The following is a 115,343-nucleotide window of genomic DNA, read 5'->3' on the forward strand; positions in this document are numbered from 1 at the left end:
GGCCAGCGGCACCAGCTACGGCAACGTGGCCGACGGCAACCCGGGCACCTGGTGGTCGCCCGGCGGCTCGACCGGCCGCGTCTCGGTGAAGTGGGGCGCGGCGACCACGGTCGGCACGGTGGTGATCCGCGAACCGGCCGGCCATGAAGGCCGCATCGGCAGCTGGCGGCTGGTCAACAACGACACCGGCGCGGTGCTGGCCACCGGCTCCGGCGCGGGCACGATCGGCTTCGCGCCGGTCGCGCTGACCAAGATCAACTTCGAGATCACCGGTTCGTCGGCCACGCCGGCGGTGGCCGAATTCGAGACCTATGCAGGCGGCGGCACGCCCACGCCGGCGCCGCTGAGCGTGTCGCTCAACGCCTCCGCGTCCGGCACCAGCGCGGTGCTGAGCTGGTCGGTCGCCGGCGGCACCGCGGCCAGCCAGCAGGTCTTCCGCGATACCGATTCCAACCCGAGCGGGCGGGTCAGCATCGCCACCGGCGTGAGCGGCAGCGGCCACACCGATGCGGGGCTGGCGCCGGGAACCTACTACTACTGGGTCCGCGCCACCGACGGCAACGGCACCGGCTACGACTCCAACGCCGCCAGCGTGGTGATCTCCTCGCCCAGCGGCGGCGGGGGCGGCACCGGCACGCAGACCGCCTGCCAGACCCTGGTCAACGACCCGGAGATGAACTGGCGCGAATCGCCGGTGCTGACCACCGACCAGGCCATCGTCGCGTGCCTGGCCGACTCGCTCGGCGCGGCGGTGGGGTTCGGCTACAAGGCGACCGGCGGCTACGATCCGGCCGGCGGCAGCCGCTTGGTGGTGATCACCAAGAACGGCACGACCTCGCCGGAGCAGCAGATCCTCGATGCGATCAGCACCCAGGACTACAAGTGGATCGTGTTCGACAAGCGCGACTTCGCCGCCGACACCGAGCTGGCCATGTACCGGCTGGGCTGCAGCGACCCGAGCGTGCTCGCCGCGCTCGACAACGCCACCACCGCCGAATGCCGCGACCACCGCGTGTGGTGCGCCAACCGCGGCGTGGCCGCCGGCGAGACCTGCGAGAACACGTTCTTCAACAGCCGGCTCAACAACAGCAGCCTGAACGCGCTCAAGCTGAAGATGATCGACTCGAACACGACCATCGACGGCCGCGGCAGCAAGGCGTACTTCTTCTTCAACGGCTTCAAGATCGGCGCCGACAGCAACAGCGCCAGCACGCACGCCTCGCAGAACGTGATCATCACCAACAACCGCTTCGTCGGCGCCGGGCACATCGAGGACCACGACCTCGACCCGGACATGATCCGCTCCACCGGCGAATCGCACGACATCTGGATCCACCAGAACACGTTCGAGCACACCGGCGACTCGGCCTACGACGTCAAGGTCGGCGCGCACGACATCACCGTGTCGTTCAACAAGCTGGTCAACGTCAAGCGCGCCTCCCTGCACGGCTCGAGCGACAGCGAGACGGTCAGCAGCAAGATCACCACCACCGTGCACGACAACCTGTACGTGACCACCGACGAACACTACGCCGAGAGCGCCTACAACGGCCTGCGCCGGGTGCCGCTGCTGCGCCGCGGCCAGTCGCACATGTTCAACAACGTGTTCTACGGCTATCGCAAGGACCTGCTCAGCATCCGCGTCGGCGGCCGCATCGCCTTCGAGGACAACATGTTCCTCAACAACCTCGCCAACGGCAAAGGCGACGACATGGCCTACTGGGTGGCGAACCTGATCCGCGACTACACCGGCGGCAGCATCGACGTGGCGCGCAGCTACGTGTGGGGCGCGAACGCCGCGTGCCAGCCGCTGGGCACGCCGGGCGACCTGAACTTCGCCTACGGCGCCACGCCGGACATGCTCGCCGGCTACGATGACCTGTCCAGGGACCTGATCAACGCCAACCGCCTGCCGGCCGGCACCGACCTGCTGAAGTACGTGCTGGCCACCGCCGGCAAGGGCGGCATGGCGCCGTTCGTGTCGCCGGACACCGCAGGCCGGGCCGCGATCATCGCGGCCGCGCCCGGAAGCTGCCAGTGAGGGCATGGTTCGCCAGGGGTGTCGCCCTCGTGCGGCGCCCGTCGACCGGAGCCTCCCTGGTCCTGGAACCCTGGGGCGATTCGGGGTTCCTTCCGCATGATGGAGCGAGCGCGATGGTCACGACGGAAGAAAAGGCGCAGGCCCTGCACGGGCGCAACCGCATGGCCCGGGCGCGGCGGCGCCGGGCGGGTTGGGCGATGCTGGCGTGGACGGCGTTGGCCGCGATCCCGGCGCAGGCCGCCGAGGGATGGCAGGTCCTGAGGGTGGCGGCGTCCGGCGGCGATTTCGCGCGCGTGCAGGAGGCGGTCGACGCCGCGGTGCGCGCGCAGCGGCCCACCGAGATCCGCATCGCCGCCGGCGATTACCGCGAGCGCGTGAACGTGCCGTCGAACGCGCCGCCGCTGCACATGGTCGGCGCCAGCGCGACGCTGACGCGGATCGTGTTCGACAACTACGCCGCCAGGATCGACCCGGCCACCGGCCAGCCGTTCGGCACCTCCGGCTCGGCCAGCGTGGTGATCGCCGGCAACGACTTCACCGCCGAGAAGCTGGCCTTCGGCAACGACGCCGGCCCGGTCGGCCAGGCGGTGGCGGTGCGCCTGGACGGCGACCGCATGGCGTTCCGCGACGTGCGCTTCCTCGGCCACCAGGACACGCTGTACCTGCGCGGCACCGGCCTGGCGTACTTCCGCGATTGCCATGTCGAGGGCACGGTGGATTTCATCTTCGGCGCCGGCACCGGGCTGTTCGAGGGCGGCGAGATCCGTTCGATCGGCGATGGCTACGTCACCGCCGCCTCCACCCCGGACACGGCCCGCGCGGGACTGGTGTTCCGCAACGTGCGCCTGACCGCGGCCAACGGCGTGTCGCGGGTCTATCTCGGCCGGCCGTGGCGGCCGTACGCGCAGGTCGCGTTCGTCGGCAGCGAGCTCGGCGCGCACGTCCTGCCGGCCGGCTGGCACGACTGGGACAAGCCGGAGACGCACGTCACCGCCCGGTTCGGCGAGCACGGCAACCGCGGCCCCGGCGCGGACACCTCGCGGCGGGTGGCCTGGGCACGCCTGCTTTCGGCCGCGGAGGCGGCGCAGCTGGACGCGGCGCACCTGCTCGGCAGCTGGAGGCCGTTCCCGTGAGGCGCCTGGTGTGGCTGGCGGCATGGCTGGCATGGCCGGGCGGCGCGGCGGCCGATGCCGTCGCCGACAACATGCTGCTGCTGCAGACGCCGTCGGGCGGCTGGTCCAAGCACTACCAGGGCAAGGCGGTGGACTACGGCCATGCGTTCGACGCCGCCGAGCGCGCCGCGCTGCGCGATCCGGCGCGCCCGGACGAGGCGACCATCGACAACAAGGCGACCACCACCGAGATCGCCTACCTGGCCGAGGCCTATGCGCGCGAGCGCGACGCGCGCTACCTCGACGGCGCGCGGCGCGGCGTGGAGTACCTGCTGGCGGCGCAGTACCCGAACGGCGGCTGGCCGCAGTTCCATCCGGACCATTCGTCGTACCGCCACCTGGTCACCTTCAACGACGACGCGATGACACGGGTACTGGACCTGCTGCAGGACATCGTCGAATCCAAGGGCGCGCTGGCGGCGTTGCACGACGAGTTCGGCGCGCGTGCCGGGGCCGCGCTGGCGCGCGGGCTGGCGTGCGTGCTGGCCACGCAGGTGACGATCGACGGCGAACTCACCATCTGGGCGGCGCAGTACGACGAGCACACCCTGCAGCCGGCCAAGGCGCGTGCATTCGAGCCGGCCGCGCTGGCCACGTCCGAGTCGGTGGGCGTGGTGCGGCTGCTGATGCGCCAGCGCGCGCCCTCGCCCCGCACGAAGGCGGCGATCGAGGCGGCGGTGCGCTGGTTCCAGCGCCACCGGCTGCCGGACCTGGCCACGCGCCGCATCGAGACCCCGGCCGGGCCGGACCGGGTGGTCGAGCCGGCGCCGGGCGCATCGCTGTGGGCGCGCTTCTACGACCTGCAGCGCCAGCAGCCGCTGTTCGGCGACCGCGACGGCAGCGCGTTCACCGACTTCGGCCGGATGTCGCCGGAGCGCCGCGCCGGGTATGCCTGGTACGGGACCTGGCCGCAGAAATTGCTGGAACATGATTGGCCACGCTGGCGCGCACGGCACGCCGGCATGGCGGAACCGGAGGACGGCGCGCCGGCGGCGCGGCGGTAGTGGACCGAAAGTGGAGGAAGCAGGCGTGGTGCGATCGGGAAGGGTGGTGAAGTGGGGGCGCTGGCTGGGAGCGTGGACGGCGGGAGCCGTCCGGGCTGCGAAGCCCGCCGATGCGGTTCGTTCTTGCGCCGCCTCTTGGCCGGTGGCGCTGCTGCAGGCCGGCGAACCGCCACGAAACCGACCGCGCGCGGCGGGCTGCTCGCCTCGAACGTTTCTGCCGTCCGCGCTCCTGGGACTGCTGGGACTGTTGGCGGGCGCGGCCGGTGCGGCGGAGGCGCCCCGGTTGCTGTTCCAGGCGACGGCCGACAAGGGGTTCGATGCCGACGTGGCCGCCGGCGATCCGGTCCCCAATTTCCGCGACAAGGTCGCGCTGGTCGACAACGGGCGCTCGGGCAAGGCGATCGAGTGGGCCGACGACGGCGTGCTGGCCTGGAACGCGCCCGGCAACCTCTACGCCCAGCGCGGCACGCTCGCGTTCTTCTGGCGCGCGCGCTACCCGGTGGGCGAGGCGCCGTTCGTGATCTTCCGCGTCGGCTACGCCGACCACACCAGCTGGGACATGGCCTGGCTGCGCATCGACTGGAACGGCCACGGCTTCGACGCCTTCGTCACCGACGCCAACCTGGCGCGCACGCGCGTGTCGTTCAAGCTCGACACCCCCCCCGCCGCCGATGCGTGGACGCACCTGGCCTTCGGCTGGGACGAGACCCGCGGCGTGCGTTTGTTCGTCGATGGCCGCGAAGTGGCGCGGCAGGGCATCGAGGAGTCCGCACGGGGATGTGCGGGTCCTTGCGCGGGGCGCGCATCCTTGGATTTCGACGCCGCCCTCGACCAGTTCGGGCTGGCCGGCCGGGTGATGTCGCCGCACCAGGTGCAGAGCCGCTACAACTTCCTGCGCGGCAGCGACTTCGACGAGATCCGCATCTACGACCGCATGCTCGACGCGGCCGGCGTGGCCGCGCTGGCGCAGCTGCGCGAACCGGCCGGCGCCGAGGCGCGCGACGCGGCCGGCGAACGCCGCGCCTGGCTGCATCGCCATGGTTGGGACCAGGACAAGGCGCCGCCGGCGCTGACCGATGCGGTCACGCGCATCCGCAAGGTCGAGTTCGCCGACGCCAAGGACCTCAAGCAGTGGATGTGGAAGGCCACCGACGGCATCGCCGAGACCACCTGGCCCGGCGTCTACAACCGCTCGCGCCTGCCCGGGCGCGACGATTACTTCCAGCTGCCGGACTGGAACGTCTACGTCGAAGGCGGCAAGGCGCTCGATCTCGCCTTGCCCGACGAGCCGTTCAACCGCATCGAGATCCGCGGCGCGGCCTTCGGCCAGGCGAGCTACGGCGACGGCAAGGCTCCGCCGCAGCCGCTGTTCGAGCGCAAGCAGGGCGTGGTGCGCAGCGTGGACCAGTTCGCCGAGCGCCGCGGCGGCACGCTGCGCTTCAGCAACACCGAGCAGGAAACCCCGATCCAGGAGATCTGGGCCTACCACGTCGGCGCCGGCGAGGTCCCGGCCGGCACCGCCACGCTCGACTACACCGTGCGCAGCGACGTCGCCCCGGACTACGCCAACCTCGCGCCGCTGCGCGACTACATCGCCGGGCGTTATCCGGAAGGCGAGCGCGACACCGTGGTCGCGCTGCCGGCCAAGGCGCCGGCGCGCAAGCGCGGCGACGCGCCGCCGTCCGCGTCCGGGGCGCACATGCCGGTGGTGCACGTGCTGGTGCCGTCCACGCTCGGCGACCCGCCGCCCGACCAGCCGCTGATGCGCAGCTGGGCCTATGGCTGGGAGAACATGTACGACGGCCTGGACGGCATCGCCATCGACCTGCCGGCGCTGGACCTGCCGGCGGTGCAGGACGGGCTGATCCCGCTGAACATCCGGGTCAAGGACCCGGTCTGGCCGGCGCGCGACATGATCGACGTGTCGGTCTCGGTGGCGCCGAAGCAGGCGCGCACGCTGTGGCTGGACCTGCGCGACCGCATCCTCGGCGACGACAGCCTGATGCTGTCGATCGCCTCGGCCGCGCCGGGCTTCGATCGCGCCGCGCTCGACGGGGCGCGCATCCGGCTGGTGTTCAAGCCGCGTGCGGAAGCCAAGATCGAGCACGTCGCCGACCGCTTCAACCAGGTCAAGGACAACTGGGGCTTCCTGGTCGAGGAGCACACCACCTCGCAGCGCCAGCGCCTGTACGCGCGCCTGGACCGCGACATCCACGACCTGCTGCGCGTCGACCCCGACCACGCGCTCGGCCGCCAGTACTGGAACGACATCAGCTACGGCAACCAGTCGCCGCTGCCGGTGGCGCTGCCGGACGTGCCCAAGGGCGTGCCGGCCTGGGCGTTCTGGCAGCTGGAGGACCTCAAGGCCACGCGCCGCTACATCAACTGGTGGATCGACCAGCGCCAAGTGGATTACGGCGATTTCGGCGGCGGCATCTCCGACGACTCGGACCTGGTGCAGCAATGGCCGGGCGTGGCGCTGATGGGCGTCGACCCGGACAAGCTCAATGCCTCGCTGTGGGCGCTGTCGGACGCCAACTACCGCAACGGCATGTTCACCGACGGGCTGTCCACCATCGAGACCGACGAGCTGCATGCCTACGAGGAGGGCATCAACCTCAACAGCGCGCTGCTCTACCTCAACTGGGGCGATCCCGCGGTGGTCGAGCGCGCGATGCGCACGGTGAAGGCGTTCGACCGCATCATCCAGGTCAATCCGCAGGGCCACCTGCTGTTCGCCAGCAACTGGTTCGGCGGGCGCAAGGTCTACCGCGAGCCGAACTGGCAGTGGCAGAAGCCGTACTCGTTCCCGATCCTGCACCCGGCGCTGCTGCTCGGCGGCTACAACGCCGACCCGAACGCACGCCGCATCGTCACCGGGCTGGCCGAAGGCTATCTCGCCCATGCCCATACCGACGCCAAGGGCCGCTGGGTCCTGCCGAACGAGATCAACTGGAAGACCGGCGCGGTGCGCGGCGGCGAGCTGTGGCAGGGCAGCGGCGGCGCCGACACGCTGCACACGTTCTGGGCGGCGTGGCGCTGGACCGGCGATGCGCGCTACCTGAAGGTGTTCGACTACCGGGTGGCCGGCAGCGGGCCGAACGGGCTGTCCAACCTCAACGAGAACTTCCTCGACCTGCTCGGCAAGCGCGACAGCTGGGGCGCGCAGCTGGCGCAGGCGGCGGCCAAGGGCGAGGGCGCGCCGGACTTCCCGCACTACGTCGCCTGGGAGAACAGCGGCGACACGCGCTGGCTGGAGGCGCTGTTCCGCGCCGAGACCCGCGAGAAGCTGCAGAACTTCTACATGAACACCGAAGGCCATTGGTGGAGCGACCGGGTCGAATCGCCGACGGTGAACCTGCAGCGCGCGCGCCTGGGCGGCGTGGCGCTCAAGCGCAACCAGACCTACCCGGGGCACACGGTGAGCTGGCGCTTCGACGATCCGGAAGGGGCCGTGCAGGTGGCGCTGCTGCTGCCGAAGCCGCGCGCGGACCGCTTCAGCGTGATCGCCTTCAACACCGGCGCCAAGGCGCAGAAGGCGACGATGACCGGCTGGAACGTGCAGCCGGGCCGCTGGCGGATGCGCATCGGCGCGGACCGCGATGGCGACGGGCGCATCGACGGTCGCGCGCAGGAGCGCGAGGTGGCGTTCGAGCGCAGCGGCTCGGTGCCGGTGGAGTTCGCGCCGCGCCAGGGCACGGTGATCGAGATGGAGCGGGTCGCCGCCGCCGCCGTCCCGGTGGAGTTGCGGCCCGACCTGGGCATCGGCCGCGGCGACGTGCGCATCGATGGCGACGCGGTCGAGGTGACGGTGCACAGCCTCGGCCATGTCGATGCGCCGGCCGGCATGGTGGTGCTGGAGGATGCGCGGGGCCGCGAGCTGGCGCGCGCGGCGCTCCCGGCGCTGGCCGCGCCCGCGGACCTGCAGCCGAGGACGGCGACGGTGCGCTTGTCGATGCCGGCGGGGATGCGCCGCGACGAGTTGCAGGTGGTGGTGCGGGCGGAGGGGGAGGTGGTGGAGGTGACGCAGGCGAACAATCGGGTGCGGTTGGTGCCTTGATGGGGTGGGATGTGTGTTTCCTTCCCACGCCATCTCACGGCTTCACGTGATCTCCCTACCGTCATCCCCGCGAAGGCGGGGATCCAGGGACTTTTCTACCGTCATTCCCGCGAAGGCGGGAGGCGCTTTTCAGCAGCCGAACGGCTGATCATCCAGGGACGTTGCTTTTGCTTTTGGGGCCTTTGGCAATAAAGGCCGAAGCTTTCGCCTTCGGCGAGTCACTTTTCTTTGCTTGTGCAAAGAAAAGTAACCAAAAGAAGCGCTTCACAGCAGCCGAAGCGCTTCACAACAGCCGAATGGCTGGTCATGGCTGATCAAGCACACCCCGCCTTCGCGCCCGCAGCTTTGCTGCGGGTCCGCGGAGCCGGCGGGATTTTTCGACGGGGCTCGTCCGCTACGCGGCCGAGTCCGGGGCATTCGCCGCGCGGCGAATGCCCGCCCGCCGGGGCGAAGCGGTGCTTCGCCTTTTTCCGGCGAGCTCATGCACGTCGCCCTTCGGGTGTTCCCATCGCCTCCGCCGCTTCGGAGGGCCCCGCGCCGCAGTGATATTCGTGGGCCGTGGAGGTTGGCGCGCCGCCGCGCCGCCGCGCGAAGAGGCGTTACCCGATCCAAAGCAAGATCGCGAGCAACAGCAACAGCACTGCAACCTGCGCGCTCCATGGCTCCCACAGGAACCGATTAACCCTGAAACAGAGCCGCCATATATTCGGCGCACCAAGGGGCTAAGCTTGCGCGGCCCGACCTGCCCGAGTCCTCCGATGAAAGCGCCGCTCCTGCCGTTGTTGCTCGCCGTCGCCACGCTGGCCATCTCGACCCCGGCCCTGGCGCGTTCCTGCCTGCCCTATGGGCCGCTCAAGGTCACGCTGTCCGGCACCTTGGAGCGCAAGACCTTCCCCGGTGCGCCGGATTTCGAGGACGTGAAGCAGGGCGACCAGCCGGAGACCGGCTACTACCTGCGCCTGCCGTCCGCGATGTGCGTGGCGGCGTCGGCGAAGACGCAGCAGCAGGCGCACGACGGCGTGGGCGAGCTGCAGTTGGTGCTCGACCAGGCGCAGTACGCGCACCTGGCCAGCGAGATCGGCCAGACGGTGCGGCTGACCGGCACGCTGCTCGAGGCCTCCACCGGGCACCACCACGCGCCGGTGCTGCTGAAGGTGGACGCCATCGACGGCGATTGACGCGGGCGACGCTCACGGCGTCTTGTCCTGCGGCGGGCTAGTGTCCGTCCCACGTTGCGTCGTCCGCGCGGTACGGAGGGCGACGAGGATGCTTGGCGGGCGGCGCATGCGCGTCGCCTGCGGCAGGAGGACATCGCCATGTGGAAACGAAACGGCCTGTCGCTGGTGCTGCTGGCCCTCACCATTCTCTTCATCGCCGGCCAGGCGCTGGCCGGCCTGCAGGTCTACAACGACGAGCGCATCGAGCATGGGCTGCCGGTGGTGACGCTGCTGGCCTACCTGCATTCGCCGCATTTCGTCTCGGCCATGTTCGAGAACTGGGAAAGCGAGTTCCTGCAGATGGGCATGTACGTGCTGCTGGCGGTGAAGCTGCGCCAGGCCGGATCGGCCGAGTCGCGGCCGCTCGATCCGGCGCAGGAGCAGAACCGCGTCGATCCCGGCCCGGCGCCGTGGCCGGTGCGCAAGGGCGGCCTCTGGCTCTGGCTGTACGGCAACTCGCTGGCGATCGCGTTCGGGCTGCTGTTCGCGATGAGCTTCGTGCTGCACCTGTGCGGCAGCTGGCGCCACGAGCTGGAGGAGCGCGCGCTGAAGGGCGAGTCGCCGGTCAGCCTCTGGTACCACCTGTCCGGCAGCGAATTCTGGTTCGAGTCGTTCCAGAACTGGCAGAGCGAATTCCTCGCGGTGCTGTCGCTGGTGGTGCTGACGATCTGGTTGCGCCAGAAGGACTCGCCGCAGTCCAAGCCGGTCGCCGCGCCGCACAGCCAGACCGGCGACTAGCGCGCCTGCCGCGCCCGCTGGCCGGAGCGGGCGCGGTCTGCTAGATTGCGCCGCTTGAACGCTGCCCGGGGAGGGCAGCTGCACGGGCACAGCCGCCGCCATGCCTCTTCGTTCCGATGCCACGGAGAGATTCGCATGCGCGCCACCCCCACGGTGCTCGCCGCCACCATCGCCGGACTGCTGGCGGCCGCCCCCTCGCGCGCGGCCGATGTCGCCGCGCCGCCGGCCGATGCGGCCACGCTCGACCGCGTCGTCGTCACCGGCGAGAAGAACGCCCGCTCGCTGCAGGACACCACCAGCAGCGTGGCGGTGACCACCTCCGCGCGGATCGAGCAGGAGACTCTGCGCAACCTCGCCGACGTGATCGGGCGCACCGCCAACGTCTCCCCGATGTACGGCGCGCGCGGCTTCACCCTGCGCGGCATCGCCGACGAGGCCGGCGCCGCCAATCCGCTGGCCACCACCTACCTGGACGGCGCCGCGCTGCCCAGCCAGGTCAGCGATGCCGGCCCCACCAACCTGTGGGACATCGCCCAGGTGGAGGTGTTCCGCGGCCCGCAGTCCACGATCCAGGGCGAGAACGCGCTGGCCGGCGCGATCGTCATCCGCACCGAGGACCCGACCTTCGACTGGAGCGGCCGCGCCCGCGCGCTGCTCTCCGATCCCTCCGACCGCCGCCTGGCCTTTGCCGGCGGCGGCCCGCTGGTGGACGACGAACTCGCCTTCCGGGTGGCGGTGGAGGACCGCGACTTCGACGGCTACGTGCGCAACGCCACCCGCAACGCGCGCGAGGACGCGCTGGACTCGACCATGGCGCGCGCCAAGCTGCTGTGGACGCCCAAGGTCCTGCCCGGCCTGACCGCGCGCCTGGGCTATACCCGCGACGACCGGCAGGGCCCGTACATGTACGTGTACAGCCGCCTGGACCTGCCCGATCCCCTGCACGACCCGGTCAACCTGTCCGACGATCCCAACACCACCGACGCGCTGTCGCAGGTCGCCAACCTCGAGGTGGACTACGACTTCGGCGGGCCGTGGTCGCTGTCGTCGGTGACCTCGTGGACCGACACCGAGGCGAGGCGCCACTTCGACGGCGACCTCACCGCCGAGAACCGCGACTACGGCGATGTCGAGGAGCGCTACCGCTCGCGTTCGCAGGAACTGCGCCTGCGCTATGCCGGGCCGCGCCTGAAGGGCCTGGTCGGCGTGTACGGCTCGCGCCGCGACATGGCGCGGCGCCAGCTCAGCCGCGCCAACATCGATACCCCCGTGGGCACCATCGCCGGCGTGCTGCAGGGTGCCGGTTTCCCGGCCGCCGCCGCCGCGCAGCTGGCCGGGCGCTACGCGCAGGCGCTGCCGGCGATCCCGGTGGACTACCTCAGCGACTCGCCCAGCCGCTCGGACAACCTGGCCTTCTTCACCGATGGCGAATACGCGCTCGGCGGGCGCCTGGCGCTGCTGGCGGGGTTCCGCTACGACCGCCAGGAATACACCTTCTCCAGCGACACGCTGGCGACCTTCGTCGGCACGCTGCCCGATCCGGCCGCGTTCGGCGCGCCGGGCACGGCGCTGTACCGGGCCGCGGCCGGCATCAACCAGGCGGTGCTCGGGCTGGTGGCGCAGGCCAGCGGCGGGCATACCCCGTCGAGCAGCCGCGATTTCCAGGCGTTCCTGCCCAAGGCGGGCCTGCGCTGGTCCTGGGACGCGAACCGCTCGCTGGCGCTGACCGTGCAGCGCGGCTACCGCTCCGGCGGTTCCAGCTTCAACGTCGCGCGCAGCCAGGTGTTCGCGTTCGACCCGGAATACACCTGGAACTACGAGCTGGCCCTGCGCACGCAATGGCTGGACGACCGGCTCACCTTCAACGCCAACGCCTACTACATCGACTGGAAGGACAAGCAGGCGCTGGCGCGCTTCGGCCTGAACGGCTACGACTACCACACCGTCAACGCCGGCCGCGCGCACCTGTACGGCTTCGAGGTCGAGAGCGCCTGGCGCGCCAGCGAACGCTTCGACGCCTATGCCTCGCTGGGCTTCTCGCGCACGCGCTACGACGAGTTCGTGCTGCCCGACGGCGCGTCGCTGGACACCGACTACAGCGGCAGCGAGTTCGTCTACGCCCCGCGCTGGACCGTGGCGGCGGGCGCCAACTGGCGCTGGGGCGAGGGCTGGCTGGCCAACCTCAACGCCAACTGGCGCGACCGGGTGCGCACCGACGTCGGCGACGATGCCCCGGTGCTGTCCTCGCGCCTGCTGGTCAACGCCCGGTTCGGCTACGAGAACCTGGACTGGAGCGCCTACCTGTTCGCCAGCAACCTGTTCGACCGCGGCTACGTCCAGTACCGCTGGGGCAGCGAGCCCAACGGCATCGTCGGCGCGCCGCGCGTGGTCGGGATCGGTTTTGATTATCGTTGGTGAGCCTGCCGGAGCCACACGCATGACCCTTCTCTATCTCCTGTCCTCGCTGGCCTCGGCGCTGGCGTTCTACCTGGCCACCGCGCACCAGCAACTGCGCCCGGGCTGGCGCGCGCATGCACGCGCGCTGCGCGGCCTGGGCTGGCTGCTGGCCGCCTTGGCGCTGGCCGCGGCGATCGCCGCGCTCGGGACCTGGGCCGGCGTGTTCTCCGCGCTGACCGCCTTCATGCTCGGCGCGGTGCTGCTGCCCTATCTCGATGCGTGGCGCCGCGTGCGCCGGGAGCGTGGCCATGCCGGGTAAATGGTCCGCCGCGATCCTGCTCGGCCTGCCACTGTCCACCGGGTTGGTCGGCCTGATCGTCCTGCTGTGGCCGGGGCCGCTGCAGGTGCATACGTTGCCGTGGCTGCTGCTGTCGTTCCCGGCATGGATCGGCGCGATGGCACTGGCGTTCGCCTGCCGCAGCGGCGCGCGCGCCTGGGCATGGCTTGGCGGTGCGACGCTGCTGTGCTACGCCGCGTTGTATGCGGTCAAGGCGCTGGGCTGGACGGAGCTGGGCGCATGAAGGCCGCGACGCTGCGCAGCTTCCTGTCGCTGCATACCTGGACCGGCCTGCTCGCCGGCATGGCGCTGTTCATCGCGTTCTACGCCGGCGCGATCACCGTGTTCACCCACGAGCTCGGCGATTGGCAGCGCCGGCCCGCGGCGACCGTGCCGGCGCAACCGCCGGAACGATCCGCGCAGGCCCTGCTCGACGGCGTGCTGGCCCGGCATCCGGCGCTGGCCGAGTCGTTCTCGCTGATCCTGGCCGGCGAGCACGGCCCGGTGCCGCGGCTCTACGCGTTCGGCCCGGCGGCGGAGAACGCGTTCGGCGGGGTCGTGATGTTCGAGCCGGGAGCCGATGGCGGGGTGGAACGGCGGCCCTGGCGGGTCGGCTTCGTCGATTTCCTCTACGACCTGCACTTCACCGCCGGCCTGCCGCGCACGTTCGGCACCTACCTGTTCGGCGTGGTCTGCATCCTCTATGGATTGGCGCTGGTCAGCGGCGTGGTGATCTACGCGCCGGCGTTCCTGAAGGACCTGTTCGCGCTGCGGCTGGGGCGCAACGTCAAGCGGCTGTGGCAGGACGCGCACAACGTGATCGGCGTGCTGTCGCTGCCGTTCCACGTGGTCTTCGCGTGGTCCGGCGCGGTGCTGTGCCTGGGCGTGCTGCTGCTGGCGCCGTTCCAGTACCTGGTGTTCGGCGGCAAGCTGATGCAGGTGCTGGAAGCGGATTTCGAGCTGACCCCGCACGTCGAGCCCGCCCGCGTGAAGGCGCCGGCGTTGCCGGTCGCCGAGCTGCTGCGGCGCGCGCGCGAGGCCAGCCCCGGCCTGGTGCCCGAGAGCCTGTCGTTCCACGATGCCGGCGATGCCAACGCGCGCGTGGAGGTATACGGGCACAACGAGCAGCGCCGGCTCAACACGCTCGGCGGCGTGGCGATGGAAGCGGCCACGGGCAAGGTGCTGAACGTGCTCGAGCCGCGCACGATGTCGCCGGGCGTGGCGTCGTTGCGCGGCCTGCAGGCCTTGCACTTCGGCAATTTCGGCCATGCGCCGCTGCAATGGCTGTACTTCCTGCTCGGGCTCGGCGGCGCGTTCCTGTTCTACAGCGGCAACCTGCTGTGGGTGGAAGCGCGGCGCAAGCGCCGCCAGCCGGAGCAGCCGGCGCGCACGCACGCGATGGCGCGGCTGACCGTGGGCGTATGCCTGGGGTGCGTGGCGGGCGTGTCGGCGCTGTTCGTGGCGGCGCGCCTGTTGCCGCCGGGGCAGGAGAAGCTGGTCTATTACGCGGTGTTCCTGGGCAGCTTGGCGTGGGCGCTGCTGCGGCCGACGGCGCGCGGCGCCTATGAGTTGTTGCTGCTGTGCGCGCTGGCGACGGCGCTGGTGCCGGTGGCGGGGCTGTTCGGTGCGAATGGCTGGGTCATGCCATGGAACGACATGGTCGTCCTGGCGGTGGACGCGTGCGCGTTGGTCCTGGCCTGGGCGTACTGGGCGATGGCGCGGGCGAGTCTGCGGCGTGCTCGTGGAGGTGATCCCAATAGCGTCTGGGCGTTGCCGGTACGGCTTGAGTAAGCGGGCCTTCTTCCAAACCCTGAGAGCGGCCGTTGTGGGAGCGGCTTCGGCCGAGATGGGGCCTTGCCGGTAATCGATAGGGAATAGGACCTTTGTGGGAGGGAGCGCCTCGGCAAAGCCCCGTCGCGGCTGAAGCCGCTCCCACAACGGCCGCGGCCAAGCTTGCACGAGACAACGGACGCAGCCTCATCCGAGGGACGAAAGATCAGATCCCGGTGGCGCCCAGGGCCTTCAGGCGTTGCGCGCGTTCGGCGTAATCGACGAATTCGCCTTCGATCGGGTCGTACCAGTGGATCCTGCCGTTGCGGCCGACCCTGAAGCGGTCGCGTACCGGGGTGGTCTGCGGGTCGCCAGGGCAGCCCTCGCCGTGGCGTTCGCGTACGGCGATATCGAAGCTCCGGTCGCCGTCGCCATCGCCGCTCTCGAGCACGTAGGCGTTGCATGCGTCCGGGTACACCTTGTCGCGTTCCAGGCGTGCGGTCAGCCGTTGCAAGGCCTGTTCGGCGTCGCGTACGTGCGCTTCGTGCAGGGGAGCCTGCGGCGCGCTGACCAGCGGCCGCGCCGGCGGTTCGGGGGATGGCGCGACGGGCGGCGCGGCGGGCTGCGGCTTGCAGGCCGACAGCGCCAGCAGCAGGGCCGGCAAGGCGCCGCGATGGATCGGTTTCATGGGGGCCCCTCAATCGACGGCAAGCCGCCGGCCTGCGCTGGCGGCAAAACTCCGGCGGCCAGGCCGCCGGAAGGCGCATTGTAGGGGGTGCCCGCGGGGACCGGTCAGACCGGCACGGGGCTGCGTTCGGCGAACTGGCCGCGCCAGTACGGGTAGTACGGATAAGGCGGCTCCACCGCGCTGGCGGCGTCCAGCCGCGCGACCTGGTCGGGGCTCAGCGACCAGCCCACCGCGCCGAGGTTGTCGCGCAACTGCGCTTCGTCGCGCGCGCCGATCAGCACCGTGCTCACGGTCGGGCGCTGCAGCAGCCAGTTGATCGCCACCTGGGGGATGCTGCGGCCGGTCTCGGCGGCGATCGCGTCGAGCACGTCGACGATGCCGAACAGGCGTTCGTCGTCGATCGCCGGGCCGATCGACGCGGTCGCGTGCAACCGGCTGCGCTCGGGCAGCGGCTGGCCGCGACGCAGCTTGCCGGTCAGCCGGCCCCAGCCGAGCGGACTCCACACCACCGCGCCGACGCCCTGGTCCAGGCCGAGCGGCATCAGCTCCCACTCGTAGTCGCGCCCGGCCAGCGAGTAATAGGCCTGGTTGGCGACGAAGCGCGACCAGCCATGGGTATCGGCCAGCGACAGCGCCTTCATCAGCTGCCAGCCGGCGTAGTTGGACGCGCCCAGGTAGCGCACCTTGCCGGCGCGCACCAGGCCGTCGAGCGTGGACAGGGTTTCCTCCAGCGGCGTCATCGCGTCGAAGGCATGCAACTGCAGCAGGTCGATGTAGTCGGTGCGCAGGCGCTTGAGCGAGGCATCCACCGCGCGCAGCAGGCGCAAGCGGGAGGCGCCGGCATCGTTGGGGCCCTCGCCCAGGCGCAGGCCGGTCTTGGTCGAGATCAGCACCTGCTCGCGACGGCCCTGCAGCGCCGCGCCGAGGATCTCCTCGGAGGCGCCGTCGGAGTACACGTCGGCGGTGTCGAACAGGTTCAGGCCGGCCTCCAGGCACAGGTCGATCATGCGCCGGGCCTGTTCGACGCCGGTATCGCCCCAGGCGGAGAACAGCGGTCCCTTGCCGCCAAAAGTGCCGGCGCCGAAGCCGAGCACAGGGACCTTGAGGCCGGAACGGCCGAGCAAACGGGTTTCCATCGGGATTTCCTTGGGTGAAATCAGCAGAAGAGTCGGCAGAAGAGAACGACGGGCAATCGACCGATCAACCGGCTTCGTTGCATTCGATGGCGCGCGACACGGCCGTGCCGCGCTCCAGGCGGATCGCCCACCACGCCACCAGCAGCGCGGACGCGGGCACCAGCGCGCCGATCCACGGCAGCGGGGTCAGGCCGGCACCGTGCGCGATCACCGCGCCGCCGAGCCAGGCGCCGAAGGCGTTGCCCAGGTTGAACGCGCCGATGTTCAGGCTCGACGCCAGGCTCTGCGCGCCTTCGGCCTTCTGCAGCACCCACAGCTGCAGCGGCGACACCGTGGCGAACGCGGCGGCGCCGAGCAGGCCGGTGAACAGCACCATCGCCCACTGGCTGTGCAGCACGAATCCCATCAGGCCCATCACCAGCGCCAGTCCGGACAGGGTGCCGAGCAGCGCCGGCCGCAGGCTGCGGTCGGCCAGGCGCCCGCCGAGCAGGTTGCCGACGATCATGCCGACGCCGAACACCAGCAGGATCGGCGACACCGCCGCGTCGGCGAAGCCGGCGACCTCGGTCAGCAGCGGCTGGATATAGGTGTAGACGGTGAACATGCCGCCGAAGCCGAGCACGGTCATCAGCAGGCCCAGCAGCACCTGCGGCCTCAGTACCGTGGCGACCTCGCGGCGCAGCGACGACGGCGCGTGCGTGGCGCGGTCGTGCGGCACCAGCGTCGCGATCACCACGGTGGCGACCGCGCCGATCGCGGCCACGGCCCAGAACGTGGAGCGCCAGCCGAACTGCAGGCCCAGCCAGGCGCCGGCCGGTACGCCGAGAAGGGTAGCCACGGTCAGCCCCGTGAACATGATCGAGATCGCCGAGGCCTTGCGGTCCTCGTCCACCAGCGAGGTGGCGACCACCGCGCCGACGCCGAAGAAGGTGCCGTGCGCGAGCGAGGTGAGCACGCGCGCGGCCATCAGCAGCGGATAGCTCGGCGCCAGCGCGCAGGCCAGGTTGCCGAGCGTGAACACCACCATCAGCGCCACCAGCACCGCCTTGCGCGGCAGCCGGCCGGTGGCCGCGGTGAGCAGCGGCGCGCCGACGAACACGCCCAGCGCATAGCCGGAGATCAGCAGCCCGGCGCTGGCGATGGACACGTGCAGGTCGGCGGCGACCTGCATCAGCAGGCCCATGATGACGAACTCGGTGGTGCCGATGCCGAAGGCGCCCGCGGTCAGGGCGTACACGGCCAGCGGCATGCGGTTGCGTGAGGCGGGAATGTCCATGGAAGGGTCCTTGAACTCGAACAGGGGGAAGCCGCGCCGCTCCCGGCGGCGCCCGGGGGCGACGGGATGCGAACCGGAGGATCGGAAAGGGGCACAGCCTGCGCCCAGGATTTATTCGCAAAAACCCCTGGTATCCTGAAATACCTTCAACATTCCGTTGAAAATCATGGACCGGATCGGCGATATCGCCCTGTTCCTGCGCGTGCTCGACCTCGGCTCGATCAGCGCCGCCGCACGCAGCCTGGACCTGTCGGTGGCGGTGGCCAGCCAGCGCCTGAAGCGGCTGGAGCGCGAACTGGGCGTGCGCCTGCTGCACCGGACCACGCGCCGCCTGCATCCCACCCCGGAGGGCCAGGCCCTGGCCGAGCGCGGGCGGGTGCTGGTGCAGGACCTGGAAGCGCTGGCCGAGGGCCTGCGCGAGAGCGCGCAAGGCGTGTCCGGCACGCTGCGGGTGACGATGTCGGCGTCGTTCGGCCAGCAGTACGTCTCGCCGCTGCTGCCGGAGTTCCAGGCGCTGCACCCGGGCGTGCGGATCAGCGCGCACCTGAGCGACGACCTGGTCGACCTGGTCAAGGAAGGCTTCGACCTGGCGATCCGGATCGGGCCGCTCGGCGATTCCGGGCTGGTCGCGCGCCGCATCGCCGAAAACCGCCGGGTGCTGTGCGCCTCGCCGGGCTACCTGCGCCGCCACGGCACCCCGCGCACGCCGGAGGAACTGGCCGGCCATGCCGGCGTGCTGCTGATGGGCCGCGACGGGCGCCAGGACGTGTGGACGCTGACCACGCCCGAGGGCGGCACGGTCAAGGTGCGCATGGAAAGCCGCTTCGAGAGCAACTTCGGCGAACTGCTGCGCGATGCGGTGCTGGCCGACCAGGGCATCGCGGTGCATTCGCTGTGGCACATCGCCGACGACCTGCGCGCCGGGCGGATGGCGGTGGTGCTGCCGGACTACCCGCCACCGACGACCCAGATCAACGCGCTGATGCCGGCGCGGCGCCTGCAGCCGCCGCGGGTGCGCAGCTTCGTCGAGTTCCTGATCCGGCACCTGGGCGATGCGCCTTGGGAGAAACCGGCCGTGACGGCCCGGTAAGATCGACCGGTTCCCTTCGACCGAGGAAGTCCATGCCCGCGCACGCCCTGTCCCGACCGCTCGTCCTCGGCCTCGCCCTGGCCACCGCGCTGCTCGCCGGCTGCGACCGCGCCGCATCGCGGCCGGACGCCCCGGCGCCGTCGGCCGCCGCGCCGGCCGCGTCGATCGACGCGTTCTTCGCCGAGTTCAGCGATGCGTGGATGCGCAGGCAGCCTTCGGCCGCGACCGCCAGCCGCTATTTCGACGGCGAGGAACAGGCGCGCCTGGACCGCCAGATCACGCCGATGACCGCCGCGTTCGAGCGCGAGAGCGTGGCGCTGGCGCGGCAGGGACTGGAGCGGCTCGGGCAGTTCGACCGCGGCGCGATGAGCGATACGCAGCGGGTATCGGCCGAGCTGATGGCCTGGCAGTTGCAGGCGATCGTCGACGGCGAGAAGTACATCGACCACGATTTCCCGCTGCAGCAGATGAACGGCGCCAACGTCCAGCTGCCCAACCTGATGACGGTGGTGCACCCGCTGGGCAGCGCGCGCGACGCGGACAACTACCTCGCGCGCCTGTCGCTGTTCCAGGCGCGGATGGGCGAGGCGGTGCAGCGCGCCGAGGACGGCGCCGCCAAGGGCATCCTGCCGCCGCGCTTCATCATCGACGAGACGATCGCGCAGATGCGCCAGTTCGTCTCGTCGCCGCCGGAGCGCAATCCTCTGGTGACGACGCTGGACACCAAGCTGCGATCGGCGCAGGGCGTCGATGCGGCGCAGCGCGCGGACTTCGTCGCGCAGGCCGCGAAGATCGTGGCCGGGCAGGTCTACCCGGCCTGGCGGCAGGCGATCGCGGTGCTGGAGCGGCAGCGCGGGCAGGCGAGCGACGACGCCGGCGCCTGGCGCCTGCCCGATGGCGAGGCCTATTACCGCTACCAGCTGCGCCGCTTCACCTCGACCGGCCTGGACCCGCGGCAGATCCACGAGATCGGCCTGCGCGAGGTGGCGCGCATCGAGGGCGAGATGGACCGCATCCTGCGCTCGATCGGGCGCGACCGGGGCAGCGTCAAGGAGCGCATCGCCCGGCTGGAGAAGGACCTGGCCTACCCGGACGACGATGCCGGCCGCAAGGCGATCATGGCCGACATCGACGGGATGATCGCCGACGCGCAGAAGCGCTCGGCGGCGCTGTTCGACATCGTGCCCAAGAGCGAAGTGATCGCGCGGCCGTACCCGGAATTCCGCTGGAAGAGCGCCGCCGCCAGCTATACCGCGCCGCCGCTGGACGGTTCGCGCCCGGGCGTGTTCCAGATGCCGCTGCGCCCGGAGCGCCTGACCCGCTTCGGCCTGCGCACACTGACCTACCACGAGACGGTGCCCGGGCATCACTTCCAGATCGCGCTGTCGGTGGAGAACAAGGCGTTGCCGAAGTTCCGCCAGACCCGCGCGCTGGGCGGCATCTCCGCCTTCAGCGAGGGCTGGGCGCTGTATGCCGAACGCCTGGCGGCGGAGAACGGCTGGTACGAAGGCGATCCGACCGGCCTGCTCGGCCAGCTGGATGCGGAGCTGTTCCGCGCGCGGAGGTTGGTGGTCGATACGGGGCTGCACGCGATGAAGTGGACGCGCCAGCAGGCGATCGACTACGGCATCGAGCGTTCCGAGGTGGATCGTTACGTGGTGTTCCCGGGGCAGGCGACCTCGTACAAGATCGGGCAGCTGGAGATCATCCGCTTGCGCGACAAGGCGCGCGCGGCGCTGGGGGATCGGTTCGATCCGCGCCAGTTCCACAACCGGGTGTTGTTGACCGGGGTGGTGCCGTTGCCGTTGTTGGAGCGGGAGGTGGATGCGTGGGTGGCGGAGGTTAAGGGGACGGGGTGATGTGTGGGCGGGGATCGAGATCCGCTGATCCCTTCTCCCTATGGGGTGAGGGCGTGTTGCTTGCGAACCATGGGTTCGCACACGCCTGAACGCCTGGCGCGCTGCGCCAGGCCGGGGCGCGAAGCGAGGTGCCCCGAAGGGGCGGATGAGAGTACGGGCGAAGCCTCGCGATCTATCGTCATCGCCGCGATAGCGGGAAGCGCTTTTCAGCAGCCGAACGGCTGATCATCCACGGGCTTTTCTTTGGCTTTTTGGGGCTGTTGGCAATCAATAAAGGCAAAAGCTTTAACAGCAACAGCCGGTGTTTTGGCTTTGTGGAAGGGACTTCAGTCCCGACGGCTTTACCGTTGCCGCTCAGTACCAGCGCATTGCCAGCAACCCTCTAACCCTCGCGCACCAACCTCGCTCCATCCCAGCGCAGCGCAATCGCCTGCCCTGCCCGCAACGTCCACTCGCTGGTGGTGCCGGCGTGGTCGAGCCGGTAGCGGCCGCCCTTGGCGCTGGCCAGGTCCACGCGGTCGAGCCCGCCGTTGCGCCAGCGCAGGCCGACGGTGGCGGTATTGCGTGCGCGCAGGCCGCGGACTTCGCCGTCGGGCCAGGCCTTCGGCAGCGCTGGCAGCAGGAAGATCGTGCCGCCCCAGCTCTGCAGCAGCATCTCGGCGATGCCGGCGGTGCCGCCGAAGTTGCCGTCGATCTGGAAAGGCGGGTGCGCGTCGAACAGGTTGGGATAGGTCCGCGCCGGGGCCAGCAGCATGCGCAGGATCTTGTGCGCGTGCTCGCCGTCGCGCAGGCGTGCCCACAGGTTCAGGCGCCAGCCGATGCCCCAGCCGGTGGCATCGTCGCCGCGCAGTTCCAGCGAGCGGCGGGCCGCGGCGGCCAGCTCGGGCGTGTCGCGCACGTTGATCTGGCTGGACGGATGCAACGCGTAGAGGTGCGAGACGTGGCGATGGTGCGGTTCGGGCGCCTGCATGTCCCAGTCCTCGCGCCATTCCTGCAACTGCCCGGCTTGGCCGATGCGGTCCGGCGCCAGCCGCGCGCGCAGGGTCGCCAGCCTGGCCGCGAAACCGTCATCCTGCCCGAGCCGCCGCGCCGCCTCGATGCACTGCCCGAACAGGTCGCGCAGCAACTGCGAATCCATCGCCGGGCCCGCGCACAGGGTGGAGCCATGCGGGTGCGGGTTCTCCGGCGACATCGACGGATTGGTGACCAGCTCGCCGGTGCGCGGATCCTCCACCAGCACCGCGGCGTAGAACTCGGCCGCGCCGCGGAACAACGGGTATACGCGGCGCAGGTAATCCAGGTCGCGGCCGTAGTCCCAGTGGTCCCACAGCGGTTGCAGCAGCCAGGCGCCGCCCATCGGCCAGATGCCGAAGCGCGCGGCGTCCACCGGGCTGGCCTGGCGCCACAGGTCGGTGTTGTGGTGGACCACCCAGCCCGGTGCGCCGTACATGCGCTGCGCCGTGCGCCGGCCGGTCTCGGCGAGGTCGCGCACCATCGCTTCCAGCGGCTCGACGCACTCGGCCAGCGCGGTCGCCTGCGCCGGCCAGTAGTTCATCTCGGCATTGATGTTGAGCGTCCATTTGCTCGACCACGGCGGGTCCTGCAGGTCGTTCCAGATGCCTTGCAGGTTGGCCGGCTGCGTGCCCGGTCGCGAGCTGGCGATCAGCAGGTAGCGACCGAACTGGAAGTACAGCGCCGCCAGCGCTGGATCGTCGGTTTCCTCCGCCACGCGCGCATCGGTGGCGCGCCGGTGCGCGTCGTGGCCGCCCAGGTCGAGCGAGACCCGCCGGAACAGCGGCTGGTAATCGTCCAGGTGCGCGCGCAGCAGCTGTTCGTACGAGCGGCCGCGGACCGCATCCAGGCGCTCGCGCGTGATCGCCTGCGGGTCGCCGGACACGTCGTCGTAGCGGCGATAGCTGGTGGCTGCGCTGGCGATCAGCACCAGTTCGTCGCAACCGTCGAAACGCAGGCGCCCGTCCTCGGCGGCGATCCGTCCACCCTGGGCCAGCAGCCGCACGCGCAGGCAGGTGCGCAGGCCGCCCGGAATGCCGGAGCGCTCGCCGTTGCGGCCGTCCATGCGCAGCTCGCCGCCTTCGGACGCCACCTCGTGCGGCAGTTCGCTGGCGGCCGAGAGCCAGCCGTCGATGCGGCCGGGCCGGTCGCAGCGCAGCCGCATCACCAGGCACTGGTCGGGCGCCGAGATGAAGCTTTCCCGGGTATGCGTGGCGTCGCCGGCGCGGTAGCGCGTGCGCACCAGGGCCCGGTCCAGGTCGAGCTCGCGCCGGTAGCCGGAAATGCCGCCCTGGCCGTCGAGGTCCAGCCACAGGTCGCCCAGCGCCTGGAACGGCATTTGCCCCGCCGGTTGCGACATCATCGTGCGATCGGCGAGCGCCTCGGCCTCGGCGTAGCGCCCTGCGAAGACCAGTTCGCGGATCCGCGGCAACGCGTCCAGCGCGCCGGCCGGATTGGCGTCGTAGGGCTGGCCGGCGAACAGCGTGTCCTCGTTCAACTGCAGCCGTTCGCGCGCGGTGCCGCCCCACACCATCGCGCCGAAGCGGCCGTTGCCCAAAGGCAGCGCATCCACCCATTGCCGCGCCGGTTGCCGGTACCACAGCGTGAGCGCATCGTCCGCGGCGACCGTGCCCTGCGCCTTGGCGAGGGCCGGCAACTGCGCCAGCAGCGCGGCGGCCGCACCGGACTTGAGGAACCCGCGTCGCGTGGTCATCGGCATCGTCTCAGGGAATCAGCATGCGGCGCATCTGCGGCACGTTGCGCGCGAGCTCGTCGGCGACGATCGCGGCGAACAACGCGGCACCCTCCGGGCCGAGGTGAGTGTAGTCGAAGGCGCGCTTGGGCTGGCCCATCGGCTCGGCGGCGGCGTTGTCCTGCCGGGGCGCGGCGGAGGCAGGGGCGTTGGGCGCCGCCGCGGCGACGGTGGTGCCCGCCTGCGCGGCGCTCACCTGCTCGGGTGTCGCCGGGGCCTGCGCCAGCCGCATCGCCAGCACCGGGCCCATGCCTTGCACCAGGGCCTGGCTGCGCGCGTGCAGGTCGATGAGCGGCACTTGCATCTGCGCGGCGACCCGGCGCACCGCCTCGGCCCAGGGGCCGAGGTCGTCGATCAGGCGGCCGTCGCGGAACTGGCGCCGGGTCAGCGGCGTCACCAGTACCGGGATCGCGCCGGCGGCGCGGGTCTCCTCGACGTAGCGGCGCAGGTTGGCGGGGAATTCGCCGGCCAGGTCGGTCGAGCGCCCGGGCTTGCCGGGCTGGTCGTTGTGGCCGAACTGGATCAGCACCCAGGTGCGCTCGTAGCCGCCGCTGCGCATCTCGTGCAGGGCGATGTCCCAGGACCCCTCGGCGCGGTAGTTGTAGGTGCTGCGCCCGCCGCGCGCGAGATTGACGCAGGCCAGGAACGAGGAGACGTGGTCGGCGCAGAACGCCGGCCCCCAGCCGCCCTGCACCGCGGTGGTGGAGTCGCCGACCAGGATCACCTTGCTGGCGTGGATCGGCGCCACCGGCGGCCGCATCGCGTCCTCGGCGGCGTGCGCGCCGGAGACGGCGCAGAGCAGGGGCAAGACCGGGATGAACTTCCGCATCGGGTCTCTCCGGGTCAGAACGTACCGCGCTGCACGAACGGCACCTGCGCATAGAGCCGGCGTTCGCCGCCGCGCGGGTCGTCCTGCAAGCGGCTGTCGCTGTCGAACACCATCGTCTCGCGCCGTGGCAGCGAATAGGGCTTCCATGCCGGCAGGCCGGCGTGGTTCGGGTCGCCGCGGCGGGCGAAGGCGAGCAAGGCGTCGCTCATCGCGGCGGCCATCCGGCGCGCGTCGGCGTCGTCGCCGGTGCGCGCGCCGGCCGCGGCGGTGTTGTCGAACACCAGCGGGATGTCCAGGGTGTGGAAGGCGCGCAGGCGCGCGTTGGCACCGCCGCGCGCGTACCAGTCCAGCTGGTAGGCCCAGGTCGGCGCGCCCTGGCGCGCGCGCGCCTCCAGTTCCTCGACCGCGCCGCGCCAGGAGCGCCCGGCGGTGGTGGCGGCGAAGAACACCTCCGAGGGCGTGTAGTGCGGATACAGCCGGCGGTACTCCGCGACCACCACCTGCGGCGGCAGGTCGACGTACTGCTGCGCCTGCAGTTTCGCCGGCAGGTCGTCCCAGCCCAGCGCGAAGTTCTCCTCGTCGTTGCCGAGGAAGGCGCGGGTCTCGTCGCGGGTGTTGCCGATCACCATCGGGATCGCGCGCGACTGCTCCGGCGCCTCCGGCCAGAACGGATGCGCCGGCAGCGCGCGCGCATCGAGCACCGGGCCGAGATAGAGCGAGGTGCTCTCGGCGCGCGACGGATCGCGGACCTGCGCCGCCTTCAGCAGGTCCGCGACCTGCAGCGTGCGCAACCTGGCGACCTGGTCCGGCGCGATCTTCAGCGCCTCCAGCACCAGCTGCGCGCGCTGCGTGGCCGCGCGCGGGCCGGCCGCGGTGACCTGCTGCCCGCTCATCGTCCAGGCGCGGTGGAACAGGCCCCTGGCCGCCGGCATCGCCATCAGCGTGGCGATCTTGGCGCCGCCGCCGGACTGGCCGAACAGGGTGACGTTGCCGGCGTCGCCGCCGAACTCGGCCGCGTGTTCGCGCACCCACTGCAACGCGGCGACCAGGTCGAGCTGGCCGGCGTTGCCCGAGTCGGCGAAGCTCGCGTCGCCCAGCTGCGCCAGGTACAGGTAGCCGAACAGGTTGAGCCGGTGGTTGACCGTCACCACCACCACGTCGCCGCGCCGGCACAGGTTGCCGCCGTCGTAGAGCGGGTCGCTGCCGGAACCGTTGTTGTAGGCGCCGCCGTGGATGTAGACCAGGATCGGGCGCCGGCCGCCGTCGCGCAGGCCCGGCGTCCATACGTTGAGGAACAGGCAGTCCTCGCTGGTGGCCTCGCCGCCGGCCTTCGGCTGCGGCGCGGCGGGCCCGTAGGCGGTGGCGTCGCGCACGCCCTGCCACGGCGCTTCCGGGCGCGGCGGCTGGAAGCGGTAGGCGGCGGTGTCCGCGCCGTACGGGATGCCCTTGAACACGTGCACGCCGCGTTCGCTGTAGCCGCGGATGCGGCCGCCGCGCACGCGGGCGAGCGGCGCGGTCGACCCGGCGGCGGCGAACGCGCCGGGCGCGAGCGCGCCCAGGCCCAGCGCCAGCCCGCCCAGCGCGGTGCCGCGCAGGAATCCGCGGCGGGTGGTGTCGTGCGATGTCGTGTCGTGGCTCATTTCGCCGTTTCCTCTTGGAGGCTGTCGATCCAGGCCAGCGCCAGCCGCGGCCAGGCCGCGGTGGTCAGGCCGGCGGTGCCGCGCGTGCCGAAACCGTGGCCGCCGCGCGGGAACAGGTGCATTTCCGCCGGCACCCCGGCGCGGCGCAGCGCGTCGTAGAACAGCAGGCTGTTCTCCACCGGCACGACGGCGTCGTCCTGCGCGTGCACCAGGAAGGTGGGCGGCGCGCGCGCGTCGACCCGGTTCTGCAGCGAGTAGCGCCGCACCGTTCCGGCGTCGGGCGCGTCGCCGAGCAGGTGCCGGCGCGAACCGGGATGGGCGATGGGTGCGGAGACTTCGCATTCGCCCGCCGCGGCGGCGCAGCGCGATGCCTGGCCCATGTCGATCACCGGATAGACCAGCAGCTGGAAGTCCGGGCGCGCGCTCAGGCGATCGGCGGCGTCCTGCACCGGGTAGCTGCGTTCGTCGAAGCGGGTGCCGAGGCTGGCGGCGACATGCCCGCCGGCGGAGAAGCCCATCACGCCGACCCGGTGTGGATCGATACCGAACGCGGCAGCGCGGGCGCGGATCAGCCGGATCGCGCGCTGCGCGTCCGCCAACGGCACGTCGCGGCCCTGCGGGTGGCCCTCGCCCGGCAGCCGGTAGCGCAGCACGAACAAGGTGATCCCGCCGGCCTCGGCGAACGCCGGCACCAGCGCCGAACCTTCCTTGTCGAGCACGATGCGCTGGTAGCCGCCGCCGGGCGCGACCAGCAGCGCGGTGCCGTTCGGCCGCGCCGGTCGGTACACCACCAGGTAGGGCCGGGCGACGCCTTCGATATAGCGGTCGGGCAAGGCCGGATCGGCGCTGCGCTCGAGGATGCGCTGCGGCATCGCCAACGGCGCATCGCCCGGCGCGAGCCCGCCCGGCCACAGCTCGATCCGGCTGGCCGCCTCGGCGGCGGTGTCCGCCGAGACCGCCGGTTGCGCCAGGGCCGGCCAGGCCGGCGCGAAGAACAGCAAGGCCAAGGCCAGGCGCCCGGCCGGACGGCGCCCTCGCGTGCTGCTGGCGTGCATCTACAACCCCTCCCAAGGTCCCCGCGGCACGGCGCCAGGGCGCTTTGCCGCACTGCACATTGTCAATGACACCGGTTTACCATATACAGACCGCAACGCCACTGTCGATGGGCAGTGCAACAAACCGTCCGAACTCCAGGAGGAACCCTTTGAACCACGACGCCGGCAAACAGGATTCGCCTCCGTCCGCGCTGTCCGGGATCGCCCAGCGCTTTGTCCAGGCGCGGCGCGAAGGCCGGTCGCTGCCCGGATTCCCCGGGGAGATCCCGGTGGACATCGAAACCGCCTACCGGGTGCAGGACCTGGCGATCGCCCAGTGGCCGGACCGGGTGGTCGGCTGGAAGGTCGGCTACATCGCCGCCGAGCGTCGCGACGATTCCGGCGACGACCGCCTGCTCGGCCCGATCTTCTCGCGCGCGCTCTGGGATGCCACCGGTGGCATCGTCGAGTTCCCGGTGTTCGTCGGCGGCTTCGGCGCGGTCGAGGCCGAGTACGTGCTGCGCCTGGACGCCGATGCGCCGGCCGGCAAGCTGCACTGGACGCCCGAGGAGGCGGCCGCGGTACCGTCCACCCTGTTCACGGGCGTGGAGATCGCCAGCAGCCCGTTGGCCACGATCAACGAGCTGGGCCCGCGCGTGGTGGTCTCCGACTTCGGCAACAACAACGGCCTGATCCTCGGCCCGGAGATCCCGGAATGGCCCGCGCGCGAGGAACGGTCGCTGCGCGCGCAGACGCTGATCGAGGGGCGGACGGTCGGCACCGGCGGCGCCACGCTGCTGCCCGGCGGCCTGCGCGCGGCGTTCGCGTTCGCGCTGGGCCGCTCGGCGCGGCGCGGCCGCCCGTTGAAGCGCGGCGACCTCATCGCCACCGGCAACGCCACCGGCATCCACGACATCAAGGTCGGCGAGCTGGCGACGGTCCGCTTCGAAGGCTGGGGCGACATCCAGTGCAGGGCGGTCGCCGCCGGCTGAATTCCCACACCGGATCATGAGCAGCGCGGGAGGGCGCGGATGATCACACGCAGAGGTTTGCTCGGTGCCGGCATCGGCGCCGCACTGGCCGCACCGCTGGGCGCGGCCCGGGCCATCACCCGGGTGCCGGGCGGCCAGCTGTTGACCGCCACCGACGTGCACGTGGCCGACTACCCCACCGTCGAGGCGGTGCGCTGGATCGGCCAGCAGCTGGAGAGCGAGACCGGCGGCCGGCTGAAGCTGCGCCTGTACCACTCCGGCCAGCTCGGCCGCGAGGCCGAGGCGATCGACATGGCGCGCTTCGGCGCCATCGACATCACCCGCGTGTACTCCGGCGCGCTCAACAACGCCTTCCCGCTGACCCAGGCGCTGTGCCTGCCGTACGTGTTCGACTCGGTCGCGCACCTGCGCCGCGCCCTCGACGGCGAGGTCGGCGAGACGGTGCTGCGCGGGTTCGAGGCGCGCGGCCTGGTCGGGCTGGCGATCTACGATTCCGGCGCGCGCTGCTTCTACAACACCAAGCACCCGATCGTGGAGCCGCGCGACCTGCATGGCCTGAAGGTGCGCGTGGCCAACTCCGACATCTTCATCCGGCTCATGCGCCTGCTCGGCGCCAATCCCACGCCGATGTCGCTGGGCGAGACCTTCTCGGCGATGGAAACGCACATGATCGACGGCGCCGAGAACAACATGCGCAGCTTCCAGTCCAGCCGCCATTTCGAGGCGGCGCGGTTCTGGTCGCAGAGCGAGCACTCCTACGCGCCGGACATCCTGGTGATGTCGCGCGCCAGCTTCGAGGCGCTGGAACCGGCCGACCGCGAGCGCATCGTGCGCCTGGCGCGCGCGTCGGTGCCGGTGATGCGCCGCCTCTGGGACGATTCCGAGGACGCCGCGCGCCGCGCCGTGGTCGCCCACGGCGTCAAGACCAACGACGTCGACATGGCGGCCTTCCGCAAGGCCGCCCAGCCCCTGCTCGACGAATACCACCGGCGCCCCGAGATCGAGGCGCTGTACCGCCGCATCCGCGACCTGGCCTGAAGACGTTCCCGATGACCGAGACCGCCTCCGATACCGCCGCCACCTACGTGCCGCCCCCGGCACAACGTGCGCTGGACCGCTTGTCCGACCTCGCCATCTACATCGCCGCCGCCTCCCTGCTGGGACTGGTGGTGGTGCAGGGCTGGCAGGTCTTCACCCGCTACGTGCTCAACGATTCGCCGAGCTGGACCGAGCCGGTCACGCTGCTGCTGCTGAGCACCGCGATGAGCCTGGGCGCCGCCGCCGGCGTGCACACCAACCGCCACTTCGGCTTCTTCCTGCTGGCCGAGAAGTTCCCCGAAGGCGGCCGTCGCGCGCTTGAGGCGCTGCGCGCGCTGGTGATGGCCGCCATCGGCGCGGTCATCGCCTGGTGGAGCGCGCGCCTGCTGCTGGACGGGCTGGACATCAAGATCGCCGGCGCGCGGATGCCGCAGAGCATCAACTACCTGCCATTGGCGCTCGGCGGCGCGCTGATGTGCGTGTTCGCGCTGTACCGCGCCTGGCGCGCGGCGCGCCCGTCGCCCGCCGGCACCGTCGAAGGGGAGCACTGAGCCATGGCCATCACCCTGCTGTTGGGCCTGTTCGTCGTCCTGATGGCCGTCGGCGTGCCGGTGGCCTACGCGCTGGCCGTGGCCGCGCTGGCGACGCTGCTGTACCTGGACCTGCCCAGCGTCGTGCTGGTGCAGCAGATCTCCGCCGGTTCCGGCTCGGCGTCGCTGATCGCGATCCCGTTGTTCATCTTCGCCGGCGAGCTGATGCTGCGCGGCGGCATCTCCGAGCGCCTGATCGCGCTGGCGGCCTCGCTGGTAGGGCGCATGCGCGGCGGCCTGGGCCAGGTCAGCGTGCTGTCCTCGCTGTTCTTCGGCGGCGTGTCCGGCTCGGCGATCGCCGACGTGTCGGCGGTCGGCGGCACGATGATCCCGCAGATGGTCAAGCGCGGCTACGACCGCGACTTCGCGGTCAACGTCAGCATCACCGCGGCGCTGGTCGCGCTGCTGGTGCCGCCTTCGCACAACCTGATCCTGTTCTCGGCCGCGGCCGGCGGCGGCATCTCCATCGCCGACCTGTTCGCCGCCGGCATCGTGCCCGCGCTGCTGATGACCGTGGCGATGATGGTGACCGGCTACGCGGTGGCGCGCCATCGCGGCTACGGCACCGAGCCGTTCCCGGGCTGGCGCGCGGTGCTGCTGCGCCTGGTCGGCGCGCTGCCGGGCCTGGGCCTGGTGCTGCTGATCTTCGTCGGCATCCGCGCCGGCATCTTCACCGCGGTGGAGAGCGCGGCGATCGCGGTGGTCTACGCGCTGCTGGTCACCGCGATCCTGTACCGCCAGCTGCGCTGGGCCGAGTTCTTCGCGGCGGTCACGCACGCCGCGCGCACCACCGGCGTGATCCTGTTCGTGATCGCGACCGCGGCGGTGTTCGGCTGGCTGCTGGCCTACCTGCAGGTGCCGGCGGCGGCGGTGGAGTTCCTGCAGCGCTTCGCCGACAGCGAGCGCACGGTGCTGGCGATGATCGTGGTGATCCTGCTGGTGCTGGGCATGTTCATGGACCTGGCGCCGAAGATCCTGATCTGCACGCCGATCTTCCTGCCGGTGGTCAAGGCCTACGGCGTGGACCCGGTGCATTTCGCGCTGGTGATGGTGCTGGCCGGCGGCATCGGCCTGATCACCCCGCCGGTGGGCTCGGTGCTGTTCATCGGCACCGCGATCGGCAAGATCAGCATCACCGATTCGATGCGCACGATCTGGCCGTTCTGGCTGGCCGCGCTGGCCGTGCTGCTGATCGTGACGTTCTTCCCGCAGCTGTCGCTGTGGCTGCCGGCGATGCTGCGCGGGTGAGTGATGTCGTGGGAGGGACTTCAGTCCCGACAGGGCCTTGCCGGTAAAGCTCGTCGCGACTGAAGCCGTTCCTACGGAAAAGCAGGGATTCTTCGGAGGAAAAACGATGCGCAAGTGGAACCTGTGGGTACTCCTGGCCGCGTTGGCCTGCGCCAGCGCGCACGCCGCCGAGTGGAAGCGCGGCATCGAGAACCAGCGCATCGCCGACCTCGGCGACGGCACCTTCCTCAACCCGGTGCTGGCCGGCGACCATCCCGACCCGTCGGTGCTGAAGGACGGCGACGACTACTACATGACGCTGTCCTCGTTCGACGCCTATCCCGGCCTGCCGCTGTGGCACTCGCGCGACCTGGTCAACTGGCAGCCGATCGGCCACGCGATCCGCACCAACGTCGGCGCGATCTGGGCGCCCGACCTGATCAAGCACGAGGGCCGCTACTACATCTACTTCCCCGCGCGTCGCGGCGAGACCGGCACGCGCAGCAACTTCGTGGTCTGGGCCGACCGCATCGAGGGGCCGTGGAGCGAGCCGATCGACATCGGCCTGGGCAAGTACATCGATCCCGGCCATGCGGTCGGCGAGGACGGCAAGCGCTACCTGTTCCTGAGCGGCGGCGACTACGTGCAGCTGTCCGACGACGGCCTGAGGGTGGTCGGCACGCCCAGGCACGTCTACGACGGCTGGAAGTACCCGGAAGAATGGGACGTGGAGGCCTACGCGCAGGAAGGCCCCAAGATCACCCGCCACAACGGCTGGTACTACATGACCACCGCGGTCGGCGGCACCGCCGGCCCGCCCACCGGGCACATGGTGATCACCGCGCGCTCGCGCTCGGTCCACGGGCCCTGGGAGAACGCGCCCAACAACCCGATCACGCGCACCGTCAGCCGCGACGAACCGTGGTGGTCGCGCGGCCACGCCACGCTGGTGGAAGGCACCGACGGGCGTTGGTGGATGATGTACCACGGCTACGAGAACGGCTTCTGGACGCTCGGCCGGCAGGCCTTGCTCGATCCGATCGAGTGGACGCCGGACGGCTGGTTCGTCGCCAAGGGCGGCGATCTCGGCAAGCCGCTGAAGAAGCCCAGCGGCGAGGCGGTGCCGCATGGCCTGGCGCTGTCGGACGACTTCACCTCCGGCAAGCTCGGTCCGCAGTGGTCGTTCTTCGATCCGGCCCGCGACGAGTACGCACGGCTCGCGTTCGGCGACGGCGTGATGACGCTGCAGGGCAAGGGCCGCCAGCCGCGCGACAGCTCGCCGCTGACCCTCACCGCGACCGACCCGGCCTACCAGTTCGAGGTCGAGCTGGAGATCGAACCGGGTGCGCAGGGCGGCGCGCTGCTGTTCTACAGCGAGCGGCTCTACGCCGGCGTCGGCAGCAACGGCGAGAACTTCATCATGCACCGCTACGGCGAGGAACGGCCGGCGAGCCTGGCGCCGAGCGCCCGCGGCGGCAGGCTGTGGCTGCGCATCACCAACGACCGCCACATCGTCACCATCCACAGCAGCCCCGACGGCAAGCGGTGGACCAAGTACCCGGTGCAGATGGAGGTGTCCGGCTACCACCACAACGTCGCCGGCAAGTTCCTGGCGCTGAAGCCGGCGCTCTACGCCGCCGGCAACGGCAAGGTGCATTTCCGCCACTTCCGCTACCGGGCGTTGGACTGACGGCACCCGTGGGAGCGGCTTCGGCCGCGGCCGGGCCTTGCAGGGCAGCCCCGCCGCTCCTACGGACGCCTGGCCCAGCGGCTAGAATTCCCCCATTCCAACCGGTCACCCACCATGCCGCGCAAGAAAGCCGAAGAGCCCGCGTCGGGCCTGCCCAAGGGCAAGGCGGCGACCATCAACGACATCGCCCGCCTGTCCGGTGTCTCCAAGAAGACCGTCTCGCGGATCATCAACAACTCGCCACTGGTGCGGCAGGACACCCGCGAGAAGGTCGAGGCGCTGATGCGCGAGGTCGGCTACGCGCCCGACCCGCTCGCGCGCGGGCTGGCGTTCCGCCGCTCGTTCCTGATCGGCATGGTCTACGACAACCCGACCGCGCAGTACATCGTGGACATGCAGTACGGCGCGCTCGACGCGCTGCGCGGCTCCAGCTTCGAGCTGGTGGTGCACCCGTGCGACACCCGCAGCCCCGGCTACATCGAGGGCGTGCGCCGCTTCGTGCAGGCGCAGAAGCTGCACGGCGTGATCCTGGTGCCGCGCGCCTCCGAGGACCAGGCGCTGGCCGACATGCTCGCCGAGATCGGCTGCCGCTACACCCGCATCGCCTCGGTGGCGCTGGACACCACCTCGCAGACGGTGATCACCCACGACCGCGACGGCGCCGCCGAGGCCGCCGACTATCTGCTCTCGCTCGGCCATCGCGACATCGCCCTGGTCACCGGTCCCAGCGCCTACCGCTCCTCGATCGAGCGCACCGGCGGCTTCCTCGAGGCATTGCAGCGGCGCGGCATCGAACTGCCGCCGGAACGCGTGGTCGAGGCGGGCTACACCTTCGAGTCCGGCGTGGCCGCGGCCGAGAAGCTGCTGCTCGGCAGCAAGCGGAGGCCGACCGCGATCTTCACGGGTAACGACGAGATGGCCGCCGGTATCTACAAGGTGGCCCTGCGCGCCGGCATCAGCATCCCGCGCCAGCTCTCGGTGATCGGCTACGACGACAGCTCGCTGGCCTCGCGGCTGTGGCCGCCGCTGACCTCGGTGCGCCGCCACACCCGCGACACCGGCCGTACCGCCGCGGCGATGCTGATCCAGCCGGAAGGCACGCCGATGCTGCCCACCGCCAGCGTGCGCCCGCACTTGATCGTCAGGGATTCCTGCCAGCCCCCGGAGGACTGACCGAAGGTCAGTCCTCCGGGGGCTGGCGGGGAAGTGCTGCCCGCTGTGCGGGCGGCGCCCCGAAGTTCGCGCAGCGAACTTCGGGCCCCTTCCTCGCCTCGCCTATCCCCGCGCCTTCGGCGCGCCCCCTTAACAAAGGGGGCTTTCCTCCAGTGACCTTGATGCGATCGGCCTGCTCCGGCGCTGGCGGCAGGCATCCCCCACCTTGCACCGCAAAATGACACCGGTTTCCAAAACCCATTAGAATCGCTCCCGACCCTTGCGGGACGCATCGTCGCCCCGCCCACCGGAGAGCCCCATGTCCCTGTACTGCAAGACCCACTACGCCACCCATCCCGCCGCCGTCCAGGGCGCCAGCAACGACGAGCTGCGCGAGCTGTACCTGCTCGACGGGCTGTTCGCGGAAGGGCGGATCGTCCTCAAGTACACCCACTACGAGCGCTTCGTGATCGGCGGCGCCGCTCCGACCGACGCCCCGATCGCGCTGCCGGCGCAGACCGAGCCGGCCTCGGCCGCCGGGCATCCGTTCCTGGAGCGCCGCGAGCTGGGCGTGATCAACGTCGGCGCCGGCACCGGCACGGTGACCGTGGACGGCACCGCCTACACCCTGGCGCCGAAGGACGGCCTGTACGTGCCGATGGGCAGCGCCAAGGTGGTGTTCGCCTCGGCCGATGCGGCCCATCCCGCCAAGTTCTACCTGGCTTCCACCCCGGCGCACGCGCGCTTCGAGGCCAGGCACATCTCGATCAAGGATGCCGTCCCGCTGGAGCGCGGCGCGTTGGAGACCAGCAACGAGCGCACCATCTACCAGTACATCGTGCCGGCGACCTGCCCGTCCTCGCAGCTGCTGCTGGGCCTGACCATCCTCAAGCCGGGCAGCGTCTGGAACACCATGCCGCCGCACCTGCACGACCGCCGCAGCGAGGTCTACTTCTACTTCGACCTGGGCGAGAACGACCGCGTCTACCACTTCATGGGCGAGCCGGACGCGCAGCGCCACATCGTCATCAAGAACGACGAGGCCGTGGTCTCGCCGCCGTGGTCGATCCACATGGGCGCCGGCACCAGCAACTACGCCTTCATCTGGGCGATGGGCGGCGAGAACCTGGACTACACCGATATGCACGTGCTGGACATCTGCCAGCTCAAGTAACGCCGTGGAGCGGGGCTCCGCCCCGCTGCGCTTTTCATGGGGGCCTGGGAATCCGCCGGCCGCCCGACACCATCCGCGTCAACCGAGGGGATTTCGCATGGCAAACAACCCGTTCAGCCTGGAAGGCAAGGTCGCGCTGGTCACCGGCGCCAACACCGGCCTGGGCCAGGGCATCGCATTGGCGCTGGCCGAGGCCGGCGCGGACATCGCCGGTGCCGGCATCGTCCACGCCGCCGAGACCGAGGAGAAGGTCAAGGCGCTGGGCCGCCGCTTCCTCAACATCGAGGCCAACCTGATCACCATCGAGCCGGTGCAGCGCGTGCTCGACGAAACCATCGCCGGCCTCGGCCGCGTCGACATCCTGGTCAACAACGCCGGCCTGATCCGCCGCGCCGACGCGGTGGATTTCAGCGAGAAGGACTGGGACGACGTCATGAACGTCAACATCAAGGCCGCCTTCTTCATGAGCCAGGCCGCCGGCCGCCACTTCATCGCGCAGGGCAGCGGCAAGATCATCAACATCGCCTCGATGCTGTCGTTCCAGGGCGGCATCCGCGTGCCGTCGTACACCGCCAGCAAGAGCGGCATCGCCGGCATCACCCGCCTGCTGGCCAACGAGTGGGCCGGCAAGGGCGTGAACATCAACGCGATCGCGCCGGGCTACATGGCCACCGACAACACCGCCCAGCTGCGCGCCGACGAGGACCGCAGCAAGGCGATCCTCGACCGCATCCCGGCCGGGCGCTGGGGCACGCCGGCCGACCTCGGCGGCACCGCCGTGTTCCTGGCCTCGCCGGCCTCGGACTACGTCAACGGCGCGATCATCCCGGTCGACGGCGGCTGGCTGGCGCGTTGACCGCCGTTCCCTTCCCCCGCTTGCGGGGGAAGGTGCCCGAAGGGCGGATGGGGGCGACTCCGCTGGGAGCCGATCAAGACCATGGCTCATCTGCGTTCCCATTTCCAGATACGAGCCGGTAATGCCGGCCTTTAGCCGGCATGCCACACGGGAGCCACGCCATGCTGCGCCTGTTGCTGCTGTTGCCGCTGCTGCTTGCCGGTGCGAGCCACGCCGCCGCCCCGCAGCGCGTCTTCGTCGCCGGCGATTCCACCGCCGCCGAGTACGGTCCCGAACGCGCGCCACAGGCCGGCTGGGGCCAGATGCTGCAGTCGTGGCTCGACCCGGCGCAGTGGAGCGTGCGCAACCATGCCAAGGGCGGGCGCAGCGCGCGCAGCTTCATCGAGGAAGGCCGCCTGGACGCGATCGCCGCGGAACTGCGCGCCGGCGACGTGCTGCTGGTCCAGTTCGGCCATAACGACGCCAAGTTCGAGGACCCGACCCGCTACGACGATCCGCAGGAGGCGTATCCGCGCTACCTGATGCGCTACGTGCAGTTGGCCCGCGACAAGGGCGCCCTACCGGTGCTGATCACGCCGGTGGCGCGGCTGCTGTACGACTTCGGCTCGCTGCTCGACACGCACGGCCCGTACACCCAGGCGGTCAGGCAGCTGGCGCAGCGCGAGCAGGTGGCGCTGATCGACCTCAACGCCAGCTCGACCGCGTGGATCCGCGGCCTGGGCGAGGAAGCGGCCAGGCCCTATTTCATGTTCGTGCCGGAGCAGGGCAAGGCCGACGGCACGCACTTCAGCCGGGCCGGCGCGACCGCGGTGGCCTGCCTGGTGATGCAGGGCTGGGTGGCCTTGCAGCCGGCGCTCGAGGCGCAGCTGCGGCGCGACATCGACTGCGGCGCCAGCGCCGACGCCACCCGGGTCCGCGCCGCGCAGGCGCATCCCTCGCTGGTCCAGCACGAGCGTGACGTGGCGCGCGAGCAGCCCGGCCCGCACGGCGGCGCCGGGACGACCACGGCCTACCCGTTCTTCGCCGACGCGCCGGGGCTGCCCTTCGTGCTGCGCAAGCGCGTGCTGCACAAGGGCGCCGGCATTGGCCTGCACCCGCACCACAAGGACGAGGTCTATTACATAGTCAGCGGGCGCGGCCTGTACGCGCTGGACGGCAGGCAATACGAAGTCGGACCCGGCCATGCCCTGCTCACGCGCCCGGGCAGCACGCATGCGCTGCTGCAGACCGGCGAGGAACCGTTGGTGATCCTGCTGGCGTATCCGACCAAGAGCAGCGGGCACTGATTCCCGCGGGATCGAGGCTTGTCGTTGCCCGCGGCAGCGTAGTAGCGTCGTCCCGGGGCGGAAGCGGCAATGGCGGATGGGCGCGATGCCGTCGCCTTGTCGCAAGCCAGGCGAGGTGCACCGGAATGAAGGTATCCCTGAAGCGCGTCTACGAGCCGCCCGCCTCGAGCGACGGCAAGCGCATCCTCGTCGAGCGGCTGTGGCCGCGCGGCATGACCAGGCAGGCCGCGCATGTCGACCTGTGGCTGAAGGACGTGGCGCCGTCGCCCGCGCTGCGCAAGTGGTACGGGCACGAGGTGGCCAAGTGGGACGCGTTCCAGGCCAAGTACCGCGCCGAGCTCGAATCCAATCCGGCGCTGGAGGAACTGCGCAGGCTCGCCCGGCAGGGCCACGTCACCCTGGTCTACGCTTCGAAGGACGAACGGCACAACAGCGCCCTCGTCCTCAAGCAGGTCCTCGACGGCACGGCGTAGCGACGGGAACGCCGCGCCGCGCCGCGCGGGCTCACACGTCGCCGTCCTGGCTCCAGCCTTCGCCGCTGCCCCGCTGCAGCACGCGGTCGGTATCGAGGACTTCGCCGGCCGGGATCGCGTCCTGGTCGGCCAGGCGCGCGTAGACCGGGGTGAAGTCCGGCGCGGTCGCCTGCATCAGCTGCTCGAAGCTGTCGATGACGAAATAGGTCTTCTGGAAGCTGTCGATACGGTAGCGCGTGCGCATGATCCGTTCCAGGTCGAAGCCGATCCGGTTGGGCGCGGGCGATTCCAGCGAGTACAGCGACTCGCCCTTGGACGAGACGATGCCGGCGCCGTAGATGCGCAGGCCGTCGGGCGTGTCGATCAGGCCGAACTCCACCGTGTACCAGTACAGGCGGGTGAGGTTCTGCAGCGCCTCCGGGCCGATGCCGTGCGCCTTCACGCCGCCGCGGCCGTAGGCCTGCATGTAGTCGGCGAACACCGGGTTCATCAGCAGCGGCACGTGGCCGAACAGGTCGTGGAACAGGTCCGGTTCGGCGATGTAGTCGATCTGCTCGGGCCGGCGGATCCACCACGTCACCGGGAAGCGGCGGTTGGCCAGGTGGTCGAAGAAATCCAGTTCCGGCAGCAGGCCTTCCACGCCGACCAGGGTCCAGCCGGTGGCCGCGCCGAGCGCCTCGTTGAGCCGGTCGAAGCGCGGGATCGCGCGCGCATCCATGCCCATCGCGTCCTGCGCGCGCAGGAATTCCCCGCAGGCGCGCCCGACCAGCAGTTCGCGCTGGCGCGCGTAGAGCGTGCCCCAGGTGCGGTGGTCGTCGGCCGAATAGCCCTCCCAGGGCTGCTCGACCACGGCGGTGGTGTAGACCGGCACGTAGCCCTTGTCGGTGAGCTGGTTCTCGACGCGGCGGGGAACGGCGTTCATCGCGGACTCCGGGATGGGATCGGGCTGGATGCACGATAGCGGAGCGCGGGCGCAACGGGCTTGCAAAGTTGCGCGGAAAAGCCGATTTAGCGCAATCTTGTTGCGTCAATGGATTTTTCAGCGCAACACATGGCCGCCTCGATCCCGCTCGACCGCACCGATCTTCGCCTGCTCGCCCTGCTGCAGACGCAGGGCCGCACCAGCAACGCCGACCTGGCGGCGCAGATCAATCTCTCGCCCTCGGCCTGCCTGCGCCGCACCCAGCGCCTGGAGGCGGCGGGAATCATCGCCGGCTACGGCGCACGGCTGGACGCGCGCGCGCTGGGCCTGGGGCTGCAGGCGTTCGTGCGGGTGCAGCTGAAGCAGCACGGGCAAGGCGACATCGAGCGGTTCGCCGAAGGCGTGCGCGGCTGGGACGAGGTGGTGGCGTGCTGGGCGCTGACCGGGGACATGGACTACCTGCTGCACGTGCAGGTGCAGGACCTGGAGCACTTCTCGCGCTTCCTGCTCGACCGCCTGCTCAACGCCACCGGCGTGTCCGACGTCAATTCCAGCTTCGTGCTGCTCACGGTGAAGGAACCGGTCGCGCTGCCGCTGTCGCATCTGGATTAGGCGCCCGGCGTTGGCCTACACTCGCCGCCGGTCCGGCGGAGCCGGCGGTTTTCTACGGCGATCAAGGAAGGGGGGATCGAATGGACGCGAACCGGCGTGTGTCGAGGGAGCGCGTGAACGGGGTGTTCTTTGCCAGCGGCCCGGGGTTCTGGGAAACCCGGCCGGTGTTCTGGCTGTTCGTGGCGACGTCGTCGCTGTGCCTGCTGTTCGATTCGCGGGCGCTGGGGTGGAGCGGTCTGTCGGCGTTGATGCTGGGGGCCTGGGCCAGCCGGCGCGGTTGGCGGGTGCGTGAGGCGCGGCGATTGGGTGGGGATTAGCGGTTCGTCGTTGGTTCCGCCATCTGTTTCTTCACGCTGTCTCTGCGGTCGTCCCGGCGAAGGCGGGGACGAAGGACTGCTGCTTGCGAGCCACTGGCCCGCGCGATACTGAACGCCATCGGGTCATGTCCGATGGCGGGGATGCGAAGACCCAGCGCCTTCCGGACAGCGTGCAGTGGGCGTTGCGGGACTTGACCTTCGCGGAAGCGACGGCAGGTTTTCCCGTGGCACGCGCAAGCCACGGACCGGCGGCTTGCCGGTCATGGGCAGCCGTGGCGACTCGGGAGGGGCTCAGTCCCCGGCCGGGGCCGGGCAGTCGCCCTCGCGGCGCATCAGCTTGCTCAGGCGCGAACGGTTTTCCAGGCATTCGCGGTGGGCGGCTTCGGCGGCTTGCCTGGCGGCGGCGCGGGTGGCGTTGCTGCGCTGGTCCTGCAGGCGCGCGACCGCGGCCCGGATCTGCGGCATCGCCGCCATCGCGGCGCGCTCGCCTTCCAGGATCGCGGCGTTGCGCTGGGCGAAGTCGGCCGCGCCAATGTCCAGCACCTTCGGCCGGATCACGATGTCGGCGCGCTTGAGCTCGGCTTCGCCCAGGCGCTGGCCCATGATCGCGATCGACTGGTTCACGGTGCCGAGCAGGTCGCCCGGCGCCTTGCCGCTGGCCTTGCTGGAAATGTCCACGGCGACGACGAACTCGGCGCCGAGCTGGCGCGCGGCGTCCACCGGCACCGGGCTGACCACGCCGCCGTCGACGTAGTGGTACTGGCCGATCGTCACCGGCTCGAACACGCCGGGAATGCTGCTCGAGGCGCGTACCGCCTGGCCGGTGTTGCCGCGCACGAACACGGTGCGCTCGCCGTCCTCCAGGCGGGTGGCGACCGCGGCGAACGGCTTGGCGAGCTTGTCGATCGGCTTGCCGCCGACCTGCTGGTTGACGTAGTCCTGCAGCTTCTGGCCCTGCACCAGGCCGCCGGAGAACAGGCGCACGTCGCGGATGCTGGCCTGATCCAGCGCCACCGCCTTCTCCTGCATCTGGAAGGCGTCCATGCCGCTGGCATAGAGCGCGCCGACCACGCTGCCGGCGCTGGTGCCCGAGACCACGACCGGGGCGAAGCCATTGGCTTCCAGCATCTTGATCACGCCGATGTGGGCGAAGCCCTTGGCGGCGCCGCCGCCGAGCGCGATGCCGATCTTGACCGGCTTGGCCTGCGTCGCGGGGACGGGCGGGGCGGACGGCGGCGGTTCCGGGCGCGCGTTGCCGCCGCAGCCGGCGAGCAGGCAGGTCAGGGAGGCGGCCAGCAAGGGAAGCAACAGGGAGCGCGCGCGCATCGTGGGCAGCGGAAATGGACGGAACAGGCGCGGCAGCATACCGGCTGCGCGACGGCGATTCACCGGCGCGGGCGCGGGAAGACGGCGCCCGCGCCGGTGGGGCTTCAGAAACGGTTGTCGCCGTCGAGGATGCGGCCCAGCCCGCCCAGGATCGAGCCCTCGCCGCGGTCCTGGCCGCCGCCCTGCGGCGCGGCGGCGAGCATGCGCCCGGCCATGCGCGAGAACGGCAGCGATTGCAGCCAGACCTTGCCGGGACCGGTGAGCGTGGCCAGGAACACGCCCTCGCCGCCGAAGAACATGCTCTTGAGCCCGGCGACGCGGCGCACGTCCATGTCGACCGTGGCGTGGTAGCCGACCACGCAGCCGGTGTCCACGTCGATGCGTTCGCCGGCGGCCAGTTCGCGCTCGACCACGGTGCCGCCGGCGTGCACGAACACCCAGCCGTCGCCCTCGAGCTTCTGCATGATGAATCCCTCGCCGCCGAACAGGCCGGTGAGGATCTTGCGCTGGAAGGCGATGCCGAGCTGCACGCCGCGCGCGCCGGCCAGGAAGCTGTCCTTCTGGCAGATCAGCCGGCCGCCGTGGTCGGCCAGGTTGATCGCCAGCACCGTGCCGGGATACGGGGCGGCGAAGGCGACCTTGGCCTTGCCGCTGCCGGTATGGGTGTAGACGGTGGTGAACAGGCTCTCGCCGGTGACCACGCGCTTGCCGGCCGACAGCAGCTTGTCCATGAGGCCGCCGGAGCCGCCCTGGCCGCTGTGCGAACCGTCGCCGAACACCGTGTCCATCTGCACCGCGGAATCCTTGTACATCAGCGCGCCGGCCTCGCCGATCGCGCTCTCGCCGGGGTCGAGTTCCACTTCGACGAACTGCATGTCGTTGCCGATGATGCGGAAGTCGATCTCGTCGGCGCGCCGGCCGCTGCCGGTCAGCGGCGGCGGCACGCCCGGGCCGGCGGCGGCGCCGAGTTCGGGGATCTCGCGGACCGGCTTCCAGCCGCCCATGCCCTCGCGCCAGCCCATCGCGCCGGGGTTGAGGCGGGCATGCTGGCGCGCAGCGTCGTCGTCGAGCGGCCCGGTGCGCTCGGAATGTCCGGGGACGTGGAAGTACCACTGGGCCATGGCGAAGCTCCTGGTGTGCGATGGCGCGAGTCTAGGCACGCCGACGTGACCGTCGCCATCTGCCCGAAGTCATGGATAAGGCGGCGGTGAGCGACACTCGCAGAAGCCGCTCCCACAAAAGCCGCTTCTGCACGGATTCCGCGGTGCTTAAAGCCCGCCGGGGCGAGTCAGCTCCCGACCACCGCCATGTAACGCCCGTTCTCCTGCTGCACCCGCACCGGGCCGTCGAACACCGCCGAGAGCTTCTCGTCGGTCAGCAGGGCATCGCGCTCGCCATCGGCGAAGATGCGCCCGGCGCGCAGCAGGATCACCCGCTCGATCTCCGGCACGATCTCCTCGATGTGGTGGGTCACCAGCACCAGCGTGATGCCCTGCTGGGCGAGGTGGCGCATGGTGTCGACCAGGTGCTGGCGCGCGATCAGGTCCAGCCCGGTGGACGGCTCGTCCAGCAGCAAGGCCTGCGGGCGGTTGACCAGCGCGCGCGCGATCAGCACGCGCCGGGTCTCGCCGGCCGACAGTTCGGCGTACGGGCGGTGCAGCAGCGGCAGCGCGCGGGCCAGGGCCAGGGCCTCGGCGGCGCGTTCGCGCATGGCCTCGGTGACCTCGCGGTGGGCCGGCACCACGTAGCTGGCGAAGAAGCCGGACAGCACCGCGTTCTCCACCGTCAGCCCCGGCATGTCGGCCAGGTTGACGCTGAGGTCGCCGGTGACGATGCCCAGCTGCGAGCGCAGCCGGTCCACCTGCCAGCGGGTCTGGCCCATCACGCTCACCGGCGGCCTGGCCGACGCCTCGTTCCCGACCCGCGCCAGCGGGTACAGCTCGCGGGTGATCAGCTTGATGAAGGACGACTTCCCGCACCCGTTGGGGCCGAGGATCGCGGTGTGCTGGCCGGCGTCGATGCGCAGGCTGAGTTCGTGCAGGACCTTGACCTGGCCGCGCATCACGCTGGCGCGGTCGAGCTCGATCAGAGGCGGCGGAACGGCGACGGCACTGGCGGCAACGGACATGAATGCGGGGTCTGGGGTATCGGGAAGGGGCCGCCTGAACGACATACGCCGGCGACGGGTGAAGTTTGCCGCCATTCGCCCCATGATGTCTTCTCCCCCGCGCCACCGAATGCCGCCCGCCGGCCAGGAGTCTTCCGCATGTTGCCCGACCCGATCATCCACTTCCTCACCGGCGGACTGCTGGCGCCGGGTTGGTGGGGCATGCTCGCGGTGCTGCTGGTGTTCACCCAGCTGACGATCTTCTCGGTGACGCTGTACCTGCATCGCAGCCAAGCCCATCGCGGCGTGGACTTCCATCCGGCGCTGGCGCACTTCTTCCGCTTCTGGACCTGGCTGACCACCTCGATGATCACCCGCGAATGGGTGGCCATCCACCGCAAGCACCACGCCAAGGTCGAGACCGAGGAAGACCCGCACAGCCCGCAGACCAAGGGCATCGGCCGCGTGTTCTGGCGCGGCGTGGAGCTGTACCGCGAGGCGCGCGGGATGCGCGGGGACATCGAGCAGTACGGCAAGGGCGCGCCGGACGACTGGATCGAGCGCCGCCTCTACACGCCGCACGCCAACCTCGGCCCGGTGCTGCTGTTCGCGGTCAACGCGCTGCTGTTCGGCCTGCCCGGCGTGGCCCTGTGGGCGATCCAGATGGCCTGGATCCCGTTCTGGGCGGCCGGCGTGGTCAACGGCCTCGGCCACTGGTGGGGCTACCGCAACTTCGAGTCGGCCGACACCTCCACCAACCTCACCCCGTGGGGCGTGTGGATCGGCGGCGAGGAACTGCACAACAACCACCACGCCTTCCCCAGCTCGGCGCGCTTCTCGATGCGGCGCTGGGAGTTCGACATCGGCTGGGCCGCGATCCGCCTGCTGGAGGCGCTGCGCCTGGCCAAGGTGTTGCGCGTGGCGCCCAAGCTCGACATCCGCCCCAACATCGCCGTGCCCGATGCCGACACGCTGCGCGCGCTGCTCTCGCACCGCTTCCAGGCGATGACCGACTACCAGCGCAACGTGATCGCCCCGGCGCTGAAGGAAGAAGCCGCCGCCGCCGGTGCCAAGTTGCGCCAGCTGCTGCCGCGGCGCCTGCGCAAGGGCCTGGTCGACGACGGCCGCTGGCTGCAGCCGGATGCGCGCGAGCAGCTGCGTACCTGGGTCGAGCAGCGCCCGCGCATGCGCACCCTGGTCGAGTACCGCGCGCGCCTGTCCGCACTGCTGGAGGCGCGCAGCCACGACGCGGCCGAGCGCCTGCGCCAGCTGCAGCAGTGGTGCCACGAGGCCGAGGCCAGCGGCATCGCCGCGCTGCAGGCCTATGCCGCGCGCCTGAAGGGCTACGCCTTGCGCACCGCGTGAAGCGCATCCGCGCCGATGCCCGCAGCGCCTACGAACGCCGCCCCGGGCGGCGTTCGTCGTTCGGGGCATGGCTGCTGCTGGGCGTGGCGGGCCTCGCCTGCGGCCAGATCGCCGACACCGGCGACTACCTGCGGCGCATGGACCGCGACGGCGATGGCCGGGTCAGCCTCGAGGAATACCTGGACTGGATGACGTATGCCTTCGACCAGCGCGATCGCAACCGCGACGGCGTGCTCGACGCCAGCGAACTGCCTGGCGGGCGCGGCAAGCCGGTGACGCGCGAACAGCATCGCGCCGCGCTGGCCGACCGCTTCCGCAAGCAGGATGCCGACGGCGACGGCCATCTCAGTGCGAGGGAGTTGCTGGCGCCGCCGCGCTGAGGGTTTCCGGGCGACCGCCTGTCATCGCCGAGCGCGGCCACGGTCCAGGCGCCGTGATGCCGTCGCAATCCGCTGACGGCACTTTCACGCTCACTCCCCAAGGATGCACGCCATGCATCCTGCGTCTTCCTCCTCCGATCCGCGCGGCAGCCAACGAGAAGACGGCCTGCTCGCCGCATTCGTGCAGGCGCGCGGGCTGACCGCGCGGCTCGCCGCGCCGCTCAGCGCCGAGGACGCGATGGTGCAGAGCATGGAGGATGCCAGTCCCGCCAAGTGGCACCTGGCGCATACGACCTGGTTCTTCGAGCGCTTCGTGCTGCGGTCCGATCCGCGCTACCGGCCGTTCGAGCCGGCATGGGACTACCTGTTCAACAGCTACTACCAGAGCGTCGGGCCGATGCATGCGCGGCCGCGCCGCGGCCTGCTCTCGCGGCCGTCGCTGCAGCAGGTGCGCGACTATCGCAGCGCCGTGGAAGAAGCGGTGATCGAACGCCTGCAGCGGGGCACGCTCGACGCGGATGCGCTCGACATCGTGCAGCTCGGCATCCAGCACGAGCAACAACACCAGGAGCTGCTGCTCACCGACATCAAGCATGCGCTGTGGAGCAACCCGCTGCAGCCGGCCTACCGCGACGACCTGCGCCTGCCGCGCGCCGGGACGTCCACGCTGCGCTGGCTGCCGCGCGGCGAACGCATTGCGCAGATCGGCGCCGACGCGTGGCCGGCCGCGGCCTCGTTCGCCTACGACAACGAATCGCCGCGCCATCGGGTGCTGGTGCCGGCGCACGCGCTGGCGAGCCGGCCGGTCAACAACCGCGAGTACCAGGACTTCGTCGACGACGGCGGCTACGCGCAGCCGTCGCTGTGGCTCAGCGACGGCTGGGCCGCGGTGCAGGCGCAGGGTTGGCGGCGGCCGCTGTACTGGCATGAGGACGGCCTGCGCGAGTTCACGCTGGGCGGCTGGCGCGAACGCGACCCGGACGCCCCGGTGTGCCACCTGAGCCTGTTCGAGGCGGATGCGTTCGCGCGCTGGGCCGGCGCGCGGCTGCCGACCGAAGCCGAGTGGGAGCAGGCCGCGACCGGCGTGGCGGTGCACGGCAACTTCGTCGAGGACGAGCTGCTGCACCCGGTGTCGGTGCCGGCCAGCGACGCCGGCCTGCAGCAGCTGTACGGCAATGTCTGGGAGTGGACCGGCAGCGCCTATCTTCCCTATCCCGGGTTCCGGCCGTGGCAGGGGGCGCTGGGCGAGTACAACGGCAAGTTCATGAACGCCCAGTGGGTGTTGCGCGGCGGCAGCTGCGCGACGCCGCGCGAGCATGTCCGCGCCAGCTATCGCAACTTCTTCCAACCTGCCGCGCGCTGGCAGTTCGCCGGCGTGCGCCTGGCCAGGGACCTGGCATGAGCGCAGCCGCCTTTGCCGGGCGCGCCCCGGTGACGTTGACCGACCTCCACCCGCGCCCGGACGACATCGCCGCCGACGCGGTGGCCGGCCTTTCGCGCACGCCCAAGCACCTGCCGTCCAAGTATTTCTACGACGCGGAAGGGTCGCGCCTGTTCGAGGCGATCACGCGCCAGCCGGAGTACTACCTGACCCGGACGGAACTGGCGCTGCTGGACGCGCGCATGCCGGCGATCGCGCAGGCGATCGGGCCGGGCGCGCACGTGGTCGAGTACGGCAGCGGCAGCGGCCGCAAGACCGAGCGGTTGCTGGAGGGATTGATCGACCCGGTGGCCTATACGCCGGTGGAGATCTCGCGCACGGCGGTGCTGGAAGCCACCGAGCGGCTGGCCGGGCGCTTCCCGCAGCTGGAGATGCTGCCGGTCTGCGGCGATTTCACCCGACCCCTGCAGTTGCCGCAGGCGCGCCGGCACGCGCGGCGCATGCTGATGTTCTTTCCCGGTTCCACGATCGGCAACTTCACCGACGCCGAGGCGGTACGCCTGCTCGACGCGATGCGCAGGAGCATGGGACGCGACGGCGCGGCGCTGATCGGCATCGACCTGGTCAAGGACCCGGCGCTGATCGAGGCGGCCTACAACGACGCGGCCGGCGTCACCGAGCGCTTCACCCTGAACCTGCTGGAACGCCTCAACCGCGAGGTGGGCAGCGACTTCGACGTGGATGCGTTCGCGCACCGCGCGGTGTACGTGCGCGAACGCGAGCGCATCGAGACCGCCCTGGTCAGCCGGCGCGCGCAGACGGTGCACCTGGCCGGGCGCGGCTTCCGGTTCGAGGAAGGCGAGGCGATGCTGGTCGAGTACAGCCAGAAGTACAGCGACGACCACTTCGCCGAACTGGCCGCGATCGCCGGCCTGCGCGTCACCCATGGCTGGAACGATCCGCGCGACTGGATGGGGCTGCGGCTGCTGCGGCCGTCGTGACCGACGGCCGGTGACGTCCCCCGTTCGTTCGATGGCATCGGGCGGATGCCACCGAACGCGGGCGCGGCGGCTCAGGCCGCCTGCACGATGTGCAAGGCCTTGGGGTTGCGCCACTGCGCCAGCAAGGCGGCCTCGCGCGCCTTGGCTTCCTTGAGGTGCGCCTCCTTGACGTGGCCGTAGCCGCGGATGTGTTCCGGGATGCCGGCGATCTGCGCGGCCAGGCCGACGTTGTCGGCGTCGAGCTTCTCCAGCAGCGACGCCACGGTGGCCGCGTACTCGGCGATCAGCTGGCGTTCGAGGCGGCGTTCGGCGGTGTAGCCGAACACGTCCAGCCGGGTGCCGCGCAGCTTCCTCAGCCGGGCCAGCCACTTGAACGCGGTGAACATCCAGGGGCCGTACTCGCGCTTGACCAGGCGGCCATCCGCATCGCGCTTGGCGAACAGCGGCGGGGCCAGGTTGAAGCGGACCTGGTAGTCGCCTTCGAACTGCTGCTCCAGCTGGCGCTGGAACTCGCCGCTGGTGTAAAGCCGCGCCACTTCGTACTCGTCCTTGTAGGCCATCAGCTTGAAGTAGTAGCGCGCCACCGCCTCGGTCAGGGCGGTCGAGCCGGGGGCGCGCCGCGCTTCCGCGTCGCGCACGCGCTCGACCAGCGCGCGGTAGCGCGCCGCGTAGGCCGCATCCTGGTAGTCGGCCAGGAAGGCCGCGCGCCGCTCGATCGCCTCGTCCAGCGAGCGCGACAGGCGCTGGTCGTCGAGCGGCGCGTACATCCCTTCGGCATCGTTGGCGGCCGGCGGGCGGTGCGCGTCATCCACGCCTCCGCCAGGCGCGCCGGCCAGGCCGGCCGCGCGCTGCACCGCCGGCAGGTCGATCGCGGCCAGCCGGCCCCATGCGAACGCCTGCTTGTTCATCGCCACCGCGGCGCCGTTGAGTTCGATCGCGCGCATCAGCGCGGCGAACGACACCGGCACCAGGCCGAGCTGCCAGGCGTAGCCGAGCATGAACAGGTTGGTGGCGATCGCGTCGCCCAGCAGCGCGGTGGCCAGCTGGGTGGCGTCGAGCAGCAGCGGATCGCGCCCGCCCAGCGCCACGCGCACGCCGGCGACGATCTCCGCGGCCGGGAACTGCATGTCCGGACGCGTGGTGAAGGTGCCCGGCATCGCCTCGTAGGTGTTGAGCACGACCTGCGAGCGGCCGGCGCGCACCTTCGACAGCGCCGAGTAGTCGTTGACCACGACCATGTCGCAGCCCAGCACCAGGTCGGCCTCGCCGGCGGCGATGCGCACCGCGTGCAGCTCCTGCGGGCTTCGCGCGATCCGGAAGTGGGTGGTCACCGCGCCGCCCTTCTGCGCCAGCCCGGTCTGGTCGAGCACGGTCGCGCCCTTGCCTTCCAGGTGCCCGGCCATGCCGAGCAGCGCGCCGATCGTCACCACGCCGGTGCCGCCCACGCCGGTGATCAGGATGTTCCAGGGCCGCGCGAGGTCGCTGCGGAACGCCGGCTCGGGCAGGTGCTCCAGCAACGCGTTCGCATCGTCCTTCCTGCCCTTGCGCAGTCGCCCGCCGTGCACGGTGACGAAACTCGGGCAGAAGCCGGACACGCAGGAGAAATCCTTGTTGCAATTGGACTGGTCGATCTCGCGCTTGCGCCCGAACTCGGTCTCCTTCGGCAGCACCGACACGCAGAAGCTCTTCTCGCCGCAATCGCCGCAGCCTTCGCAGACCAGCGAGTTGACCAGGGCGCGCTTGGCCGGATCGGGCAGCTTGCCGCGCTTGCGGCGGCGGCGCTTCTCGGTGGCGCAGGTCTGGTCGTAGATCAGGATCGACACGCCCTTGACCTCGCGCAGGCGCTTTTGCACCTCGTCGAGCTCGGCGCGGTCGTGGAATTCCACGTCGGCCGGGAACAGCTCGCGGCGGCGCGTCCACTTGCCGATGTCGTCGGACACCAGCACGATGGCGTGGATGCCCTCGGCGCGCATCTGGTGGGCGATGTCCGGCACGGTCAGCGTGCCGTCCACCGGCTGGCCGCCGGTCATCGCCACCGCGTCGTTGTAGAGGATCTTGTAGGTGATGTTGACGCCGGTGGCCACCGATTGGCGGATCGCCAGCGTGCCGCTGTGGAAATAGGTGCCGTCGCCGAGGTTCTGGAACACGTGCGGCGTGGTCGTGAACGGCGCCTGCCCGGACCAGGACACGCCTTCGCCGCCCATGTGGGTGAAGGTGTCGGTGCGCCGGTCCATCCACGTCACCATGTAGTGGCAGCCGATGCCGCCCATCGCGCGCGAGCCTTCCGGCACCACGGTCGAGGTGTTGTGCGGGCAACCGGAGCAGTAGTGCGGCACGCGCGGGAAATGCGCGCGCGGCAGCGCCATCTCCGCTTCCTTCTGCTCCATCCAGCGCAGCCGCTGCTCGATCGATTCGCTGTCGAAGAAGCGCTGGACGCGCTTGCCGATCACCGCGGCGATGGTGGCCGGGGTCAACTCGCCGGTCGACGGCAGGATCCACTCGCCCCGTTCGTCGTACTTGCCGACGATGCTCGGGCGGGAGCCCCAGGCGGCCGGCCAGTTGTAGAACAGCTCCTTCATCTGCGACTCGATGAAGGCCTTCTTCTCCTCGACCACCACGATGTCCTCGAGCCCGCGCGCGAACGCGGCGATGCCCTGCGGCTCCAGCGGCCAGGTCATGCCGACCTTGTAGAGCCGGATGCCGATGTCGGCGCAGGCGCGCTCGTCCAGGCCCAGGTACTCCAGCGCCTGCAGCACGTCCAGGTAGCTCTTGCCGGTGGTGACGATGCCCAGCCGCGCCCGCGGCGAGTCCATCACCGTCCGGTCGATGCCGTTGGCGCGCGCGAACGCCTGCGCCGCCTTGACCGCGTAGCGGTGCAGGCGCATCTCCTGCTCCAGCGGCGGGTCGGGCCAGCGGATGTTCAACCCGCCCGGCGGCAGCTCGAAGTCCTCCGGCAGCACGATCCGGCGCGCGAACGGGTCCACGTCCACCGAGGCCGAGGACTCCACGGTCTCGGCGATGGTCTTGAAGCCCACCCAGCGCCCGGTATACCGGCTCATCGCCCAGCCGACCAGGCCGAGGTCGAGGATGTCCTGCACGCCGGCCGGATTGAGCACCGGCATCATCGCGCTGACGAACTCCTCCTCGCTGCCGTGCGGCAGCGAGGAGCTGCGGCAGGCGTGGTCGTCGGCGGCCAGCGCCAGCACGCCGCCATGCGGCGAGGTCCCGGCGGCATTGCCGTGCTTGAACACGTCGCCGCTGCGGTCCACGCCCGGCCCCTTGCCGTACCACATGCCGAACACGCCATCGACGGTGGCGCCGGGGAACAGCGGTACCTGCTGCGTGCCCCACACCATCGTCGCCGCCAGGTCCTCGTTGAGGCCCGGCGTGAACTTCACCTTGGCCGCCTCCAGGTGCTTGCGCGCGCGCCACAGCTCCAGGTCGAACCCGCCCAGCGGGCTGCCGCGGTAGCCGCTGATGAAGCCGGCGGTATCGAGCCCGGCCGCGTCGTCGCGCAGGCGCTGCATCAACGGCAGCCGCACCAGCGCCTGCACGCCGCTCAGGTAGATGCGGCCGTCGGTGCGGGTGTACTTGTGCTCGAGCGTGTAGTCCGCATCCACAGTGCCGGGCGCCGGGGTGACGGCAGGGGAAGGCGGCGTGGATTCGGCGATGCTGGTCATGGCGTTCCCGGTGGGGTGGCGGGCGGGAACCTCGACTCGATGGAGATCCCCCGTGACCGCGGGATTGTAACAGCGCGTATTTTTCGTCCTGGGGCCGTGTGCTCACTCTGCTGGGTTAGGATGGGCCCGGGAGGAGCTTTGCCGCAGGTGCTAGGGGGAAGAGATCGTGAAAGTTGCAAATGCATGGGCCTGGACATGGGCCCTGCTGGGGCTCGCCTGCTTCGGGGTGCAGGCGCAGGGTTTGCCCAAGCCCAAGGAGTTCTACTTCGACGAGGACAGGTCGACGACGCGCGCGATCGTGGCCGTGCCGGGCCAGGGCGACGCCGTGGTCGACCGGCTCGCCTCGATCGTGCAGCGCGACCCGCGCGCGGTGGAGGCGCGCGTGCAACTGGCCGGCATCGCGTTCCGCAGCGGCCGCCGCGAGCTCGGCGAGCAGCTCTACCGCGCGGCGATCGAGAGCATGTCCAGCAACAGCCAGCAGTACCGGACGGTGATCTGGAACTACGGTTGGGACCTGCTGCGCGTCGGCGACGCCGCCAGGGCCGTCGAGCAATGGGCCTTGCTGGCCAACGGCCGCCCGGCCACGCCGGAGTGGCTGCCGCCGACGCTCGCGCTCGGGCTGTGGCGCGCCGGCCGCAAGGACGAGGCCCTGCAGTGGTACGGCGCGGCGATGCGTACCTGGCCGGACAAGTGGGGCAACGGCGCCAACCTCGCCACGCAGCTGCCGGACTGGAGCGAGGCCGATCGCGCCACGCTGGCCGACGTGCTGGCGGCCTGGCAAGCCAATCCGCCGGCCTGGCCGTGAGGCGTGCCCGGCCGGCACCGGCCGGGCGGGCGCGTATGCGATCCTGAGTTCCCCCACGCTCCCGTCGTACCGCTGACATGGCTTTCGATGCATTCGCGCTGATCCTGGCGATGCTGGCGCTCGGCCTGCTGTTCGCTCGCCTGCGCGCCCTGCCGGAGAACACCGCCGACGTGCTCAACCGCGTCGTGCTGTACGTGTGCCTGCCCGCTTCGGTGCTGACCTACGTGCCGCGCCTGCACCTGGACGGCGCCCTGGCCGGCGTCGTGGCCACGCCGTGGCTGCTGGCCGCCGCCGCGACCGGGCTGGTGGCGCTGTGCACGCGGCTGTTCGGCTTCCGCCGCGAGGAGCACGCGGCGTTGCTGATGTGCGTGGTGTTCACCAATTCCAGCTTCATCGGCTTCCCGATGGTGCGCGCGCTGCTCGGCGACGCCGCGCTGCCCTACGCGGTCGTGTACGACCAGTTCGGCACGTTCGTGCTGCTGTCCACCTACGGGCTGTACGTGCTGGCGCGCTACAGCGGCGACACGCCGCCGAGCGCGCGCGCGATCGTGCGGCGGGTGGCGCGGTTCCCGCCGCTGTGGGCGCTGGTGTTCGCCGCCACGCTGATGCCGGAACAGCCGCCGGCATGGATCGGCGCGGCGCTGAAGAGCCTGGCCGACGCGATGCTGCCGCTGGTGATGCTGGCGGTGGGGTTCTCGCTGCAGTTGCGCCTGCCGGCCGACGAGCTCAAGCCGCTCGGCATCGGCCTGCTGCTCAAGCTGGTGCTGGTGCCGGCGCTGTCGGTGCCGCTGTCGTGGGCGCTCGGCCTGCATGGCCTGATGCTCCAGGCCAACGTGCTGGAGACGGCGATGCCGACGATGATCACCGCCGCCGCGCTGGCGATCTCGCACCGGCTCGCCCCGCGCCTGGCCGCGGCGATGGTCGGCTACAGCATCCTGCTGTCGCTGTTGACGCTGCCGGCCTGGGCCTGGCTGTTGCCGAGGCTGGCCGGTTGACAGCGCCGGCGGGGGGGCGGACTGCCCCGCGCCGGGCGCGGCTGTCACATCGTTCGACTACCTCCTCACCATCACGCGGTGTACGCTGCCCGCCTGTTCCCGGAAGCGAGGCGTGCATGAAGACGTTCCTGGTGGCGGGCTCCAAGGGTGGCGTGGGCAAGACCACGATCGCCACCAACCTGGCCGCGCATTCGGCATTGCAGGGCAAGCGGACCGTGCTGGCGGACGCCGATCCGCAGGGATCGTCCACCCGCTGGGCCGAGCGCCGCGCCGCGCTGGAGTCGGCGGTGCTGCCGGTCGACGCCACCCGCAAGCGCAAGTGGATCGCCGCGGTCCCCGAGGACACCCAGCGGGTCGTCATCGACGTCCCCGCCGGGGCGATGGCCGACGACCTGGAACCCTTCCTGGAACGCGCCGACGCGGTGGTGGTGCCGGTGCTGGCCTCGGCGCTGGACATCGAGGCGGTGGTCGGCTTCCTCAACACGCTCGCCAAGGTGCCGCGGGTGCACCAGCGCAAGCTGCCGGTCGGGCTGGTGCTCAACCGCAGCAAGCCCTGGACCCAGACCACCCAGCAGGCCGTGGAGATGATCGGCACCTGGCCGTACCCGCTGGTCGCCCAGCTGCGCGACACCCAGGCCTACGTGGTGCTGGCCGGGCTGGGGCGCAGCCTGTTCGACTACCGTTCCGCCCAGGTCCGCGAGCACCAGCAGGACTGGGAACCGCTGCTGGCGTGGCTGGACAAGGCCTGAGCCCGGGAAACAGACATGCGCGAACTGATCCTGCTGCGACACGCCCACGCCGAGCCGGCCGACACCGGCCAGGCCGATTTCGATCGCCCGCTGTCCCCGCACGGCATCGCCGAGGCCGAGGCGGCCGGGCGCTGGCTGCGCGAGCAGCGGCTGGTCCCGGACCGGGTGCTGTGCTCGCCGGCGCGGCGCGCCCGCGAGACGCTGGAGGCCGTGCTCGGGCGGACCGGCTACATCGAGCAACGGCTGGACGAGCGCATCTACGAGGCCACCCCGGGCACGCTGGCCGGGATCGTCGACGAGCACCGCGAGGCCGAACGGCTGCTGCTGGTCGGGCACAACCCCGGCCTGGAGCGGCTGGTGGCGCTGATGCACAGCGGCCAGTCGGGCGACTACCGGGGCATGCCGACCGCCTCGATCGCGCTGCTGGCACTGCCGGCGGAGGCCACGATCGAGCCCGGCATCGCCCGCCTGACCGCATTCTGGTGGCCCTGAGAGCTTGCCCATGATGCCTGTCGCGGAAGGCCGGATCGGGCGACGTACAGGAAGGACAGCAAGGGGCAAGACAGGGGGAGCGCGCGGACGCCGGCGCGGCGCGGCGGCGTGGTGGGCCGTGGCCGGGCGCTGGATCGCGGCCGCGGTGCTGGCGCTGTACTGGGCGCCGTCGGCGCTGGCGCAGCAGAAACTGGCGCTGGACCCGGCCCGCTCGCAGTTCGGCTTCGAGATCCGCACCCGCTTCGGGCAGAAGATCACCGGCGTGTTCCGCCAGTTCGACGGCGAGATCCAGGTGCTGCCGGACGGCCGCCACCAGGTCCGGCTGCGGATGTACACCGGCCAGGTCGAGATCCCCGGCAAGCCGCGCTACACGGCCTGGATGCGCGGCGAGGACTTCTTCGACGTGGCGCGCTACCCGGTGGTGCAGTTCGACTCGCTGCCGTACTCGCCGGCGGTGGCCGAACACGGCGGCGACATCGTCGGCACGCTCACCCTGCGCGGGGTCAGTCACCTGGAGACGCTGACGGTGATGCCGCCGGAATGCCACCGTCCGGGCTATGATTGCGACGTGATCAGCCGCGGTACGGTCCTGCGTGGACGCTATGGGATGGACAGTTGGCAGGTGGCCCTGGGCGACAGGGTGACCTTCGTATTGCGCGCGCGCCTGCAGGAGACGCCGCAACCGTGAATCGCCTGCTGCGGTACCTGATGCTGGCAACCGTGCTGTTCGCCAGCGGTTGCGCCAGCCTGTCCAACGCCCAGCGCGGGCAGGCCGCCGCCATCGCCGCGGCGGCGCGCCAGACCACGCTCGACTGCGACCGGCCCGACCGCTGCGCCCGGCCTTCGCCGCTGCGCGCGCTGGGCGGGACGGCGATCAGCCAGTCCACCCCGAAGGCGCCGCGCCACTACGCGACCATCCTCGACCATGGCGAAGAGGCGCTGGTGGCGCGCCTGAACCTGATCCATGCCGCCACCCGCAGCATCGACCTGCAGACCTACATCTTCGACAAGGACGACAGCGCGCGGCTGGTGATGGACGCGCTGCTCGACGCGGCCCGGCGCGGGGTCAAGGTACGGGTGCTGATCGACCAGCTCTCGGCGATCTCGGACCTGCAGATCCTCGGCGCGCTGGCCAGCGCGCACCAGAACTTCCAACTGCGCATCTACAACCCGACCTTCGGCAAGGCCAAGCTCAACTACTTCGACTACGCCGGCAGCGTGCTGTGCTGCTTCCGCCGCTTCAACCAGCGCATGCACAACAAGCTGCTGGTCATCGACGACGTGATCGGCGTGGTCGGCGGGCGCAACTACCAGGACGACTATTACGACTGGGACAGCGAGTACAACTTCCGCGACCGCGACGTGATGATCGCCGGGCCGGAGGCACGCGCGATGGCGGCCAACTTCGACGCGTTCTGGCGGGCCCAGCGCAGCGTGCCGGCCGAGCGGCTCAACGACGTCGGGCGCCTGCTGCTGCGGCAGGGCGCGCCGGCGATGCCCCCGGCGGCGTTCCAGCGGCCCGACCGGGTCGCGCGGGTGCAGGCGGAGGCCGCCGACCCGGCGTTCGTCCGCGAACGCTTCGTCGACACCGCGCTGCCGGTGCGGCGCGTGCGCTATTACGCCGACCTGCCGCAGAAGCACCGCAAGGAACACGCGGCCAAGGCGGTAGCGACCGCGCCCGAGCTGGACGGGCTGATCGCCGGCGCGCAGGAGGAGGTGATGCTGCAGACGCCGTACCTGGTGCTGTCCAAGCCGGCGCAGCAGATCTTCCGCGACCTGCGCAAGCGCGAGCGCCCGCCGCGCATCGTGGTGTCGACCAACAGCCTGGCCGCCACCGACAACCCGATCGTCTACGCGCTGTCCTACAAGTACAAGCGCCGCAACATGCGCGAGCTGGGCTTCAACATCTACGAGTACAAGCCGTTCCCGCTGGACGCGCCGGTCGACTACGGCAACCTGGTGCCGCACCCGCTCGGCGGCAACGGCGACAACCGCCGCGAGAACCGCGTGGTCGGCGGCAGCGCGCTCGGCAACGCCGCGCGCGGCAGCGGCGGGTTCGGCGGCAGCCGGCGCCAGGGCGGCAGCGCGGTCGACCGGCGGCTGTTGCGTACCGAGACCCGGCCGTCGTTCCTGGGCACGCGCGCGGTCAACAAGCCGCTGCCGGTCACCCGCGACGGCGCGCGCATGGGCCTGCACGCCAAGTCGCTGGTGGTGGACCGCCGCGTCGGCGTGATCGGCACGCACAACTTCGATCCGCGCAGCGAGAACTACAACACCGAGGGCGCGGTGGTGATCGACGACCCGGCGTTCGCGCGGGCGCTGGCGGCCAGCATCGAGCGCGACATCTCGCCGGAGAATTCCTGGACCGTGGCGCCGCGGGTCAAGCCGCCGGTCATCGGCGGGCTCAACTACAGCGTCGGCAAGGTCTCCGAGGCCCTGCCGGTGCTGGATTTCTGGCCCTGGCGCTATGCCACCAACTACGAGTTCAAGCCCGGCCCGGACTGCCCGTTCCCGCTCAAGCGCCAGGACCCGCGTTTCCACGAATGCTATGTCGTGGTCGGCGACTTCCCCGAGGTCAACGTCGGCCCGAAGTGGCTGCTGGTGCGGATGTTGACGGCGTTCGGGGCCGGCCTGGTGCCGATTCTTTAGGGAAGCCGGGACTCGGGCGCCGGAACAGCCAGTTCCTGCGAGAGGACCGTTGTGGGAGGGACTTCAGTCCCGACGGGCGGTACCGGCCCACTGTCGGGACTGAAGTCCCTCCCACAGGAAAAACCAAAAAAGCCGCGAATCGCTCGACCCAGGCAGGATGCTCTTCCCGAATCCCCAATCCCCAATCCCCAATCCCCAATCCCCAATGACCTTCCGCGCCCCCGTCTCCCTCGATGAACTCAACGCGCTCAGCCGCGGCACGCTGATCGAACACCTCGGCATTGTCTTCACCGGGGCCGGCGAGGACTGGGTGCGGGCGACCATGCCGGTCGATGCGCGCACCCGCCAACCCTACGGGCTGCTGCACGGCGGCGCCTCGGTGGTGCTGGCCGAGACGCTCGGCAGCAGCGCGGGCAACCTGTGCGTGGATCCGGCCGCGGAGGTCTGCGTGGGCCTGGAGATCAATGCCAACCACCTGCGCGCGGTCACCCAGGGCGTCGTGACCGGCACGGCGCGGGCGGTCCACGTCGGGCGCAGCACGCAGGTCTGGGACATCGTGATCGAGGACGAGGCCGGCCGGCGCGTGTGCGTCTCGCGGCTGACCCTGGCGGTGGTGGCGCGGCGCTAGCGCGCCGGCCCGCTCGGCCAAGCCTGCCCGCGCGCGCTCCACCGCTGGAACACGTTCGCCCATCCACGGCACTGCGCGGGGCGGCATTCGCTGCCACAATAACCGCGCTTCCTCACACGTTTTCCGGTACCTTGCCCGAATGAGCGAGTCATCCCTGCCCGCCACGCGCGACGCCGGCGGCACGCTGCGCTGGTTCCGCTACCTGTACCGCGTGCCGCTGCTGCTCCTGCATGTCCTGTTCGGCCTGCCGGTCACGTTGCTGTGCATCGTGGTGCCGCCGCTGGCCAACATCCGCCTGGGCGCGCACGACACCCTGGAGCAGTTCATGATCCGCTGGTGGCAGGGCAACCTGATGCGCATCTTCGGATTCCGCCTGCGCCGCTTCGGCGCGCCGTTGAACGGTCCGACCGTGTTCGTCGCCAACCACGTGTGCTGGGTCGACATCTGCGTCCTGCACAGCCAGCGCGTGATGGGCTTCGTCGCCAAGCGCGAGATCGCCGGCTGGCCGCTGATCGGCTGGCTGGCCGCGCGCGGCCAGACCATCTTCCACCAGCGCGGCAGCACCGAGTCGCTCGGCGGCGTGCTGCAGGCCATGCTGCAGCGGTTGCGCAGCGGCCGTTCGGTCGGCGTGTTCCCGGAAGGACGCACCCGCGGCGGCGAGGAGATCGGGCCGTTCCATGCGCGCATCTTCCAGGCCGGCGTCGAGGCCGGCGTGCCGGTGCAGCCGGTGGCGCTGCGCTACGGCGAGCGCGGCAACGCCCAGACGCTGGTCGCGTTCGGCCCGGGCGAGAGCTTCTTCGCCAACTTCCTGCGCTTGCTCGGCGAGCCGTCGCGCGTGGCCGAGATCCACTTCCTCGAGCCGATCGCCGCGCACGACCTGGAAGGCCGGCGCCGCATCGCCGAGACCTCGCGCGCGCGCATCGTCGCGGCGATGGAATCCTGACCGGGCCATGCGAGCGGCCCGCGCCCCCCGCCTCCCGATCGCCGGCCGGCGCGCAGGCGCGCACGCATGAACGCCGAGGACTTCAACCCGCCGCGCTGGCTGCGCAATCCGCACGTGCAGTCGGTGCTCGGTTCCAGCGGCTTGCGCCGCCGCCGCGGCGAGCGCCTGCTGGCGGCGACCGGCGCGATCACCACCGAGCACATCCTCGACGGCGGCGACGGCGTGCGCCTGCAGGGCTGGCTGAGCGTGCCGCGCGGGTCCGCGCCGCGCGGCACGGTGCTGTTGCTGCACGGCTGGGAGGGCAGCGCCGATTCCAACTACATGCGGATGACCGCCGCGCGCCTGCTCGAGCGGGGCTACCAGGTGTTCCGGCTGAACTTCCGCGATCACGGCGGGACCCACCACCTCAACGTGGACCTGTTCCATTCCGATCGCCTGGACGAGGTCGTCAACGCCGCCTGCGACCTGTGGCGGCGCTTCCCGGCGCCGCGGTTGCTGGCCGCGGGCTATTCGCTGGGCGGCAATTTCGCGCTGCGGCTGGGCCTGCGCGCGCCGGGCGCGGGCCTGCCGCTGGAACGCGTGGCGGCGGTGTGCCCGCTGCTGGACCCGGCGGCCACGATGGAGCGCATCGAGAGCGGCCCGCAGTTCTACGACTGGTATTTCCGGCGCAAGTGGCGCGAATCGCTGCTGCGCAAGCGCGCGCTGTTCCCGGAGCAGCACGGCTACGACGATGCGACCCTGGCGATGGACATGCGGGGGCTGATGGCCTGGCTGGCCGAGCGCCATACCGGCCATGGCACGCTGGAGGCGTATTTCGACAGTTATTCCATCGCCGGGGACAGGCTGGCCGGTTTGCAGGTGCCGGCGGACGTCCTGATGGCGGAGGACGATCCGGTGATCCCGTTCGAGGATTTCCGCAACCTGCGGTTGCCGGCGAGTGCGCACCTGGAAGTGGCGCACTGGGGCGGGCATTGCGGGTTCCTCGAGAATGCCCGCGGGGACGGATTCGCAGAGCGGTGGGTGGCGGAGCGGCTGGACCTGGCCGCGTCGGATGCCGCGCCGGGCGGTTGATGCCGGGCGTTGCCGGTTGCGTTGGGACCGATGCTCGCCGGGTGCTTTCCGCCGTCGTCCCCACGAGGCAGGAGGAGCGTAGGGCCGCCGCTTGCGGGCCGCCGGTTCGCGCGGCACTGAGCGCAATCGAGTAATGCCCGGCAAGCGGGGGCGAGGATCCAGTGGCTTTTCCGCTCCCTGCCCGACCTATGCCATCCATCTGACGCCATCTTCGCGAAGGCGGGGATCCGCGGACTTCGAAAGCCGGGGCGGGGCTGCTGGTGGCCGGTACAATAGGGGTTTGCCCCGACACGCCGACGCCATGCAAGAACAGATCCTCCAAGCCCTGCGCCGCGATGCGGCCGACGATGCGGTCGCGCTGGCGCGCGAGTGGGTGGCGCAGGAGGCGCATGCAGCGGCGGCGCAGCGGTGGCTGGGCGTGGCGCTGCAGCAGCAGGGCGATATCGCCGGGGCGCTGGCGGCGGTGGATGCGGCGATCGCGTTGGCGCCGGAGGAGGCCGAGCTGCATCTGCAGCGCGCCGGGCTGCTGATCGCCAGCCGCGACCTGGCCGCCGCCGACAGTGCGCTGGCGCAGAGCACTTCGCTCGATCCCAACCAGCTCGCGTCCTACGTGATGCAGGCGCACCTGGCGATCGCGCGGCAGGACCTGGACGAGGCCGAGCGCCTGACACGCACCGCGGCGCGGGTGGCGGCCGACCACCCGCATGTCGTCGCGCTGGAAGGCACGGTGGCCCTGCATCGCGGCGACATCGACCGCGCCCTGGCATTGCTCTCGCAGGCGTCCTCGCAGTTGCCGGGCGATCCGCGCGTGCTCTTCTCGCTCGGCTTCGCCTACCTGCAGAAAGGGCACTTCGCCTTCGCCGAGCGCGCGTTCCAGCGCGTGATCGAGATGAACCCGCCGGGCACCGCGCTGCGCGCGCTGGTCGCGCAGCTGGCGCAGCGCCAGGGGCGACTGGGAGACGCGATCGAGGCCTTGCAGGACGTGCTGGCGCAGCCCGGTGGCGACACGCCGGCGATGCGGCGGCTGGCGGGCGAGTTCGAACTGCAGGCGGGCCGCCCGGCCGAAGCCGTGCCGCACTTGAAGCAGGCCCTGGCCGCCATGCCGGACGATCGCCGCACCCTGCAGGCGTCGCTCGCGGCCTGGGAGCGCCTGGGGGCGGTCGACGACGCCCGCGCCACGCTGGAAGCGGCATTGGCGACCACGAGCCGGGCGCACGACCTGTGGCGGGCGCGGCTGGCGATCGAGCCGGTCGGCGGCGACGCGGCGCGCGAGGTGGCCGAGCGCTGGCTGCAGGCCATGCCCGGACACCTGCCGGCGCTGGAAACGCTGCTGCGCATCCACGACATGCAAGGCGACGGCGAGCGGGCCGAGGCGGTCGCGCGCCAGATCGTGGCGGTCGAGCCGGGCCGGATCAGTGGCGAGGAACGCATCGTCGACGCCCTGCTGCAGCGCGACCCGCCCGCGGCGGTGGCGCACGTGCGCATGCTGATGGAACGCCTGCCCGCGCCGCAGCGCACCGTGCTGCGGCCCTGGCTGGGACAGGTGCAGGACCGCGCCGGGCAGCCGCAGGACGCGCTGGAGACCTGGATGGAATTCCACCGCGAGCAGGCCCCGCACCGGCTGCCGTTGCCGCCGCAGGCCGAGCGCCAGCCGGCGCAATGGCCGGAGCTGGCCGCGATCCCGGAACAGGTGAGCGCACGGCCGTTGCTCGTGTGGGGCGCGCCCGGCTCGCAGGTCGAGCGCGTGGTCGCGGTGATGGGCGCGGCCAGCCGGGTGCTGCGCGGCGACCGCTTCGGCACCCAGCCGCCGCAGGACGCGTTCCAGAACTACCACACGCTGGCAAAGCTGGCTTCGGGCGAGCTGGCCCCGGCGGCGCTGGTGGAAGGCTGGAAGGCGCAACTGCCGCGGCGCGGCATCGCCGACGGCAACGTCATCGACTGGCTGCTGTGGTGGGACAACGCGCTGCTGCAGGCGCTGCGCCCGCACCTGCCCGAGGGGCGGCTGGCGATCGCGCTGCGCGACCCGCGCGACATGCTGCTGGACTGGCTCGCCTTCGGTGCGCCGGCGCCGCTGGCGATCCAGTCGCCCGAACAGGCCGCCGATTGGCTGGCGACGATGCTGGAACAGGTCGCGGTGCTGCACGAGCAGGACCTCTACCCGCACCAGCTGATCCGCCTGGACGGCGTCGAGGCCGATCCGCAGGGCGTGGCGCGGGTGCTCGGCGAGACCTTCGGGCAACCATTCCCGGTGCTGCCGTCGGTCGGCGCGCCGCGCATGGCGAGCGGCCGCTGGCGCGACTACGCCGGCCTGCTGGCGGGCCCGTTCGCGAGGTTGGCGCCGGTCGCCGCGCGCCTGGGTTACGCGCCCGAATGAAGATCGCCGCCGCCGGTCGCGGGGACGGGGGGACGTCGCGCCGTCGCGCCCCTGCCCGTCCTTGCGGCCGCCGGCATCCCGAAACGTCCCCGCAGGAGATCGAGACATGCGCCTGACCAGCCAGAGCATCGAGAACGGCAAGCCGATCCCGGCCGAATTCGCCGCCGGCACGCCGGAGGGCTTCGCGCCCAACCGCAACCCGCACCTGGCGTGGAGCGAGGTGCCGGCCGGCACGCGCTCGTTCGCGCTGCTGTGCATCGACCCGGACGTGCCGACCGTGCCGGAGACCGTGGGCCGCGAGGACGTGGAGATCCCGGTCGACCAGCCGCGCACCGACTTCGTGCACTGGGTGATGGCCGACATCCCGGCCGACGTGCGCGAGATCGCCGCCGGCAGCTGTAGCGACGGCTTCGTCGCCAAGGGCAAGCCGGATCCCGCCGGCCCGGCCGGCGCGCGCCAGGGCGTGAACAGCTATACCGGCTGGTTCGCGGGCAATCCCGACATGGCCGGCGACTACCTGGGGTACGACGGCCCCTACCCGCCCTTCAACGACCTGCGCCTGCACCGCTATTTTTTCCGCCTGTTCGCGCTGGACGTGGACAGGCTGGCGCTGCCGGCCCGCTTCGAGGCCGGCGACGTGCTGCGCGCGATGCAGGGCCATGTACTGGCCGAAACGGCCATCCACGGCACCTACACACTCAATCCCAAGCTGCGCGGCTGAGCCTGCGGTCCGCGGCGGCCCGGGCCGCCGCGGACGAACCCGCTCACGGCGCGGGCTTCACCGTTTCCGATTCCACGACCATGTCCAGCACGTAGGCGTACTTGGACGCGTCGGCGGGGACGTCCTGGCGGGTGTAGCGCCGCACCCTCAGGACGTTGCGCACGCCGTCCTGGTGCTGGTAGCCCTCGATGTCGTCGTAGAAGTTCTGCCATCCGCCCGGCTCGCCCTGGCGCAGGCCGTTGGCGTCGTAGCGCAGCTCGCGCACCTGCAGGCACTGCTTGTCCGGGATCAGCGGATGGCTGCACGGCCGGGTCTGCGCGGCGACTTCCAGGAACACCTGCTCGCCCGGACCGCCGTAGCGCGTCTCCGCGGTCGGCGTGCCGGCAAGCACCAGGAGGGTGCCGTCCTGCCGCTTCAGGGTCAGCCTGGGCTCGGCGCCGCCGCCGTCCACCGCGATGGCGAAGCTGCCCTCCAGCGCCTGTCCGGCCGCCTTCTCCTGCTCCATCCGACCCGGTTCCGGGCAGGCCATCATCGTCGAGGCCATGCGCCCGACCTGCAGGGTTCCGCCTTCCAGCGTATAGCTGCCGCCGCGGCGGTTGCACAGGTGCGAGACGGAAACGCGGCCGTCGCCGAAATCCAGCTGCAACGGCGGCTGCCCGTCGACGAACAGGGCGTTCAGCGGGCTCCCCTGCCCGTCCTCGGCCTTCTCCAGGTGCCAGTGGTGGGCCGCCAGCGTGGCGGCGAGGTCCGTGGAGGCGGCCGGGGCGGTGGCCGGGGCGGTGGCGGGCGGTGTCCCGGTGCCGGGCAGTTCGCCGGGCGGCGTGGCGGTGTCCGAGGACGGGTTGCTGCAGGCCGCCAGCAGGGCGGCGAGCGCGGGCACGAGCATCAGGGTCTTCATGGAGGATTCTCCTTCGGATGTGCGCGCCCAAGCCTATCGACTATTTGGCCCCGGTGGCGGAATTCGGAGCGGGCGCTGTCTTCTTTTCGGGGGAGGGTTTACGGAAGGGACTTCGGTCCCGGCGGCTCTTCCATCGGTTGCTCGCTCGGGCAGCAGGCGTCGATGGCAGCGGCTTTCGCCGCGTGGGCGGGTCGCTTCGATCCGCCATGCGGCTGCCGCGACGTGCTTCCTTGCGTGTTCGGCGGCCGCCCGAGGAGCGCGGCGCAAGGATCACGCAACCGCTGCCATCGCGTCCGTGGCCGCGATCGCCACGCCGCGCCGGTCCCTGCCGTCGTTCCCGCGCAGGCGGGACACATCGGCAGGGCCCGATAACGCCGACGGGATCCGGCCGCGATGGCGACGGCGGATCAGGCGCCCGTCGCCGGCAGCCAGACCAGCAGCGCCACGCCCAGCGCGATGCGGTACCAGGCGAAGGCGGTGAACTTGTGCGACTTGATGTAGCCGAGCAGCCACTTCACCACGGCGAACCCGGTCACCACCGCGGCGGCGAAGGCCACGCCGACGTCGATGAAGTCCTCGCGGCCGATGCCGCCATCGTGGAACAGCTCCAGGAACGCGTAGCCGCTGGCCGCGAACATCGTCGGGATGCCGACCAGGAACGCGAATTCGGCCGCCGCCGGGCGCTTGCTCAGGCCCAGCAGCATCGCCACGAAGATGGTGGTGGCCGAACGCGAGGTGCCGGGGAACACGCCGGCGACCACCTGCGCCAGGCCGACCGCGATGGCAACTTTCCAGGTCACCACGTCGCGCTCGGGCAGGCGTCCGGCGAAGTGCTCGGCGACCATCATCCAGACGCCGCCGATGATCAGCGCCCAGGCGACCGGCTGCACCGTTTCGGGCAGTTCCCAGCCGGCCTTGCGCACCACCAGGCCGACCACCGCGGTGACCGCGAAGGCCCCGACCAGCTTGGCGACGTAGTCGCGGTTGGCGCGGTCGCCCAGCCCGGTGGCCAGCGCCCACAGCCGTTGCCGGTAGACCAGGGTGATCGCCAGGATCGCGCCGGCCTGGATGACGATGTTGAAGAAGTCCGAGCGCCGGCCCAGCCATTGCTCGGCGATCAGCAGGTGGCCGGTGGAGGACACCGGGAGGAATTCGGTCAGGCCTTCGAGGATGCCCAGCAGGAGGGCGGAGAACAGATCGGACATGCCGGGGCGCTTTCCGGGGACGTGAGGGGCTCCCAAGCATAGAGCATGCCCACCTGTGAACCGCTTAATCACCAAAATGGTGCAATAGTTGCGGCGTGCACCAATATGGGGCTGAAATGTGAGTCCCGCGTGAAACCATTCCCATATGAATCAATGGGTTGGGCGGCGCGGGAGTTGGCACGGCGATTGCTGTAGAGCAGGCACATTCACCACTCCACTCACCCGAGGTTTTCTCCGATGTCTGCGGAAAATGTTGAGAAGCTGATCAAGGACAACAAGGTCGAGTTCGTCGACCTGCGTTTCGTCGATATGCGCGGCGTGCAGCAGCACGTGACGTTCCCGGCCAGCATCGTGGAGCCCTCGCTGTTCGAGGAAGGCAAGATGTTCGACGGCTCCTCGATCTCCGGCTGGAAGGGCATCAACGAGTCGGACATGGTGCTGCTGCCCGACGCGGACACCGCCTACCTGGATCCGTTCTACGCCGATCCGACCCTCGTGCTGACCTGCGACATCCTCGATCCGGCCACCATGCAGGCCTACACGCGCGACCCGCGTGGCATCGCCAAGCGCGCCGAGGCCTACCTGAAGTCCTCCGGCATCGCCGACCAGGCCTTCTTCGGCCCGGAGCCGGAATTCTTCATCTTCGACTCGGTCCGCTTCGCCAACGACATGGGCCACACCTTCTTCCAGATCGGTTCGGAAGAGGCGGCCTGGAACACCGGCGCCAAGTTCGAGGGCGGCAACAGCGGCTATCGCCCGGGCGTGAAGGGCGGCTACTTCCCGGTCCCGCCGACCGACTCGCTGCACGACCTGCGCGCGGAGATGGTCAAGACCCTGGAGCAGGTCGGCATCGAGACCGAAGTGCACCACCACGAGGTCGCCACCGCCGGCCAGTGCGAGATCGGCACCAAGTTCAGCTCGCTGGTCAAGAAGGCCGACGAACTGCTGACGATGAAGTACATCATCAAGAACGTCGCCTACCGCAACGGCAAGACCGCGACCTTCATGCCCAAGCCGATCGTCGGCGACAACGGCTCGGGCATGCACGTGCACCAGTCGCTGGCCAAGGGCGGGCAGAACCTGTTCTCCGGCGACGGCTACGGCGGCCTGTCGCAGCTGGCGCTGTGGTACATCGGCGGCATCTTCAAGCACGCCAAGGCGATCAACGCGTTCGCCAACTCGGGCACCAACAGCTACAAGCGCCTGGTACCGGGCTTCGAGGCGCCGGTGATGCTGGCCTACTCGGCGCGCAACCGCTCCGCTTCGTGCCGAATCCCGTGGGTCTCCAACCCGAAGGCGCGCCGCATCGAGATGCGCTTCCCCGATCCGCTGCAGTCCGGCTACCTGACCTTCACCGCGCTGATGATGGCCGGCCTGGACGGCATCAAGAACCAGATCGACCCGGGCGCGCCGAGCGACAAGGACCTGTACGACCTGCCGCCGGAAGAGGAGAAGCTGATTCCGCAGGTCTGCTCCAGCCTCGACCAGGCGCTGGAAGCGCTGGACAAGGACCGCGAGTTCCTCAAGGCCGGCGGCGTGATGAGCGACGACTTCATCGACGGCTACATCGCGCTGAAGATGCAGGAAGTCACCAAGTTCCGCGCGGCGACCCACCCGCTGGAATACCAGCTGTACTACGCCAACTGAGCAACCGCGGCGATGGCGAAGGCTCCCCCTCCCACCTTCGCCATCGTCGCACCCTCTCCCGCGGCTGGGGAGTCGCGGGAGGGAACGCCAGGCAACACGCCGGCGCGCTGATGCGCCGGTCTCCAGGGGCAAGAGAGAACGGGCCGGTTCGCGGGTCTTCGCCCTCCTCCACGTTCGCGGGCGTCGTGACGCCCGCAGGAGGCCCGGAAACGGTTCGCGCAAGCAGTGGGACGCCGCATGGGCGTCCCGGGTGATTCGAAACCGCCGGTCGGCGCAATGCCGGCCGGTTCCTTCCACCATCGGGGTATGCGCATGAAACTGATCACCGCCATCATCCGGCCGTTCAAGCTCGACGAGGTGCGAGAAGCCCTGTCGCAAGCGGGCGTGTCGGGCATCACCGTCACCGAGGTCAAGGGCTTCGGGCGGCAGAAGGGCCACACCGAGCTGTACCGCGGCGCCGAGTACGTCGTCGATTTCCTGCCGAAGATCAAGATCGAGACCGTCGTCACCGACGACCGCCTGGACGCCGTGGTCGAGGCGATCCAGACCGCGGCCGGCACCGGCAAGATCGGCGACGGCAAGATCTTCGTCACCGCGATCGAGCAGGTCGTGCGTATCCGCACCGGCGAAATCGGCGCCGACGCGCTCTAACCCCCACTCGGAGACCTCGACATGAAGATTGGTCTTTTCGCCGGGTGGAAGGCCCGGTTCTACACCGTTTGCATGCTGATGCTGCTCAGCGCGCTGGCCGCGCTCGGCGGCGCCAATACCGCCCACGCCCAGGACGGCGCGACCCAGACCGCGCCGGCCCCGACCGAGCCGGTGGCCACCGAGCCGCTGCCGGATGCGCAGGCCGCCGCCGCGGCGCCGGCCGCCGAGGCCGAACCGGCGCCGGTGGTCGAGAAGGGCGACGTCGCCTGGATGCTCACCTCCACGCTGCTGGTGCTGCTGATGGTGGTGCCCGGACTGGCGCTGTTCTACGGCGGCATGGTGCGCGCCAAGAACGTGCTGTCGGTGCTGATCCAGGTCGCGGTGGTGTTCTCGACGATCGCGATCCTGTGGGTGGTCTACGGCTACAGCCTGGCGTTCTCGGGCGAGGGCCCGTGGGTCGGCAACCTCGACAAGGCGCTGCTGAAGGGCGTGAGCATCGAGACCCTGGCCGCGACCTTCACCAAGGGCGTGAGCCTGCCGGAGTACGTGTTCGTCGCGTTCCAGTGCACCTTCGCCGGCATCACCGGCGCGCTGATCGTCGGCGCGTTCGCCGAGCGCGCGCGCTTCGCCGCGGTGCTGCTGTTCGCGGTGATCTGGTTCACCTTCGGCTACCTGCCGCTGGCGCACATGGTCTGGGCGACCGGCGGCTTCCTGTTCGAGAAGGGCGCGCTGGACTTCGCCGGCGGCACCGTGGTGCACATCAACGCCGGTATCGCCGGCCTGGTGGGCGCCTACTTCGTCGGCAAGCGCACCGGTTTCGGCCGCGAGGCGATCAAGCCGCACAACGTCACGCTGACCTTCGTCGGCGCCTCGCTGCTGTGGGTGGGCTGGTTCGGCTTCAACGCCGGTTCCAACCTGGAAGCCACCGCGGGCGCCGCGCTGGCCTTCCTCAACACGCTGCTGGCGACCGCCGCCGCGGTGCTGGGCTGGTCGCTGACCGAGAAGATCGTCAAGGGCAAGTCCTCGGCGCTGGGCGTGGCCTCGGGCATGGTGGCCGGCCTGGTCGGCATCACCCCGGCCTGCGGCACGGTCGGTCCGTTCGGCGCGATCGCCATCGGCCTGGCCTGCGGCGTGCTGTGCGTGTGGGGCGTCACCGGCCTGAAGAAGCTGCTGGGCGCGGACGACAGCCTCGACGTGTTCGGCGTGCACGGCCTGGGCGGGATCATCGGCGCGATCCTGACCGGCGTGTTCTCCGCCGCGTCGCTGGGCGGCCAGAAGGGCGAAGGCTACGACATGCTGCACCAGGTCTGGATCCAGACCGAGGGCGTGCTGATCACGCTGGTGTGGATCGGCTTCGTCTCGGTGGTCGGATTCCTGGTCGCCAAGGTCGTATTCGGCCTGCGCGTGGCCGAGGATGCCGAGCGCGAGGGCCTGGACATCACCTCGCACGGCGAGTCCGCCTACGAATCGTAAGCAAGCAGTGCCGGTCCGCGGACGGCCCGCGGACCGGCGTTTTCCCCCGAATATCCAATGTCGTCGTCGTGTCGGGACTCCTTGGGGCGGAGCACCCGGAGCCCGTTCCATCGAGGTGTCCGCATGCTCGTCCGCCCCGCATCCGCCGTCGCTTCCGCCGCACCCGCCGTCGCGCGCGGCTTGCAAAGCGGCCTGGCCGCCGCTGCAATGGGCCATGGCCACGCGCATACGCTTCGCTTTTCCCCTGCTGCCCGTGCTGATGGCGGCGCTGCTCGCCTCCTGCGCGCACGTGGCGCGCAACCCGATGGCGCAATGGGTGCCGTCGCCGAACCACAACCCGCGCCAGCCGGTGCTGATCGTGCTGCACCACACCGAGCAGGACTCGGTGGAGCAGAGCCTGCGCACGCTGCGCACCCGCAACAGCGGCGGCAGGGTCAGCGCGCACTATCTGGTCGGCAAGGACGGCGCGCTGTACCAGCTGGTGCCCGACAGCGAGCGCGCCTGGCATGCCGGCGCCGGCCGCTGGGGCACGATCGGCGACGTCAACTCGGCCTCGATCGGGATCGAGCTGGACAACAACGGCCATGAACCGTTCGCGCCCGAACAGATCGCCACGCTGCTGCGGTTGCTCGACGACCTGTGCACGCGCTTGCGCATCCCGCGCAGCGAGGTCATCGGCCATGCCGACCTGGCGCCCGGCCGCAAGACCGACCCGAGCCGCTTCTTCCCCTGGGACAGGCTCGCCGCGGCCGGCTTCGGCCTCTGGCCCGATCCTGCCGACGGTCCCGCGCCGGCCGGCTTCGATCCCTGGCTGGGCCTGCAGGCGCTGGGCTACCCGCTGGACGACCCGGCTGCCGCGGCCGGCGCGTTCCACCGCCATTTCCGCGGCCGCGACGACCTCGGCGGCACCCTCGATGCCGAGGACGCCCGCATCCTGCACTCGCTGCTGCGCCAGCAACGCCAGCGCTGAGGCGCGTTCAGGCGTCCGGCCGGCGCTTTGCACTACATTGGTGCAATGCGCATGACGACCGCCGTCCTTCCCTCGCTCGAGAGCCTTGGCACTCCGGTGGCCTGGGCCGATGCCGACGGCCGCGTGCAGGGGGTCAACCCGGCCTTCGCGCGCTGGCTGGGGGTCAGCGCCCGGCGCGTGCAGGACCAGCCGCTGGCGTCGCTGGAGATGCAGGGCGACGCGATGGCGCGGTTCCTGGTCAACCAGGAACGCGACGTGCTGCGCCTGCACCGGGTGGCGATCGGCCTGCCCGGCGAGAGCCCGCGCTTCGCCGAGGGCTGGCTGACCCGCCTGGACGATGGCGGCTGGCTGCTGGAAGCGCACCCGGTCGACGAGTTCCCCGCGCTCGATCCCACCCACGCGCTGCCCAGCGCGCTCAGCGCCGCGCTCAAGGGCCTGGCGCACGAGCTGCGCAACCCGCTGGCGGGGCTGAAGGGCGCGGCGCAGCTGCTCGCGCGCCGCGCCGCCAACCGCGACCAGGACGAGCGCGAGCTGATCGACCTGATCGGCGCGGAGATCGAGCGCCTGAACACCCTGCTGGAACGGCTGCTCTCGCCCGCGCCCGCGCGCCCGCACGAGGGCCTCAACATCCACGCCGTGCTGGAACGCGTGCTGCGCCTGGCCGAGAGCGAGGGCGGCTGGTCGGTGCGGCTGCAGCGCGACTACGACCCGAGCATCCCCGAGATCCTCGGCGACGCCGACCGCCTGACCCAGGCCGTGTGGAACCTGGTGCGCAACGCGATCCAGGCCGGCGCCAGCGTGGTGACGCTGCGCACCCGGGTCGAGCACGGCCAGCGCATCCGCGACCGCGTGCACGCGATGTCGCTGCGGTTGGAGATCGTCGACGACGGCGGCGGCGTGCCGGAGGAACTGACCGAGCACCTGTTCCTGCCGCTGGTGAGCGGGCGCGCCGAAGGCAGCGGCCTGGGCCTGGCGCTGGCGCAGCAGGTCGCGCGCGAGCACCACGGCACGCTGACCTTCCGTTCGCGCCCCGGGCATACCGTTTTCACCCTGCTGCTGCCGCAACTGAGCGGCGAGCACGAGAAGGAGCACCTCCATGGCTGACGTCGATACCGCCTCGCACCGCATCTGGGTGGTGGACGACGACCGCTCGGTACGATTCGTGCTGTCGACCGCGCTGCGCGACGCCGGCTACACCGTGGACGGGTTCGACAGCGCCTCGGCGGCGCTGCAGGCGCTGGCGGTGCGGCCGATGCCGGACCTGCTGTTCACCGACGTGCGCATGCCCGGCGACGATGGCCTGACCCTGCTCGACAAGCTCAAGTCGCGCCATCCGCAGCTGCCGGTGATCGTGATGTCCGCCTACACCGACGTGGCCAGCACCGCCGGTGCGTTCCGCGGCGGCGCGCACGAGTTCCTGTCCAAGCCGTTCGACCTGGACGATGCGGTCGCGCTGGCCGCGCGCGCGCTGCCCGATGCCGACGAGCAGGGCGCGGCGGGCGCGGTCCCGCCGATCGCGGAAGGCAGTACCCAGCTGATCGGCGATACCCCGCCGATGCGCGCGCTGTTCCGCGCGATCGGCCGGCTCGCGCAGGCGCCGCTGTCGGTGCTGATCAACGGCGAGACCGGCACCGGCAAGGAGCTGGTCGCGCGCGCGCTGCACAACGAGTCGCCGCGCGCGCGCAAGCCGTTCGTCGCGCTCAATACCGCGGCGATCCCGGCCGAGCTGCTGGAGAGCGAGCTGTTCGGCCACGAGGCCGGTGCGTTCACCGGCGCGACCAAGCGCCACAACGGCCGCTTCGAGCAGGCCGACGGCGGCACGCTGTTCCTCGACGAGATCGGCGACATGCCGCTGCCGCTGCAGACCCGGTTGCTGCGCGTGCTGGCCGAGAACGAGTTCTTCCGCGTCGGCGGGCGCGAGCTGATCCGCGTCGACGTGCGCGTGATCGCCGCGACCCACCAGGACCTGGAGGCGCTGGTCGAGCAGGGCCGGTTCCGTGCCGACCTGCTGCATCGCCTGGACGTGGTGCGGCTGCAGCTGCCGCCGCTGCGCGAGCGCCGCGCCGACGTGGCGCAGCTGGCCGAGAACTTCCTGGCGATGGCCGCGCGCAAGCTCGACACGCCGCCCAAGCGCCTGTCGGCGGCCGCGCTGGAGGCGCTGCGCCGGCACGACTGGCCGGGCAACGTGCGCGAGCTGGAGAACGTGTGCTGGCGCCTGGCCGCGCTCGCCACCGCGGACGTGATCGACGCCGGCGACGTCGATGCGGCGCTGTCGCGCAACCGCCGCCCGGCGCGCGTGGCCGAGGAAGGGGAATGGGACGTGCTGTTGGCGCACTGGGCGCGCCAGCGGCTGGACGAGGGTGCGCAGGGCCTGCACGCCGAGGCGCGCGAGCGTTTCGACAAGGCGCTGCTGGAGGTGGCGCTTCAGGTCACGCAGGGGCGGCGGGCGGAGGCGGCTGCGCGGTTGGGGGTGGGGCGGAATACGGTTACGCGCAAACTGGGACCGGGCAGGAGGAGGCGTTGAGGGAGTGGGGGTTTTTACGCTGTCTGTCCCGATCACGTTCTTTCTCGTTGATTGTTTCCTCGCGCTGGCGCTCCTGCCCGCCGCCTTTCTCGCGATCCATCCCATTCGCGCAATTTCCCCAAACGTAATCCCACCGTCGTCATTCCCGCGAAGGGGGATCCATTGACGTTGCTTTTGAGGCCTTTGGCAAGGCGCTATTCGCGTTGGCTATCGATGACATCGCCGGAGGCGCTCGGCATCGTGGGAGGCTGGCGCTTTTGTGGGAGGGACTTCAGTCCCGACACTTGGCCGGTACAGCCCGTCGGGACTGAAGTCCCTCCCACAATCACTACTCAAGGCGAACAGCGCCTTTGGCAATGGCACCAAGGGCAAAGCTTTCGCCTTCCGGCGAGTCACTTCAACGGCAAAATCACGAGCAGCAGCAACAGCAACAGCGCCGTTACGGATTGCAATGATCCTCTTGCCGCCGTCCCCTACTCGGAAGCGCCCCGCACGCCGGGCAGCGCCAGGAACACCGTGCTCCACAGTTGCGCGGCATTGGACTCGTCGGCGTCGCCGTGGCGTTGTCCGAACGGCACGACGCGGTAGTGGCCGTCCTCGTACGCCCAGGACCACAGTTCGGAGGTGCGTACCTCGGGCGTGGCCTCGATCGCCTTCCATAGTTGCCGGCGCGCTTCGGCGATGCGGGCGCGGGTGGCGGCAGGCAGGTCTTCGCGGCGCTGCTGGCGCTCCAGGCCGGCCGCCAGCAGGGCCTGTTGCCACGACCACACCACGGTGCCGTGGTAGGCGTCCGCGCCGAACGCCGGCTGCAGCGCGGGGGCGTATGCGGGATTGGCGACCAGCAGGCCGATGCCGGTCATCAGCCCGGCTGGAAAGGGGCGCAGCATCGATGCGAGCAGCCGCTCCACTTCGGCGGCCGGGGGATCCAGGAACAACAGCGCGAAACCGCCGTCGGAGTTCAGCACCGGCACCGGCTGGCCGTCCGCCTTCAACGCGAGCGCGTCGAAGCGCAGCGGCGCTTGGCCCAGGGCGGACAGCGCGGCGGACGGGTCCACGCCGATGCGCCGGGCATAGGCGGTCACGGCCGCGCGCGCTTCGTCCGGGGTGCGTTCCAGCGCGAACAACGGCGGGGCGTGCTCGCGCCAGCGGGCCGCCATGGCCTTTGCCGTGGCGAGCTTGCGTGCCTGCCCGGCCTCCAGGTACGGCCGCAGCGCGGGCAGCGCCGCCAACCGCGCTGCAGCCTCGAGCGCGGCCGGCACCAGCACCGCGTTGACGTTGTACGGGTAACGGCCGCCACCGAGCCCCTGTTCGCTGTCGCGCCACTCGCCGGTGGGATGGCCCGGGAGCAGGCCGACCAGGTTGTCCAGGCGCGGCTCGGCGGCGAAGGCGGCGGTGCGATCGACCACCCAGGCGAGATTGCGTGCCAGGGCTTCGCCGTAGCGTTCGCCGCTCGTCGTGGTGCGCGCCAGGAACTCCGCGGCATGGGCCCGGCCGTCGGCGCTGTCGAGCAACCATGCCGCTGCCACCGGCGCCAGCATGAAGTCGTCGTCGATCATCTTGTAGTCGTACAGCGGCGTGGCGTCGCCGCGCCGGCCCGCGGCGCGGTGCCGCAACACCGCGAACTCGCCGATGTCCTCCTCGTGCGCGACCTCGCCGTCGCGATCCAGGCGCTCCAGGACGGAACCCAATCCGGCCTCCACCGCCTCGGGCGCCAGCGCGGGCAGCAGCAGGCGCAGCGAGAGCAGCGTGTCGCGGCCGAAATAGGTATCGAAGCGCCAGGAGCCGGCGAGCAGCTTCTCCCGGTAGGCGAGGAACTCCAGCGCCTGCCGGCTGCGCGGGTCGGTGCCTGCCTCGGCGGAGAACAGCTGCGCGGGCGTGAGCGGCGTCAGCGGCGTTTCCCCGGTCAGGGCGACGATGCGCAGGCGCAGCGGCGCGTGCGCGGGCGCGTGCAGCACGACCGGGCGCCCCGCGCCGCCTTCCGCGCGGCCATCGAGCACCTCCACCTCCAGCGCGTAGCCGGCGGCGCCGTCGAGGCGATCGCGGCTCCAGCGCAGCCGTTGCGGCTCGATCCCGGGCTGCACCTCCGAACCAGCGGGCTGGGTGCCCTTGGCCTGCACGTCGCGCAGCACGCGGATGCTGCCGAGCGCGGCGGTCCTCACCGTCAGCGTCGGCGCGTCCACCGTGGCTTCCAGCGAGATGCCGCGCAACGGCCGGCCTTGCCCGTCGCGGCGCTGCACGCCCTGCAGCTTGCCCCGGAGCCGCCAATGCACGGGCGCCGCGGTCGGCTCGAACCACAGGCCGGCGCCGCTGTTGCCGGCGGGGAACGCGACCAGCAGGCGCGGCCGCGCGCCGTCGCTGAGCAGGGCGTGCGCGGCGATCTCGCCTTGCCGGTAGAAGCGGTTGTCGATGTCGCCCTCGCGGATGTCGAAACGCAGGGGCGATGCGCCGGCGGCCGGCGTGTCGACGGCGGAAGGCGTGGCGGCGCCCGCGGCGCCGGCGGTGGAAAGCAGCATCAGGACGGCCAGCCAGCGCATGCGCGCGGCCCCGGCGTTGCGGCGGAGAAGGGGCATGCGGGGATCCGTGGCTCAGAAATCGTAGGTCAGGCTCAGCAGCAGGTTGCGCCCGAGGATCGGCCGCGCGTAGAAGGCGCCGGACAACCCCGTGCCCTCGGCGAAGCCCGAGCGGGGATTGCCTTCGGTCAGGCCGACCTCGTTGGTGATGTTGTCGAGGTTGGCCTGCAGCATCCATTGCGGCGCCAGCCGGTAGGAAAAGCCGGCGCTCCACACGCCATAGCTCGGCAGCTCCAGGGTGTTGGCGATGTCCGAATAGATCTTGTCCACGTAGTGGTAGGAGACGTAGACCTCGCCGCGGCCGTCCGGCAGCAGCAGGCTCGGGGTCACGGTGACGTTCACCGGCGGCGTGCGCTCGGGCTTGTTGCCGTCGAACAGGCGCGCGAAGCCGGTGCCCTGGTCGTTGGTGATCTGCACCTCGGACTTCTGCACCACGCCGGTGGCCTGCAGCTGGAACAGCGCCACCGGCTTCCACGTCACGTCGAACTCCACGCCGTTGGAGACGATGTCCGAGTAGAAGCGCACCTCGGTGGCCGCGCCGGGCGGCAGGCGCGAGAACAGGAAATCCTTGTACGTGGTGCGGAAGCCGGTCAGCGACGCCGTCAGCGTGCGGTTCTGGAAGCGCACGCCGACCTCGCCGAAGTCGATCTTGACCGGGTCGAAGCGGCCGTTGGCCTGGAAGCCGCGCGCGTAGCGCGCATACAGCGAGAAGTTGTCGCTGAGCAGGTAGGTGCCGCCGAGCGTGGCCGCGGTCTCGTTGAAGCCGCTGTCGTAGCGGTTGTAGCGGCCGGTGAAGGCGCCGCCGCCGAACTGCGCCAGGTAGTTGTTGGCGATGACGTCGTCCACGTCGTTGCCGGCGGCGTCGAACGCGCCCGCCACCGGCATCATCGCCTGCGAGATCCCCTCGTCGAAGCGGATGTCGTAGTGCTCCTGGCGGATGCCGCCGTCGATGCGCAGGCGGTCGGTGACCTGGAACTCGTCGTTGAGGTACAGCGAGTAGGAATCGGCCTTGTAGCGGTTGTTGCTGTCGCCCCAGCTGCTGTAGTTGAGCAGGCCGTTCTCGGTGAGGTAGCCGACCACGTTGCCGGCGGCGTCGAGCGCGACGATGTCCATCCGGTCCGGGCGGTCCCGCACTTCGCTGACGAAGGTGGAGGCGCCGATGTTGGAGTCGCGCACCCGGCTGTGGAAGTACAGCAACCCTGCGGTGAACGTGTTGCGCTCGCCCTCCCAGGTCAGGCTGGCGTCGTTGACGAACTCCTCCACGTCGCGGCGGTTGGAGCCGGTGATGCTGTGGGTGAGCAGGCCGTTGCCGTTGAGCGCGTCGAGCGCGCCCGCGCCGGCGATGACCTCGCCGGTGCGCACGCGCTGCAGGCCGGCCTGGACCGCGCCCTGCGCCGCGAAGCGGTCCAGCAGCACCCCGATGTCGGCGAAATTGTCGCGGTCCAGGCGGTAGGTGGCCGGCACCAGCGAGGCGTTGTCGGAACTGAACACCGCGTTGAAGCGGCTCTTGAAGTCGGTGTAGCGGCCCTTGGAGCGGAAGGTCAGGCCGTCGTTGATGTCGTACTCGAAGTGGTAGCCGGGCGCGAACGCCTGCACGTGCACGCCGTCGCGCGCGTCGTTGCGGCGCCACGCGCTGCCGCTGGCCGGCGAGGTGCGCACGTCCATCGTCGCGTTGTCGCGGCTGAGCATCGATCCGCTGTTGGCGTCCAGGCCGGGCAGCGAACGCGGGTCGCCCGGGTCCTGCAGCGGGATCGGCAGCAGGAAGGTGTTGTGGTCGTTGACCAGCTTCAGGTCCAGGCCGAACTCGCCGCGGTCGAACATGCGGCCGATCGCGGCGCGGAAGATGCCGCCGTGGTCGGCGGTGAAACCGGGGTCGCGCACGCCGTCGGAGCGGCGATAGAAGCCGCCGACGCTGTAGTGCCAGTCCTCGTTGATCGGCCCGCCCTGCCACAGGTCGACCCGGCGCGTGCCGAAGTCCGACAGGGTCAGGCGCACCGTGCCGGCCGGTTCCGCGCCGGGCTTGCGGGTCAGGAAGTTCACCGTCGCGCCCGCGCCGTTGACGGTGAGGATGCCGGAGGTGCCGCCGCGCACCGCTTCCATGCGGTCGATGCTCACTTCCTGCTTGAGGATCGTGTCGGCCAGGGCATTGGTGTAGAACACCGGCAACCCGTCCTCGGACAGCTGCACGAACTGCTGGCTGCCGCCGGGCATGCCGCGCACCGAGAAGTTGTTGGAGATCTCGCCGCCGGAAGCCTCCACGAACATGCCCGGGATCATCTCCAGCGCCTGCGCGGTGCTGCGCGGCGACTTGCGGTCGAGCGCGGCGCGGTCGGCCACGGTGATCGCCGAGGAGGATTCCAGCACGGTGCGGTGCGCGGCGGTGGTACCGGTGACGATCACCGCATCGAGGGTCTGCGCGCCGTTCGCCGGCGGGGCCTCGATCACCAGCACGTTGTCGCCGGCCGGGCGCGCGCGCAGGCCGGTGCCGGCGAGCAGCAGGCGCAGCGCCTCGTCGGTGCCATGGCTGCCGGCGAGCGCGCTGCTGCGTTTGCCGGCGACCGTGGCCGGGTCGAAGACCAACTGCTGGCCGGTGGCGCGGCCGAACGCGATCAAGGCCTCGCCCAGGTCCTGGGCCGGGATGTCGAAGGCGATGCGCGAGGCCGGCGCCGCCGGGGCCTGGGCCAGCGCGGCCAGCGGCATCGCCGAAGCCAGCAGGGCCGACTGCAGGCAGGCACGGATGGCGTTGTGCTTCAAACGAGTGGGCAATCGCATGGGGCTCTCTCTCCGGTAGACGACGGCGCATGGCGCCGCTGCTACCAGGGAAGACGCACGAGAGCGGCGAACCCACACCTGCCCCGCGCCGGGCCGAGCGGCCCGGACCGTCCTCAGCGCCGTTCCAGCACCGTGGTGTCGCCGCCGCTGCGTGCGTGCAGCGGCAGCAACGCGGTCACTCCCGAGACGAAGGCGGCGCTGTCGCCGGCCTTGAACATGCCGCTGATCCTCAGCTCGGCCAGGTTCGCCTCGCCGAGCTCCAGCTTCATCTTGCTGTAGCGGTTCACGCGCGCGATGGCCAGGTCCAGCGGCTCGTCGTGGAACACCAGCAGGCCGTCGCGCCAGGCCTGTTCCTGGCCGGCATCGATGCGGGCGACCTGGCCGCCCTGTTTCCGCGGGCCGCCGGTCCAGGCCTGCCCCGGCGTCAGCCGCTGCATCGACCGGAGGCTCGCGCTGCCCGTGCGGGCGCGCTCCACTTCGACGCTGCCTTCGTACAGCACCACCCGCACCTCGCCGGCGAGCCGTTCCACGCTGAACTGGGTGCCGGTGGCGATCACCCGCGTGTCGTCGGCGCGGACCACGAACGGGCGCGCCGGCTGCTTGGCGACCTCGAACGCGGCCCGCCCCTGGCGCAGCCGCAACTGCCGCAGCTGCTCGCCGTAGCGCACCTCCAGGCGGGTGTCGGCATCGAGCGTGACCCGCGAACCATCGTCCAGCACGACGGTGCGGCGCTCGGCCAGGTCGGTGCGATAGACCTCCGGCGCCAGCCTCCACCACAGCCCCAGGCCGACCAGCGCCAGGCAGGCGGCCGCGGCCAGCGCATACCCGGCACGATGGCGGCGGCGCGAGCGCGCCGCATCCTCGCGCGCGGCCCGGCGCAGCGCCTGCATGCGCGGGTGCTCGGCCGCCGCGCCGACCGCGTGCCAGGCCTGGCGCGCCCGTTCCAGCAGGCGCGCGTGCTCCGGGTCGGCGTCCAGCCAGCGCGCCAGCGCCTGCTGCTGCGCTTCGGACAAATCCCCCGCGGACAGGTGCAGGCACCACTCGGCGGCGGTCTCGGCGGCGGATGCGCTTCTCATCAGGGCTGCTCCAGCCGCGCGCTCAGCACGGTCATCGCGCGCAGCAGGTGCTTCTGCACCGCGCTGACCGAGATGCCGTAGCTCCTGGCGATGTCCGCCTGGCTGCGGTTCTCCAGGCGGAACTGCAGGAAGATCGCGCGCGTGCGCGGCGGCAGGCCTTCGAGCGCGGCGACGACCCCGTCCAGCGCCTGCTGGCCGGCCAGCACCCGCGAGGGATCCAGCATTTCCACTTCATGGTCGGGTTCGGACGAGGCGTGCAGGCGATGCAACGCCCGCACCTTCTCGCGGCGCGCGCGGTCGCGCAACAGGTTGGTGGCGCTGCGGAACAGATAGCCGTCTTCGTGGGCGCGATGTCCGGCCGGCGAGGCGGCCAGATTCGCGAACACCTGGTGGGTCAGGTCCTCGGCCTCGCTGGGATCGGTGATGCGGCGGCGAAAGAACGACAGCAGCGCCGGCCGGTACCGCTGGTACAGCGCCGTCATCGAGCCGGCTGGCCATGCTGTCGCTGCGTGCCGCGCGCGCAGTTTCCGGGTGGTCATGACGCCGGGACTATAGGTCGGGGCCGCGGGCAAGGCTTGACACATTGCAGCAAACACCGCGGCGGCGCGCGTTAGACTGCCGGGCTGCGGCTTCGCTCGCGCCTTCATGGACCGTGCACGCCGCGCTGCCTAGGTTTGTCCGCCAAGGAGACATTCGATGCGTCACCGAACCCATGCCATCGCGGGAGCCGCCGTGCTGGCGCTGCTTGGAGGCTGCAGCAGCGCGCCGCCGCCGGCGCCCGCCCCGCCGCCGGCGACCACGGTCGTGCCCAAGGTGCAGCGCGCCGAGGCCGCATTGGCATCGGCGTCCGGCAGCCTGGTCAGCGGCCGGGTCGTGCTGTTGCCGGCGGTGCAGGGCCTGCGCATCACCGGCACCATCGGCGGATTGCGCCCGGGGCGCAGCTACGGCTTCCACGTGCACGAGCGCGGCGACTGCAGCGCGGTGGATGCGAGCAGCGCGGGCGCGCACTTCAACCCGACCGCCGCGCCGCACGGCCGCCCGGGCGCGACGCCGCACCACCTCGGCGACATGGACAACCTGGTGGCCGACGACGAAGGCGTGGCCCAGCTGGACCGCGTGTTGCCGGGGCTCAGCCTGGGCACCGGCCGCGCCGACGACATCCTCGGCAAGGCGATCGTCGTGCACGCCGATCCCGACGACTACCGCAGCCAGCCGGCCGGCAATTCCGGCGTCCGCCTGGCCTGCGGCGTGATCAGGGCCGCGTCCCGCTGAGCGGCCATTCCCCCTGGGCTCCGGCCCTGTCCCGTAGAGGAGAACCACGCATGCGCACGATCCCGACCCTGCTTTTCATCGCCACCACGTTGGCGCTGGGCGCCTGCAAGCGCGAAGAACCCGCACCGGCGGCCGAACCCGCCGCGACGGCCGACCAGGCGGCCGCCCCGGCCGGCGAGGACCGCGCCTCCGAGCCGCCCGCGCAATCGGGCACCACGCAGCCGGCGCCCAGCAGCGCCACCGCCGAGCTCAAGCCGACCCAGGGCAGCACGGTGAACGGCAGCGTCACCTTCAAGATCGTCGACGGCGCGCTGCGCGTGAGCGGGCAGGTCACCGGCCTCAAGCCCAACAGCGAGCACGGCTTCCACATCCACGAGAAGGGCGACTGCAGCGCGCCGGACGGCTCCAGCGCCGGCGGCCATTTCAATCCCGCGCAGAGCGAGCACGGCAGCATCGCCCACGATCCGCACCACGGCGGCGACATGCCGAACATCGTCGCCGACGCGCAGGGCAACGCGACGATCGACGGGCCGGTGTCCAGCAACGTGAACCTGGGCAAGGGCGATTCCTTCGACATCGCCGGCCACGCGGTGATCGTCCATGCCGATCCGGACGACTACAAGACGCAGCCCACCGGCAACGCCGGCGGCCGCCTCGCCTGCGGCGTGATCACCACCAATCCGTGAACGCGCACAGGGAGCCGGCCTCGCCCGGCTCCCTGCGGATGGCAGGCGGATCAATACGCCATGTGCACCAGCGGGAACGGCCTGCCGGCCGAGTCCGTTTCCGAGCGGCCGACGTCCTTGAAGCCATAGCGCGAATAGAACCCATGCGCGCGCGGATTCTGCTCGTTGACGTCGACGGTGAGACGCGGGTGCAGGGTCCTGACATGGTCGAGCAGGCGCGTGCCGGTACCATGCCCTGCCAGTTCGGGGTCGACGAACAGCATTTCCACCTGCGCGCCGTCGATGCCGATGAAGCCGGCGATGCGGCCCTGCGCCGTCTCCTCGATCCACACCGCGACATTCGGCAGATACACGTCCCTGACCTGCGGATAGAGGTCCGCGATGTCCTGTTCGCTCAGGAAAGCGTGGGTGGCGCGCACGGCGCGATGCCAGATGTCGACCAGGATGGGATCGTCCGCGGCGACGCGAGCACGGATGTTCATAACACGCTCTAGGGCATTTTCGGAATCGAGCGACGACACATGGGATGACTGTGGGACGCGGGATCCGCAAGCACCCGAAATGAAAATGCGCTACGCGCCGGCCAGCGCCGCGCGGGCGTCCTCGCCGTTCTCGATGTGCACGTACAGCACCGGGATGCCGTGCGCCTCCAGGACCGCGGCCATCTGCCGCTGGCGGGCGAGGAACTGCTCGTATACGCCGCGCAGGCGCTCGCACTCCTGGCGATCCTGCCCGTAGTGCGCGCACCAACTGGCGGGATCGAACAGCGCCATGCGCACTTCGCCGCCGGCGTAGCGCAGCAGCGGCTCGGGCGGGGCATCCAGCCATTCCTCCTGCTCCGGCGCCAGCAGTGCGACCTCGATCAGCGGCCACAGCGCTGCCAGGCCCTGGTTGTCGTACTGCATCGACATCATCGCGGCCAGGTCGTGCACGGTCAGGTAGCGCGCGTGCTCGATGCGCGCGCCGAACGCGTCCTGCGCCAGCAGTGCGGTATCGGCCTGGGCCATGCCCTGCGCCAGCAGCACGTCCTCCAGCGCGGCGGCGACCTGCCGCACGATGGCCGGGTCGCCGCTGAGCAGGAACGGCAGCACGCGCAGGCTGCCGCCGCCGAGCGTGGCATCGGCCTGGAACGGCAGGGGGACCTGGCCTTGCGCGTCGGCGCCGAAGGCGAGCACGCGCGGTCCCTGGTTGCGGCCGGGAGCGCGCGCCTGCAGTTCGTCGAGCCGGCGATGCATCGACCAGCCCGGCCGGAGCACCTCGGCCGGATCGAAATGCGCCGCGGCGAAGCTCAGCTCCAGCTCGCGCACCTGCGGCACCCACTGCGCCAGGTCGCGGCCGACCCGCTCGGCCAGCGCGCCGGCCTGGTCGGAGGAAAGCGCGGCCACGCGCGGGACGGTGCCGCCGGCCAGTTCGAGGGCCAGTACGCCGAGGGCGGTGGTGCCGAGGTCGCTAGTGCTCATGGTTCGCGGTTGGCCCATCACGGGGTCGAGGCTACACTTCGGCCATTATGCCTGCCGTCCCCGTGCAGGCCACCCCGAGTCTTCCTTCCATGCCAGGTCCCTCGATGTCCTCTCCTCGCCCCGTCGCCATCCTGGGCGGCGTCCGTATTCCGTTCTGCCGCCAGAACACCGCCTACTCGGACGTCGGCAATCTCGGCATGTCGGTACGCACGCTCGGCGCGCTGGTGGAGCGCTTCGGGCTGCACGGGCAGCAGCTCGGCGAGGTGGCGATGGGCGCGGTGATCAAGCATTCCTCGGACTGGAACCTGGCGCGCGAGGCCGCGCTGTCGTCGGGGCTGTCGCCGCTGACGCCCGGCATTACCCTGCAGCGCGCCTGCGGCACCTCGCTGGACACGATCATCCACATCGCCAACAAGATCGCGCTCGGCCAGATCGACTCGGGCATCGGCGGCGGCTCGGACACCACCTCGGACGTGCCGATCGTCTACGGCAGGAAGCTGCGCGCGCGCCTGCTCGCCGCCAACCGCGCCAAGACCACCGGCGACAAGATCAAGGCGATGCTCTCCGGCTTCCGCCTGGGCGAGCTCAAGCCGGAATTCCCCGGCGTGGCCGAGCCGCGCACCGGCAAGAGCATGGGCGACCACTGCGAGGACATGGCCAAGGAATGGAACATCTCGCGCGAGGCGCAGGACGAATGGGCGGTGTCCTCGCACAAGAAGCTGGCCGCGGCCTACGAGAGCGGCTTCTTCGAGGACCTGATCGCGCCGTTCCGCGGCGTCAGCCGCGACAACATCCTGCGCCCGGATACCTCGGTGGAGAAACTGGCGACGCTGAAGCCGGCGTTCGACAAGGTCTCCGGCCGCGGCACGCTGACCGCCGCCAACTCGACCCCGCTCACCGACGGCGCCGCCGCGGTGCTGCTGGCCAGCGACGAGTGGGCGCGCGCGCACGGCCATGAGCCGCTGGCCTACCTCCGGGACGCGCAGGTCGCCGCCGTCGATTTCGTGCATGGCGAAGGCCTGCTGATGGCGCCGACCGTGGCGGTGCCGGAGATGCTCAAGCGCCAGGGCCTGGTCCTGCAGGACTTCGACATCTACGAGATCCACGAGGCGTTCGCCGCCCAGGTGCTGTGCACGCTGCGCGCCTGGGAGAGCGAGGACTACTGCCGCAACCGGCTCGGCCTGGACGCGCCGCTCGGCCGGATCGACCCGGCCAGGATCAACCCGCTGGGTTCCTCGCTGGCGACCGGCCACCCGTTCGCCGCCACCGGCGCGCGCATCGTCGCCACCGTCGCCAAGGAGCTGAAGCAGCGCGGCGGCGGCCGCGCGCTGGTGTCGATCTGCACCGCGGGCGGCATGGGCGTGGTGGCGATCGTCGAACGCTGATTTTCCTGCGCAGCGGGAAAATCGCCCGAGCTCCTGCTTCGCAAAACCTCGGGCCCCGGCTCCGTGGCTTCCAAATCCGCCTTCCGCGCGCCCCCTTGAACTGCAGGAGGCTATGCGCCGGATAGCGCAGCGGCGCGCGCCGCGATGGGACTGGTATCAGCCGCGCAGGCGCGGATGGCCGAACTCGTCGCGTTCCTCGGGGACGGCCTCGTCGGCGATGCGTTGCTGCAGGTCGCGCAACGCAAGGTCGAGCGCAGGTTCGCCGCGCGCCACGCGCAATGCGTTGGCGTAGCACTGCTGGGCGGTGCGGTCCTGGCCGGCGGCGGCGAAGCCGTGGCCGAGTTCCTCCCAGCCTTCGGCGCCGGCACCTTGCGCGATCGCGCGATGCAGGAACTCCTCCGACTGCGCGGCCTGGTGCTGGTGCCGGGCCAGGCGGCCCAGGGTCAGCAGCAGCGCGGGGCTGTCCGGATGCTGGGTCAGCCAGCGTTGGGCGCTGGCGCGGCGCGAGTCGTACTTCTCCATCGGCAGCAGGCCGTACAGGCGCGCCAGCGACTCGTCCCAGCGGCCGTCCAGCGCCTGCTCCAGGCTGTGCAGGGCGGCATCGTCCCAGCGCAGCGCGGCGGCACGCGAGGCATAGGCCGCCGCGACCGACGGCATCGTGCGCAGCGACTTGGGGACGCTTTCCCAGCGCACGGCCAGGGCATTGGCATCGCCGGCCTGCTGCAGGGCCTGCGCGGCCAGCCGGGTTTCCAGCTCGCCATAGGCCTGTCCGGCCAGGACCTGCTGCTGGCGCAGCGCGCCCAGCTGGCCATAGGCCTCGTCGGCCCGTCCGATCCGCGCCAGCGCCTCGGTGCGCAGCAGCAGCCCGCGCGGCGGCAGCGGTTGCGCGCCGGCCACGTCGAGCGCGTTGATCGCGTCCACCGGGCGGTCCTTCGCGAGCAAGCGCTCCGCCTGCAGCAGCGCGTGGGCCTGCGGGTCGCGCTCGCCGAGCCTGCGCGCGAACGCCTCGACCGCGGCATCGTCGCCGCGCGCGTCGGCCACGCGCACCGCGCTGGCCAGCGCGATCGCGCCGACCTCGTCGTCTTCGCTGGCGGCCGCCAGCAGCTTCTCGGCCCTGCCCCACTGGCCGTGCTCGGCGGCGCGCAGGCCTTCGATCAGGCGGGCGCGGCCCTTCTTGCGGCGATAGCGGTTCCAGGTGCGGAACGGCAGGCTGAGCAGCGTCCACAGCAGCCACAGCACCAGCAGCGCGATCACCAGCAGCAGCAGCGCCTGCGGGCCCGGCGCCACGTAGTCGTTGCCGCCGGCGCGGACGATCACTTCGCCGACGTCGTAGCTGGTCTGGCGCGAGAGCCATTGCGCGCCGAGCACGCCCAAGGCCACGGCGACCAGCAGGATCAGCAGGGTACGCAGCGGTTTCATGGTCCGTTCCTCCCTTCACGCATGGCCCGCAACTGCAGCAGGGTGCTGCCCAGTTCGGGCGTGGCCGGCCGCAGCGGGGCATGCTGCAGCCGGGTCAGTTCGGCACGCAGGCGACGCAGCGCCGCGCTGTCCGGCCACAGCCGGACGAGCCAGCCGTCGACCCGCGCCAGCGCCTGCTTCCAGGCCGTGGCGTCGCCGCGCTCCAGCGCCGCGCGCGCCAGGCTGATCTCGATCTGCAGCGAATCGCGGGCGCCGATCCGCTGGGACTGGGCGACCAGCACGTTGCCGCGCGACGGGCGCACCTGGACCAGCGGCGAGAGCAGCTTCTGCCACCAGGGGCGCGCGTCCCCGGCCGCATCGGCCGCCTGGGCGGGCAGCGCGTCGAGTTGCCCGACCAGGCGTTCCAGCTCGCCGCCCAGCGCGGCCTGCGGGCCGGCGCCGAGCGCATCGAGCGCGTTGCGTTCCTGCACCAGGGTCTGGCGCACGTTGAGGTATGCGGGATCGTCGATGCCGGCCAGGGCGCCGGCGGCCAGCGCATAGGCCCTGCGCGCGCCATCCAGGTCGCCGGCGATCGCCAGCCGCTGCTGGCCCTGGCTCAGCAGCAGTTCCACTTCGTCCAGCCGCAACGCCTGCGCGCCGTGGCGGCTGGGATCGGCGAGCTTGGAGACCGTTTCTTCCAGCAAGGCGCTGCGCTGGCCCAGGCCGAGCATCTCGTCGCGCAACACCCGGTTGGTGGCCGCCGCGTCCTGCAGGCGTTCGCTGGTCGCCCGCTGGTCGCGGCGCAGGGTCTCCAGGGTCTGGTCGAAGGCTTCCCAGCGGCGCTGCTCCTCGCCGGCCACGCGGTCGCGCTCGGTGGCGTACGCATGCCAGGCGCGCCAGCCGCCCCAGCCCGCCGCCGCAAGCACGACGACGACCACGGGCAGCATGACCCATGCCCATCGCGGTCGTCGTGGAGTACTCGGCGTCGGATCCATGCGGCCTCCTGGCTGTGGCACGGCGTTGGAAGCCGCCGGCGTCGCGCAACAGCATGGCGTGCGTCGCGTCGCGACGGCAAGACGCGCGCGCGCAATGGCACGTCCTAGTTCAGCCAGGTATGCGCGGTGTCATCGCCGCCGCGGCGGCTTTCGCGAGCTGCGCGGGCATCGGGCCTTCGGCGCGGTGGACCTCGATGAACCCGTGCTCATGCGCGTACGCGGCCAGGCGCTCGCTGGCCGCGACCACCGGCCGCCGGCGCAAGGCCTGGAGCGCATCGGCGGGCAACTGGCGCAGCAGGAGTTCCAGCGCCTCGCCGCTGCTGAGGGCGAGCACGCTACGGGGCAGGACGCGTTCCAGCCGCCGGATCGCCTGCGCCGGCAGCGCGACCGGAACCCGCCGGTAGACGTCGGCGCGCAGGACCGCGACGCCGCGGGCCTGCAGGTCGCGCGCGATCACGCCGCGCCCGCCGGGAGCGGTGACCAGCCCGATCGCGTCGTAGCGCGCAAGTTGCGGCAAGGCCAGCACGCCTTCGCTGTCCATCCGCGCGGGGGCGAGCACGTCGCGGATGCCGTGCCGGCGCAGCGCGCGCGCGGTGCCTTCGCCGACCGAGACCGCCTGGCGCAGCGCGCCGGCGAACGCCGGGTCGATCGCCTGCGCCGCCGCGACCGCGGCCGGGCTGGTGAACAGCGTCGCCGGGGCGCGCAGCGCGGCCTGCAATGCGTGCCGCGCGGCGGCATCGGGATCGTGCTCGATCCGCCATGGCGAGAGCGCCAGCAACCGCCCGCCGGCGCGCGCGCAGGCGGCGCGCAATCCCGCGTGCGCGCCGGCCGGGCGCAACGAAAGCAGGTACCAGTCATGTGCCGATGGGGTCATTGCGGGCATTATGCGAGCCCTTCGTCGTCCACGGTCGTTGTCCATGCTCCATGCCGATCGCCTGTCACCCGCGCTCCAGAACCTGCAACGGCACCTGGATGCGATGCCGCCCGTGGCGGCGATGCGGATCGCGGTCGCCGGCCTGGACGAGCGCGGCCTGTGCCTGCGCGCGCCGCTGGAGGCCAACGTCAACGACAAGCGCAACGCCTTCGGCGGCAGCCTGGCGTCGCTGATGACCCTGGCCGGATGGAGCTGGCTGAACCTGCACCTGCAGGCGGCCGGCGAGGTCGCCGACATCTACGTGGCCGACAGCCAGCTGCGCTACCTGGCGCCGGTCTACGAGGACCTGGTGGCGTGCGCGGCGCCGGCCGAGGGCCAGAGCGGGGACGCGTTCCTGGCGACCTTGCGCCAGCGCGGCAAGGCCCGCATCACCGTGCAGGCGCAGGTGACGCTGCAATCCGGCGTGGTCGCGGCGAGCTTCAGCGGGCGCTTCGTGGCGCTGGCCAAGCGCGAATGAGTACGATGGCGTCCTCTAGAGCGTGTTATGGACTTTGGGATGAGCGCGAAGCGGCCTGGGGCGTGTCGAGACAAGGCGTGCGCTGCAGCCCAGGCTGGCCGCCTGGGCAAAGCGCGCAACGCCGTATCGGCGCGCCCCAGGCCACTTCCCGGAGGGTGGGCCGTCAGCGGCACGGAGCCGGCGCCGCGCGGCTTGCCTTGGCCACCCGCCAAGGCGGCCCCACGCGACACCGGCTCCGCACCGCTGACGACCCACGCATTTCATTCCAAAGTCCATAGCACGCTCTAAGGGGATGCCTCGATGCGCCGACTCGCCTGGTTGTCGATCTGCCTGCTGCTGCTCGCCGGGAGCGCGCAGGCGCTGAGCCGTGCCCAGCAGCGCAGCCTGCAGGAAACGCAGAGCCTGTACGCCGCGGCGGTCCGCTGGAGCGACCTGGACCGCGCCGAGGAGATGGTCGATCCGGAATACCGCGAAAAACACCCGCAGACCGACCTGGAGCGGGCCCGCTACGAGCAGGTGCAGATTTCCGGCTACAGCGAGCTGCGCAGCGGCACCGAGGGCGAGGACCGGGTGGTGCGCGAGGTGGAGATCCGGCTGATCAACCGCAACACGCTGGCCGAGCGCAGCGTGCGGGTCCGCGAGGTCTGGCGCTGGGACCCCAAGGCCAAGCAGTGGTGGCTGGCCTCCGGCCTGCCCGACCTGTGGAAGGGCGAATGACGGCCGGCGCCGCGGTAACCGGCGCGCCCGCCGGCTGTGCGACAATCGCCGGCCCGCTTCATCGATCCCCGTGAGCCCGTGAATCTCGAAGAGCTGCAGGCCTTTGCCGGCCGCAACCCCATGCTATCGATCGCCCTGGTCGGCCTGACCCTCGCCATCATCGTCACCGAGATCGCGCGGCTGTTCCGCGGCTACAAGGCCGTCAAGCCGGTCGAGCTGACCCGCCTGATCAACAGCGACAACGCGCTGGTGGTGGACCTGTCGGCCGCCGCCGACTACGAGAAGGGCCATATCGCCGGCAGCCGCAACGCCGTGGCCGGCAAGTTCGACGCCGGACACAAGCTGGTGGCGGACCGCAAGTCGCAGCCGGTCGTGCTGGTCTGCCGCAACGGCACCGCCTCGGCGGCCGCGGCCAAGAAGCTCAAGCAGGCCGGTTTCGAGAAGGTCTACTGGCTGGAGGGCGGCATTCCCGCCTGGCAGCAGGCCGACCTGCCGCTGGTGAAGGGCCGCGCCTGATCCCTGCACCCTTGTGGTGGCGCTGGCAAGTCCCCATCGCTGTCATGAGATACTTGCCGTTTAGCAAGCGTTCCACCCACCGCATCACTTACCAAGAACCGTTTTCTGGAGTCCAGGAATGTCCGACGAAACCACCAACGGCGCCGCCGCGCCGGCCGAAGCCGCCGCCGGCCCCGCCTTCACCATCGAGAAGATCTACGTCAAGGACGTTTCCTTCGAGTCTCCGAACGCCCCGGCCGTGTTCAACGACGGCAGCCAGCCGGAGCTGCAGCTGAACCTCAACCAGAAGGTGCAGCGCCTGAACGAGAACGCCTTCGAGGTGGTGCTCGGCGTGACCCTGACCTGCACCGCCGCCGGCCGTACCGCCTACGTGGCCGAAGTGCAGCAGGCCGGCGTGTTCGGCCTGGTCGGCCTGGAGCCGCAGGCGGTCGACGTGCTGCTCGGCACCCAGTGCCCGAACATCCTGTTCCCGTACGTGCGCACCCTGGTCAGCGACCTGATCCAGGCCGGCGGCTTCCCGCCGTTCTTCCTGCAGCCGATCAACTTCGAGGCGCTGTACGCCGAGACCCTGCGCCAGCGCGCGCAGCAGGGCGAGGCCCCGTCGCTGGCCGATTCCGAGCCGGCCGGCAACGCCTGATCCGGGTTCCGATCAGCGGATGAGCGATCCGAAACGGAAAATCGCCGTCCTCGGCGCCGGCTCCTGGGGCACCGCCCTGGCCGCGCTGGTCGCACGGCACGGTCACCCGACCGTGCTGTGGGGCCGGGACGCGAAGGTGGTCGAAGCGATCGACCGCGACCACGAGAATCCCCGCTACCTGCCCGGCATCGCGCTCCCCGAGGGTTTGCGCGCGACCACCGACCTGGCCGCCGCCGTCGAAGGTGCCGGCTGGATCCTGGTGGTGGTGCCGTCGCACGCCTTCACCGAGACCGTGAAGGTGCTGGCGCCGCTGCGTCCGGCCGAGGCCGGCGTGGCCTGGGCGACCAAGGGCTTCGAGCCGGGGTCCGGGCGCTTCCTGCACGAGGTGGCGCGCGAGATCCTCGGCCAGGACGTGCCGCTGGCCGTGGTCACCGGCCCGTCCTTCGCCAAGGAAGTGACCCAGGGCCTGCCGACCGCGATCACGGTGCACGGCGACGATCCCGGCTTCACCCAGGTCGTGGCCGAGGCGATGCACGGCCCCGCGTTCCGCGCCTATACCGGCGATGACATGGTCGGTGCCGAACTGGGCGGGGCGATGAAGAACGTGCTGGCGGTGGCCACCGGCGTCGCCGACGGCATGCAGCTGGGCCTGAACGCCCGCGCCGGCCTGATCACCCGCGGCCTGAACGAGATGCTGCGGCTGGCCGCGGTGATCGGCGGCAAGCCCGAGACCCTGATGGGCCTGGCCGGCCTGGGCGACCTGGTGCTGACCTGCACCGGCGACCTCTCGCGCAACCGCCGGCTGGGCCTGGCGCTCGGGCGCGGGCAGAGCCTGCCCGATGCGGTCCGCGAGATCGGCCAGGTGGTCGAGTCGGTGCAGACCGCCGACGAGGTGATGCGCCAGGCCGAGGCGCATGGCATCGAGCTGCCGATCTCCAATGCGGTGCGCGCGGTGCTGCACGGCGAGATCACCCCCGAAGCCGGCCTCAAGGAACTGCTGGCGCGCGAACAGAAGCCGGAGTATCCGGATACGTTGTTCAAGTAAACCAGGGATGGTCCGGCCGGGCTCACCGTGGCTCGTCATTCACTGACGTAGTCGGTTATGCATTCTCAAAAAAAGCCCGGCCTTGCGGCCGGGCTTCGAGTGCGACGCGGGAGAGAGGACGCGCCGCAGACGCGCGGTGCGCTTACCAGCTGAAGCGCGGGCCGACCGACCATTCCTTGTCGCCGCCCTTGGCCATCTTGATGTCGCCGTTGATGCCCCAGTTCTGGTTGAGCTTCACCTGGCCACCGAGGCGGCCGTAGAACTCGCCGTCCGGGTTGACGCCGTGCTTCTTGGAGTAGTCCTCGTAGCCGGCCAGCGCGTAGACCTCGAAGTGCTGGCCGAACGCATTGCGCAGGCCGACCTCGGCGCTGTAGCCGTCGAAGTCGTACTTCACGCCGTTCGGCGAGCGGTCCGGGTTGAACTTGTTGTAGGCCACGCGGGCGACCAGGTCGGTGCTCGGGGCGATGGTGTAGTTGTAGCCGACGCCCAGGCGGTACTGCTGCACGTCGAGGTCGCTGTGGTCGAGCGACTGCTTGTTGTAGTCGCCGAACACGCTCCAGTTCGGGTGGAAGGCGTAGGAGCCCTTGAAGCCCCAACCGTCGGCGTCGCCGTTGTCGGCGTTCGTCTTGGTGTAGTTGCCCTCGACGTAGTTGTACGAGAGGTTGTCCGCGGCCGAGGCGGCGAACGGGAGGGCGGCGATCAGGCCGAGAGCGAGCAGGGAAGCTTTCATGTCGTTACCTCTTTATTGGTTATTACGGCGCTGAGGTCGAAGACCGTTCGCTGCCGAGATGTAAATTCTCCGTTAGCCGGCGGAATCGCCCCTGAATTCAGAACTGACCGGTACATAAATTAAAGGCCGGATTCAGGAACTTTTCGCGCGGAATCGGGCATGTCGTGGCCTGGATCCATGCCCGTGCGCGGCCCCATTGGTGAAAATTCCGTTGGCGCCGCACCCGCCCCACGGGGGCCGGAAACCGATCGCTGTGCCTTGCGTGTGACGTACAGCCACATTTTTGTTGAATCTCGTCAAAATATTGACGAGACGTAGAACACATTGTTACGCTCTGCCACGTTGGGTAGGCCAGTGGATGGTTGTGCGTGGCAAGGAGCTCGCCTTCGCTTTAAGGAAGGGGCGACGCTCTCCATTCCGATATCCCTGGCGTGATGAACCGCCGCGGCCCGGCAACGGCCGCTGAAGGGGAAATTCCATGTGGCAGTCCTTGTCGTCGCGCGCGAGCGCGTGCGGTGCTTTGCTTCGCCCTGCGTTTTCTGAATGGATCGCCCGGATCGGCCGTCGAGCGGTGGCCGGCCTGCTGGGCGTGCTGGTCGTGGCCGGTGCCATGCCCACCACGGCGCTGGCGGCCGCTTACGCGACCGGTGGCAGCAGCCCGTACCGGAACACGGTGCTGTGGCTGACCTGGGGAGGCGGCGTAAACGGCACGCACGACGCCCCCTTGAGCAACGGCTCATCCTCGTCGATCTCGCTGCCGGTGGCCGCGGGCGTCAATCTCGACGTCACCTGCAGCCTGGACAACGTCGCCAACAACGCCGGTCTGCGCAGCTACCGGCCCGGCGTGTGGCGTGGCGACAGCCTCGACGACATGTACAACATCGGCGGCACGGGTACCAGCAACCAATTGATCGCGGGCATCTCCCGCGCGGCCGGTTCGGCGACCTTCAGCGTCAACTGCAGCTCCACCCTCGGTGGACAACCCTATCGCCTGCGCGGCGTGGTGATGGCCGACGCCGAGTCGATCAATACCAATACCGAGTATGTGCAGGCTTCGGCGATCGGCACCTGGAACATCGTCGAACTGCGGAAGAACCTGTCCGCGGGCGCGTACATGGCCCGCAAGTGGCAGACCCCCAGCGGCTCCACCACCGCCAGCTTCATCCGGTTCGGGCCCGGCAACGACGACAATACCGCCGCCGTCACCTTCCTGAGCTTCGACGACGCGGCCTATGCGCCGGGCTCGCTGGACGTGAGCATGGACTTCGCCATCCAGGGCGGCGGCACGACGGCCATCGCCATCGGCCTGCTGGTGCCGTTCGCCGATTTCGGCGACGCACCGTCGTCCTACGGCACGGCGATGCACGTCGTGGATGACCTGCGCTTCAACAGCGATGGCTTGGCCGCCAACGGGAACGTCGCCACCAACATCAACACCGCCGGCTACAACGTGGGCGGCATCGCGCCACCGGCCAGCAACTACCTCGGCACGCGCGGCCCGGATACCGAGCAGAGCAGCCCCTTCAGCAGCAACGCCAAGGGCGACGACGACTTCCCGAGCAACAATCCCGACGAAGAGAATGCGTGGAGTCCGACCTACCGCCTGACGGTGATGCAGGCGGGTACCGTGATCAGCCAGCCGGTCCAGTGCGCGGGCACCGGCAGCGTCAAGGGCTGGATCGATTTCGACATCAATGGCCAGTTCGACAGCGACGAAGGCAGCAACGTGGCGGCCTGCTCGTCCGGCTCGGCGACGCTGCAGTGGACGGTGCCGGCGGGAATGAAGGCGGGGACGAGCTTCGTTCGCCTGCGCTACGCCAGCAACCCGGCCGAGATCCAGAACCCCACCGGCACCGCCACCGACGGCGAGGTCGAAGACCACCAACTGACCATCATCGCGCCGGCCCTGCGCATCACCAAGAGCAACAACGCCAGCGGCAACGACTGGACGGTCGGCCAGGCCGGCGCCGAGTACACGCTCACCGTCAGCAACATCAGCGACGTGCCGACCGGCAATCCGCCGAACGTTCCCGCCGGCACCATTACCGTGCTGGATGACCTGCCGGCCGGCATCGTGCCGCGATGGAGCGGGACGCTGTCTTCCAACGGCTGGAGCTGCGCCGCGGCCGGCCAGCGCGTGACCTGTACCACCAACCAGATACTGGCAGGGGCGGGCAACGCCACCTCCACGTCCAGCATCGTGCTGCCGGTGACCATCACCGGCCAGGCCCTGGGCACGCTGGTCAATCACGCCAGCGTCGGCGGCGGCCACGACCCGAACAACGACGGCATCCCGCCGGAACCGGGCGCCGCCTGTGCGCCCGCCAACTACTGCGCCAGCAACACGGTCAACGTGCCCACGCCCACCGTCGGGTACCACAAGACCTCCTCGGCCGCCGGCGCGGTGGCGGTCGGCGACACCATCACCTACACGTTGACCGCGACGGTAGCCAATGGCAGCACGCGCGGCGAAGTGACCCTGACCGACACGCTCGGCACCGGGCTGGACTTCGGCGCGGTCACCGTGCCGGGTCCGTTCACCTGCAATGCCGCCAACCCGCTGGTCTGCACGCTGCCCGCCAACACGGCCCCCGGCCCCTATGCCTTGAGCTACACCGCCGTCGTCAATGGCCAGGCCAGTGGCCAGGTGACCAACGCGGTGGTAGGGACAGGCACGGACAATCCGGCGTGCGACGCCAGCTGCACTACCTCCACGCCAATAGCAGCGCCGACGGTGGGCTACAGCAAGAGCGCGTCCACGACGGGCCCGGTCGCGGTGGGCGACGCAATCACCTACACGCTGACCGCGGTGGTGGGTAACTCCAAGACCACGGATGTCGTGACGCTGACCGACACCTTGGGCACGGGCCTGGACTTCGGCAGCGTGACCAGTGCCGGCAGCTTCACCTGCAACGCCGCCAACCCGCTGGTGTGCACCTTGCCTGCGGGCACGGTGCCGGGCACGTACAGCCTGGCCTACACGGCGACGGTCAATGCGCAGGCCAGCGGCACGGTGACCAACGCGGTGGTGGGTTCCGGTGGCGATACGCCGAGCTGCACCGGCAGTTGCAATACCAGCACGCCGGTGGCGACGCCGAGCGTGACCGTGAACAAGGCTACCAGTACGACTGGTCCGGTTGCGGTCGGCGACAGCGTTGACTACACGCTGACCGTGGTGGTGTCGAACTCGAAGACCACCGGCGTGGTGACGCTGACCGATACCTTGGGTACCGGCCTGGACTTCAGTGCGGTCACTTCCCCCGGCGCATTCACCTGCAACGCGGCCAATCCGCTGGTGTGCACCTTGCCCGCGGGCACGGTGCCGGGCACCTACACCGTGTCCTACCGTGCGACGGTCAACGCGCAGGCCAGCGGCAGCGTGACCAATGCGGTGGTGCCGTCGGGTCCGGATACGCCGACCTGCGGTACCTCGTGCGGCACGACCACGCCGGTAGCGGCACCGAGCGTGACCGTGAACAAGGCCACCAGCACCACGGGCCCGGTCTCGGTCGGCGACAGCGTGGACTACACGCTGACCGTGGTGGTGTCGAATTCGAAGACCACCGGCGTGGTGACGCTGACCGATACCTTGGGTACCGGTTTGGACTTCGGCGCCGTTACTTCCCCCGGCGCGTTTACCTGCAATGCCGCCAATCCGCTGGTCTGCACGCTGCCGGCCGGTACCGCACCAGGCACCTATACCGTGTCCTACCGTGCGACGGTCAACGCGCAGGCCAGCGGCAGCGTGACCAATGCAGTGGTGCCATCGGGTCCGGATACGCCGACCTGCGGTACCGCGTGCGGCACGACCACGCCAGTGGCAACGCCGAGCGTGACCGTGAACAAGACGACCAGCACGACTGGCCCGGTCTCGGTCGGCGACAGCGTGGACTACATGCTGACCGTGGTGGTGTCGAATTCGAAGACCACCGGCGTGGTGACGCTGACCGATACCTTGGGGACCGGCCTGGACTTCGGCGCCGTCACTTCCCCCGGCGCGTTCACCTGCAATGCGGCCAATCCGCTGGTGTGCACCTTGCCTGCGGGCACGGTGCCGGGCACCTATACCGTGTCCTACCGTGCGACGGTCAACGCTCAGGCGAGCGGCACGGTGACCAATGCGGTGGTGCCCTCGGGTCCGGATACGCCGACCTGCGGTACCTCGTGCGGCACGGCCACGCCGGTGGCGACGCCGAGCGTGACGGTGAACAAGACGACCAGCACGACTGGCCCGGTTTCAGTCGGCGACAGCGTGGACTACACGCTGACGGTGGTGGTGTCGAACTCGAAGACCACTGGCGTGGTGACGCTGACCGATACCTTGGGTACCGGCTTGGACTTCGGCGCCGTCACTTCCCCCGGCGCGTTCACCTGCAACGCGGCCAATCCGCTGGTCTGCACGCTGCCGGCCGGCAGCGCACCCGGTACCTACACGGTCTCCTATCGCGCGACGGTCAACGCGCAGGCCAGCGGCACGGTGACCAATGCGGTGGTGCCGTCGGGCCCGGATACGCCGACCTGCGGCACTGCGTGCGGCACGACCACGCCGGTGACCAAGCCGGGCGTGGACTACAGCAAGAGCGCGTCCACGACGGGCCCGGTCGCGGTGGGCGACGTGATCACCTACACGCTGACCGCGGTGGTGAGCAACTCCAAGACCACGGATGTCGTGACGCTGACCGACACCTTGGGTACCGGCCTGGACTTCGGCGCCGTCACTTCCCCCGGCGCGTTCACCTGCAACGCGGCCAATCCGTTGGTGTGCACCTTGCCTGCGGGTACGGTGCCGGGCACGTACAGCCTGGCCTACACGGCGACGGTCAATGCGCAGGCCAGCGGCACGGTGACCAACGCGGTGGTGGGTTCCGGTAGCGATACGCCGAGCTGCACCGGCAGCTGCAATACCAGCACGCCAGTGGCGACGCCGAGCGTGACGGTGAACAAGACGACCAGCACGACTGGCCCGGTTGCGGTCGGCGACAGCGTGGACTACACGCTGACCGTGGTGGTGTCGAACTCGAAGACCACCGGCGTGGTGACGTTGACCGATACGCTGGGCACGGGCCTGGACTTCGGCAGCGTGACCAGCGCGGGTGGCTTCACCTGCAATGCCGCCAACCCGTTGGTGTGCACCTTGCCTGCGGGCACGGTGCCGGGCACCTACACCGTGTCCTACCGCGCGACGGTCAACGCGCAGGCCAGCGGCAGCGTGACCAATGCGGTGGTGCCGTCGGGTCCGGATACGCCGACCTGCGGTACCGCGTGCGGTACGACCACGCCGGTGGCGACGCCGAGCGTGACGGTGAACAAGACGACCAGCACGACTGGCCCGGTTTCAGTCGGCGACAGCGTGGACTACACGCTGACCGTGGTGGTGTCGAACTCGAAGACCACTGGCGTGGTGACGCTGACCGACACGCTGGGCACGGGCCTGGACTTCGGCAGCGTGACCAGCGCGGGTGGCTTCACCTGCAACGCGGCCAATCCGCTGGTGTGCACCTTGCCTGCGGGCACGGTGCCGGGCACCTATAGCGTGTCCTACCGCGCGACGGTCAACGCCCAAGCCAGCGGCACGGTGACCAATGCGGTGGTGCCGTCGGGCCCGGATACGCCGACCTGCGGTACCTCGTGCGGCACGTCCACGCCGGTGACGACGCCGAGCGTGGGCTACAGCAAGAGCGCGTCCACCGCCGGACCTGTCGCGGTGGGCGATGTGCTCACCTACACGCTGACCGCGGTGGTGGGCAATTCCAAGACCACGGATGTCGTGACGCTGACCGACACCTTGGGCACGGGCCTGGACTTCGGTAGCGTGACAAGTGCGGGTTCGTTCTCGTGCAACGCGGCCAATCCGCTGGTGTGCACCTTGCCCGTGGGTACGGTGCCGGGCACGTACAGCCTGACCTACACGGCGACGGTCAACGCCCAGGCCAGCGGCACGGTGACCAACGCGGTGGTCGGTACGGGTGGCGATACGCCGAGTTGCACCGGCAGCTGCAATACCAACACGCCGGTGGCGACGCCGAGCGTGACGGTGAATAAGACCACCAGCACGACTGGTCCGGTTGCGGTCGGCGACAGCGTGGACTACACGCTGACCGTGGTGGTGTCGAACTCGAAGACCACCGGCGTGGTGACGCTGACCGATACCTTGGGTACCGGCCTGGACTTCAGTGCGGTCACTTCCCCCGGCGCATTTACCTGCAATGCGGCCAACCCGCTGGTGTGCACCTTGCCGGCCGGTACGGTGCCGGGCACCTATAGCGTGTCCTACCGCGCGACGGTCAATGCACAAGCCAGCGGCACGGTGACCAATGCGGTGGTGCCATCGGGTCCGGATACGCCGACCTGTGGTACCGCATGCGGCACGACCACGCCGGTGACCAAGCCGGGCGTGGGCTACAGCAAGAGCGTGTCCACTGCCGGACCGGTCGTGGTGGGCGATATGCTCACCTACACGTTGACCGCGGTGGTGAGCAACTCCAAGACCACGGACGCCGTGACGTTGACCGATACGCTGGGCGCGGGCCTGGATTTCGGTGCGGTCACCGCATCCGGCGCGTTCACTTGCAACGCGGCCAATCCGTTGGTGTGCACCTTGCCCGCGGGCACGGTGCCGGGCACGTACAGCCTGACCTACACGGCGAGGGTCAATGCCCAGGCCAGCGGCACGGTGACCAATGCGGTGGTGGGTTCGGGCGGCGACACGCCGAACTGCGTGGGTAGCTGCAGCACCAGCACCCCGCTGACCAAACCGGGCGTGGGCTACAGCAAGAGCGTATCCACGGCGGGTCCGGTCGCGGTGGGCGATGTGCTCACCTACACGCTGACCGCGGTGGTGAGCAATTCGAAGACGACCGATACGCTCACCCTGACTGATACCTTGAGCAATGGTCTGGACTTCGGTGCGGTCACCGCATCCGGCGCGTTCACCTGCAACGCGGCCAATCCGCTGGTGTGCACCTTGCCTGCGGGCACGGTGCCGGGCACGTACAGCCTGACCTACACGGCGACGGTCAATGCGCAGGCCAGCGGCACGGTGACCAACGCGGTGGTGGGTTCCGGTGGCGATACGCCGAGCTGCACCGGCAGTTGCAATACCAGCACGCCGGTGGCGAGGCCGAGCGTGACCGTGAACAAGGCTACCAGTACGACTGGTCCGGTTGCGGTCGGCGACAGCGTGGACTACACGCTGACGGTGGTGGTGAGCAATTCGAAGACCACCGGCGTGGTGACGCTGACCGATACGCTGGGCACGGGCCTGGACTTCGGCAGCGTGACCAGCGCGGGCAGCTTCACCTGCAATGCCGCCAACCCGTTGGTGTGCACGCTGCCGGCCGGCAGCGCACCCGGGACCTACACGGTCTCCTATCGCGCGGTGGTCAACGCCCAAGCCAGCGGCAGCGTGACCAATGCGGTGGTGCCATCGGGTCCGGATACGCCGACCTGCGGTACCTCGTGCGGCACGACCACGCCGGTGACGAAGCCGGGCGTGGGCTACAGCAAGAGCGCGTCCACGCCAGGTCCGGTTGCGGTAGGCGACGTGATCACCTACACGCTGACCGCGGTGGTGAGCAACTCCAAGACCACGGATGTCGTGACGCTGACCGACACCTTGGGTACCGGCCTGGACTTCGGCGCCGTCACTTCCCCCGGCGCGTTCACCTGCAACGCGGCCAACCCGTTGGTGTGCACCTTGCCTGCGGGCACGGTGCCGGGCACGTACAGCCTGGCCTACACGGCGACGGTCAACGCCCAGGCCAGCGGCACGGTGACCAACGCGGTGGTGGGTTCCGGTAGCGATACGCCGAGCTGCACCGGTAGTTGCAATACCAGCACGCCGGTGGCGACGCCGAGCGTGACCGTGAACAAGACCACCAGCACCACCGGCCCGGTCTCGGTCGGCGACAGCGTGGACTACACGCTGACGGTGGTGGTGGCGAACTCGAAGACCACCGGCGTGGTGACACTGACCGATACGCTGGGCACGGGCCTGGACTTCGGCAGCGTGACCAGCGCGGGCAGCTTCACCTGCAATGCCGCCAACCCGTTGGTGTGCACGCTGCCGGCCGGCAGCACACCCGGTACCTACACGGTCTCCTATCGCGCGGTGGTCAACGCGCAGGCCAGCGGCACGGTGACCAATGCGGTGGTGCCGTCAGGTCCGGATACGCCGACCTGCGGTACCGCGTGCGGCACGACCACGCCGGTGACGAAGCCGGGCGTGGGCTACAGCAAGAGCGTATCCACGGCGGGTCCGGTCGCGGTGGGCGATACGCTCACCTACACGCTGACCGCGGTGGTGAGCAACTCCAAGACCACCGATACGCTCACCCTGACGGATACGTTGGGCGCGGGCCTGGACTTCGGCAGCGTGACCAGTACCGGCAGCTTCACCTGCAACGCCGCCAACCCGCTGGTGTGCACCTTGCCCGCGGGTACGGCGCCGGGCACGTACAGCCTGACCTACACGGCGAGGGTCAATGCTCAGGCCAGCGGCACGGTGACCAATGCGGTGGTCGGTTCCGGTGGCGATACGCCGAGCTGCACCGGCAGTTGCAATACCAGCACGCCGGTGGCGACGCCGAGCGTGACGGTGAACAAAACGACCAGCACGACTGGCCCGGTTTCAGTCGGCGACAGCGTGGACTACACGCTGACCGTGGTGGTGGCGAACTCGAAGACCACCGGCGTGGTGACGCTAACCGACACGCTGGGCACGGGCCTGGACTTCGGCAGCGTGACCAGCACGGGCAGCTTCACCTGCAATGCCGCCAACCCGTTGGTGTGCACGCTGCCGGCCGGCAGCGCACCCGGTACCTACACGGTCTCCTATCGCGCGACGGTCAACGCCCAAGCCAGCGGCAGCGTGACCAATGCGGTGGTGCCCTCGGGTCCGGATACGCCGACCTGTGGTACCGCGTGCGGGACGACCACGCCGGTGACGAAGCCGGGCGTGAGCTACAGCAAGAGCGCGTCCACGCCAGGTCCGGTCGCGGTGGGCGATACGCTCACCTACACGCTGACCGCGGTGGTGAGCAACTCCAAGACCACCGATACGCTCACCCTGACGGATACGTTGGGCGCGGGCCTGGACTTCGGCAGCGTGACCAGTGCGGGTTCGTTCTCGTGCAGTGCGGCCAATCCGTTGGTGTGCACCTTGCCTGCGGGTACGGTGCCGGGCACGTACAGCCTGGCCTACACGGCGACGGTCAATGCGCAGGCCAGCGGCACGGTGACCAACGCGGTGGTGGGTTCCGGTAGCGATACGCCGAGCTGCACCGGCAGTTGCAATACCAGCACGCCGGTGGCGACGCCGAGCGTGACGGTGAACAAGGCCACCAGCACCACCGGCCCGGTCGCGGTCGGCGACAGCGTGGACTACACGCTGACCGTGGTGGTGTCGAATTCGAAGACCACCGGCATGGTGACGTTGACCGACACGCTGGGCACGGGCCTGGACTTCGGCAGCGTGACCAGCGCGGGCGGCTTCACCTGCAACGCGGCCAATCCGCTGGTGTGCACCTTGCCTGCGGGCACGGTGCCGGGCACCTACACCGTGTCCTACCGCGCGACGGTCAACGCGCAGGCCAGCGGCAGCGTGACCAATGCGGTGGTGCCGTCGGGCCCGGATACGCCGACCTGCGGTACCGCGTGCGGCACGACCACGCCGGTGGCGGATAGCCAGGTCAGCTACCGCAAGACGTCCGCGGCTGCCGGGGCGGTCAAGGTCGGCGACAGCATCGCCTACACGCTGGCCGTCACCGTGGCCAAGTCCCGCACCACCGCCGCCTTCACCCTCACCGACACGCTGGGCACGGGCCTGGATTTCGGCAGCATCACCGATGCCGGCGCGTTCGCCTGCGTGGCCGGCAATCCCATGGTGTGCACGCTGCCGGCGGGGACGGTGCCGGGCGACTATTCGGTGCGCTATACCGCCGTGGTCAACGCGCAGGCCAAGGGCAACGTGACCAATGCCGTCGTGGGCAACGGCAACGACACCCACGCCTGCACGACCGACTGCAGCACCACCACGCCGGTGCTGGCGCCCGCCGTCACCTACCGGAAGACCTCGGCCACGGCCGGCCCGCTGGCCGTGGGCGACGTGGTGGACTACGCGGTCACGGTCACGGTGAGCAACTCGCAGACCACGGACGTGGTCACCCTGACCGACACGCTGGGCACGGGCCTGGATTTCGGCGGCGTGACCAACGCGGGCAGCTTCAGCTGCAACGCCGCCAATCCGTTGGTGTGCACGCTGCCCGCGGGCACGGCGCCGGGCAGCTATGCGCTGGCCTACCAGGCCACCGTCAACGCCCAGGCCAAGGCCACCGTGCGCAACAGCGTGGTCGCCACCGGTGGCGATACCCCGACCTGCGCCGGTGCGTGCAGCGTGGAGCACGAGGTGCGCCCGCCGCAGGTCCAGGTGAGCAAGGGCTCGGTGCCGGCATCGGGAAGCGAGGTCCTGCCGGGCGACACCATCACCTACACCTTGACGGCCGTGGTCGGCCAGTCCGCGCTGACCGAACCCCTGACCCTGGCCGACACGCTGGGCAGCGGCCTGAGCTTCGGCGCGGTGAGCAACGCCGGTGCCTTCGCCTGCAGCGGCCAGTTGCAGTGCGAACTGCCTGCCGGCACCGCGCCGGGTACCTACGTGGTGACCTATACCGCCACCGTGGACGCCACGGCCACCGGACAACTCTCCAACCAGGTCGTGGCCAGCAATCCGCCAGGAGGCGATCCCGAGCCGGAGTGCACGAGCTGCAGCACCACGCACGTGGTGCCGCAGACCGTGATCAGCGTTACTAAGACCTCGCTGCCGGCCGCGGGAACCACCATGCGCGCGGGCGACGTGATCAGCTACACCCTCACCGCGGAAGTCGCGCAATCGGCGACCACGGCGCCGCTGGTGCTGAACGACACGCTGGGCGCGGGCCTGCGCTTCGAATCGGTCACCGCCTCCGGTGCGTTCGCTTGCTCGGCCAGCCTGGTCTGCACGCTGCCGGCGGGGACCGCGCCGGGCAGCTACAGCGTGACCTACTCGGCGCGCGTCGCCGACGATGCCAGCGGGCCGATCAGCAACGTCGTCGCCGGCGAAGGCGGTGGCGGGCAGCCGCCTTCGTGCGTCACCTGCGGCACGACGCACCCGCTCGCCGAACCGCGCGTGGTGCTGGACAAGAGCGCCGACCCGGCCAGCGGCAGCGAAGTGCGGCCGGGCGATCGGGTGCGCTACACCCTGGCGGCGACGATCGAGAACGCCGCCCTGCGCGGGCCCTTGCAGCTGCTGGATACGCCGGACGGCGGCCTGACCCTGGGCGAGTTGCCGGAGGGCTGCGCGCTGCAGGGCGGCCAGCTGGTATGCACGCTGCCTGCCGGCACGCTGCCGGGGCGGCACGTGTTCGAGTACGTGGCCACGGTCAACGAGACCGCGCGCAGCGAAGTGCACAACCGCTTGCGCGGCGTCTTCCCCGATGGCGGCGGCCAGACCCCCGAATGCGGAAGCTGCGAGACCGTCCACCGGGTGATCTCCGATTTCGCCCTGCGCATCGTCAAGACCGCGACCCCGCGCCTGGTGAAGATCGGCGACCTGGTCCGCTACCAACTGGTGGTGGAGAACGTCGGCGCCAGCAACTGGCACGACGGCGTCGTGGTCGACACCCCGCCCGCGGGCTTCAGCTACGTCGATGGCTCGATGAGCGTGGCCGACGACGACGGTGCGTTCGTGCTCGGCGCCGGCCAGTCGCCGCTGCGCATCGGCGGCCTGGACATCGCGGTGGGACGCAGCGCCACGGTGACCTACCTGCTGCGCGTGGGCGCCGGCGTGCGCGCGGGCAACCACGTCAACCAGGCCGTGGCCACCGGCGACGGCGGCGAACCGCTGTCCAACGTCGCCACCGCCGAGGTGCAGCTGGATGCCGACCCGATGCTGGAGGACAGCCTGGTGTTCGGCAGCGTGTTCGACGACCGCGACGGCGATGGCTGGCAGGACAGCGCCGAGCTGACCGGCGTGCGCGTGCAGGGAGGCTTCGCGCCCTCGGCCTACATCGCCAACTCGACCACCGTCGATCGCGGCCAGGGACCCGAGCCGGTGGCCGACGCCAGCTCGCCGCTGCTGCACGGCCTGTCGCTGGGCACGATCCAGGGACGCGCTTCCGTGGCCGATCCGTCGGCGGCGCACCAGGTGGTGGTCCGCCAGCGCCTGCGCGAACTCGCGTTCACCGACGACTTCGTGCTGACCAGCGAGCAGGGCGCCAACCTGCGCCTGGACGCGCAGGGCCAGGCGACCGCGCTGCAGGAGGGCGATGCGCGCAAGGGCCTCACCGCGGCGCAGCCGCAGGTGTCGCGCCGGGTCGCCAAGGTGGCCGATGGCTACGAGGTCGCCTACGTGATCCGCAACGAGGGCATCCAGGAGCAGGGCATCCCCGGCGTGCGCCTGGCCTCGGTCGAGGGCCTGCTGGTGGAGACCGACCAGTTCGGCCGCTACCACCTGGCCGACGTGCACGGCGGCGACAGCCGCCTGGGCCGCAACTTCATCCTCAAGCTGGACCCGGCGACCGTGCCGGCCGGTGCCGAGCTCACCACGGAGAACCCGCTGCTCCGCCGCGTGACCCAAGGCGTGCCCACGCGCTTCAGCTTCGGCGTGCGCCTGCCGGCACCGCCGCAGCCGGCCGCCGAGCGCGCCGAGCTCGCCCTGGGCGAGGTCTGGTTCGCCCCGGGCAGCAGCGAGCTGCGCGAGGCCTACCGCCCGGCGGTGGAGCGCATGGCCGAGGTGGTGGACCGCTACCAGGGCGGAGACGTGGTGATCGCCGCCAACGGCGAGAGCGAAGCGCTGGCGCTGGCACGCGCCGCGGCGGTGAGCGACGCGCTGCAGGCGCAGGTGCAGGAGAGCGCGCGTGCGGGCCTGACCGTGCAACTGCGCAGCGAGGCCGGCGACCCGCAGTCGCTGGTGGCCGGCATCACGGCCCGCGGCGCGCTGCTGGGCACGGTGCTGTTCGACACCGACAAGGCCGACATCCGCCCGCAGTTCCGCCCGTTGCTGGCCGAGCTGGCCGCGCGGCTGGAACGCATGCCGCAGGCGGACGTCAGTCTCGTCGGGCACACCGACGTGCGTGCCAGCCATGCCTACAACCAGGCGCTGGGACTGCGCCGCGCCAACGCGGTGTTCGAGGCACTGCGCGGCCTGCTCGGTCCGGAGGCGCGCAAACGTCTGCGGGTTCACACCGAGGAGGACGCCGTGACCCCGGCCATCCGTCAACAGGAGGTCCGTCGATGAGCGCGCGCACCCTGATCCCCGGCCGCGCTGCCCGCCTGCATCGCAACCTGCTCCATCGTGCCCTGTGGGTGGGCCTCTACGGGCTCGCCAGCCCGGCCCTGCAGGCCCAGCAGGGCGCGCCGGAGCCGGCCGCCGAAACGGCGCTGGACTGCGACGACGCGAGCTGCCGCGACAAGGGCGAGCTGCTGTTCACCCTGCGCTCGCGCAGCTACGACGAACCGGTGAGCGTGGGCACGTCGGCGCGTTCCTCGTCCGAGGCATTGCAGCCCGACCGCCGCGTCGGCATCGAGCTGCAGGAGCCCGGCAAGGCCACGGCGATGGGCCGCTTCATGATCCGCCTGCCGGACGGCGGCGCCATCTGGGCGACCGAGGACCCGGCGATGGGCACGCCGGAACTGTCGATCTCGGCGCCGTCGCTGGTGGCCTTCGACCAGGGGCGCATCCTGTCCCCGGTCAGCTTCTTCGTGCGCGGCAACTACACCGCCTTCATCCAGCGCCTGCAGGTGACGATCTACCGGGCCAGCGACAGCGACCTGGTGTCGCCGCTGGCGAGCGTGGACATCCCGGTGGCCGCCGTCGGCCAGAGCGCATGGGACGGCAAGCTGCCGGCCAGCGTATCCCTGCGCACCGGCGACAGCCTGCTGTACGTGCTGCGCGCCTACGACGCGCAGGGCAACGTCGACGAGACGCTCCCGCAGTCGATGCAACTGGCCACGCCGGCCGAAGTGGAGCGCGGCAACCAGCAACTGCGCGACGCGCTGGAGAAGGGCCGCGGCGTCGCCGTCGATGCCGGCCAGGCCGAAGCGATGTCGCTGCTGGACCGCGTGTTCGACAGCAACGGACTGCGCCAGCAGAACATCCCGGTGTACGGCTCGCGCGTGCGCCTGCGCGGCCGCGACCTGCCGGAAGGTTCGTCGCTGAAGATCAACGGCGAGTCCTACCCGCTAGACCAGGACCGCAAGTTCGCCGCCGAGTACCTGATGCCGATCGGCGAGCATGCCTTCGACGTGAGCGTGGAGCGCCGCGACCAGCCGGCCATCCGGCAGACGTTGCATGTGGACGTGAGCGGCAAGTACCTGTTCGGCGTCGGCCTGGCCGACATCACCGTCTACCAGAACAAGGCCAGCGGCCCCGGCCGCGACCTCGCGCAGGGAGAGCGGAACGACGACGTGCTCAGCGACGGCCGCCTGGCGTTCTACCTGAAGGCCAAGATGCAGGGCCGCTACCTGCTGACGGCCCAGGCCGACACCCAGAACCGGCCGCTGGAGGACCTGTTCGACGGGTTCACCAACGCCGATCCGCGCGACCTGTTCCGCACGCTCGACCCGGACCTGTACTACCCCACCTACGGCGACGACTCGCTGACCTACCGCGACGTCGACACCATGGGGCGCTTCTACCTGCGCCTGGACTGGGACAAGAACCAGGCGCTGTGGGGCAACTACAACACCGGCTTCACCGGCACCGAGTACGCGCAGTACGTGCGCTCGCTGTACGGCGCGGCGCTGTCGTGGCGCTCGCGCGACGCCAATGCCTGGGGCGACGCCCGCAGCGAGCTGCGCGTGTTCGGCTCGCAGGCGGAGACCGCTCCCGGCCACAGCGAGTTCATCGGCACCGGCGGCAGCCTCTACTACCTGCGCCACGCCAACATCCTCGGCGGCTCGGACCAGCTGGTGCTGGAGATCCGCGACCGCACCACCGGCCGCACCGAGAAGCGGGTCACCCTGGTGCGCGGCGCCGACTACGAGATCGACGCCATCCAGGGCCGCATCCTGCTGACCCGGCCGTTGGCCCAGGTGACGCGCGAGAACCTGCGCACGATCACCCGCGACGTGCCGCTGGACGGCTACGAGCAGCGCCTGATCGCCGACTACGAGTGGGTGCCGACCGGCTTCGATGCCGACGACATCGCCGCGGGCGTGCGCGGCAAGCAGTGGCTGGGCGACCACGTCGCGGTGGGCGGTACCTGGGTGGAGGAACAGCGTGCCGGCCAGGACTACAGCATCAAGGGCGCCGACCTGACCCTCCAGGCCGGCCGGGGCACCTACCTGAAGATGGAGCACAGCCGCAGCGAGGCGACCGGCACGCCGGTGTTCTTCTCCGACAACGGCGGCCTGAGCTTCACCCGCATCAACCCGGTGGGCCCGCGCGAAGGCGAGGCCTCGGCCGTGGAAGGGCGCATCAACCTGCGCGAGCTGGGCTGGACCGAGCAGGACTGGAGCGCCGGCGCGTGGTGGCGCGAGGTGGACGAAGGCTATTCGGTCGGGCGCTTCGATACCGGCCAGCGCATCCGCGAACACGGCGCCGAGGTGCTGGGCTACTTCACCGACGACATCAGCCTGTACGCCCGCTACAGCCAGGCGCGCCGCGGCGGCGAGTCGCTGACCCAGGCGCAGCTGACCGGCGAGTGGCGCATCGGCGACAACGACCGCCTGTCTGGCGAAGTCCGCCGCGTCCAGGAAGAGCGCGCCAGCGGCGACGTGGCCGGCGTGCTGGCGGCCGCGCGCTACACGCACCGCTTCGGCACCGCGCTGGACGTGTACGGCGGCGGCCAGCTCACCGTCGACGACGACGGCGGCCGCTACGAGGACAACGACGCGGTCGTGGTGGGCGGCCTGTACAACTTCGCCAACCTGTCCACCGTGGGCGCCGAGGCCACCCACGGCGACCGCGGCAATGCCGCGCAGGTCAACGCCGAGTACAAGCTGACGCCGCAGCACAGCTTCTACGGCGCCTTCACCCAGTCCACCGACCGCAGCGAGTACGACCCGCTGTTCAACCCGAACACGCAGGACGGCTGGACGCTGGGCCAGCGCTGGCGCCTGTCCGACCAGGTCAACGTGTTCAACGAAAGCCAGTTCCTGAAGTCCCGCCAGGAATCCGGCCTGGCGCACACCTTCGGCATGGACTTCTATCCCGCGGTGGGCTGGAACGCCGGCTTCACCCTGAGCGACGGCGACCTGGACAACCTGGAGGGCGGCCACGTGGACCGCAAGGCGGTCAGCGTCTCCGGCGGCCGCACCTCGCCGGACACCGAGTGGCAGAGCAAGCTGGAATGGCGCCGCGACACCGGCGCCGAGCGGCGCACGCAGTGGGTGAGCACCAATCGGTTGAGCCACAAGCTCAACGAGAGTTGGCGCATCGCCGGCCGCTTCAACTACGCCGACACCGACGACCGTTTGAACCCGGCCGCGGGCGCGCGCTTCATCGAGGGCAACCTCGGCTTCGCCTATCGTCCCTGGAACAGCGACCGCTGGGCCCTGTTCGGCCGCTATTCCTACCTGTACGACCTGTCCACGATGGGGCAGGTCAACGGGGTGGACTACGACCAGCGCACCCAGGTGCTGTCGCTGGAGGGCGTGTACCGCATCGACCAGCGCTGGGAAGTGGCCGGCAAGCTGGCGCGGCGCGAAGGCGAGATGCGCTACGGCCGGGGCCAGGGCCAGTGGTTCGATTCGGCCACCAACTTCGCCGCCGCACAACTGCGCTACGAACTGGTCTACCAGTGGCACGGGCTGGCCGAGTACCGCCTGCTCGACGTGCGCGACGGCGGCACGCGGCAGGGCTGGCTGGTGGGCGTGGACCGCGACGTCACCCGCAACCTGCGGGTCGGCGTGGGCTACAACTTCACCGACTTCAGCGACGACCTCACCGATTTCGACTACGACCAGCGTGGCTGGTACCTGAACCTGGTGGGGCGCTACTGAGGCAGCGGATCACGGGCCATGGCGAAGCCGCCATGGCCTTCGTTCCCGGCGATGGGTTCGTCCTACGCGCCGCCGGCAAAGCCGAGCTGGCGCCAGGCCTCGAACACCACCACCGCCACGCTGTTGGACAGGTTGAGGCTGCGGTTGCCCGGTTGCATCGGCAGGCGCAGGCGCTGCGCCTCCGGCACCTGGTCGAGCACGTCGGCGGGCAGGCCGCGCGTCTCCGGGCCGAACAGGAAGGCGTCGCCGTCGGCGAAGGACGGGGTGTCGTAGCGGACCCGGCCGCGGGTACTCAATGCGAACAGCCGCGCGGGCCGGATGCTGGCCAGTGCGGCCGGCAGGTCGGCATGCACCTGCAGGCGGGCGTATTCGTGGTAATCCAGGCCGGCGCGCTTGAGCTGGCGATCGCTCAGGTCGAAACCGAGCGGTTCGATCAGGTGCAGCCGCGCGCCGGTGTTCGCGCAAAGGCGGATGACGTTGCCGGTGTTCGGCGGGATTTCGGGCTGGTACAGCAGGACATCGAGGACGGGAGCGCTCATCGGCCAAGTTTAGCCGGCCCTCCGGGATCGGCCGCGGCTGCGGCCGGTCCCTCAGTACTGGGCGAACGAACCGACCAGGGCCCGCAGGTCCAGCGGCGACGGCAGCAGGCGCGGCTTCGGCAGGTTGACGATGACCTGGCCGACCAGCTCGGCGACGGCGGCGGAAGCCTCGGCGGTCAGCGCGTTGGAGGCGGTCTCGCCGGACTCGCGGCTGGCCAGCAGTTCGGCGCGCTGCTCGGCGCTCGGGCGGACCTCGACCGCAGCCAGGGTCACCACGCGCAGTCCGGCTTCGTACTCGGCGACCTGCTCCGCCGAAGGGCGCACCTGCACGGCGGCCAGGGTGGGGATCGGGCTGGTGCGCTCGTGTTCGCGCTGGGCGATCTGCTCGGCGGAGGGACGCACCTGCACGGTGTCCAGCGTGGTGATCGGGGTGGCGTGGGCGGTCATCGAGGCCAGAACGGAACCGGCGGCGAAGGCAATGGCGGCGCTCAGGGACTTGGTGTTCATGACGGGGACCTTTGGTGTTGGTGATCAGTGGTGTGGTAGTAAAGTAATACACCGAATCTCTTGGTGCAAGCGGAATCGCTCATTTCCGGATCTTGTTCATTGTTCGTTCAAGATTCGTCGGAACGGCTTTCCGCCTGCCGAATGCCGAGCAGGATGCGTGCCAATCGCAACGCATTGATTTCGAATGGGATTTGGAAAGGCGGCAGTGTCCGCTGTCCGGACACTCGTGGCCGGGGCCGCTGTCCGCGCATGCGCGGGCGGTCAGCCGGGGGCATGGCTTGCGGCCCATGAGCGGCCGCCGGGCGCCGCCTTAACATCGCGGCTCATCCCACGCACAAGGAGTGCGCATGTCGCTTCCACGTCGTCCCCGCGCCGCCGCACTGGCGGTCGCCCTGGCTACCGCCGCGTTCGGGTTCACCGCCTTGCCGGCTCCTGCGTTCGCGGCCGCGCCGGCCTCGGTCGCGGTGGACATCCCGTACGAGACCTTCACCCTGCCCAACGGCCTGCGCGTGATCGTGCACACCGACCGCAAGGCGCCGATCGTCGCGGTCAACCTCTGGTACCACGTCGGCAGCAAGGACGAGCCGGCAGGGCGCAGCGGCTTCGCGCATCTGTTCGAGCACCTGATGTTCAACGGCAGCGAGAACGCGCCGGGCGAGTTCTTCACGCCGTTCGAGCAGGCCGGCGCGACCGACATGAACGGCACCACCAACACCGACCGCACCAACTACTTCGAGAACGTGCCGACCACCGCGCTGGACATGGCGCTGTGGATGGAGTCGGACCGCATGGGCCACCTGCTCGGCGCGATCGACCAGAAGACGCTCGACGAGCAGCGCGGCGTGGTGCAGAACGAGAAGCGCCAGGGCGAGAACCAGCCGTACGGGCAGTTGCGCCAGGTGATCGCGCGCACGATGTACCCGAAAGGGCACCCGTACCACCACACCACGATCGGCTCGATGAACGACCTCGACGCCGCCTCGCTGGAGGACGTGAAGACCTGGTTCCGCACCTGGTACGGCCCCAACAACACGGTGCTGGTGCTGGCCGGCGACATCGACCTGGCGACCGCGAAGGAGAAGGTGGCCAAGTACTTCGGCGACATCCCGGCCACGCCGACGATGGCCCAGCCCAAGGTCGACGTCGCGGTGCTCAAGCAGTCCGGCCGCACCGAGCTGGAGGACAAGGTGCCGCAGGTACTGGTCCAGCGCATGTGGAACGTGCCGCAGGTCGGCGCGACGGACGCCGACCTGCTCGACCTGGTGTCCGACGTGCTCGGCGGCAGCGCCAGCTCGCGCCTGGACGCGCGCCTGGTGCACCAGGACAAGCTGGTGGACAGCATCGGCACCAGCAACTACAGCTCGCAGCTGAGCGGCAGCTTCTCGGTGCGCGCGATGGTCAAGCAGGGCGTGGACCCGGCCAAGGTCGAGGCGGTGATCGAGGAGGAGCTGCAGCGCCTGATCAAGCAGGGGCCGACCGCCGAGGAACTCGAACGCGCCAAGACCAACTACCGCTCCGGCTTCATCCGCGGCATCGAGCGCATCGGCGGGTTCGGCGGCAAGGCCGACGCGCTGGCCTCGTGCGCGACCTTCACCGGCGACCCGGGCTGCTTCCGCGAGTCGCTCGCCACCGTCGCCGCGGCCACGCCGGAACAGGTGCGCGCCGCCGCGGCCAAGTGGCTGGGCAACCCGAGCCACACCTTCGTGGTCAAGCCGGGCGCGCGCACGCCGCTGGCCGAGGAGCCCTCGGTCAAGCCGGCGCCGTTCGCCGCGGCCAAGCCGGACCCGAAGTACACCACCACGCCGAGCACGGTCGACCGCAAGGCCGGCATCCCCGAGGTCGCCTCCTATCCGCAGCTGAAGTTCCCGGCCTTGCAGCGCGCCAAGCTGAAGAACGGCAGCACCGTGGTGCTGGCCGAGCGCCACGAGATCCCGGTGGTGAACATCAGCTACGAGTTCGGCGGCGGCTACGCCAGCGACCATGGCGGCAAGCTCGGCACCGCCGGCTTCACCGCCGCGATGCTGGACGAAGGCGCCGGCGGCCTGGGCGCGCTGGCGTTCAAGTCGCGGGCCGAAGAGCTGGGCGCGGAACTGAACGCCGGCGCCTCGCTCGATGGCGCCAGCGCCTCGCTGTCGGCGCTGAAGGAGAACCTGGACGAGTCGGTGGGGCTGTTCGCGACGATGCTGCGCCAACCGCGCTTCGAGCAAGCCGAGATCGACCGGGTCAAGGCGCAGTGGATCGCCGGCATCGCCCAGGAAAAGGCGCGCCCGCAGACCGCCGCGCTGCGCGTGCTGCCGCCGCTGCTGTATGGCGAGGGCCATCCCTACGCCATCCCGTTCACCGGCAGCGGTACCGAGGCCGCGATCGCCTCGATCGGCCGCGACGACCTGCTGGCCTACCAGAAGCAATGGCTGCGGCCCGAGCAGGCCACGGTGATCGTGGTCGGCGACACCACGCTCGCCGAGATCGTCCCGCTGCTGGACAAGCACCTGGGCGACTGGAAGGGCGAGGGCGCGGCCAAGGCCGGCGTCGAGCTGCCGCAGGTCGAGCGCCCGGCCAAGCCGCGCGTGTTCCTGATCGACCAGCCCGGCGCGGTGCAGGCCAACATCTATGCCGGCGAGCTGGTGCCGTCGAGCAAGGACCCCGGCGCGGTGAAGCTGGAACTGGCCAACGACGTGCTCGGCGGTTCGTTCACCTCGCGCCTGAACATGAACCTGCGCGAGGACAAGCACTGGTCCTACGGCGCGCGCACCACGCTGCTGGGCGCGCTCGGCCAGCGGCCGTTCCTGGCGGTGGCGCCGGTGCAGATCGACAAGACCCGCGAGTCGGTGCAGGAGATCCAGCGCGAGATCGTCGAGTACGCCACCGGCAAGGTGCCGGCCACGCAGGCCGAGGTCGACAAGATCATCGCCAACGAGCTGCGCAGCCAGCCCGGCGCCTACGAGACCGCCAGCGCGGTGATGGGCACCATCGGCGGCATCGTCCGCTACGGCCGCCCGGACAACTGGGTGCAGGTCCGCAACCAGCAGGTGGCGGCGTTCACCCCGGCGCAGGCCGCCGCCGCGGCCAAGGGCATCGATCCGCAGGCGTTGACCTGGGTGATCGTCGGCGACCTGTCCAAGATCGAGCAGCCGGTGCGCGGCCTCGGCCTGGGCGAGGTCAGCGTGATCGACGCCGACGGCAAGCCGGTGGCGAGGCCCGCCGTAAAGTGACCGCAGCAAGGCCCCGCCGCCAGGCGGGGCCTTGCGTACCCGCGGGCCCGTGCGGGAGCGGCTTTATGTCGGAACGGCTCCTGTGGGAGCGGCTTCAGCCGCGATGGGGCTTTCCCGGGAATGCCCCCCATCGCGGCTGAAGCCGCTCCCACGGGTGCGCTCGCGCAACAACCGCCCGATGAACCGGCGCACCCGGACTACCCGCCATTCATCCGGCTGGGCGACAATGTCCGCCCGCTTCGAGGAGTCCGCCATGCGTTCTTGCCTGCCCCTGGTCCTGGTCGCATCCGTTGCGCTGTCCGCATGCACCTGGGTGCCGATCGAGCAGGCCGGCAAGGCGGTGCGCGTGCTGCCCGCCGGCCCGGTCCCGGCCGGGTGCGTGCAGCAGGGCGAGGTGGTGGTGTCGGTGAAGAACCGGGTCGGTTTCATCAACCGCAACCCGCTCAAGGTGAAGGACGAACTGGAGACCCTGGCGCGCAACGAGGCCCCTTCGGCCGGCGCCAACGCGGTCCAGCCCCAGGGCGAGCCGGCCGACGGCAGCCAGCGCTTCACCGCCTTCCGCTGCCCCGGCAGGTGAGCGGCGGGGCCCGGGAAACGCGCCGGGACTTGTAAAGATGCGGTGAAACCGCCCAGCGGCTAGAATGGCAACCCCTCGCCTGAAGCCATGGCGCTACTTCGATGCTCTTCAAGAACGTCTCGATCGCGGGACTGGCGCACGTCGACGCGCCCCATACGCTGACTTCCCAGGAAATCAACGAGCGACTGAAGCCTACCCTGCAACGGCTGGGCATCAAGACCGACGTGCTCGGCGACATCGCCGGCGTGCACGCCCGTCGCCTGTGGGACGAGGACGTGCAGGCCTCCGACGCCGCCACGCTGGCCGCGCGCAAGGCGCTGGAAGACGCCGGCATCGGCGCCGACAGGGTCGGCCTGGTGGTCAACACCTCGGTCAGCCGCGACTACCTGGAGCCGTCCACCGCCTCCATCGTCTGCGGCAATCTGGGCGTGGGCGACCACTGCATGGCCTTCGACGTCGCCAACGCCTGCCTGGCCTTCATCAACGGCATGGACATCGCCGCGCGCATGCTCGAGCGCGGCGAGATCGACTACGCGCTGGTGGTCGACGGCGAGACCGCCAACCTGGTCTACGAGAAGACCATCGACCGGCTGCTGAAGATGGAAGCCACCGAGCAGGACTTCCGCGACGAGCTGGCCGCGCTGACCCTGGGCTGCGGCGCCGCGGCGATGGTGATGGCGCGCTCGGAGCTGGTGCCGGAGGCACCGCGCTACAAGGGCGGCGTGACCCGCTCGGCGACCGAGTGGAACAAGCTCTGCCGCGGCAACATGGACCGCATGGTCACCGACACCCGCATGCTGCTGCTGGAAGGCATCAAGCTGGCCGAGAAGACCTTCGTGGCGGCCAAGCAGGCGCTGGGATGGACCGTGGACGAACTCAACCAGTTCGTGATCCACCAGGTCTCGCGCCCGCACACCGCCGCGTTCATCAAGAACTTCGGCATCGACCCGGCCAAGGTGATGACCATCTTCGGCGAGCACGGCAACATCGGCCCGGCCTCGGTGCCGATCGTGCTGAGCAAGCTCAAGGAGCTGGGCCGCCTGAAGAAGGGCGACCGCATCGCGCTGCTGGGCATCGGCTCGGGCCTGAACTGCTCGATGGCCGAAGTGGTGTGGTGAACGCCCGCGCCCGCATGGGCGCCGGCGTTGCCGCGACGAATGCGACGCCCGTGCCGTCCGGCGCGGGCGTTTCCATGTCCAGCGAGTGATCCGATGAATCTTCCCGGCTATCCGGCCCGCCCCCGGCGCTTCGACGTCCGCCCCGGCATCGCGATGAGCTACCTCGACGAGGGCCCGCGCGACGGCGAGGTGGTGGTGATGGTCCACGGCAATCCGTCGTGGAGCTACTACTGGCGCACGCTGGTGGCGGGATTGGGCGACAGGTACCGCTGCATCGTGCCGGACCACGTCGGCATGGGGCTTTCCGACAAGCCGGACGACGCGCCGGGCGCGTCGCCGCGCTACGACTACACGCTGCAGTCGCGCGTGGACGACCTGGAGGCGCTGCTGCGCCATGCCGGCATCGACGACGCCACGCCGGTCACGCTGGCGGTGCACGACTGGGGCGGCATGATCGGCTTCGGCTGGGCGCTGGCGCACGCCGCGCAGGTCAAGCGGCTGGTGGTCCTCAACACCGCCGCGTTCCCGATGCCGGCGGCCAAGAAGATGCCCTGGCAGATCGCGCTGGGTCGCCACTGGAAGATCGGCGAGTGGCTGATCCGCGGCTTCAACGCGTTCTCGGCGGGCGCCGCGTGGATCGGCGTGGAACGGCGCATGCCGGCGCCGGTGCGCCGCGCCTACGTGGCGCCGTACGACAGCTGGGCCAACCGCATCTCGACGGTGCGCTTCATGCAGGACATCCCGTTGTCGCCGGCCGACCGCGCCTGGCCGCTGCTGGAAGCGGCGGGCAAGGCGCTGCCGGCGTTCGCCGACCGCCCGGCCTTCATCGGCTGGGGCCTGAAGGACTTCGTGTTCGACCATCACTTCCTCGACGGTTTCCGCGCGGCGCTGCCGGCCGCGCAGGTGCGCGCGTTCGAGGACGCCGGCCATTACGTGCTGGAGGACAAGCACGAGGTGCTGGTGCCGGAGATCCGCCGCTTCCTCGACGCGCATCCGCTGTAGCGGCCTGCGCATTCCCAGCCCCTCTTCCGCGGGAGAGGGGCGGAGGAGGCATCAGATTTCCGGCAACGGATTCTTCTCGGCCGGGTCCACGCCGATCCAGTCCGCCTCGGCCAGCGGCGGCAAGCCGTGCGCCAGGCGCGACTTGTCGCATTGCGCGCTGCGCTCGCCGAATTCCAGCGAGGCCGGCACCAGCGCGCAGACCGAAGGGCGGCGGTCGTGGATGGTGCAGCGGCTGTAGCGGCCGATGTCCGCGTCCAGCGCGATGCAGCGCGGGTTCGATTGCGAGGTGCCGCGCATCGCGCGCTCGTGCGTGCGCAGCGATTCGGTGAGCTCGAAAGGCACCCTGCCGCCCAGTTCGGGGTCGGCCTCGCTCCAGTGGAAACTGACGCGGAAATAGGCGCAGCATGCGCCGCAGGAGAGGCAGGGATGTGCCATGGGATGCCGGGCCTTGCGCGGCGCAGGTGGGGAGGGGCGCGGCATTCTGCCCGAACCGTGGCGGCGCGCAAGCCGGCCCGCTTCAGGTCCGGCCGCGTCCGGCGCGCCGGCGCCATCGGCGATAATCCGGCGATGACCGAAGCCTGCAACATCGCCGCGACGCTGCCGCGGCTGGCCCGCGAGCGGCCCGACCAGATCGCCATCCGCTGCCCGGGCCGTCCCGGCCCGGGCGGCATGGCGCGCTACGACGTGGCGCTGACCTATGCCGAGCTGGACGCGCGCAGCGACGCCATCGCCGCCGGCCTGGCGCGCCACGGCATCGGCCGCGGCACCCGCAGCGTGGTGATGGTGCGGCCGTCGCCGGAGTTCTTCCTGCTGATGTTCGCGCTGTTCAAGGCCGGCGCGGTGCCGGTGCTGGTCGATCCCGGCATCGACAGGCGCGCGCTGAAGCAATGCCTGGACGAGGCCCGGCCCGAGGCCTTCATCGGCATCCCGCTGGCGCAGCTGGCGCGCCGGCTGCTCGGCTGGGCGCGTTCGGCGACCAGGATCGTCACCGTCGGCGCGCGTTGGGCCTGGGGCGGCACCACCCTGGCCAAGGTCGAGCGGGCCGGCCGCGACGCCGGCGGGCAACTGGCACCGACCGCGCCGGACGAGGTCGCGGCGATCCTGTTCACCAGCGGCTCGACCGGCGTGCCCAAGGGCGTGGTGTACCGGCACCGCCATTTCGTCGGGCAGGTCGAGCTGCTGCGCAACGCGTTCGGCATGGCGCCGGGCGGGGTGGACCTGCCGACCTTCCCGCCGTTCGCGCTGTTCGACCCGGCACTGGGCCTGACCAGCGTGATCCCGGACATGGACCCGACGCGCCCGGCCCGCGCCGACCCGCGCAGGCTGCACGACGCGATCGCGC

87 protein-coding genes (2 of these 87 cut by a window edge) are annotated in these 115,343 nt (G+C 70.7%); 60 read left to right on the top strand and 27 right to left on the bottom strand.

Annotation, left to right across the window (positions count from 1 at the left end; all coding sequences use genetic code 11):
* The 10 genes from FD678_RS14055 to FD678_RS14100 all read left to right on the top strand — a co-directional run.
* Positions 1-2,041, top strand: the 3' portion of a protein-coding gene (locus tag FD678_RS14055) for a pectate lyase family protein (protein ID WP_218569731.1). The gene continues 92 nt to the left of window position 1, outside the view; 2,041 of the gene's 2,133 nt are visible here — the last part of the coding sequence; its start codon lies beyond the left edge, outside the window; its stop codon occupies positions 2,039-2,041.
* Positions 2,042-2,154: 113 nt separating this feature from the next.
* Positions 2,155-3,174, top strand: coding sequence for a pectinesterase family protein (locus FD678_RS14060; protein WP_218569732.1), 1,020 nt, complete (start codon positions 2,155-2,157; stop codon positions 3,172-3,174).
* Entirely contained in the window at positions 3,171-4,217 is a 1,047-nt protein-coding gene (pelA, locus tag FD678_RS14065; RefSeq protein ID WP_218569733.1) for a pectate lyase, read from the top strand. The genes FD678_RS14060 and pelA overlap by 4 nt, the downstream gene beginning before the upstream one ends.
* A 283-nt stretch (positions 4,218-4,500) precedes the next feature.
* Positions 4,501-8,277 carry a LamG domain-containing protein gene (locus FD678_RS14070; RefSeq protein ID WP_218569734.1) on the top strand — a complete coding sequence of 1,259 codons (3,777 nt, stop codon included), beginning with the start codon at positions 4,501-4,503 and terminating at the stop codon, positions 8,275-8,277.
* A gap of 758 nt (positions 8,278-9,035) precedes the next feature.
* Positions 9,036-9,455, top strand: a complete 420-nt coding sequence (locus FD678_RS20255; RefSeq protein ID WP_177497806.1) for a DUF4431 domain-containing protein — start codon at positions 9,036-9,038, stop codon at positions 9,453-9,455.
* Positions 9,456-9,593: 138 nt separating this feature from the next.
* On the top strand, positions 9,594-10,232 hold the full coding sequence (locus tag FD678_RS14080) for a DUF6766 family protein (protein WP_140724791.1): 639 nt from the start codon (positions 9,594-9,596) through the stop codon (positions 10,230-10,232).
* Positions 10,233-10,367: 135 nt separating this feature from the next.
* The gene (locus FD678_RS14085) at positions 10,368-12,650 is read left to right on the top strand and encodes a TonB-dependent receptor (RefSeq protein WP_140724794.1); all 2,283 of its coding nucleotides are present in this window, start codon (positions 10,368-10,370) and stop codon (positions 12,648-12,650) included.
* Between the two features lie 19 nt (positions 12,651-12,669).
* Complete coding sequence (locus FD678_RS14090; RefSeq protein ID WP_140724797.1) at positions 12,670-12,948, top strand: hypothetical protein; 279 nt, start codon at positions 12,670-12,672, stop codon at positions 12,946-12,948.
* A complete protein-coding gene (locus FD678_RS14095) occupies positions 12,938-13,210 on the top strand; it encodes a hypothetical protein (protein WP_140724800.1) in 273 nt (90 codons plus the stop codon). Before FD678_RS14090 ends, FD678_RS14095 begins: the two co-directional genes overlap by 11 nt.
* On the top strand, positions 13,207-14,757 hold the full coding sequence (locus FD678_RS14100) for a PepSY-associated TM helix domain-containing protein (RefSeq protein ID WP_140724803.1): 1,551 nt from the start codon (positions 13,207-13,209) through the stop codon (positions 14,755-14,757). The genes FD678_RS14095 and FD678_RS14100 overlap by 4 nt, the downstream gene beginning before the upstream one ends.
* Positions 14,758-14,962: 205 nt before the next feature.
* Here FD678_RS14100 and FD678_RS14105 read toward each other — a convergent pair whose 3' ends face one another.
* From FD678_RS14105 to FD678_RS14115, 3 genes are all read right to left on the bottom strand, one after another.
* Entirely contained in the window at positions 14,963-15,424 is a 462-nt protein-coding gene (locus tag FD678_RS14105) for a hypothetical protein (RefSeq protein WP_140724807.1), read from the bottom strand.
* Positions 15,425-15,528: 104 nt separating this feature from the next.
* Complete coding sequence (locus FD678_RS14110) at positions 15,529-16,560, bottom strand: aldo/keto reductase (RefSeq protein WP_140724810.1); 1,032 nt, start codon at positions 16,558-16,560, stop codon at positions 15,529-15,531.
* A 64-nt stretch (positions 16,561-16,624) separates the two neighbouring features.
* The gene (locus tag FD678_RS14115) at positions 16,625-17,809 is read right to left on the bottom strand and encodes an MFS transporter (RefSeq protein WP_177497829.1); all 1,185 of its coding nucleotides are present in this window, start codon (positions 17,807-17,809) and stop codon (positions 16,625-16,627) included.
* A gap of 193 nt (positions 17,810-18,002) precedes the next feature.
* Between FD678_RS14115 and FD678_RS14120 the strand changes: the two genes are divergently transcribed.
* Together FD678_RS14120 and FD678_RS14125 are read left to right on the top strand one after the other, a co-directional pair.
* A complete protein-coding gene (locus FD678_RS14120) occupies positions 18,003-18,926 on the top strand; it encodes a LysR family transcriptional regulator (protein WP_140724816.1) in 924 nt (307 codons plus the stop codon).
* Positions 18,927-18,958: 32 nt separating this feature from the next.
* Positions 18,959-20,785: a DUF885 domain-containing protein gene (locus FD678_RS14125; protein ID WP_140724819.1), complete on the top strand. Its 1,827-nt coding sequence runs from the start codon at positions 18,959-18,961 to the stop codon at positions 20,783-20,785.
* A 382-nt stretch (positions 20,786-21,167) separates the two neighbouring features.
* On the opposite strand, the gene FD678_RS14130 is transcribed toward FD678_RS14125, so the two are convergent.
* The 4 genes from FD678_RS14130 to FD678_RS14145 are packed head-to-tail and all read right to left on the bottom strand — an operon-like array spanning position 21,168 to position 27,073.
* Positions 21,168-23,510, bottom strand: coding sequence for a glycoside hydrolase family 95 protein (locus FD678_RS14130; RefSeq protein ID WP_140724822.1), 2,343 nt, complete (start codon positions 23,508-23,510; stop codon positions 21,168-21,170).
* A gap of 10 nt (positions 23,511-23,520) precedes the next feature.
* Entirely contained in the window at positions 23,521-24,378 is an 858-nt protein-coding gene (locus FD678_RS14135; protein WP_140724826.1) for a rhamnogalacturonan acetylesterase, read from the bottom strand.
* A 14-nt stretch (positions 24,379-24,392) separates the two neighbouring features.
* Positions 24,393-26,018, bottom strand: a complete 1,626-nt coding sequence (locus FD678_RS14140) for a carboxylesterase/lipase family protein (protein WP_140724829.1) — start codon at positions 26,016-26,018, stop codon at positions 24,393-24,395.
* Positions 26,015-27,073: an alpha/beta hydrolase gene (locus FD678_RS14145; protein ID WP_140724832.1), complete on the bottom strand. Its 1,059-nt coding sequence runs from the start codon at positions 27,071-27,073 to the stop codon at positions 26,015-26,017. Before FD678_RS14145 ends, FD678_RS14140 begins: the two co-directional genes overlap by 4 nt.
* Positions 27,074-27,222: 149 nt before the next feature.
* On the opposite strand from FD678_RS14145, the gene FD678_RS14150 reads away from it, so the two are divergent.
* The 10 genes from FD678_RS14150 (at position 27,223) to FD678_RS14195 (ending at position 37,530) form a co-directional block, all read left to right on the top strand.
* Entirely contained in the window at positions 27,223-28,044 is an 822-nt protein-coding gene (locus FD678_RS14150) for a 2-keto-4-pentenoate hydratase (protein ID WP_140724835.1), read from the top strand.
* 39 nt (positions 28,045-28,083) lie between these two features.
* The gene (locus FD678_RS14155) at positions 28,084-29,082 is read left to right on the top strand and encodes a TRAP transporter substrate-binding protein (protein WP_140724838.1); all 999 of its coding nucleotides are present in this window, start codon (positions 28,084-28,086) and stop codon (positions 29,080-29,082) included.
* 11 nt (positions 29,083-29,093) lie between these two features.
* Complete coding sequence (locus tag FD678_RS14160; RefSeq protein ID WP_140724842.1) at positions 29,094-29,633, top strand: TRAP transporter small permease; 540 nt, start codon at positions 29,094-29,096, stop codon at positions 29,631-29,633.
* 3 nt (positions 29,634-29,636) lie between these two features.
* Positions 29,637-30,920 carry a TRAP transporter large permease gene (locus tag FD678_RS14165; RefSeq protein WP_140724845.1) on the top strand — a complete coding sequence of 428 codons (1,284 nt, stop codon included), beginning with the start codon at positions 29,637-29,639 and terminating at the stop codon, positions 30,918-30,920.
* Positions 30,921-31,026: 106 nt separating this feature from the next.
* Positions 31,027-32,589, top strand: a complete 1,563-nt coding sequence (locus FD678_RS14170; protein WP_140724848.1) for a family 43 glycosylhydrolase — start codon at positions 31,027-31,029, stop codon at positions 32,587-32,589.
* 114 nt (positions 32,590-32,703) lie between these two features.
* Positions 32,704-33,762 carry a LacI family DNA-binding transcriptional regulator gene (locus FD678_RS14175; protein ID WP_140724851.1) on the top strand — a complete coding sequence of 353 codons (1,059 nt, stop codon included), beginning with the start codon at positions 32,704-32,706 and terminating at the stop codon, positions 33,760-33,762.
* Between the two features lie 298 nt (positions 33,763-34,060).
* Positions 34,061-34,915 carry a 5-dehydro-4-deoxy-D-glucuronate isomerase gene (gene kduI, locus FD678_RS14180; RefSeq protein ID WP_140724854.1) on the top strand — a complete coding sequence of 285 codons (855 nt, stop codon included), beginning with the start codon at positions 34,061-34,063 and terminating at the stop codon, positions 34,913-34,915.
* Positions 34,916-35,012: 97 nt separating this feature from the next.
* Positions 35,013-35,771: a 2-dehydro-3-deoxy-D-gluconate 5-dehydrogenase KduD gene (gene kduD / locus FD678_RS14185; RefSeq protein WP_140724857.1), complete on the top strand. Its 759-nt coding sequence runs from the start codon at positions 35,013-35,015 to the stop codon at positions 35,769-35,771.
* A 161-nt stretch (positions 35,772-35,932) separates the two neighbouring features.
* Positions 35,933-37,057: a GDSL-type esterase/lipase family protein gene (locus FD678_RS14190; protein WP_140724860.1), complete on the top strand. Its 1,125-nt coding sequence runs from the start codon at positions 35,933-35,935 to the stop codon at positions 37,055-37,057.
* Positions 37,058-37,182: 125 nt separating this feature from the next.
* Positions 37,183-37,530, top strand: coding sequence for a DUF488 domain-containing protein (locus FD678_RS14195; protein ID WP_140724863.1), 348 nt, complete (start codon positions 37,183-37,185; stop codon positions 37,528-37,530).
* A 31-nt stretch (positions 37,531-37,561) separates the two neighbouring features.
* Here the strand turns inward: FD678_RS14195 and phhA are convergent, their stop codons facing one another.
* Positions 37,562-38,452 carry a phenylalanine 4-monooxygenase gene (phhA, locus tag FD678_RS14200; protein ID WP_140724866.1) on the bottom strand — a complete coding sequence of 297 codons (891 nt, stop codon included), beginning with the start codon at positions 38,450-38,452 and terminating at the stop codon, positions 37,562-37,564.
* A 129-nt stretch (positions 38,453-38,581) separates the two neighbouring features.
* Here phhA and FD678_RS14205 point away from each other — a divergent pair, with 129 nt between their 5' ends.
* Both FD678_RS14205 and FD678_RS14210 read left to right on the top strand, forming a co-directional pair.
* Positions 38,582-39,064: an Lrp/AsnC family transcriptional regulator gene (locus FD678_RS14205; RefSeq protein WP_140724869.1), complete on the top strand. Its 483-nt coding sequence runs from the start codon at positions 38,582-38,584 to the stop codon at positions 39,062-39,064.
* A gap of 80 nt (positions 39,065-39,144) precedes the next feature.
* Entirely contained in the window at positions 39,145-39,381 is a 237-nt protein-coding gene (locus FD678_RS14210) for a hypothetical protein (RefSeq protein WP_140724872.1), read from the top strand.
* A gap of 291 nt (positions 39,382-39,672) precedes the next feature.
* On the opposite strand, the gene FD678_RS14215 is transcribed toward FD678_RS14210, so the two are convergent.
* From FD678_RS14215 to FD678_RS14225, 3 genes are all read right to left on the bottom strand, one after another.
* Positions 39,673-40,707: a patatin-like phospholipase family protein gene (locus tag FD678_RS14215; RefSeq protein ID WP_140724875.1), complete on the bottom strand. Its 1,035-nt coding sequence runs from the start codon at positions 40,705-40,707 to the stop codon at positions 39,673-39,675.
* 104 nt (positions 40,708-40,811) lie between these two features.
* The gene (locus FD678_RS14220) at positions 40,812-41,828 is read right to left on the bottom strand and encodes an AIM24 family protein (RefSeq protein WP_140724878.1); all 1,017 of its coding nucleotides are present in this window, start codon (positions 41,826-41,828) and stop codon (positions 40,812-40,814) included.
* Between the two features lie 167 nt (positions 41,829-41,995).
* Positions 41,996-42,835, bottom strand: a complete 840-nt coding sequence (locus FD678_RS14225; protein ID WP_140724881.1) for an ABC transporter ATP-binding protein — start codon at positions 42,833-42,835, stop codon at positions 41,996-41,998.
* A 138-nt stretch (positions 42,836-42,973) separates the two neighbouring features.
* On the opposite strand from FD678_RS14225, the gene FD678_RS14230 reads away from it, so the two are divergent.
* The 4 genes from FD678_RS14230 to egtD all read left to right on the top strand — a co-directional run bounded on the left by FD678_RS14230 (position 42,974) and on the right by egtD (position 46,941).
* Entirely contained in the window at positions 42,974-44,179 is a 1,206-nt protein-coding gene (locus FD678_RS14230) for a DesA family fatty acid desaturase (RefSeq protein ID WP_140724885.1), read from the top strand.
* Complete coding sequence (locus FD678_RS20425; RefSeq protein WP_218569735.1) at positions 44,176-44,559, top strand: EF-hand domain-containing protein; 384 nt, start codon at positions 44,176-44,178, stop codon at positions 44,557-44,559. Before FD678_RS14230 ends, FD678_RS20425 begins: the two co-directional genes overlap by 4 nt.
* A 112-nt stretch (positions 44,560-44,671) precedes the next feature.
* On the top strand, positions 44,672-45,961 hold the full coding sequence (egtB, locus tag FD678_RS14240) for an ergothioneine biosynthesis protein EgtB (protein WP_218569736.1): 1,290 nt from the start codon (positions 44,672-44,674) through the stop codon (positions 45,959-45,961).
* Positions 45,958-46,941, top strand: coding sequence for an L-histidine N(alpha)-methyltransferase (egtD, locus tag FD678_RS14245; RefSeq protein ID WP_140724893.1), 984 nt, complete (start codon positions 45,958-45,960; stop codon positions 46,939-46,941). The genes egtB and egtD overlap by 4 nt, the downstream gene beginning before the upstream one ends.
* Before the next feature lie 71 nt (positions 46,942-47,012).
* On the opposite strand, the gene FD678_RS14250 is transcribed toward egtD, so the two are convergent.
* Positions 47,013-50,621, bottom strand: coding sequence for an indolepyruvate ferredoxin oxidoreductase family protein (locus FD678_RS14250; protein WP_140724897.1), 3,609 nt, complete (start codon positions 50,619-50,621; stop codon positions 47,013-47,015).
* A gap of 166 nt (positions 50,622-50,787) precedes the next feature.
* Here FD678_RS14250 and FD678_RS14255 point away from each other — a divergent pair, with 166 nt between their 5' ends.
* The 11 genes from FD678_RS14255 to FD678_RS14305 all read left to right on the top strand — a co-directional run bounded on the left by FD678_RS14255 (position 50,788) and on the right by FD678_RS14305 (position 62,048).
* A complete protein-coding gene (locus FD678_RS14255) occupies positions 50,788-51,426 on the top strand; it encodes a tetratricopeptide repeat protein (protein ID WP_218569737.1) in 639 nt (212 codons plus the stop codon).
* A 77-nt stretch (positions 51,427-51,503) separates the two neighbouring features.
* A complete protein-coding gene (locus tag FD678_RS14260; RefSeq protein WP_140724900.1) occupies positions 51,504-52,421 on the top strand; it encodes an AEC family transporter in 918 nt (305 codons plus the stop codon).
* A gap of 116 nt (positions 52,422-52,537) precedes the next feature.
* Complete coding sequence (locus FD678_RS14265) at positions 52,538-53,170, top strand: ParA family protein (protein WP_140724903.1); 633 nt, start codon at positions 52,538-52,540, stop codon at positions 53,168-53,170.
* Between the two features lie 15 nt (positions 53,171-53,185).
* Entirely contained in the window at positions 53,186-53,662 is a 477-nt protein-coding gene (locus FD678_RS14270) for a SixA phosphatase family protein (protein WP_140724906.1), read from the top strand.
* A gap of 118 nt (positions 53,663-53,780) precedes the next feature.
* Entirely contained in the window at positions 53,781-54,350 is a 570-nt protein-coding gene (locus FD678_RS14275) for a YceI family protein (RefSeq protein ID WP_218569738.1), read from the top strand.
* Positions 54,347-56,311 (top strand): phospholipase D family protein, encoded by a 1,965-nt coding sequence (locus tag FD678_RS14280; protein WP_140724909.1) that lies wholly within the window; start codon positions 54,347-54,349, stop codon positions 56,309-56,311. The genes FD678_RS14275 and FD678_RS14280 overlap by 4 nt, the downstream gene beginning before the upstream one ends.
* Before the next feature lie 205 nt (positions 56,312-56,516).
* The gene (locus FD678_RS14285; protein WP_140724912.1) at positions 56,517-56,939 is read left to right on the top strand and encodes a hotdog fold thioesterase; all 423 of its coding nucleotides are present in this window, start codon (positions 56,517-56,519) and stop codon (positions 56,937-56,939) included.
* 139 nt (positions 56,940-57,078) lie between these two features.
* Complete coding sequence (locus FD678_RS14290; protein ID WP_140724915.1) at positions 57,079-57,882, top strand: lysophospholipid acyltransferase family protein; 804 nt, start codon at positions 57,079-57,081, stop codon at positions 57,880-57,882.
* A gap of 66 nt (positions 57,883-57,948) precedes the next feature.
* The gene (locus FD678_RS14295; protein WP_140724917.1) at positions 57,949-58,953 is read left to right on the top strand and encodes a YheT family hydrolase; all 1,005 of its coding nucleotides are present in this window, start codon (positions 57,949-57,951) and stop codon (positions 58,951-58,953) included.
* Positions 58,954-59,254: 301 nt separating this feature from the next.
* Positions 59,255-61,327 carry a tetratricopeptide repeat protein gene (locus FD678_RS14300; protein ID WP_140724919.1) on the top strand — a complete coding sequence of 691 codons (2,073 nt, stop codon included), beginning with the start codon at positions 59,255-59,257 and terminating at the stop codon, positions 61,325-61,327.
* 106 nt (positions 61,328-61,433) lie between these two features.
* Positions 61,434-62,048 carry a YbhB/YbcL family Raf kinase inhibitor-like protein gene (locus FD678_RS14305; RefSeq protein WP_140724922.1) on the top strand — a complete coding sequence of 205 codons (615 nt, stop codon included), beginning with the start codon at positions 61,434-61,436 and terminating at the stop codon, positions 62,046-62,048.
* Between the two features lie 43 nt (positions 62,049-62,091).
* Here FD678_RS14305 and FD678_RS14310 read toward each other — a convergent pair whose 3' ends face one another.
* Together FD678_RS14310 and FD678_RS14315 are read right to left on the bottom strand one after the other, a co-directional pair.
* On the bottom strand, positions 62,092-62,946 hold the full coding sequence (locus tag FD678_RS14310; RefSeq protein ID WP_140724926.1) for an META and DUF4377 domain-containing protein: 855 nt from the start codon (positions 62,944-62,946) through the stop codon (positions 62,092-62,094).
* A gap of 407 nt (positions 62,947-63,353) precedes the next feature.
* Positions 63,354-64,151, bottom strand: a complete 798-nt coding sequence (locus FD678_RS14315; RefSeq protein ID WP_140724929.1) for an undecaprenyl-diphosphate phosphatase — start codon at positions 64,149-64,151, stop codon at positions 63,354-63,356.
* Between the two features lie 237 nt (positions 64,152-64,388).
* Here FD678_RS14315 and glnA point away from each other — a divergent pair, with 237 nt between their 5' ends.
* From glnA to ntrC, 6 genes are all read left to right on the top strand, one after another.
* On the top strand, positions 64,389-65,798 hold the full coding sequence (gene glnA, locus FD678_RS14320; RefSeq protein ID WP_140724932.1) for a type I glutamate--ammonia ligase: 1,410 nt from the start codon (positions 64,389-64,391) through the stop codon (positions 65,796-65,798).
* Between the two features lie 312 nt (positions 65,799-66,110).
* Complete coding sequence (locus FD678_RS14325) at positions 66,111-66,449, top strand: P-II family nitrogen regulator (RefSeq protein WP_140724935.1); 339 nt, start codon at positions 66,111-66,113, stop codon at positions 66,447-66,449.
* A 21-nt stretch (positions 66,450-66,470) separates the two neighbouring features.
* A complete protein-coding gene (locus tag FD678_RS14330) occupies positions 66,471-67,922 on the top strand; it encodes an ammonium transporter (protein ID WP_140724937.1) in 1,452 nt (483 codons plus the stop codon).
* A gap of 214 nt (positions 67,923-68,136) precedes the next feature.
* Positions 68,137-68,892, top strand: coding sequence for an N-acetylmuramoyl-L-alanine amidase (locus FD678_RS14335; RefSeq protein ID WP_140724940.1), 756 nt, complete (start codon positions 68,137-68,139; stop codon positions 68,890-68,892).
* 51 nt (positions 68,893-68,943) lie between these two features.
* Entirely contained in the window at positions 68,944-69,996 is a 1,053-nt protein-coding gene (locus tag FD678_RS14340; protein WP_218569739.1) for a two-component system sensor histidine kinase NtrB, read from the top strand.
* Positions 69,989-71,416, top strand: a complete 1,428-nt coding sequence (ntrC, locus tag FD678_RS14345) for a nitrogen regulation protein NR(I) (RefSeq protein WP_140724946.1) — start codon at positions 69,989-69,991, stop codon at positions 71,414-71,416. The genes FD678_RS14340 and ntrC overlap by 8 nt, the downstream gene beginning before the upstream one ends.
* A gap of 473 nt (positions 71,417-71,889) precedes the next feature.
* Here ntrC and FD678_RS14350 read toward each other — a convergent pair whose 3' ends face one another.
* The 4 genes from FD678_RS14350 to FD678_RS14365 all read right to left on the bottom strand — a co-directional run bounded on the left by FD678_RS14350 (position 71,890) and on the right by FD678_RS14365 (position 78,316).
* Complete coding sequence (locus FD678_RS14350) at positions 71,890-73,986, bottom strand: hypothetical protein (RefSeq protein WP_140724949.1); 2,097 nt, start codon at positions 73,984-73,986, stop codon at positions 71,890-71,892.
* A gap of 15 nt (positions 73,987-74,001) precedes the next feature.
* Complete coding sequence (locus tag FD678_RS14355; protein WP_140724952.1) at positions 74,002-76,758, bottom strand: TonB-dependent siderophore receptor; 2,757 nt, start codon at positions 76,756-76,758, stop codon at positions 74,002-74,004.
* A gap of 113 nt (positions 76,759-76,871) precedes the next feature.
* On the bottom strand, positions 76,872-77,834 hold the full coding sequence (locus tag FD678_RS14360) for a FecR family protein (protein ID WP_140724955.1): 963 nt from the start codon (positions 77,832-77,834) through the stop codon (positions 76,872-76,874).
* Positions 77,834-78,316 (bottom strand): RNA polymerase sigma factor, encoded by a 483-nt coding sequence (locus FD678_RS14365; RefSeq protein WP_140724958.1) that lies wholly within the window; start codon positions 78,314-78,316, stop codon positions 77,834-77,836. The genes FD678_RS14360 and FD678_RS14365 overlap by 1 nt, the downstream gene beginning before the upstream one ends.
* Before the next feature lie 214 nt (positions 78,317-78,530).
* On the opposite strand from FD678_RS14365, the gene FD678_RS14370 reads away from it, so the two are divergent.
* Positions 78,531-79,106 (top strand): superoxide dismutase family protein, encoded by a 576-nt coding sequence (locus FD678_RS14370; protein ID WP_140724961.1) that lies wholly within the window; start codon positions 78,531-78,533, stop codon positions 79,104-79,106.
* Positions 79,107-79,156: 50 nt separating this feature from the next.
* On the top strand, positions 79,157-79,792 hold the full coding sequence (locus tag FD678_RS14375) for a superoxide dismutase family protein (RefSeq protein ID WP_140724963.1): 636 nt from the start codon (positions 79,157-79,159) through the stop codon (positions 79,790-79,792).
* Between the two features lie 50 nt (positions 79,793-79,842).
* On the opposite strand, the gene FD678_RS14380 is transcribed toward FD678_RS14375, so the two are convergent.
* On the bottom strand, positions 79,843-80,274 hold the full coding sequence (locus FD678_RS14380; RefSeq protein WP_140724966.1) for an acetyltransferase: 432 nt from the start codon (positions 80,272-80,274) through the stop codon (positions 79,843-79,845).
* Between the two features lie 90 nt (positions 80,275-80,364).
* Positions 80,365-81,252, bottom strand: a complete 888-nt coding sequence (locus tag FD678_RS14385) for a hypothetical protein (protein WP_177497809.1) — start codon at positions 81,250-81,252, stop codon at positions 80,365-80,367.
* A 104-nt stretch (positions 81,253-81,356) separates the two neighbouring features.
* On the opposite strand from FD678_RS14385, the gene FD678_RS14390 reads away from it, so the two are divergent.
* The gene (locus tag FD678_RS14390) at positions 81,357-82,637 is read left to right on the top strand and encodes an acetyl-CoA C-acetyltransferase (protein WP_218569740.1); all 1,281 of its coding nucleotides are present in this window, start codon (positions 81,357-81,359) and stop codon (positions 82,635-82,637) included.
* Between the two features lie 156 nt (positions 82,638-82,793).
* Here the strand turns inward: FD678_RS14390 and FD678_RS14395 are convergent, their stop codons facing one another.
* From FD678_RS14395 to FD678_RS14405, 3 genes are all read right to left on the bottom strand, one after another.
* Positions 82,794-84,056: a heme biosynthesis protein HemY gene (locus FD678_RS14395; protein WP_140724977.1), complete on the bottom strand. Its 1,263-nt coding sequence runs from the start codon at positions 84,054-84,056 to the stop codon at positions 82,794-82,796.
* On the bottom strand, positions 84,053-84,982 hold the full coding sequence (locus FD678_RS14400) for a uroporphyrinogen-III C-methyltransferase (RefSeq protein WP_218569741.1): 930 nt from the start codon (positions 84,980-84,982) through the stop codon (positions 84,053-84,055). Before FD678_RS14400 ends, FD678_RS14395 begins: the two co-directional genes overlap by 4 nt.
* A 157-nt stretch (positions 84,983-85,139) precedes the next feature.
* A complete protein-coding gene (locus FD678_RS14405) occupies positions 85,140-85,904 on the bottom strand; it encodes a uroporphyrinogen-III synthase (RefSeq protein WP_140724983.1) in 765 nt (254 codons plus the stop codon).
* 43 nt (positions 85,905-85,947) lie between these two features.
* On the opposite strand from FD678_RS14405, the gene FD678_RS14410 reads away from it, so the two are divergent.
* From FD678_RS14410 to FD678_RS14435, 5 genes are all read left to right on the top strand, one after another.
* Complete coding sequence (locus FD678_RS14410) at positions 85,948-86,421, top strand: YiiD C-terminal domain-containing protein (RefSeq protein WP_218569742.1); 474 nt, start codon at positions 85,948-85,950, stop codon at positions 86,419-86,421.
* A 300-nt stretch (positions 86,422-86,721) separates the two neighbouring features.
* Complete coding sequence (locus FD678_RS14420; RefSeq protein ID WP_140724990.1) at positions 86,722-87,138, top strand: hypothetical protein; 417 nt, start codon at positions 86,722-86,724, stop codon at positions 87,136-87,138.
* Positions 87,139-87,216: 78 nt separating this feature from the next.
* Positions 87,217-87,654: a rhodanese-like domain-containing protein gene (locus tag FD678_RS14425; RefSeq protein WP_177497811.1), complete on the top strand. Its 438-nt coding sequence runs from the start codon at positions 87,217-87,219 to the stop codon at positions 87,652-87,654.
* 118 nt (positions 87,655-87,772) lie between these two features.
* Complete coding sequence (gene secB, locus FD678_RS14430) at positions 87,773-88,291, top strand: protein-export chaperone SecB (protein ID WP_140724995.1); 519 nt, start codon at positions 87,773-87,775, stop codon at positions 88,289-88,291.
* Between the two features lie 19 nt (positions 88,292-88,310).
* Entirely contained in the window at positions 88,311-89,336 is a 1,026-nt protein-coding gene (locus tag FD678_RS14435; protein WP_140724998.1) for an NAD(P)H-dependent glycerol-3-phosphate dehydrogenase, read from the top strand.
* A gap of 142 nt (positions 89,337-89,478) precedes the next feature.
* Here FD678_RS14435 and FD678_RS14440 read toward each other — a convergent pair whose 3' ends face one another.
* The gene (locus tag FD678_RS14440) at positions 89,479-90,066 is read right to left on the bottom strand and encodes an OmpO family porin (RefSeq protein ID WP_140725001.1); all 588 of its coding nucleotides are present in this window, start codon (positions 90,064-90,066) and stop codon (positions 89,479-89,481) included.
* Positions 90,067-90,637: 571 nt separating this feature from the next.
* Between FD678_RS14440 and FD678_RS14445 the strand changes: the two genes are divergently transcribed.
* Positions 90,638-103,339, top strand: a complete 12,702-nt coding sequence (locus FD678_RS14445; protein WP_140725004.1) for a CshA/CshB family fibrillar adhesin-related protein — start codon at positions 90,638-90,640, stop codon at positions 103,337-103,339.
* The gene (locus tag FD678_RS14450; protein ID WP_140725008.1) at positions 103,336-107,046 is read left to right on the top strand and encodes a TonB-dependent receptor; all 3,711 of its coding nucleotides are present in this window, start codon (positions 103,336-103,338) and stop codon (positions 107,044-107,046) included. Before FD678_RS14445 ends, FD678_RS14450 begins: the two co-directional genes overlap by 4 nt.
* Positions 107,047-107,108: 62 nt before the next feature.
* Here FD678_RS14450 and FD678_RS14455 read toward each other — a convergent pair whose 3' ends face one another.
* Together FD678_RS14455 and FD678_RS14460 are read right to left on the bottom strand one after the other, a co-directional pair.
* Complete coding sequence (locus FD678_RS14455; protein WP_140725011.1) at positions 107,109-107,585, bottom strand: tRNA (cytidine(34)-2'-O)-methyltransferase; 477 nt, start codon at positions 107,583-107,585, stop codon at positions 107,109-107,111.
* 51 nt (positions 107,586-107,636) lie between these two features.
* Positions 107,637-108,092, bottom strand: a complete 456-nt coding sequence (locus FD678_RS14460; RefSeq protein ID WP_140725014.1) for a hypothetical protein — start codon at positions 108,090-108,092, stop codon at positions 107,637-107,639.
* A gap of 347 nt (positions 108,093-108,439) precedes the next feature.
* Here FD678_RS14460 and FD678_RS14465 point away from each other — a divergent pair, with 347 nt between their 5' ends.
* From FD678_RS14465 to FD678_RS14480, 4 genes are all read left to right on the top strand, one after another.
* Positions 108,440-111,304, top strand: a complete 2,865-nt coding sequence (locus FD678_RS14465) for a M16 family metallopeptidase (RefSeq protein WP_140725017.1) — start codon at positions 108,440-108,442, stop codon at positions 111,302-111,304.
* 253 nt (positions 111,305-111,557) lie between these two features.
* A complete protein-coding gene (locus FD678_RS14470; RefSeq protein WP_140725020.1) occupies positions 111,558-111,881 on the top strand; it encodes a DUF4156 domain-containing protein in 324 nt (107 codons plus the stop codon).
* 101 nt (positions 111,882-111,982) lie between these two features.
* Positions 111,983-112,999 carry a 3-oxoacyl-ACP synthase III gene (locus tag FD678_RS14475; RefSeq protein ID WP_140725023.1) on the top strand — a complete coding sequence of 339 codons (1,017 nt, stop codon included), beginning with the start codon at positions 111,983-111,985 and terminating at the stop codon, positions 112,997-112,999.
* A 93-nt stretch (positions 113,000-113,092) separates the two neighbouring features.
* Entirely contained in the window at positions 113,093-114,001 is a 909-nt protein-coding gene (locus FD678_RS14480; protein ID WP_140725026.1) for an alpha/beta fold hydrolase, read from the top strand.
* A 51-nt stretch (positions 114,002-114,052) separates the two neighbouring features.
* On the opposite strand, the gene FD678_RS14485 is transcribed toward FD678_RS14480, so the two are convergent.
* Positions 114,053-114,436, bottom strand: coding sequence for a YkgJ family cysteine cluster protein (locus FD678_RS14485; RefSeq protein ID WP_140725030.1), 384 nt, complete (start codon positions 114,434-114,436; stop codon positions 114,053-114,055).
* A gap of 132 nt (positions 114,437-114,568) precedes the next feature.
* On the opposite strand from FD678_RS14485, the gene oleC reads away from it, so the two are divergent.
* Positions 114,569-115,343, top strand: partial view of an olefin beta-lactone synthetase gene (gene oleC, locus FD678_RS14490; protein WP_140725033.1) — the start only. 872 nt of this gene lie beyond the right edge of the window; only the first 775 of its 1,647 coding nucleotides appear in the window; the start codon lies at positions 114,569-114,571; its stop codon lies beyond the right edge, outside the window.

Source organism: Pseudomonas sp. Hp2, from assembly GCF_006386585.1.
GTDB lineage: Bacteria > Pseudomonadota > Gammaproteobacteria > Xanthomonadales > Xanthomonadaceae > Pseudomonas_S > Pseudomonas_S boreopolis.

What these genes read in the sequence shown, in the direction of transcription:
- FD678_RS14360 (WP_140724955.1), bottom strand. Translation starts at nt 77,834, where the DNA reads ATGAGAAGCGCATCCGCCGCCGAGACCGCCGCCGAGTGGTGCCTGCAC.
- FD678_RS14405 (WP_140724983.1), bottom strand. Translation starts at nt 85,904, where the DNA reads ATGACCCCATCGGCACATGACTGGTACCTGCTTTCGTTGCGCCCGGCC.
- kduI (WP_140724854.1), top strand. Translation starts at nt 34,061, where the DNA reads ATGTCCCTGTACTGCAAGACCCACTACGCCACCCATCCCGCCGCCGTC.
- FD678_RS14460 (WP_140725014.1), bottom strand. Translation starts at nt 108,092, where the DNA reads ATGAACACCAAGTCCCTGAGCGCCGCCATTGCCTTCGCCGCCGGTTCC.
- FD678_RS14290 (WP_140724915.1), top strand. Translation starts at nt 57,079, where the DNA reads ATGAGCGAGTCATCCCTGCCCGCCACGCGCGACGCCGGCGGCACGCTG.
- FD678_RS14120 (WP_140724816.1), top strand. Translation starts at nt 18,003, where the DNA reads ATGGACCGGATCGGCGATATCGCCCTGTTCCTGCGCGTGCTCGACCTC.
- FD678_RS14270 (WP_140724906.1), top strand. Translation starts at nt 53,186, where the DNA reads ATGCGCGAACTGATCCTGCTGCGACACGCCCACGCCGAGCCGGCCGAC.
- FD678_RS14480 (WP_140725026.1), top strand. Translation starts at nt 113,093, where the DNA reads ATGAATCTTCCCGGCTATCCGGCCCGCCCCCGGCGCTTCGACGTCCGC.
- FD678_RS14260 (WP_140724900.1), top strand. Translation starts at nt 51,504, where the DNA reads ATGGCTTTCGATGCATTCGCGCTGATCCTGGCGATGCTGGCGCTCGGC.
- FD678_RS14340 (WP_218569739.1), top strand. Translation starts at nt 68,944, where the DNA reads ATGACGACCGCCGTCCTTCCCTCGCTCGAGAGCCTTGGCACTCCGGTG.
- FD678_RS14100 (WP_140724803.1), top strand. Translation starts at nt 13,207, where the DNA reads ATGAAGGCCGCGACGCTGCGCAGCTTCCTGTCGCTGCATACCTGGACC.
- FD678_RS14305 (WP_140724922.1), top strand. Translation starts at nt 61,434, where the DNA reads ATGCGCCTGACCAGCCAGAGCATCGAGAACGGCAAGCCGATCCCGGCC.
- FD678_RS14475 (WP_140725023.1), top strand. Translation starts at nt 111,983, where the DNA reads ATGCTCTTCAAGAACGTCTCGATCGCGGGACTGGCGCACGTCGACGCG.
- FD678_RS14110 (WP_140724810.1), bottom strand. Translation starts at nt 16,560, where the DNA reads ATGGAAACCCGTTTGCTCGGCCGTTCCGGCCTCAAGGTCCCTGTGCTC.
- FD678_RS14205 (WP_140724869.1), top strand. Translation starts at nt 38,582, where the DNA reads ATGGCCGCCTCGATCCCGCTCGACCGCACCGATCTTCGCCTGCTCGCC.
- FD678_RS14400 (WP_218569741.1), bottom strand. Translation starts at nt 84,982, where the DNA reads ATGCTGCCCGTGGTCGTCGTCGTGCTTGCGGCGGCGGGCTGGGGCGGC.
- egtB (WP_218569736.1), top strand. Translation starts at nt 44,672, where the DNA reads ATGCATCCTGCGTCTTCCTCCTCCGATCCGCGCGGCAGCCAACGAGAA.
- FD678_RS14145 (WP_140724832.1), bottom strand. Translation starts at nt 27,073, where the DNA reads ATGCACGCCAGCAGCACGCGAGGGCGCCGTCCGGCCGGGCGCCTGGCC.
- FD678_RS20255 (WP_177497806.1), top strand. Translation starts at nt 9,036, where the DNA reads ATGAAAGCGCCGCTCCTGCCGTTGTTGCTCGCCGTCGCCACGCTGGCC.
- FD678_RS14310 (WP_140724926.1), bottom strand. Translation starts at nt 62,946, where the DNA reads ATGAAGACCCTGATGCTCGTGCCCGCGCTCGCCGCCCTGCTGGCGGCC.
- FD678_RS14130 (WP_140724822.1), bottom strand. Translation starts at nt 23,510, where the DNA reads ATGACCACGCGACGCGGGTTCCTCAAGTCCGGTGCGGCCGCCGCGCTG.
- FD678_RS14095 (WP_140724800.1), top strand. Translation starts at nt 12,938, where the DNA reads ATGCCGGGTAAATGGTCCGCCGCGATCCTGCTCGGCCTGCCACTGTCC.
- FD678_RS14470 (WP_140725020.1), top strand. Translation starts at nt 111,558, where the DNA reads ATGCGTTCTTGCCTGCCCCTGGTCCTGGTCGCATCCGTTGCGCTGTCC.
- FD678_RS14300 (WP_140724919.1), top strand. Translation starts at nt 59,255, where the DNA reads ATGCAAGAACAGATCCTCCAAGCCCTGCGCCGCGATGCGGCCGACGAT.
- FD678_RS14115 (WP_177497829.1), bottom strand. Translation starts at nt 17,809, where the DNA reads ATGCCGCTGGCCGTGTACGCCCTGACCGCGGGCGCCTTCGGCATCGGC.
- FD678_RS14295 (WP_140724917.1), top strand. Translation starts at nt 57,949, where the DNA reads ATGAACGCCGAGGACTTCAACCCGCCGCGCTGGCTGCGCAATCCGCAC.
- FD678_RS14375 (WP_140724963.1), top strand. Translation starts at nt 79,157, where the DNA reads ATGCGCACGATCCCGACCCTGCTTTTCATCGCCACCACGTTGGCGCTG.
- FD678_RS14450 (WP_140725008.1), top strand. Translation starts at nt 103,336, where the DNA reads ATGAGCGCGCGCACCCTGATCCCCGGCCGCGCTGCCCGCCTGCATCGC.
- egtD (WP_140724893.1), top strand. Translation starts at nt 45,958, where the DNA reads ATGAGCGCAGCCGCCTTTGCCGGGCGCGCCCCGGTGACGTTGACCGAC.
- FD678_RS14285 (WP_140724912.1), top strand. Translation starts at nt 56,517, where the DNA reads ATGACCTTCCGCGCCCCCGTCTCCCTCGATGAACTCAACGCGCTCAGC.
- FD678_RS14465 (WP_140725017.1), top strand. Translation starts at nt 108,440, where the DNA reads ATGTCGCTTCCACGTCGTCCCCGCGCCGCCGCACTGGCGGTCGCCCTG.
- FD678_RS14170 (WP_140724848.1), top strand. Translation starts at nt 31,027, where the DNA reads ATGCGCAAGTGGAACCTGTGGGTACTCCTGGCCGCGTTGGCCTGCGCC.
- FD678_RS14160 (WP_140724842.1), top strand. Translation starts at nt 29,094, where the DNA reads ATGACCGAGACCGCCTCCGATACCGCCGCCACCTACGTGCCGCCCCCG.
- FD678_RS14350 (WP_140724949.1), bottom strand. Translation starts at nt 73,986, where the DNA reads ATGCCCCTTCTCCGCCGCAACGCCGGGGCCGCGCGCATGCGCTGGCTG.
- FD678_RS14190 (WP_140724860.1), top strand. Translation starts at nt 35,933, where the DNA reads ATGCTGCGCCTGTTGCTGCTGTTGCCGCTGCTGCTTGCCGGTGCGAGC.
- FD678_RS14365 (WP_140724958.1), bottom strand. Translation starts at nt 78,316, where the DNA reads ATGACGGCGCTGTACCAGCGGTACCGGCCGGCGCTGCTGTCGTTCTTT.
- FD678_RS14440 (WP_140725001.1), bottom strand. Translation starts at nt 90,066, where the DNA reads ATGAAAGCTTCCCTGCTCGCTCTCGGCCTGATCGCCGCCCTCCCGTTC.
- phhA (WP_140724866.1), bottom strand. Translation starts at nt 38,452, where the DNA reads ATGAACGCCGTTCCCCGCCGCGTCGAGAACCAGCTCACCGACAAGGGC.
- FD678_RS14195 (WP_140724863.1), top strand. Translation starts at nt 37,183, where the DNA reads ATGAAGGTATCCCTGAAGCGCGTCTACGAGCCGCCCGCCTCGAGCGAC.
- kduD (WP_140724857.1), top strand. Translation starts at nt 35,013, where the DNA reads ATGGCAAACAACCCGTTCAGCCTGGAAGGCAAGGTCGCGCTGGTCACC.
- FD678_RS14250 (WP_140724897.1), bottom strand. Translation starts at nt 50,621, where the DNA reads ATGACCAGCATCGCCGAATCCACGCCGCCTTCCCCTGCCGTCACCCCG.
- FD678_RS14105 (WP_140724807.1), bottom strand. Translation starts at nt 15,424, where the DNA reads ATGAAACCGATCCATCGCGGCGCCTTGCCGGCCCTGCTGCTGGCGCTG.
- FD678_RS14355 (WP_140724952.1), bottom strand. Translation starts at nt 76,758, where the DNA reads ATGCGATTGCCCACTCGTTTGAAGCACAACGCCATCCGTGCCTGCCTG.
- FD678_RS14125 (WP_140724819.1), top strand. Translation starts at nt 18,959, where the DNA reads ATGCCCGCGCACGCCCTGTCCCGACCGCTCGTCCTCGGCCTCGCCCTG.
- FD678_RS14455 (WP_140725011.1), bottom strand. Translation starts at nt 107,585, where the DNA reads ATGAGCGCTCCCGTCCTCGATGTCCTGCTGTACCAGCCCGAAATCCCG.
- secB (WP_140724995.1), top strand. Translation starts at nt 87,773, where the DNA reads ATGTCCGACGAAACCACCAACGGCGCCGCCGCGCCGGCCGAAGCCGCC.
- FD678_RS14420 (WP_140724990.1), top strand. Translation starts at nt 86,722, where the DNA reads ATGCGCCGACTCGCCTGGTTGTCGATCTGCCTGCTGCTGCTCGCCGGG.
- FD678_RS14325 (WP_140724935.1), top strand. Translation starts at nt 66,111, where the DNA reads ATGAAACTGATCACCGCCATCATCCGGCCGTTCAAGCTCGACGAGGTG.
- FD678_RS14135 (WP_140724826.1), bottom strand. Translation starts at nt 24,378, where the DNA reads ATGCGGAAGTTCATCCCGGTCTTGCCCCTGCTCTGCGCCGTCTCCGGC.
- FD678_RS14175 (WP_140724851.1), top strand. Translation starts at nt 32,704, where the DNA reads ATGCCGCGCAAGAAAGCCGAAGAGCCCGCGTCGGGCCTGCCCAAGGGC.
- FD678_RS14315 (WP_140724929.1), bottom strand. Translation starts at nt 64,151, where the DNA reads ATGTCCGATCTGTTCTCCGCCCTCCTGCTGGGCATCCTCGAAGGCCTG.
- FD678_RS14335 (WP_140724940.1), top strand. Translation starts at nt 68,137, where the DNA reads ATGGCCACGCGCATACGCTTCGCTTTTCCCCTGCTGCCCGTGCTGATG.
- FD678_RS14485 (WP_140725030.1), bottom strand. Translation starts at nt 114,436, where the DNA reads ATGGCACATCCCTGCCTCTCCTGCGGCGCATGCTGCGCCTATTTCCGC.
- FD678_RS14330 (WP_140724937.1), top strand. Translation starts at nt 66,471, where the DNA reads ATGAAGATTGGTCTTTTCGCCGGGTGGAAGGCCCGGTTCTACACCGTT.
- FD678_RS14390 (WP_218569740.1), top strand. Translation starts at nt 81,357, where the DNA reads ATGTCCTCTCCTCGCCCCGTCGCCATCCTGGGCGGCGTCCGTATTCCG.
- ntrC (WP_140724946.1), top strand. Translation starts at nt 69,989, where the DNA reads ATGGCTGACGTCGATACCGCCTCGCACCGCATCTGGGTGGTGGACGAC.
- FD678_RS14210 (WP_140724872.1), top strand. Translation starts at nt 39,145, where the DNA reads ATGGACGCGAACCGGCGTGTGTCGAGGGAGCGCGTGAACGGGGTGTTC.
- FD678_RS14090 (WP_140724797.1), top strand. Translation starts at nt 12,670, where the DNA reads ATGACCCTTCTCTATCTCCTGTCCTCGCTGGCCTCGGCGCTGGCGTTC.
- FD678_RS14395 (WP_140724977.1), bottom strand. Translation starts at nt 84,056, where the DNA reads ATGAAACCGCTGCGTACCCTGCTGATCCTGCTGGTCGCCGTGGCCTTG.
- FD678_RS14380 (WP_140724966.1), bottom strand. Translation starts at nt 80,274, where the DNA reads ATGAACATCCGTGCTCGCGTCGCCGCGGACGATCCCATCCTGGTCGAC.
- FD678_RS14140 (WP_140724829.1), bottom strand. Translation starts at nt 26,018, where the DNA reads ATGAGCCACGACACGACATCGCACGACACCACCCGCCGCGGATTCCTG.
- FD678_RS14085 (WP_140724794.1), top strand. Translation starts at nt 10,368, where the DNA reads ATGCGCGCCACCCCCACGGTGCTCGCCGCCACCATCGCCGGACTGCTG.
- FD678_RS14220 (WP_140724878.1), bottom strand. Translation starts at nt 41,828, where the DNA reads ATGGCCCAGTGGTACTTCCACGTCCCCGGACATTCCGAGCGCACCGGG.
- FD678_RS14215 (WP_140724875.1), bottom strand. Translation starts at nt 40,707, where the DNA reads ATGCGCGCGCGCTCCCTGTTGCTTCCCTTGCTGGCCGCCTCCCTGACC.
- FD678_RS14230 (WP_140724885.1), top strand. Translation starts at nt 42,974, where the DNA reads ATGTTGCCCGACCCGATCATCCACTTCCTCACCGGCGGACTGCTGGCG.
- FD678_RS14060 (WP_218569732.1), top strand. Translation starts at nt 2,155, where the DNA reads ATGGTCACGACGGAAGAAAAGGCGCAGGCCCTGCACGGGCGCAACCGC.
- FD678_RS14410 (WP_218569742.1), top strand. Translation starts at nt 85,948, where the DNA reads ATGCTCCATGCCGATCGCCTGTCACCCGCGCTCCAGAACCTGCAACGG.
- FD678_RS14165 (WP_140724845.1), top strand. Translation starts at nt 29,637, where the DNA reads ATGGCCATCACCCTGCTGTTGGGCCTGTTCGTCGTCCTGATGGCCGTC.
- FD678_RS14370 (WP_140724961.1), top strand. Translation starts at nt 78,531, where the DNA reads ATGCGTCACCGAACCCATGCCATCGCGGGAGCCGCCGTGCTGGCGCTG.
- FD678_RS14155 (WP_140724838.1), top strand. Translation starts at nt 28,084, where the DNA reads ATGATCACACGCAGAGGTTTGCTCGGTGCCGGCATCGGCGCCGCACTG.
- FD678_RS14265 (WP_140724903.1), top strand. Translation starts at nt 52,538, where the DNA reads ATGAAGACGTTCCTGGTGGCGGGCTCCAAGGGTGGCGTGGGCAAGACC.
- FD678_RS14435 (WP_140724998.1), top strand. Translation starts at nt 88,311, where the DNA reads ATGAGCGATCCGAAACGGAAAATCGCCGTCCTCGGCGCCGGCTCCTGG.
- FD678_RS14225 (WP_140724881.1), bottom strand. Translation starts at nt 42,835, where the DNA reads ATGTCCGTTGCCGCCAGTGCCGTCGCCGTTCCGCCGCCTCTGATCGAG.
- FD678_RS14385 (WP_177497809.1), bottom strand. Translation starts at nt 81,252, where the DNA reads ATGAGCACTAGCGACCTCGGCACCACCGCCCTCGGCGTACTGGCCCTC.
- FD678_RS14080 (WP_140724791.1), top strand. Translation starts at nt 9,594, where the DNA reads ATGTGGAAACGAAACGGCCTGTCGCTGGTGCTGCTGGCCCTCACCATT.
- glnA (WP_140724932.1), top strand. Translation starts at nt 64,389, where the DNA reads ATGTCTGCGGAAAATGTTGAGAAGCTGATCAAGGACAACAAGGTCGAG.